The 111,256-nt window shown below is 71.5% G+C and carries 102 protein-coding genes, 2 tRNA genes, 1 other RNA gene and 1 pseudogene (2 of these 106 cut by a window edge); 51 read left to right on the forward strand and 55 right to left on the reverse strand.

Annotated elements, in window-relative coordinates; all coding sequences use genetic code 11:
* Nucleotides 1-10, reverse strand: the 5' portion of a protein-coding gene (gene dnaK, locus D2K64_RS04720) for a molecular chaperone DnaK (protein WP_120007058.1). The gene continues 1,919 nt to the left of window position 1, outside the view; the window shows 10 of its 1,929 coding nt (coding positions 1-10); its start codon is at nucleotides 8-10; the stop codon falls past the left edge of the window.
* Nucleotides 11-208: 198 nt separating this feature from the next.
* A complete protein-coding gene (locus D2K64_RS04725; RefSeq protein ID WP_120007059.1) occupies nucleotides 209-808 on the reverse strand; it encodes a nucleotide exchange factor GrpE in 600 nt (199 codons plus the stop codon).
* 163 nt (nucleotides 809-971) lie between these two features.
* Here D2K64_RS04725 and hemH point away from each other — a divergent pair, with 163 nt between their 5' ends.
* The 5 genes from hemH to D2K64_RS04750 all read left to right on the forward strand — a co-directional run bounded on the left by hemH (nucleotide 972) and on the right by D2K64_RS04750 (nucleotide 5,745).
* Nucleotides 972-2,111: a ferrochelatase gene (gene hemH / locus D2K64_RS04730; protein WP_120007060.1), complete on the forward strand. Its 1,140-nt coding sequence runs from the start codon at nucleotides 972-974 to the stop codon at nucleotides 2,109-2,111.
* On the forward strand, nucleotides 2,111-2,773 hold the full coding sequence (locus D2K64_RS04735; protein ID WP_120007061.1) for an HAD family hydrolase: 663 nt from the start codon (nucleotides 2,111-2,113) through the stop codon (nucleotides 2,771-2,773). Before hemH ends, D2K64_RS04735 begins: the two co-directional genes overlap by 1 nt.
* On the forward strand, nucleotides 2,770-3,222 hold the full coding sequence (gene hemJ, locus D2K64_RS04740) for a protoporphyrinogen oxidase HemJ (RefSeq protein WP_120007062.1): 453 nt from the start codon (nucleotides 2,770-2,772) through the stop codon (nucleotides 3,220-3,222). The genes D2K64_RS04735 and hemJ overlap by 4 nt, the downstream gene beginning before the upstream one ends.
* Nucleotides 3,223-3,513: 291 nt before the next feature.
* Nucleotides 3,514-4,788, forward strand: a complete 1,275-nt coding sequence (gene rho, locus D2K64_RS04745) for a transcription termination factor Rho (protein ID WP_120007063.1) — start codon at nucleotides 3,514-3,516, stop codon at nucleotides 4,786-4,788.
* Between the two features lie 171 nt (nucleotides 4,789-4,959).
* Nucleotides 4,960-5,745 (forward strand): GNAT family N-acetyltransferase, encoded by a 786-nt coding sequence (locus D2K64_RS04750; RefSeq protein WP_120007064.1) that lies wholly within the window; start codon nucleotides 4,960-4,962, stop codon nucleotides 5,743-5,745.
* Nucleotides 5,746-5,933: 188 nt separating this feature from the next.
* On the opposite strand, the gene D2K64_RS04755 is transcribed toward D2K64_RS04750, so the two are convergent.
* Nucleotides 5,934-6,911, reverse strand: a complete 978-nt coding sequence (locus D2K64_RS04755) for a quinone oxidoreductase family protein (RefSeq protein ID WP_120007065.1) — start codon at nucleotides 6,909-6,911, stop codon at nucleotides 5,934-5,936.
* Nucleotides 6,908-7,378, reverse strand: a complete 471-nt coding sequence (locus tag D2K64_RS04760; RefSeq protein ID WP_120007308.1) for a methylated-DNA--[protein]-cysteine S-methyltransferase — start codon at nucleotides 7,376-7,378, stop codon at nucleotides 6,908-6,910. Before D2K64_RS04760 ends, D2K64_RS04755 begins: the two co-directional genes overlap by 4 nt.
* 83 nt (nucleotides 7,379-7,461) lie before the next feature.
* Here D2K64_RS04760 and D2K64_RS04765 point away from each other — a divergent pair, with 83 nt between their 5' ends.
* The 6 genes from D2K64_RS04765 to D2K64_RS04790 are packed head-to-tail and all read left to right on the forward strand — an operon-like array spanning nucleotide 7,462 to nucleotide 13,380.
* The gene (locus D2K64_RS04765) at nucleotides 7,462-7,884 is read left to right on the forward strand and encodes a (2Fe-2S) ferredoxin domain-containing protein (protein WP_238384014.1); all 423 of its coding nucleotides are present in this window, start codon (nucleotides 7,462-7,464) and stop codon (nucleotides 7,882-7,884) included.
* 3 nt (nucleotides 7,885-7,887) lie between these two features.
* Entirely contained in the window at nucleotides 7,888-9,198 is a 1,311-nt protein-coding gene (gene mnmE, locus D2K64_RS04770) for a tRNA uridine-5-carboxymethylaminomethyl(34) synthesis GTPase MnmE (RefSeq protein ID WP_120007066.1), read from the forward strand.
* 25 nt (nucleotides 9,199-9,223) lie between these two features.
* Nucleotides 9,224-11,095, forward strand: coding sequence for a tRNA uridine-5-carboxymethylaminomethyl(34) synthesis enzyme MnmG (gene mnmG, locus D2K64_RS04775; RefSeq protein WP_120007067.1), 1,872 nt, complete (start codon nucleotides 9,224-9,226; stop codon nucleotides 11,093-11,095).
* Nucleotides 11,096-11,118: 23 nt separating this feature from the next.
* A complete protein-coding gene (gene rsmG, locus D2K64_RS04780) occupies nucleotides 11,119-11,718 on the forward strand; it encodes a 16S rRNA (guanine(527)-N(7))-methyltransferase RsmG (protein ID WP_202910479.1) in 600 nt (199 codons plus the stop codon).
* Nucleotides 11,705-12,526, forward strand: a complete 822-nt coding sequence (locus tag D2K64_RS04785) for a ParA family protein (protein WP_120007069.1) — start codon at nucleotides 11,705-11,707, stop codon at nucleotides 12,524-12,526. The genes rsmG and D2K64_RS04785 overlap by 14 nt, the downstream gene beginning before the upstream one ends.
* Nucleotides 12,523-13,380, forward strand: a complete 858-nt coding sequence (locus D2K64_RS04790) for a ParB/RepB/Spo0J family partition protein (RefSeq protein WP_120007070.1) — start codon at nucleotides 12,523-12,525, stop codon at nucleotides 13,378-13,380. Before D2K64_RS04785 ends, D2K64_RS04790 begins: the two co-directional genes overlap by 4 nt.
* 42 nt (nucleotides 13,381-13,422) lie before the next feature.
* Here the strand turns inward: D2K64_RS04790 and holA are convergent, their stop codons facing one another.
* The 5 genes from holA to D2K64_RS04815 all read right to left on the reverse strand — a co-directional run bounded on the left by holA (nucleotide 13,423) and on the right by D2K64_RS04815 (nucleotide 19,698).
* On the reverse strand, nucleotides 13,423-14,460 hold the full coding sequence (gene holA / locus D2K64_RS04795; RefSeq protein ID WP_120007071.1) for a DNA polymerase III subunit delta: 1,038 nt from the start codon (nucleotides 14,458-14,460) through the stop codon (nucleotides 13,423-13,425).
* 10 nt (nucleotides 14,461-14,470) lie between these two features.
* Nucleotides 14,471-15,022 carry an LPS assembly lipoprotein LptE gene (gene lptE, locus D2K64_RS04800; protein WP_238384016.1) on the reverse strand — a complete coding sequence of 184 codons (552 nt, stop codon included), beginning with the start codon at nucleotides 15,020-15,022 and terminating at the stop codon, nucleotides 14,471-14,473.
* Nucleotides 15,023-15,038: 16 nt separating this feature from the next.
* Nucleotides 15,039-17,621, reverse strand: a complete 2,583-nt coding sequence (gene leuS, locus D2K64_RS04805; RefSeq protein WP_120007073.1) for a leucine--tRNA ligase — start codon at nucleotides 17,619-17,621, stop codon at nucleotides 15,039-15,041.
* A 170-nt stretch (nucleotides 17,622-17,791) separates the two neighbouring features.
* Entirely contained in the window at nucleotides 17,792-18,307 is a 516-nt protein-coding gene (locus D2K64_RS04810) for a DUF3576 domain-containing protein (protein ID WP_120007074.1), read from the reverse strand.
* A 101-nt stretch (nucleotides 18,308-18,408) separates the two neighbouring features.
* A complete protein-coding gene (locus D2K64_RS04815; RefSeq protein WP_120007075.1) occupies nucleotides 18,409-19,698 on the reverse strand; it encodes a porin in 1,290 nt (429 codons plus the stop codon).
* A 245-nt stretch (nucleotides 19,699-19,943) separates the two neighbouring features.
* On the opposite strand from D2K64_RS04815, the gene D2K64_RS04820 reads away from it, so the two are divergent.
* Nucleotides 19,944-20,615 carry a YggS family pyridoxal phosphate-dependent enzyme gene (locus tag D2K64_RS04820; RefSeq protein WP_120007076.1) on the forward strand — a complete coding sequence of 224 codons (672 nt, stop codon included), beginning with the start codon at nucleotides 19,944-19,946 and terminating at the stop codon, nucleotides 20,613-20,615.
* A gap of 33 nt (nucleotides 20,616-20,648) precedes the next feature.
* Here D2K64_RS04820 and D2K64_RS04825 read toward each other — a convergent pair whose 3' ends face one another.
* On the reverse strand, nucleotides 20,649-21,539 hold the full coding sequence (locus tag D2K64_RS04825; protein WP_120007077.1) for an alpha/beta hydrolase: 891 nt from the start codon (nucleotides 21,537-21,539) through the stop codon (nucleotides 20,649-20,651).
* 22 nt (nucleotides 21,540-21,561) lie between these two features.
* A complete protein-coding gene (locus D2K64_RS04830; protein WP_120007078.1) occupies nucleotides 21,562-23,184 on the reverse strand; it encodes an ABC transporter substrate-binding protein in 1,623 nt (540 codons plus the stop codon).
* Nucleotides 23,185-23,299: 115 nt separating this feature from the next.
* On the opposite strand from D2K64_RS04830, the gene D2K64_RS04835 reads away from it, so the two are divergent.
* The 3 genes from D2K64_RS04835 (at nucleotide 23,300) to D2K64_RS04845 (ending at nucleotide 26,607) form a co-directional block, all read left to right on the forward strand.
* Nucleotides 23,300-24,649 (forward strand): LLM class flavin-dependent oxidoreductase, encoded by a 1,350-nt coding sequence (locus D2K64_RS04835; RefSeq protein ID WP_120007079.1) that lies wholly within the window; start codon nucleotides 23,300-23,302, stop codon nucleotides 24,647-24,649.
* Between the two features lie 107 nt (nucleotides 24,650-24,756).
* Entirely contained in the window at nucleotides 24,757-25,737 is a 981-nt protein-coding gene (locus D2K64_RS04840; RefSeq protein ID WP_120007080.1) for a Bug family tripartite tricarboxylate transporter substrate binding protein, read from the forward strand.
* Nucleotides 25,738-25,785: 48 nt separating this feature from the next.
* On the forward strand, nucleotides 25,786-26,607 hold the full coding sequence (locus D2K64_RS04845; RefSeq protein ID WP_120007081.1) for a nitroreductase family protein: 822 nt from the start codon (nucleotides 25,786-25,788) through the stop codon (nucleotides 26,605-26,607).
* Between the two features lie 7 nt (nucleotides 26,608-26,614).
* Here the strand turns inward: D2K64_RS04845 and D2K64_RS04850 are convergent, their stop codons facing one another.
* Nucleotides 26,615-27,193 carry a helix-turn-helix domain-containing protein gene (locus tag D2K64_RS04850; RefSeq protein WP_120007082.1) on the reverse strand — a complete coding sequence of 193 codons (579 nt, stop codon included), beginning with the start codon at nucleotides 27,191-27,193 and terminating at the stop codon, nucleotides 26,615-26,617.
* 64 nt (nucleotides 27,194-27,257) lie between these two features.
* Nucleotides 27,258-27,980 (reverse strand): HAD family hydrolase, encoded by a 723-nt coding sequence (locus D2K64_RS04855; RefSeq protein WP_120007083.1) that lies wholly within the window; start codon nucleotides 27,978-27,980, stop codon nucleotides 27,258-27,260.
* 139 nt (nucleotides 27,981-28,119) lie between these two features.
* Here D2K64_RS04855 and pepN point away from each other — a divergent pair, with 139 nt between their 5' ends.
* The 5 genes from pepN to D2K64_RS04880 all read left to right on the forward strand — a co-directional run bounded on the left by pepN (nucleotide 28,120) and on the right by D2K64_RS04880 (nucleotide 34,942).
* The gene (gene pepN / locus D2K64_RS04860; protein WP_120007084.1) at nucleotides 28,120-30,753 is read left to right on the forward strand and encodes an aminopeptidase N; all 2,634 of its coding nucleotides are present in this window, start codon (nucleotides 28,120-28,122) and stop codon (nucleotides 30,751-30,753) included.
* Between the two features lie 9 nt (nucleotides 30,754-30,762).
* Nucleotides 30,763-31,440, forward strand: coding sequence for a winged helix-turn-helix domain-containing protein (locus D2K64_RS04865; protein ID WP_120007085.1), 678 nt, complete (start codon nucleotides 30,763-30,765; stop codon nucleotides 31,438-31,440).
* Nucleotides 31,440-32,807: a sensor histidine kinase gene (locus D2K64_RS04870; RefSeq protein ID WP_120007086.1), complete on the forward strand. Its 1,368-nt coding sequence runs from the start codon at nucleotides 31,440-31,442 to the stop codon at nucleotides 32,805-32,807. The genes D2K64_RS04865 and D2K64_RS04870 overlap by 1 nt, the downstream gene beginning before the upstream one ends.
* A complete protein-coding gene (locus tag D2K64_RS04875; RefSeq protein ID WP_238384041.1) occupies nucleotides 32,807-33,328 on the forward strand; it encodes an AAA family ATPase in 522 nt (173 codons plus the stop codon). The genes D2K64_RS04870 and D2K64_RS04875 overlap by 1 nt, the downstream gene beginning before the upstream one ends.
* Nucleotides 33,329-33,430: 102 nt before the next feature.
* Nucleotides 33,431-34,942, forward strand: a complete 1,512-nt coding sequence (locus tag D2K64_RS04880) for a DegQ family serine endoprotease (RefSeq protein ID WP_120007087.1) — start codon at nucleotides 33,431-33,433, stop codon at nucleotides 34,940-34,942.
* 71 nt (nucleotides 34,943-35,013) lie between these two features.
* Here D2K64_RS04880 and D2K64_RS04885 read toward each other — a convergent pair whose 3' ends face one another.
* From D2K64_RS04885 to D2K64_RS04915, 7 genes are all read right to left on the reverse strand, one after another.
* Complete coding sequence (locus D2K64_RS04885) at nucleotides 35,014-35,778, reverse strand: meso-2,3-butanediol dehydrogenase (RefSeq protein WP_120007088.1); 765 nt, start codon at nucleotides 35,776-35,778, stop codon at nucleotides 35,014-35,016.
* 79 nt (nucleotides 35,779-35,857) lie between these two features.
* A complete protein-coding gene (locus tag D2K64_RS04890; protein WP_120007089.1) occupies nucleotides 35,858-37,150 on the reverse strand; it encodes a capsule biosynthesis protein in 1,293 nt (430 codons plus the stop codon).
* Nucleotides 37,151-37,186: 36 nt separating this feature from the next.
* Nucleotides 37,187-38,329 (reverse strand): DEAD/DEAH box helicase, encoded by a 1,143-nt coding sequence (locus D2K64_RS04895; RefSeq protein ID WP_120007090.1) that lies wholly within the window; start codon nucleotides 38,327-38,329, stop codon nucleotides 37,187-37,189.
* 37 nt (nucleotides 38,330-38,366) lie between these two features.
* Complete coding sequence (locus tag D2K64_RS04900; RefSeq protein ID WP_120007091.1) at nucleotides 38,367-39,683, reverse strand: aminotransferase class I/II-fold pyridoxal phosphate-dependent enzyme; 1,317 nt, start codon at nucleotides 39,681-39,683, stop codon at nucleotides 38,367-38,369.
* Nucleotides 39,680-47,017: a type I polyketide synthase gene (locus D2K64_RS04905; protein WP_120007092.1), complete on the reverse strand. Its 7,338-nt coding sequence runs from the start codon at nucleotides 47,015-47,017 to the stop codon at nucleotides 39,680-39,682. The genes D2K64_RS04900 and D2K64_RS04905 overlap by 4 nt, the downstream gene beginning before the upstream one ends.
* Nucleotides 47,018-47,121: 104 nt before the next feature.
* A complete protein-coding gene (locus tag D2K64_RS04910) occupies nucleotides 47,122-48,468 on the reverse strand; it encodes a glycosyltransferase family 4 protein (RefSeq protein WP_238384017.1) in 1,347 nt (448 codons plus the stop codon).
* A gap of 254 nt (nucleotides 48,469-48,722) precedes the next feature.
* Complete coding sequence (locus D2K64_RS04915) at nucleotides 48,723-49,745, reverse strand: C-terminal binding protein (protein ID WP_120007094.1); 1,023 nt, start codon at nucleotides 49,743-49,745, stop codon at nucleotides 48,723-48,725.
* A 113-nt stretch (nucleotides 49,746-49,858) separates the two neighbouring features.
* Here D2K64_RS04915 and D2K64_RS04920 point away from each other — a divergent pair, with 113 nt between their 5' ends.
* From D2K64_RS04920 to D2K64_RS04975, 11 genes and pseudogenes are all read left to right on the forward strand, one after another.
* Nucleotides 49,859-50,608 (forward strand): SDR family NAD(P)-dependent oxidoreductase, encoded by a 750-nt coding sequence (locus D2K64_RS04920; RefSeq protein WP_120007095.1) that lies wholly within the window; start codon nucleotides 49,859-49,861, stop codon nucleotides 50,606-50,608.
* A 472-nt stretch (nucleotides 50,609-51,080) separates the two neighbouring features.
* A complete protein-coding gene (gene fdhD, locus D2K64_RS04925) occupies nucleotides 51,081-51,944 on the forward strand; it encodes a formate dehydrogenase accessory sulfurtransferase FdhD (protein ID WP_238384018.1) in 864 nt (287 codons plus the stop codon).
* 120 nt (nucleotides 51,945-52,064) lie between these two features.
* Nucleotides 52,065-55,154: a formate dehydrogenase-N subunit alpha gene (gene fdnG / locus D2K64_RS04935; RefSeq protein WP_157985726.1), complete on the forward strand. Its 3,090-nt coding sequence runs from the start codon at nucleotides 52,065-52,067 to the stop codon at nucleotides 55,152-55,154.
* A complete protein-coding gene (gene fdxH, locus D2K64_RS04940) occupies nucleotides 55,151-56,143 on the forward strand; it encodes a formate dehydrogenase subunit beta (RefSeq protein ID WP_120007097.1) in 993 nt (330 codons plus the stop codon). The genes fdnG and fdxH overlap by 4 nt, the downstream gene beginning before the upstream one ends.
* Complete coding sequence (locus D2K64_RS04945) at nucleotides 56,143-56,823, forward strand: formate dehydrogenase subunit gamma (RefSeq protein ID WP_120007098.1); 681 nt, start codon at nucleotides 56,143-56,145, stop codon at nucleotides 56,821-56,823. Before fdxH ends, D2K64_RS04945 begins: the two co-directional genes overlap by 1 nt.
* Before the next feature lie 72 nt (nucleotides 56,824-56,895).
* A complete protein-coding gene (gene fdhE, locus D2K64_RS04950) occupies nucleotides 56,896-57,813 on the forward strand; it encodes a formate dehydrogenase accessory protein FdhE (protein WP_120007099.1) in 918 nt (305 codons plus the stop codon).
* Between the two features lie 3 nt (nucleotides 57,814-57,816).
* Nucleotides 57,817-59,214 (forward strand): L-seryl-tRNA(Sec) selenium transferase, encoded by a 1,398-nt coding sequence (gene selA / locus D2K64_RS04955; protein WP_120007100.1) that lies wholly within the window; start codon nucleotides 57,817-57,819, stop codon nucleotides 59,212-59,214.
* Nucleotides 59,201-59,986, forward strand: coding sequence for a tetratricopeptide repeat protein (locus D2K64_RS04960; protein WP_120007313.1), 786 nt, complete (start codon nucleotides 59,201-59,203; stop codon nucleotides 59,984-59,986). Before selA ends, D2K64_RS04960 begins: the two co-directional genes overlap by 14 nt.
* Nucleotides 59,983-61,806, forward strand: a pseudogene (selB, locus tag D2K64_RS04965) (selenocysteine-specific translation elongation factor); the annotation flags it as partial. The gene D2K64_RS04960 and the pseudogene selB, both read left to right, overlap by 4 nt.
* Nucleotides 61,807-61,911: 105 nt before the next feature.
* A tRNA-Sec gene (locus D2K64_RS04970) sits at nucleotides 61,912-62,007 on the forward strand.
* Nucleotides 62,008-62,033: 26 nt separating this feature from the next.
* Nucleotides 62,034-62,414 carry a hypothetical protein gene (locus D2K64_RS04975; protein WP_120007101.1) on the forward strand — a complete coding sequence of 127 codons (381 nt, stop codon included), beginning with the start codon at nucleotides 62,034-62,036 and terminating at the stop codon, nucleotides 62,412-62,414.
* A gap of 30 nt (nucleotides 62,415-62,444) precedes the next feature.
* On the opposite strand, the gene D2K64_RS04980 is transcribed toward D2K64_RS04975, so the two are convergent.
* The 3 genes from D2K64_RS04980 to D2K64_RS25015 all read right to left on the reverse strand — a co-directional run bounded on the left by D2K64_RS04980 (nucleotide 62,445) and on the right by D2K64_RS25015 (nucleotide 64,413).
* On the reverse strand, nucleotides 62,445-62,768 hold the full coding sequence (locus D2K64_RS04980) for a hypothetical protein (protein ID WP_202910481.1): 324 nt from the start codon (nucleotides 62,766-62,768) through the stop codon (nucleotides 62,445-62,447).
* Between the two features lie 27 nt (nucleotides 62,769-62,795).
* Complete coding sequence (gene selD, locus D2K64_RS04985; RefSeq protein ID WP_238384020.1) at nucleotides 62,796-63,845, reverse strand: selenide, water dikinase SelD; 1,050 nt, start codon at nucleotides 63,843-63,845, stop codon at nucleotides 62,796-62,798.
* A 124-nt stretch (nucleotides 63,846-63,969) separates the two neighbouring features.
* Nucleotides 63,970-64,413 carry a MarR family winged helix-turn-helix transcriptional regulator gene (locus tag D2K64_RS25015; RefSeq protein ID WP_202910482.1) on the reverse strand — a complete coding sequence of 148 codons (444 nt, stop codon included), beginning with the start codon at nucleotides 64,411-64,413 and terminating at the stop codon, nucleotides 63,970-63,972.
* Nucleotides 64,414-64,500: 87 nt separating this feature from the next.
* Here D2K64_RS25015 and D2K64_RS25020 point away from each other — a divergent pair, with 87 nt between their 5' ends.
* Both D2K64_RS25020 and D2K64_RS05000 read left to right on the forward strand, forming a co-directional pair.
* Nucleotides 64,501-65,250, forward strand: coding sequence for a DUF899 domain-containing protein (locus D2K64_RS25020; RefSeq protein ID WP_120007104.1), 750 nt, complete (start codon nucleotides 64,501-64,503; stop codon nucleotides 65,248-65,250).
* A gap of 18 nt (nucleotides 65,251-65,268) precedes the next feature.
* On the forward strand, nucleotides 65,269-65,745 hold the full coding sequence (locus tag D2K64_RS05000) for a DUF1579 domain-containing protein (protein WP_120007105.1): 477 nt from the start codon (nucleotides 65,269-65,271) through the stop codon (nucleotides 65,743-65,745).
* Nucleotides 65,746-65,767: 22 nt separating this feature from the next.
* On the opposite strand, the gene D2K64_RS05005 is transcribed toward D2K64_RS05000, so the two are convergent.
* From D2K64_RS05005 to D2K64_RS05015, 3 genes are all read right to left on the reverse strand, one after another.
* On the reverse strand, nucleotides 65,768-67,528 hold the full coding sequence (locus tag D2K64_RS05005) for an adenine deaminase (RefSeq protein ID WP_120007106.1): 1,761 nt from the start codon (nucleotides 67,526-67,528) through the stop codon (nucleotides 65,768-65,770).
* A 43-nt stretch (nucleotides 67,529-67,571) separates the two neighbouring features.
* Complete coding sequence (locus tag D2K64_RS05010; protein WP_120007107.1) at nucleotides 67,572-67,808, reverse strand: PsiF family protein; 237 nt, start codon at nucleotides 67,806-67,808, stop codon at nucleotides 67,572-67,574.
* 134 nt (nucleotides 67,809-67,942) lie between these two features.
* Nucleotides 67,943-68,018: transfer RNA gene (locus D2K64_RS05015), tRNA-Ala, on the reverse strand.
* A 145-nt stretch (nucleotides 68,019-68,163) separates the two neighbouring features.
* On the opposite strand from D2K64_RS05015, the gene D2K64_RS05020 reads away from it, so the two are divergent.
* The 3 genes from D2K64_RS05020 (at nucleotide 68,164) to D2K64_RS05035 (ending at nucleotide 71,114) form a co-directional block, all read left to right on the forward strand.
* Nucleotides 68,164-68,901 carry a CoA transferase subunit A gene (locus tag D2K64_RS05020; protein WP_120007108.1) on the forward strand — a complete coding sequence of 246 codons (738 nt, stop codon included), beginning with the start codon at nucleotides 68,164-68,166 and terminating at the stop codon, nucleotides 68,899-68,901.
* Between the two features lie 12 nt (nucleotides 68,902-68,913).
* Nucleotides 68,914-69,564, forward strand: a complete 651-nt coding sequence (locus D2K64_RS05025; protein ID WP_120007109.1) for a CoA transferase subunit B — start codon at nucleotides 68,914-68,916, stop codon at nucleotides 69,562-69,564.
* Nucleotides 69,565-69,902: 338 nt separating this feature from the next.
* Nucleotides 69,903-71,114: an MFS transporter gene (locus D2K64_RS05035; RefSeq protein WP_120007111.1), complete on the forward strand. Its 1,212-nt coding sequence runs from the start codon at nucleotides 69,903-69,905 to the stop codon at nucleotides 71,112-71,114.
* Here D2K64_RS05035 and D2K64_RS05040 read toward each other — a convergent pair.
* Nucleotides 71,111-71,821 carry a pyridoxamine 5'-phosphate oxidase family protein gene (locus tag D2K64_RS05040; RefSeq protein WP_120007112.1) on the reverse strand — a complete coding sequence of 237 codons (711 nt, stop codon included), beginning with the start codon at nucleotides 71,819-71,821 and terminating at the stop codon, nucleotides 71,111-71,113. The genes D2K64_RS05035 and D2K64_RS05040 overlap by 4 nt on opposite strands.
* A gap of 75 nt (nucleotides 71,822-71,896) precedes the next feature.
* On the opposite strand from D2K64_RS05040, the gene pdxR reads away from it, so the two are divergent.
* On the forward strand, nucleotides 71,897-73,345 hold the full coding sequence (pdxR, locus tag D2K64_RS05045; RefSeq protein ID WP_120007113.1) for a MocR-like pyridoxine biosynthesis transcription factor PdxR: 1,449 nt from the start codon (nucleotides 71,897-71,899) through the stop codon (nucleotides 73,343-73,345).
* Nucleotides 73,346-73,356: 11 nt separating this feature from the next.
* Here pdxR and D2K64_RS05050 read toward each other — a convergent pair whose 3' ends face one another.
* From D2K64_RS05050 to sppA, 8 genes are all read right to left on the reverse strand, one after another.
* Complete coding sequence (locus D2K64_RS05050) at nucleotides 73,357-73,908, reverse strand: hypothetical protein (RefSeq protein WP_120007114.1); 552 nt, start codon at nucleotides 73,906-73,908, stop codon at nucleotides 73,357-73,359.
* Between the two features lie 72 nt (nucleotides 73,909-73,980).
* Nucleotides 73,981-74,787 (reverse strand): undecaprenyl-diphosphate phosphatase, encoded by an 807-nt coding sequence (locus D2K64_RS05055; RefSeq protein WP_120007115.1) that lies wholly within the window; start codon nucleotides 74,785-74,787, stop codon nucleotides 73,981-73,983.
* A gap of 145 nt (nucleotides 74,788-74,932) precedes the next feature.
* A complete protein-coding gene (locus D2K64_RS05060) occupies nucleotides 74,933-76,024 on the reverse strand; it encodes a TRAP transporter substrate-binding protein (RefSeq protein WP_120007116.1) in 1,092 nt (363 codons plus the stop codon).
* Nucleotides 76,025-76,112: 88 nt separating this feature from the next.
* Entirely contained in the window at nucleotides 76,113-76,766 is a 654-nt protein-coding gene (locus tag D2K64_RS05065; RefSeq protein ID WP_120007117.1) for a phosphoribosylanthranilate isomerase, read from the reverse strand.
* A complete protein-coding gene (gene pyrF, locus D2K64_RS05070) occupies nucleotides 76,763-77,551 on the reverse strand; it encodes an orotidine-5'-phosphate decarboxylase (protein WP_120007118.1) in 789 nt (262 codons plus the stop codon). The genes D2K64_RS05065 and pyrF overlap by 4 nt, the downstream gene beginning before the upstream one ends.
* A 1-nt stretch (nucleotide 77,552) precedes the next feature.
* Nucleotides 77,553-77,903: a lipopolysaccharide assembly protein LapA domain-containing protein gene (locus D2K64_RS05075; RefSeq protein WP_120007119.1), complete on the reverse strand. Its 351-nt coding sequence runs from the start codon at nucleotides 77,901-77,903 to the stop codon at nucleotides 77,553-77,555.
* Nucleotides 77,900-78,220, reverse strand: a complete 321-nt coding sequence (gene ihfB / locus D2K64_RS05080; RefSeq protein WP_120007120.1) for an integration host factor subunit beta — start codon at nucleotides 78,218-78,220, stop codon at nucleotides 77,900-77,902. Before ihfB ends, D2K64_RS05075 begins: the two co-directional genes overlap by 4 nt.
* A 37-nt stretch (nucleotides 78,221-78,257) precedes the next feature.
* Nucleotides 78,258-79,187, reverse strand: a complete 930-nt coding sequence (gene sppA, locus D2K64_RS05085; RefSeq protein WP_120007121.1) for a signal peptide peptidase SppA — start codon at nucleotides 79,185-79,187, stop codon at nucleotides 78,258-78,260.
* 89 nt (nucleotides 79,188-79,276) lie between these two features.
* On the opposite strand from sppA, the gene hslV reads away from it, so the two are divergent.
* From hslV to D2K64_RS05105, 4 genes are all read left to right on the forward strand, one after another.
* Nucleotides 79,277-79,843 (forward strand): ATP-dependent protease subunit HslV, encoded by a 567-nt coding sequence (gene hslV, locus D2K64_RS05090; RefSeq protein WP_120007122.1) that lies wholly within the window; start codon nucleotides 79,277-79,279, stop codon nucleotides 79,841-79,843.
* A gap of 3 nt (nucleotides 79,844-79,846) precedes the next feature.
* Nucleotides 79,847-81,175, forward strand: a complete 1,329-nt coding sequence (gene hslU, locus D2K64_RS05095; protein ID WP_120007123.1) for an ATP-dependent protease ATPase subunit HslU — start codon at nucleotides 79,847-79,849, stop codon at nucleotides 81,173-81,175.
* 18 nt (nucleotides 81,176-81,193) lie between these two features.
* Nucleotides 81,194-82,027, forward strand: a complete 834-nt coding sequence (locus D2K64_RS05100) for an EcsC family protein (protein WP_120007124.1) — start codon at nucleotides 81,194-81,196, stop codon at nucleotides 82,025-82,027.
* Between the two features lie 131 nt (nucleotides 82,028-82,158).
* Nucleotides 82,159-83,985, forward strand: a complete 1,827-nt coding sequence (locus D2K64_RS05105; protein WP_202910486.1) for a glycerophosphodiester phosphodiesterase family protein — start codon at nucleotides 82,159-82,161, stop codon at nucleotides 83,983-83,985.
* 60 nt (nucleotides 83,986-84,045) lie between these two features.
* On the opposite strand, the gene D2K64_RS05110 is transcribed toward D2K64_RS05105, so the two are convergent.
* Nucleotides 84,046-84,345, reverse strand: a complete 300-nt coding sequence (locus tag D2K64_RS05110) for a phosphoribosylamine--glycine ligase (protein ID WP_120007125.1) — start codon at nucleotides 84,343-84,345, stop codon at nucleotides 84,046-84,048.
* Entirely contained in the window at nucleotides 84,342-85,268 is a 927-nt protein-coding gene (gene nudC, locus D2K64_RS05115) for an NAD(+) diphosphatase (RefSeq protein ID WP_120007316.1), read from the reverse strand. The genes D2K64_RS05110 and nudC overlap by 4 nt, the downstream gene beginning before the upstream one ends.
* A 103-nt stretch (nucleotides 85,269-85,371) precedes the next feature.
* On the opposite strand from nudC, the gene ffs reads away from it, so the two are divergent.
* The 5 genes from ffs to D2K64_RS05140 all read left to right on the forward strand — a co-directional run bounded on the left by ffs (nucleotide 85,372) and on the right by D2K64_RS05140 (nucleotide 89,476).
* Nucleotides 85,372-85,469: signal recognition particle sRNA small type (gene ffs, locus D2K64_RS05120), an RNA gene on the forward strand.
* 55 nt (nucleotides 85,470-85,524) lie between these two features.
* Entirely contained in the window at nucleotides 85,525-87,423 is a 1,899-nt protein-coding gene (locus D2K64_RS05125; protein ID WP_120007126.1) for a DNA polymerase III subunit gamma/tau, read from the forward strand.
* A complete protein-coding gene (locus tag D2K64_RS05130; RefSeq protein WP_120007127.1) occupies nucleotides 87,420-87,761 on the forward strand; it encodes a YbaB/EbfC family nucleoid-associated protein in 342 nt (113 codons plus the stop codon). Before D2K64_RS05125 ends, D2K64_RS05130 begins: the two co-directional genes overlap by 4 nt.
* Before the next feature lie 34 nt (nucleotides 87,762-87,795).
* A complete protein-coding gene (gene recR / locus D2K64_RS05135) occupies nucleotides 87,796-88,398 on the forward strand; it encodes a recombination mediator RecR (protein WP_120007128.1) in 603 nt (200 codons plus the stop codon).
* A gap of 76 nt (nucleotides 88,399-88,474) precedes the next feature.
* Complete coding sequence (locus D2K64_RS05140; protein WP_120007317.1) at nucleotides 88,475-89,476, forward strand: Bug family tripartite tricarboxylate transporter substrate binding protein; 1,002 nt, start codon at nucleotides 88,475-88,477, stop codon at nucleotides 89,474-89,476.
* 27 nt (nucleotides 89,477-89,503) lie between these two features.
* On the opposite strand, the gene D2K64_RS05145 is transcribed toward D2K64_RS05140, so the two are convergent.
* The 5 genes from D2K64_RS05145 to D2K64_RS05165 form a co-directional block, all read right to left on the reverse strand.
* Nucleotides 89,504-90,982, reverse strand: coding sequence for an MDR family MFS transporter (locus D2K64_RS05145; protein WP_120007129.1), 1,479 nt, complete (start codon nucleotides 90,980-90,982; stop codon nucleotides 89,504-89,506).
* Nucleotides 90,983-91,133: 151 nt separating this feature from the next.
* Nucleotides 91,134-91,370 (reverse strand): DUF2093 domain-containing protein, encoded by a 237-nt coding sequence (locus D2K64_RS05150; protein WP_120007130.1) that lies wholly within the window; start codon nucleotides 91,368-91,370, stop codon nucleotides 91,134-91,136.
* Nucleotides 91,370-92,347 carry an SMP-30/gluconolactonase/LRE family protein gene (locus D2K64_RS05155; protein ID WP_238384021.1) on the reverse strand — a complete coding sequence of 326 codons (978 nt, stop codon included), beginning with the start codon at nucleotides 92,345-92,347 and terminating at the stop codon, nucleotides 91,370-91,372. The genes D2K64_RS05150 and D2K64_RS05155 overlap by 1 nt, the downstream gene beginning before the upstream one ends.
* Nucleotides 92,348-92,415: 68 nt before the next feature.
* Nucleotides 92,416-92,922: a YdcF family protein gene (locus D2K64_RS05160; protein ID WP_120007131.1), complete on the reverse strand. Its 507-nt coding sequence runs from the start codon at nucleotides 92,920-92,922 to the stop codon at nucleotides 92,416-92,418.
* Entirely contained in the window at nucleotides 92,919-94,154 is a 1,236-nt protein-coding gene (locus tag D2K64_RS05165; protein ID WP_120007132.1) for a class I SAM-dependent methyltransferase, read from the reverse strand. The genes D2K64_RS05160 and D2K64_RS05165 overlap by 4 nt, the downstream gene beginning before the upstream one ends.
* A gap of 18 nt (nucleotides 94,155-94,172) precedes the next feature.
* On the opposite strand from D2K64_RS05165, the gene D2K64_RS24245 reads away from it, so the two are divergent.
* Complete coding sequence (locus tag D2K64_RS24245) at nucleotides 94,173-94,313, forward strand: hypothetical protein (RefSeq protein ID WP_157985727.1); 141 nt, start codon at nucleotides 94,173-94,175, stop codon at nucleotides 94,311-94,313.
* Between the two features lie 8 nt (nucleotides 94,314-94,321).
* Here D2K64_RS24245 and D2K64_RS05170 read toward each other — a convergent pair whose 3' ends face one another.
* From D2K64_RS05170 to D2K64_RS05180, 3 genes are all read right to left on the reverse strand, one after another.
* On the reverse strand, nucleotides 94,322-94,636 hold the full coding sequence (locus tag D2K64_RS05170) for a DUF3140 domain-containing protein (RefSeq protein ID WP_274379289.1): 315 nt from the start codon (nucleotides 94,634-94,636) through the stop codon (nucleotides 94,322-94,324).
* 46 nt (nucleotides 94,637-94,682) lie between these two features.
* The gene (locus tag D2K64_RS05175; RefSeq protein ID WP_120007133.1) at nucleotides 94,683-95,192 is read right to left on the reverse strand and encodes a hypothetical protein; all 510 of its coding nucleotides are present in this window, start codon (nucleotides 95,190-95,192) and stop codon (nucleotides 94,683-94,685) included.
* A 90-nt stretch (nucleotides 95,193-95,282) separates the two neighbouring features.
* Nucleotides 95,283-95,609, reverse strand: coding sequence for a TIGR02300 family protein (locus tag D2K64_RS05180; protein WP_120007134.1), 327 nt, complete (start codon nucleotides 95,607-95,609; stop codon nucleotides 95,283-95,285).
* Nucleotides 95,610-95,711: 102 nt separating this feature from the next.
* On the opposite strand from D2K64_RS05180, the gene aroA reads away from it, so the two are divergent.
* On the forward strand, nucleotides 95,712-97,079 hold the full coding sequence (gene aroA, locus D2K64_RS05185) for a 3-phosphoshikimate 1-carboxyvinyltransferase (RefSeq protein ID WP_120007135.1): 1,368 nt from the start codon (nucleotides 95,712-95,714) through the stop codon (nucleotides 97,077-97,079).
* The gene (gene cmk, locus D2K64_RS05190; protein ID WP_120007136.1) at nucleotides 97,076-97,726 is read left to right on the forward strand and encodes a (d)CMP kinase; all 651 of its coding nucleotides are present in this window, start codon (nucleotides 97,076-97,078) and stop codon (nucleotides 97,724-97,726) included. Before aroA ends, cmk begins: the two co-directional genes overlap by 4 nt.
* A 46-nt stretch (nucleotides 97,727-97,772) precedes the next feature.
* Here cmk and D2K64_RS05195 read toward each other — a convergent pair whose 3' ends face one another.
* Both D2K64_RS05195 and D2K64_RS05200 read right to left on the reverse strand, forming a co-directional pair.
* Entirely contained in the window at nucleotides 97,773-100,373 is a 2,601-nt protein-coding gene (locus D2K64_RS05195; protein WP_202910488.1) for a penicillin-binding protein 1A, read from the reverse strand.
* A 150-nt stretch (nucleotides 100,374-100,523) separates the two neighbouring features.
* Nucleotides 100,524-101,381 (reverse strand): VOC family protein, encoded by an 858-nt coding sequence (locus D2K64_RS05200; protein ID WP_157985728.1) that lies wholly within the window; start codon nucleotides 101,379-101,381, stop codon nucleotides 100,524-100,526.
* Nucleotides 101,382-101,562: 181 nt separating this feature from the next.
* Between D2K64_RS05200 and D2K64_RS05205 the strand changes: the two genes are divergently transcribed.
* Complete coding sequence (locus D2K64_RS05205) at nucleotides 101,563-102,351, forward strand: alpha/beta hydrolase (RefSeq protein ID WP_157985729.1); 789 nt, start codon at nucleotides 101,563-101,565, stop codon at nucleotides 102,349-102,351.
* 53 nt (nucleotides 102,352-102,404) lie between these two features.
* Here the strand turns inward: D2K64_RS05205 and D2K64_RS05210 are convergent, their stop codons facing one another.
* The 7 genes from D2K64_RS05210 to D2K64_RS05240 all read right to left on the reverse strand — a co-directional run bounded on the left by D2K64_RS05210 (nucleotide 102,405) and on the right by D2K64_RS05240 (nucleotide 110,001).
* On the reverse strand, nucleotides 102,405-102,845 hold the full coding sequence (locus D2K64_RS05210; protein WP_120007139.1) for a hypothetical protein: 441 nt from the start codon (nucleotides 102,843-102,845) through the stop codon (nucleotides 102,405-102,407).
* Nucleotides 102,846-102,866: 21 nt separating this feature from the next.
* On the reverse strand, nucleotides 102,867-104,459 hold the full coding sequence (locus D2K64_RS25900) for an ABC transporter ATP-binding protein (protein WP_120007140.1): 1,593 nt from the start codon (nucleotides 104,457-104,459) through the stop codon (nucleotides 102,867-102,869).
* A 100-nt stretch (nucleotides 104,460-104,559) separates the two neighbouring features.
* Entirely contained in the window at nucleotides 104,560-105,594 is a 1,035-nt protein-coding gene (locus tag D2K64_RS05220; protein ID WP_120007141.1) for an ABC transporter permease, read from the reverse strand.
* Nucleotides 105,594-106,700: a microcin C ABC transporter permease YejB gene (locus D2K64_RS05225; RefSeq protein WP_120007142.1), complete on the reverse strand. Its 1,107-nt coding sequence runs from the start codon at nucleotides 106,698-106,700 to the stop codon at nucleotides 105,594-105,596. The genes D2K64_RS05220 and D2K64_RS05225 overlap by 1 nt, the downstream gene beginning before the upstream one ends.
* A gap of 33 nt (nucleotides 106,701-106,733) precedes the next feature.
* Complete coding sequence (locus tag D2K64_RS05230; protein ID WP_120007143.1) at nucleotides 106,734-108,614, reverse strand: extracellular solute-binding protein; 1,881 nt, start codon at nucleotides 108,612-108,614, stop codon at nucleotides 106,734-106,736.
* Between the two features lie 80 nt (nucleotides 108,615-108,694).
* Nucleotides 108,695-109,465: a histidinol-phosphatase gene (gene hisN, locus D2K64_RS05235; protein ID WP_120007144.1), complete on the reverse strand. Its 771-nt coding sequence runs from the start codon at nucleotides 109,463-109,465 to the stop codon at nucleotides 108,695-108,697.
* Nucleotides 109,465-110,001 carry a c-type cytochrome gene (locus tag D2K64_RS05240; protein ID WP_120007145.1) on the reverse strand — a complete coding sequence of 179 codons (537 nt, stop codon included), beginning with the start codon at nucleotides 109,999-110,001 and terminating at the stop codon, nucleotides 109,465-109,467. The genes hisN and D2K64_RS05240 overlap by 1 nt, the downstream gene beginning before the upstream one ends.
* A 179-nt stretch (nucleotides 110,002-110,180) precedes the next feature.
* Between D2K64_RS05240 and D2K64_RS05245 the strand changes: the two genes are divergently transcribed.
* Entirely contained in the window at nucleotides 110,181-111,065 is an 885-nt protein-coding gene (locus D2K64_RS05245; RefSeq protein ID WP_202910489.1) for a prephenate dehydratase, read from the forward strand.
* A 31-nt stretch (nucleotides 111,066-111,096) separates the two neighbouring features.
* Here D2K64_RS05245 and D2K64_RS05250 read toward each other — a convergent pair whose 3' ends face one another.
* Nucleotides 111,097-111,256, reverse strand: partial view of a glutathione S-transferase family protein gene (locus D2K64_RS05250; protein WP_120007146.1) — the end only. It continues 497 nt past the right edge of the window; 160 of the gene's 657 nt are visible here — the last part of the coding sequence; its start codon lies off the right edge, out of view; the stop codon is at nucleotides 111,097-111,099.

Genomic DNA, 111,256 nt, shown 5'->3' on the forward strand with positions numbered 1-111,256 from the left:
CTTTGCTCATCCGAGTTCTCCTTTTGGCGGGTGAGGGCGGCCCTTCGCTCCGGCGCCGCGCCCACCCCCGTGCTCAGCAGGCTGGGGTAGGAAAGGGGAAGCCATCCGATCCTTGGACGGCTGCAACAGCGATGTATTGAGCCACGCGCCGCCGGACAAGGGCGAGCTGTATCACTGCGCAAAAAATGTGCAGGGGCGCCGCGGCCGGTCAGGCGGTCTCCGACACGCCCTCGCCGGCCACCACCACCATGGCGGGCTTCAGCAGGCGGCCATTCAGCGTCCAGGCCGGGGTCCAGGCCTGGATCACCGTGCCGGCGGCCACGCCTTCCGGCGGCGGCTGCTGCGCCATCGCCTGGTGCAGCTCCGGGTCGAAGGGCTTGCCGGTGGCATCGTGCTTGGCGACGCCGTTCCGCTCCAGGATGGAGATGAAGGCACGCTCCACCCCCTCGAAGCCGCCGCGCAGCTTGGTCAGCAGCTCGGCCTCGCCGGCCTCCGGGGCAGGCAGGGCGTCGAGGCCGCGGCGCAGGTTGTCGGCCGCCTCCACCACGTCACGGGCGAATTTCTGCACCGCATAGGCGCGGGCATCGTCCACTTCCCGCTTGGTGCGGGTGCGCAGGTTCTGCATCTCGGCCTCCGAGCGCAGCCAGCGGTCACGAAGCTGGGCCAGTTCGGCTTCCAGCTCCGCGATGCGGGCCATGGCGTCGGCCGGCTGCTCGGGCAGGGGCTGCGTGGCCGCGCTCTCCGGGAAATCGGCCGGTGTCGGCAGTTCGACGGGCGGGTTCTTCTCGGGCGAGTTCTGGTCGTTCATTACGGAGCCATTCTGTTCGGTCGTTCTGGCCGCCCGCACGGGCGTTCGCGTCACCACCTAGGGCTGCGTCGCCGCGCAAACAAGGAAACGATTTGCCATAAACCCTAACCGCGGGCCTAGCCGCGATCTTGCGCAGTGCGGCAAGCATAGGCATCTCCTGCGCATGTCCGCATCCCCCCGTCCTGCCCCGCGCAAGCTCGCCATTGTGCTGTTCAACCTCGGTGGTCCCGACCGGCCCGAGGCGGTGCGGCCCTTTCTCGAGAACCTGTTCACCGACCCCGCCATCCTGCGGGTGCCGGGGTTCATCCGGCCGCTGCTGGGCAAGTTCATTGCCGCCCGCCGCACCAAGGCGGCCAGCGAGAACTACGCCATCATTGGCGGCAAGTCGCCGCTGCTGGAGTTAACGGTGGCCCAGGCCCAGGCGCTGGAAGCGGCGCTGGCGAGGGAAACGCCAGGGGGGCAAACGCCAGGAGAGGAGGTCCCGGGGTGGCAGGCGAATATTCGCTGCTTCGTGGCCATGCGCTACTGGCACCCCTTCGCCGACGCGGCGGCCAAGCAGGTGCGGGACTGGGGGGCGGAGGAGGTGCTGCTGCTACCGCTCTACCCGCAATACTCCACCACCACCACCGGCTCCTCCGTCGAGGACTGGATGGCGGCCTGCGCCCGCATCGGGATGGACCTGCCGACCCGCACCCTATGCTGCTGGCATTCCGACGACGGCTTCGCCCGTGCCACCGCCGCCATTGTCCGCCGCGCCTATGACGAGGCGCGCGCCGCCCTGCCCGCGGCGACGCGGCTGCGCATCCTGTTCTCGGCGCACGGCCTGCCGGAAAGCATCGTCAAGGCGGGCGATCCGTACCAGTGGCAGGTGGAGCAGAGCGTCGGCGCCATCATCCACCACCTCGGCATCGAGGAGCTGGACCATGGCATTTGCTACCAGTCCCGTGTGACACCGCAGAAATGGATCGGCCCCTCCACCGAGATGGCGCTGGAGCAGGCGGCCAAGGACGGGGTGGCGGTGCTGGTCCACCCCGTCGCCTTCGTGTCGGAGCATTCCGAGACGCTGGTGGAGCTGGACGTCGAATACAAGGAATTGGCGCACAAGCTGGGCCTCAAGGGCTATTTCCGCGTCCCGGCACAGAACAGCGACCCGGCCTTCATCGGTGCGCTGGCCGAGCTGGTGCGGCGGGCGCAGAATGGCGGCCGCACCCTGTGCTCCTTTGCCGGGGCCCGGCAATGCCCCAAGGTGCATGGTGATTGCCCGCACGCCAAGGCGCCGCGCCAGCAGCAGGCCGCGGCCTGATGCCGCCGCTCGACCCGCGCCCCTCGGCCGTGCTGTTCGATTGTGACGGCGTGCTGGCCGACAGCGAGGCCCTGGCCGCCGCCGTGGTGTCCGAGGACATGACGGAGCGCGGCTGGCCCATCACCCCGGCCGAGTCGCGGCGCATCTTCCTGGGCCGCGCCGTGCCCGACATGGTGGCGCTGATCGAGGCGCGGTGGGGCCGCCTGCCCGATGACTGGCCGGCCGCCCTGTCGCGCCGCCTGACCGCCCGCATGGCTGCGGAGGTGATCGCGGTGGAGGGTGCGCCCGAGGCGCTGGCTGCCGTGGCCTCGGTCTTTCCGGTGGCCTGCGCCTCGAACTCCTCCCGCGCCGAGCTGACGGCGAAGCTGGGGCGGCTCGGCCTGGGGCAGCATTTCGCCGGCCGCGTCTTCTCCTTCGAGGATGTGGACCGCCCGAAGCCTCACCCGGACATCTACGAGGCGGCCGCCCGCTCTTGCGGTGCCGCGCCCAAGGATTGCGTGGTGATCGAGGACAGCCTGCCCGGCATCCGGGCCGGCATCGCCGCCGGCTGTCGCGTGCTGGCCTTCGCCGGCGACCTGGAGCCGGCGCTGCTGGCGGCGCAGGGCGCGCAGCCCTTCCGCCAGATGGCCGAGCTGCCCGCCCTTCTTGGGATCCACGCATGACCGTGGACGTGCTGGCGAATTTCTATCCCTGGACCAAGGCGCTGCACCTGATCTCGGTGTTCGCCTGGATGGCGGGCATGTTCTACCTGCCGCGGCTCTATGTGTACCACGTGCCGGCGCCGGTCGGCTCGCCGCAGAGCGAGATGCTGAAGGTGATGGAGCGGCGGCTGCTGCGCGCCATCATCAACCCGGCCATGGCGGCGGCCTGGATCTTCGGCATCGCCCTGGTGCTGACCCCCGGCATCATCGACTGGTCGGCCGGCTGGTGGCACGGCAAGATGCTGGGCTTCCTGCTGATGTCGGCCTTTCACGGCCACCTCGCCGCCGCCCGCAAGAGCTTCGCCCGCGACGAGCGGAGGCGCAGCGAGCGCTACTGGCGCATCGCCAACGAGGTGCCGACGCTGCTGCTGGTGCTGATCGTGGTCATGGTGATCGTGCGGCCGTTCTGATCCGGCCCCCTGCAGGAGGCCGGCCGAGGCTTCGGCGCGGCCGGTGGCGGTAAAAACCTTGAAGTGGCGACACAATTCCCCATTTGCCCATTGACGTGAGGGGGAATGCCCCCGTAGCGTGATGACGCTTCTCGTCAAGGCCCTGGAGCAAGCTTGCGCTGGGTCCGGGGCTGAGGCTCCCTCCTCTTCTTTCGGGACAAGTCCGCCGCTGCGTGAGCGCGGCGATGATCTGCGGGATCCGCCGCGGAAGACGTCCCACTGCTCCCCGCCGGAACGGAACGCGTCCGACCTATGCACCTGTCTGAACTCAAGGCCAAAAGCCCCTCCGACCTGTTGGCGTTTGCCGAGTCGCTGCAGATCGAGAACGCCTCCATCCTGCGCAAGCAGGACATGATGTTCGCGATCCTGAAGCAGCTGGCGGAGAACGACCAAGCGATCCACGGCGACGGCACGCTGGAGATCCTGTCCGACGGCTTCGGCTTCCTCCGCTCCCCGCAGTCGAATTACCTGCCGGGCCCGGACGACATCTATGTCTCCCCTGCCCAGGTGCGCCGCTTCGGCCTGCGCACCGGCGACACGGTGGAAGGGCAAATCCGCGCCCCCAAGGATGGCGAGCGCTACTTCGCCCTCCTGAAGGTCAACACCGTTAATTTCGAGCCGCCCGAGGCGCTGCGGCACCGCATCAACTTCGACAACCTGACCCCGCTCTATCCGACGCGCCGGCTGAAGATGGAGAACCCGGAGTTCGAGAGCGTCGCCAAGGGGGCGCACAAGGACTTCACGCCGCGCGTCATCGACCTGGTGGCGCCGATCGGCATGGGGCAGCGCGCCCTGGTGGTGGCGCCGCCGCGCACCGGCAAGACGGTGATGCTGCAGAACGTCGCCCGCTCCATCTCGGCCAACCACCCGGACGTGTTCCTGCTGGTGCTGCTGATCGACGAGCGGCCCGAGGAAGTCACCGACATGGCCCGCACCGTGCGCGGCGAGGTCGTGGCCTCCACCTTCGACGAGCCGGCGACCCGCCACGTCCAGGTCACCGAGATGGTGCTGGAGAAGGCCAAGCGTCTGGTCGAGCACAAGCGAGACGTGGTGATCCTGCTCGACTCGATCACCCGCCTCGGCCGCGCCTACAACAGCGTCGTGCCTTCCTCGGGCAAGGTGCTGACCGGCGGCGTCGACGCCAATGCCCTGCAGCGGCCGAAGCGCTTCTTCGGCGCCGCCCGCAACATCGAGGAAGGCGGCAGCCTCACCATCATCGCCACCGCGCTGATCGACACCGGCAGCCGCATGGACGAGGTGATCTTCGAGGAGTTCAAGGGCACCGGCAACTCCGAGGTGATCCTGGACCGCAAGCTGTCCGACAAGCGCGTCTTCCCCGCCATCGACATCGCCAAATCCGGCACCCGCCGCGAGGAAGTGCTGATCGACCGGCCGACCCTGACCAAGATGTGGGTGCTGCGCCGCATCCTGAACCCGATGGGCACGCAGGACGCGATGGAGTTCCTGCTGGACAAGCTGAAGTACAGCAAGACCAACCAGGATTTCTTCGACGCCATGAACACCTGAGGGCTTCCTCCGGTCGCGGAACCAGGCCAGGGGCGGCAACGCCCCTGGCCTTTTTCATGCCCGGTCAGCCCCGCTTCCCATGCCGCCAACCCCTGCAGGCTTCGCGGGGCTCGGTGCCTGTTCATCGCGGTGCCCGGCAGTAGGCTGCGCGGCCAGGAAACGGGGAACAGAATGAACGCACATTCCTGGCAGGGCGTCTCGGTGGCCGAGCTGGAGCGCGCCTCCCACACTGCGGTGCCGGCGCTGCGCACAGGCTTCGATGGGCCCTTCCTGATGCGCGCCTTTCTGGGCGGCACGGGGCGTGCCAACGCGGTCAGTGCCGTCGATCCGCTGCCGGATCCCGGGCTGCCCCCGCGGCTGGACCGGATCGAAGCGGCCTATGCCCGCCTCGGCCTGCCGGTCCGGTTCCGCTCCACGCCGCTGGATCCGCCCGGGCTGCAGGAAGCCCTGCTGGCGCGCGGCTACCATGCCACGGAGGAATCCCGTGTCATGGCCGGCCCGCTGGCGGCCTTCGCAGCCGCGGATGCGGCGCTGGAGGTGAAGCCCGCGCCGGATGACGAATGGCTGTCAGTCCTGTCCACCGCCGATCACCAGACGCCGGAGCGTCGGGCCGAGAAGCGGCAGGCCGCCGGAATGATGATGGTGCCCGCGGCCTGGATGGTGTTGCGAGGGACGGATGGCCAGGCTGCCGTCTCCGGCCAGCTATCCCTGGATGGCCGCCTCGCCGGCTTCTTCGACGTCGCCACGCGTCCCGAGTTCCGCCGCCAGGGCATGGCGCGGCGGCTCCTGGCTGCGGCGGCCGCCTGGGCCGCCGGCCAGGGCGGAGCCACGGGATGGCTGCAGGTATCCGCCGCGAACGCCTCCGCCTGCGCGCTGTATGAATCGCTCGGGCTGCGGGAGATCTACCGCTACCGCTATTATCTCCCCGGACCAGGGGATGGCTTACGTCACGCCTGATCGCACGGGATGACGGCGCGGCCGCTAGCCTGGCCTTTTCGCGGATCGCCGCCCACGCCTTGGCCCGTCACCTCGGACAGCCTTGGCTGACACCCGGCGCGGCGGCGCGCCGGGCGGCTCCACCATGGCCGGGAACCGGATGGCGGGCCTGGGCCCGCACGGGAACGGCCAGCGTTCCGCCCTGCTGCTCAGGGCAGCAGAATGGTCGACCCGGTGGTTTTGCGTGCTTCCAGGGCACGGTGCGCTTCGGCCGCGTCCCGGAGGGCGAAGCTCTGGTTCACCTGGATCTTTACCGCGCCCGATTGCACCACGGAAAACAGATCGGTGGCCGTGGTCACCAGATCGGTGTGGCGGGCGGTGTAGGTGGCCAGGGTCGGGCGGGTCAGGAACAGCGAGCCTTTCGCCGCCAGCACGCCGATGTCGATCGGCGGCACCGCACCGGAAGCATTGCCGTAGGACACCATCATGCCGAGCGGCGCCAAGCAGTCGAGCGAGGTCATGAAGGTGTCCCTGCCGACGCTGTCATAGACCACGGGCAGCATGGCGCCGCCGGTGATCTCCTTGACGCGTGACGGCAGGTCGTCCTGGCCGGGGATCAGCACATGCGCTGCGCCATTGGCTTGCGCCAGGGCGGCCTTTTCCGGAGTGGAGACGGTGCCGATCACCGTGCAGCCCAGCGCCTTGGCCCACTGGCACATGATCAGCCCGACGCCGCCGGCCGCCGCATGCACCAGGATGGTGTCTCCCGCTTTCACCGGAAAGGTGCGGCGCAGCAGGTATTGCGCCGTCATGCCCTGCAGCATCATGGCCGCGGCGGTGCGGGTGTCGATGTCATCCGGCAGCTTCACCAGCCGGTCGGCCTTCAGGGTACGGGCCTCGGCATAGGCGCCGATCGGCGCCATGGCGTAGGCGACGCGGTCGCCCACGGCGAGGCCGGTCACCTCGCTGCCCAGCGCCTCCACCACCCCGGCCGCCTCCATCCCCAGCGTGGCCGGGAGCGAGGGCAGCTTGTAGAGGCCGTTGCGGAAATAGACATCGATGTAGTTCAGTCCGACGGCCTCGTGGCGCACCAGCACCTCGTCCGCCTTAGGGGCGGGCAGCGGCACGTCCTCCCACAGCATCTTCTCGGGGCCGCCATGCTCGTGGATGCGGATGGCATGGATCATGGCTGGGTTCCTTGTTGGCGCCCTGCACGGCGCTCCAGTTCGAGAAGATAGGTCTTGGTCGCGAGGCCTTCGCCGCCGGAATAACCGCCCAGCCGGCCGCCGCTGGCGACCACGCGGTGGCAGGGGATGATGATCGGGATCGGGTTGGCGCCGTTGGCCTGCCCGACGGCCCGGGCCACGGAGCCGAGGCCCCGGGCGATCTCGCCGTAGGAGCGGGTCTCCCCAGGCGGGATCTGCTGCAGGGCGGCCCAGACGCGGCGCTGATAGGCTGAGCCGAAGGGCGCCAGCGGCAGGTCGAACGCCAGCCGCTGGCCGTCGAAGTAATCCTGCAGCTGCTCGCGCGCGGCCAGCAGCACCGGGGTTTCGGCCTGGTCGCGGCCGCGTCCCCAGTCCAGGGCGACGATGGCGCCGTCCTCCTCGGACAGGGTCAGCGCGCCGAGCGGGGTGAGAAGGGAAAGTTGAGGCATCAGGGGCGATTCGACACGCTCCGCGGGCAGCGTCAAGGGCTGCGTGGCCGATGCGGCTGGCCGGCGCGCCGAGGCGTCGCTAGATGAGGGAGCAGGCCGCCGCCAGCCAGAAGGATGCCATCTTCGTGACAGAGACCACGCCGACCCCGGCCGCAAGCGAGCCCGGCGATCCGCCGCCTTACTTCCGGGCCCATCTGTTCGTCTGCTGCAACCGGCGGGCGGAGGGCCACCGGCGCGGCTCCTGCGCCGCCCGCGGCAGCGAGAAGCTGAAGGACTACATGAAGGCGCGCGCCAAGGAACTCGGCATCGGCGGCGTCCGGGTGAACCAAGCCGGCTGCCTGGACCGCTGCGAGTTCGGCCCGGCCATCGTGATCTATCCCGAAGGCGTCTGGTACCACGCCGAAACCCGCGAGGACATCGACGAGATCCTGCAGGCCCATCTGGTGGAGGGCGGCCGCGCGTGGCGGCTGATGCTGACCGAGCGGGACGTGGTGCCGAAGGGCTGAGCCATGAGCGGCGCCGATACCATCTTCGCCCTGGCCTCGGGCGCCGGGCGGGCCGCAGTGTCGCTGCTGCGCCTGTCCGGGCCCGGGAGCGGTGCGATCCTGGCCCGGCTGGCCGCCGGGCTGCCGAAGCCGCGCAGGGCCAGCCTGCGGCGGCTGCGCGATCCCCGGGACGGCGAGCTGCTGGACGAGGCGCTGATACTCTGGTTCCCGGCCCCCCATTCCTACACCGGCGAGGATGCGGCGGAGCTGCACCTCCATGGCGGACGCGCGGTGCTGGACGGGGTCACCGCGGCGCTGCTGGTCTGCGGCGCGCGTCCGGCCGAGCCGGGCGAGTTCACCCGGCGGGCCTTCTTGAACGGCCGCATGGACCTGACCGCCGCCGAGGGCATCGCAGACCTGATCGAGGCCGAGACGGCCGCCCAGCGGCGCCAGGCGCTGCGCCAGGCCGGCGGGGCGCTCGCCGCACGCTACGCGGGGTGGGCGGACCGGCTGCTCCGCATGCTGGCGCATCAGGAAGCTGCCATCGAATTCGCCGAGGATGGCATCCCCACCACCCTGGAGGCGGAAGTCAGAACAGCGGCGGCGAGCCTGGCCGGGGAGATCGAGGTGCATCTGGCGGATGGCCGGCGCGGCGAGCGGCTGCGCGAAGGCCTGTGGGTCGCCATCCTGGGCGCACCCAATGCCGGCAAATCCTCCCTGCTGAATGCCCTGGCTGGGCGCGAGGCGGCCATCGTCTCGGCCCGGGCGGGCACCACCCGTGACGTGGTGGAGGTTCGCCTGGATCTCGGCGGCGTGCCGGTCTGGCTCGCCGACACGGCCGGGCTGCGCGACACGCCGGACGAGATCGAGGCCGAAGGCGTGCGCCGAGCCCGGCGCCGCGCGGAAGAAGCCGACCTCCTCCTCGCCGTCTTCGCGTCGGACGTGCCGCCGGATGCCGCGACGCTGGCCCTGGTGACGCCGGAGACGCTGGTGGTGGCCAATAAATGCGATCTGGCCCCACCGCCATCCGGGCTGCCGGCCCTGGCCGTGTCCGCCATGACAGGGCAGGGGATGGAAGCGCTGCGGCAGCGCCTGGAGCAACTGGCCGCCGACCGCGCCGGGTTGACGGCGGAAGCGGGCCTCACCCGGCCGCGCCATCGTGCGGCGCTGGGCGAGGCCGTGTCCTGGCTGCGGGACGCGGAAGCGGCACCCTTGCCGGAACTGGCATCGGAAGCGCTGCGGGCGGCGTTGCGGGCGCTGGGGCGGCTGACCGGGCGCGTCGGAGTTGAAGAAGTGCTTGATGTGGTGTTCGGGGATTTCTGCATCGGAAAGTAGCCCGCGGCCCGCTATATCCACGGGCATGCGCGAGACCGATTTCGATGTTGTGGTGGTGGGTGGCGGCCATGCCGGCACCGAAGCCGCCGCTGCCGCCGCCCGTTGTGGCGCCCGCACCCTGTTGCTGACGCATAAGCTGGAAACCCTGGGCGAGATGTCCTGCAACCCCGCCATCGGCGGCGTGGGGAAGGGGCATCTGGTGCGGGAGGTCGATGCCCTGGACGGGCTGATGGGGCGGGCCGCCGATGCCGCGGGCATCCACTTCAAGCTGCTGAACCGCAGCAAGGGGCCGGCGGTCCGGGGACCGCGGGCCCAGGCGGACCGCGCCCTGTATCGCAACGCGGTGCAGGCGCTGCTGGCAGAGCAGAACCGACTGACCCTCCGGGCTGTGGCGGCCGAAGGGCTGGAGCGGGATGGCGCCGGCCGTGTCACGGCCGTCACGACGGCGGATGGCGGGCGGATCGGCTGCGGCGCGGTGGTCATCACCACCGGCACCTTTCTGCGCGGGGAGATCCACATCGGCGAACGCCGTATCCCTGCCGGCCGCGTCGGCGATGCGCCGTCGGTCGGGCTGGCCCTGGCCATCGAGGCGCTGGGGCTACCGCTGCGGCGCCTGAAGACCGGCACGCCGCCCCGACTGGATGGACGCACCATCGACTGGGCCAGCCTCGAGATGCAGCCCGGTGACCCGGATCCGGAGCCGCTGTCATGGATGACGGAGCGGATCGGGAACCCGCAGGTGAAGTGCGGTATCACCGCGACCACGCCGGACGGCCATGCCCTGATCCGCGCCAATCTGCACCGGGCGCCGATCCATTCTGGCCAGATCCAGGGCGTGGGCCCGCGCTACTGCCCATCGATCGAGGACAAGGTGGTCCGCTTTGCGGAGCGGGAGCGGCATCAGATCTTCCTGGAACCCGAAGGGCTGGATGACCCCACCATCTATCCCAACGGCATTTCCACCAGCCTGCCGGAAGATGTGCAGCGTGCGTTCATCGCCAGCATCCCGGGCCTGGAGAAGGCAGCCATCCTGCGCCCTGGCTACGCGATCGAATATGATCATGTCGATCCCCGTGCGTTGCGATCGACCCTGGAGGTCCGGGAGGTGCCAGGCCTGTTCCTGGCAGGGCAGATCAACGGCACCACTGGATATGAGGAGGCCGCAGCCCAGGGCCTTCTGGCCGGGATCAACGCCGCGGCGCTGGCCGGGGGCGTCGCCGCCGATCGCGTCCTGGCGCGGACCGAGGCTTACCTCGGCGTCATGGTGGATGATCTGGTGCTGCAAGGCGTCAGCGAGCCGTATCGCATGCTGACGGCCCGGGCCGAGCATCGCCTGGCGTTGCGGGCCGACAATGCCGGGCTGCGGCTGACGGAGCAGGGGATCGCCTGGGGCGTGGTGGGGCCGGTTCGGGCCCGCCGCTTCCGCGCCTTTTCGGCCGCGGTGGCGGACGCGATCGCCCGCGGCAGGGCCGAGGGCGGTTCCCCCGCCGCGCTGCGGGCGGCCGGCATCGCGATCAATCAGGATGGGCGCTGGCGCAGCCTGCTGGACATTCTGGCGCTGCCGGAGGTCACGTCCTCGGCCGTGGATGCCGCCTTTTCCTGGCTGCGGGAGCTGGCGCCAGGGGTGCGGGCGCAGTTGGAAGCCAAAGCCCTGTATGCGCCTTACCTGGAGCGACAGGCGGCGGAGCTGCGGCTGCTGCAACGCGAGGAGCGGTTGGCGATCCCGCGGGGGCTGGATTTCGGCGCAATCCCCGGCCTCTCCAACGAAATGCGGCAACGCCTTTCCGCGGCACAGCCGGAAACGCTGGGCGGAGCGGGGCGGGTTCCCGGCATCACTCCCGCCGCCATGGCGGCGCTGGCCGTCCATCTGCGGCGCCGTGAGGAGCGTTTCACGTGAAACATGCCGGGGAGAGGCGTGCCGTGCCCGAACCGGAGGTTTCACGTGAAACACACCAGAAGCTCAACCGCTTCTTGGAGCTGTTTGAGCGATGGAACGCACGGATCAACCTGGTGGCCGGAAAGGACGCCGAGGCTGTGCGGCAGCGCCACGTGGCGGATTCCCTCCAGCTGTTGCCGCTGGTGCCGGACGGCGCTGGCCCGATGGCCGATCTGGGATCGGGCGGCGGCTTTCCCGGCCTGATCCTCGCCATGGCGCTGGAGCGCCCCGTGCATCTGGTGGAGGCTGATCGCCGCAAGGCGGCCTTTCTGCAAACGGCAGCCGCAGAACTCGGCCTGGCGCATGTCAGGGTTCATGCGGAGCGCATCGAGGCCGCACGCCTGCCGCCCATCGTCGTTCTGACCGCGCGTGCCCTGGCGCCCTTGCCGGTGCTGCTGCCCTGGGCCGCCGCACTGCTGGCGCCAGAAGGCGTCGCCATCCTGCCGAAGGGCCGCCAAGCCATGGCAGAACTGGCCGCTGCTGAGGCCGCGGGCTGGACAATGCACGCCGAGCGGTTCAAGAGCAGCACAGACCCTGAAGCCACCCTTTTCCGAATCACTGGAATCCGCCGTGCTGGCGAATAAGCCCTCCCTGCGCCGCATCGCCCTCGCCAATCAGAAGGGCGGCGTCGGCAAGACCACCACGGCGATCAACCTCGCCACCGCTCTCGCCACCAAGAAGCGCGTCCTGGTGATCGACCTTGATCCCCAGGGCAATGCCTCCACCGGCCTCGGCCTGCCACGCGGTGAGCGTGGCGCCGGCTCCTACGCGCTGCTGGTAGGGCAGAAACCGCTGGCGGAACTGATGCGCCCGACCAAGGTGCCGGACCTGTTCCTGCTGCCGGCGGATAATGATCTGGCCGGTGCGGAAATCGAACTGGTCAGCATGGAGCAGCGCGAACACCGCCTGCGGCTGGCGCTGGAAGCGGCAGCAGACACGCTGAAAGGCTTCGACTTCATCCTGATCGACTGCCCGCCCTCGCTCGGCCTGCTCACCCTCAATGCCCTGGTGGCGGTGGAATCGGTTCTGATCCCGTTGCAGGCCGAGTTCTTCGCCCTCGAGGGCGTGTCGCAGATCACCCGCACCATTGATCGGGTGAAGCGCGTGCTGAACCCTGGCCTGACGTTGGACGGCATCGTGTTGACCATGTTCGACCGTCGCAACAACCTGTCGGAGCTGGTCGCCGCCGATGTTCGCGCCTTCTTCCGCGACAAGGTGTTCGAGACGGTGATCCCGCGCAACATCCGGGTTAGCGAGGCGCCATCGCATGGCCTGCCGGTGCTGCTCTACGACCCGCGCTCCACTGGTGCGCAATCCTACATCAAGCTGGCGGCGGAGTTGCTGCGGCGCGAGCGGTCACGTGGCAACAAGGATGGGAGCAAGGCGGCATGAGCGCGCGCAAGCCAGCCCGGCTGGGCATGGGCCTCTCGGCCCTTCTGGGCGACAGCAACGCGGCCACGCCCGCTTCCAACAGCGTGCCGCGCAGCCTGCCGGTGGAAGCGCTGGAACCCGGTCCATTCCAGCCGCGCGGCCCGATCGATCAGTCCGGCTTGGCGGAGCTGGCCGCTTCGATCCGTGAGCATGGCGTGCTGCAGCCGATCCTGGTGCGCCCGAAGCCGAGCGCGCCGGGCAGCTACCAGATCATCGGCGGCGAGCGGCGCTGGCGGGCTGCCCAGCTGGCCCAGCGCCATGAGGTACCGGTCTTCGTCCATGACCTGGATGATCGTGCGGCGCTGGCGGCCGCCCTGGTCGAGAACCTCCAGCGCGAGGATCTGAACGCGCTGGAGGAGGCACAGGGCTACAGGCGTCTGACCGATGAGTTTGGTCTGACCCAGGACGCGCTGGGCCAAGCCGTAGGCAAGAGCCGCAGCCACGTCGCCAACATGCTGCGCCTGCTCGCCCTGCCGCCCAAGGTGCGCGACATGGTGGAGCGCGGGGCGCTGTCGGCGGGGCATGCCAGGGCGCTGCTGACCGCTTCCGATCCGCTGAAGCTGGCGGAAATGGTGGTCACGCGCGGCCTGAACGTGAGGCAGACCGAGGCGCTCGCCGCCGCGGCCGAGCGCAACAAGCCGCAACCCGGCGCCATCAGCGAGGATGCCGACACCCGCGCCCTGGAGCGGGATCTGATTGCCCGGCTCGGGCTGAAGGTGGCGATCCAGCACGGCAAGAAGGGAGGCAAGGTCACCATTGCCTATCGCGATCTGGATCAACTGGACGGGCTGATCCGCCTGCTGAGCCCGCAGTAAACGCTGGGCCAAGCGGGAGAACCTACAGGCCGGTGCCGCGCCTCAGCCGCGGCGTTTCAGCGACAGGGCCTGTCGCGCCAGCTGCAGAATGGCAGCGCGGGCCACCACGGCATCGGGGATGGGGCGGGCAGCGGAGCCGGATTTGCCCTGCTTCTCGGCCTCCAGCAACGCGCTGCCGGCGGCCGCTAGGGCGTCCGGCGGCCACAGTCGCAAAGCCCGTTCGAAGCCGGGCTTGGCGCGAAAGAATACTGGCGGACGCAGTGCATCCAGGGCCGCGCCGGGTGGTTGGCCCTGCGCCACGTCGAGAGAGGCCAGATGCAGCCGCTGCACATGGCGGAGGGCGGCCCGCAAGACGGCGATCGGGCTGGCGCCTCCGGCAAAGGCGGCGTCCAGCGCCCGATCGGCCAGCGGCACCTCGCCGGCGGTGGCCGCCACCAGCGCCTCGTCCAGATCCAGCGTCGCGCCTTCTCCGGCACAGGCGACCACGTCCTCTTCGGTCAGGCGCCCTCCGGGGCGGGCATAAAGCGCCAGCTTCTCCACCTCGCGGCGGAGCAGCATGCGGTCCTCGCCGAGGCGGCTGGCCAGCCATTCCAGGGCAGCGGGTTCGGCCTTGACGCTCTGCTCCTGCAGCAGCCGGCCGATGGTGGCGGCCAGCTCGGCGCCACGCTCCCGGTAGCAGGGAATCACTGCGGCGGAGGCCGCCGGCTCCAGCAGGCTGCGCAGCTTGGACCGCGCCGGCAATTCTCCCGCTTCTAGGATCAGCAGCGCCTCGCCCGGGCCGGCCAGCGCCTCCTTCACTGCGCCGGCCAGGGCGTCCGAGGCATCGCGCACCCGCACCACCCGGCGCCCGCCCGTCATCGACAGCGCCGCCATCTCGCCCGCCAGGGCGCCTGGCCGGGCCGCCGCCTCGCGGGTCAGTTCCGCCAAGCGGAAGGGGTCGTCGCCGCCGAGCACGCCGTGCTGCAATGCTTCGGCGCGCTCGCGCACCAAGCCCGCGTCCTCGCCATGCAGGAGCACGGCGCGGCTGGCACCCGGCTCCTTCAGGAAGGCCGCGACGCGCCGGGGATCGATCTTGGCCAAGGCGTGCCGCTCAGGCGGCGGTGGCGCCGCGGAGGCCGATGCTCAGGCGCAGCACGATGTCGTCGGCCAATTGCTGGATCAGCCGCTGGTTCATCGCGTCGCGCGCCGCGTCGCCGGCGAAGAACTGGTTGTCCGGGATGTCGAAGGCGTCGAAGGCCCGCTCGGAACCCTGTGCCAGCACCGCGGGCGGCGTGGTGCGGCTTTGCAGCAGCCAGTTGCCGGTCAGGATGCTGCGCACGCGGGATGGCGTGCCGTCGCGGCGGTAGCCTTCCGGTTCATTCGCCACCAGCAGGCTGACCCGCAGCTCATGGCTGGTCGTGCCGCCCGCACCCGCCGCGCCGAGCCGCTCCTGCAGGGCACGACGCAACAATTGTCCGCTGCGCTCCGGGATCAGCGCCACCTCCGTGGAGGCCAGGATGGCGCGCACGCCGGCGCTGGCATCCTGCACCGCGCTGGAGCCGCCTCCAGGGCCGTAGAGTGGGCGGAAGCCGCACCCGGACACCGCCACCGCAGTCCCGGCCAGCAGCCCGCCGAGCCTCAGCAGGCGCCGCCGGGATGGCATGCCCTGGCCCATGGGGTCAGACAACGAAATTGACGATTCGGCCGGGGACATGGATGCGCTTCCGGATGGGGCGCCCGGCCAGGGCGCGCTGCACGTTTTCCTCCGCCTCGGCGGCGGCGAAGATGGCGGCTTCCGCGGCACCGACCGGCATCGCGATGGTGGCGCGCAGCTTGCCCAGCACCTGCACGGCCAGGGTGATGCTGTCGGCCCTGGCGACCTCCGCATCGGCCTCCAGCCAGGGCAGGGTAGCGACCAGCGGCGCGCCGGGGCGCAGCATGGCCCAGAGTTCCTCGGCCAGGTGCGGCATCATCGGGCTGATCAGCCGGGTGACCGCCTCCAGCGCCTCGCGCCGGGCCGCGCCATCCGTATCCTGATTCGCTTCCAGCATGTTGGCGAATTCGTGGATGCGAGCGACTGCGACGTTGAAGGCGAAGGTTTCCAGCGCCTCGGTCACGGCGGCGATGGTGCGGTGGGTGGCGCGGCGCAGGTCGCGCGCCGCGTCCGGCGCCGGCATGATGTCCGCGCCGGGCAGGGCCGGCAGGGCGTGATGCACCAGCCGCCACAGACGTTGGCTGAAGCGGGATGCGCCGGCCACGCCAGCCGCCGTCCATTCCATGTCCCGGTCGGGCGGGTTGTCGGCCAGGATGAACCAGCGCGCGGTGTCGGCGCCGTACTGGTCGATGATGGCGCCCGGGTCGATGGTGTTGCGCTTCGACTTAGACATCTTGTCGTTGCGCGACACCGTGACGGCGAGGCCGGTGGCCTTGTCGGTGGCCGACCCGTCGGCCGCCACATCGACCTCCTCCGGCGCCAGCCAGCGGCCGTCCGGCGCCTTGTAGGAGGCGTGCTGCACCATGCCCTGGGTGAACAGCCCGGCAAACGGCTCCGGCGTGCCGAGGCGGCCGAGGCCCGACAGGGCGCGGGTGAAGAAGCGGGAATACAGCAGGTGCAGGATCGCGTGCTCGATGCCGCCGATATACTGATCCACCGGCAGCCAGCCATTCGCCGCCTCCGCCACCAGCGGCGTGCCCGCCCGGGGGGCGGTGAAGCGCGCGAAATACCAGGAGGAATCGACAAAGGTGTCGAAAGTGTCGGTTTCGCGCCGTGCCGGCGTGCCGCAGGACGGGCAGGCGACGTGCTTCCAGGTCGGGTGATGGTCCAGCGGATTGCCGGAGCGGGAGAAATCCACGTCTTCGGGCAGCGTCACCGGCAGCTGGTTGTCCGGCACCGGCACGGCACCGCAGGCTTCGCAGTGGATCACCGGGATCGGGCAGCCCCAGTAGCGCTGGCGGGAGACGCCCCAGTCGCGCAGGCGCCAGTTCACCACCCCGGTGCCGGCGCCCCGCTGCTCCAGCGCGTCGATGGCGGCGCGCTTGCCCTCGGCGGTGCCGAGCCCGTCCAGGAAGCCGGAGTTGAACAGCGTGCCATCATCCGTGTAGGCAGTGTCGGCGATCTGGAACGCGGCCGCGTCCTCGCCCGGCGGCAGGATGACGGGGGGCACCGGCAGCCCGTATTTGCGGGCGAAGTCGAGGTCGCGCTGGTCGCCCGAGGGGCAGCCGAAGATGGCGCCGGTGCCGTATTCCATCAGCACGAAATTGGCGATCCAGACCGGGAAGGAGGCGCCCTCGATGAACGGGTGCCTGACGCGCAGCCCGGTGTCGATGCCGCGCTTCTCCGCCTGCTCGATGGCCGCTTCCGAGGTGCCGAGTGAGCGGACCTCGGTGATGAACTCGGCGATCCTGGGATTCTGCGCCGCGGCCGCGGCCGCCAGCGGATGCTCGGCGGCCACGGCCAGGAAGCTCATGCCGAACAGTGTGTCCGGGCGGGTGGTGAACACCTCGACCTCGGACAAGCCGCCGGCCGGCTGTTCCAGGGCGAAGCGCACCCGCGCGCCTTCCGAGCGGCCGATCCAGTTGGCCTGCATCAGCTTCACGCGCTCGGGCCAGCGCTCCAGCCCGTCCAGCGCGGACAACAGCTCGGGCGCGAATTTGGTGATGGAGAGGAACCACTGGGACAGCTTTTTCTTCTCGACCACCGCGCCGGAGCGCCAGCCGCGGCCGTCGATCACCTGCTCATTGGCCAGCACGGTGTTGTCCACCGGATCCCAGTTGACCCAGCTTTCCTTGCGCTCGGCCAGACCGGCCTTCAGGAACTCCAGGAACAGCTTCTGCTGGTGGCCGTAATAGGAGGGATCGCAGGTGGCGAATTCGCGGTCCCATTCCAGCGACAGGCCCATGCGCTGCAACTCGGCCCGCATGGCGGCGATGTTGGCGTAGGTCCATTGCGCCGGATGCACGCCCCGCTCGCGCGCCGCATTCTCGGCCGGCAGGCCGAAGGCGTCCCAGCCCATCGGGTGCAGCACCTGATGGCCGCGCGCCCGCTTGTAGCGGGCCACCACGTCGCCCAGCGTGTAGTTCCGCACATGCCCCATGTGGATCTTGCCGGAGGGATAGGGAAACATCTCCAGCACATAGTATTTCGGGCGGCTGCCATCGGGCACGTCCGGCACCTGAAAGCAGCGGCCTTCAGTCCAGGCTTGCTGCCAGCGCGGCTCGGCGGCGGCGAAATCGTAGCGGGCGGGCGTGGCAACGTCGTTCATGGGACCGGACTGTCGGGGGCTTCAGTGTCAGCAGAAATCCGGCAAGGGATACGGGCTTGGCGGCGCCAAGGGAAGGGCTCCAGGAGGCGGCAAGCAAATCGCCCCGCTGCCGGTGAAGGGGAGGGCAACAAAAAAGGGCAGGCCGGAGCCTGCCCTCGCGATGCCGGGCCTCAGCGGCTGGCGGATTGGCTGCGCAGCTCGCGGGCCCGGGCCAGGACCTGGTTCTCCAGGTCGGTGTTGGTGCTCTGCGCCACCGGCGCGTCCACCCAGCTGCCGCCACGCTGCTCCTGCCGGAACACCGTCACGCGCACGCCGTCCGACCGCAGCTGGCGGCCCAGGATGTAGGCGGTGGCGCGGAACCGCTCACCGGGGGTGGAGGGCGGCGAATACCAGTCGGTGATGATGACGCCGCCGAACGGGTCTGCCGAGGTCAGCGGCAGGAAGGACAAGGTGTCCAGCGTGGCGCGCCACAGATAGGCGTTGACGCCCAGCGCCCCCCCATCCTGCGCGCCACCCTGCGGCGTCGAGCGATCGGTGCCCAGCAGCAGGATGCCGTCCGACCCGCCGAGTCGGCCCTGAACGCGGGCGCGCTGGCTATCATCGAAATATTCGTCGTTCTGCACCTGGCGGCCATAGCCGCAGGCGACGAGGGGGAGGATCAGCCCGAGGGCGAGAAGCTTGCGCATGGCCGCCGCACGATAGGGTGCCGGGTCAGGCGATCAAGCGCAAAAACGAAAAGGGCGGCGGGTTTCCCCGCCGCCCCTGCTTGTCCGATCCTTCGGGAGGATCAGAACGCCATGCGGATGCCCGTGATGAACACGTTGGCTTCGGTCTTGTTGCCGACGCCCTGGCCGCGGTCCACACCGGCTTCCTTGGTGGAGCCGCTGGTGTATTCGGCCACCAGCGCCAGGCCCGGCGCCAGCGCGTAGTTGGCGCCGACCGACCAGATCTGGTCCTTGCGGGCCGCCGGGTTGTTCACGTTACCGGCCGAAGTCTGCCAGTTGGCGTTGGCGCCGATCGTCAGGGCCTGGATGGTGTAGGACGCGCCGACGAACAGGTTGTTCAGGGCGCGATCGTCCACGCCGTCCTGCAGCAGGCTCAGGCCGGCATTGGACTGGCCGATCGCGTAGTTCGCACCCACCGTGGCGCCGTAGGCCGTGGCCTGCAGGCCGAACACGCCGACGGCCAGGCCGTTAGCCGAACCCACCGGGGTGGCCGGGGCGACGTTGGTGTTCTTGGTCGCGTCGCTGCCGATGAAGCCGGCCGTGGCGGCCAGGCCGACGCCGGCAAAGGACCCGCGGTAGCGCAGGGCGGCCTGCACCTCGTTCTTGCGGCGGGCCGAGCCATAGGCGTAGCTGCCGGCACGGTCACAGTTGGTGCCGAAGATCTCGCAGCCGCTATCCTCGCCTTCGCCGTCGTTGAAGCCGAAGGAGGCACCGAAATCGAAGCCGAAGAACTGCGGCGAGGTGTAGACGATCTTGGTGCTGTCGTTCAGATAGCCACCGGCGATGAAGGCGGGGCGGTAGTTGCTGCCCACCACATTGTCCCACGCGTCGCCGTCGACGCCGCCCGTGCCGAAATTGGTGATGAAGCCGTTCGCCAGGGCGCCGAGCACCACGCCGTCCTCGTCACCGAAGCGCAGCTGGCCAGCGGTCGGCGACGACACCCACACATACATCTCGTCGGTGTCGAGCGCGGTCTTGGTGGCAACGGCCTGGTTGGCGGAGAGCTGGCCGGCCGGCGCCGCGCCGGTGAAGGAGCCGCCATTGATCGTGCTGGTGGAGTAGGCAGCGCGATTCTGGTCCGTCTGGACTTCGATCGTGGCGCCGTAGCTGATGCCGTTGGCGGCCTTGCCTTCGACGATCACGTGGATCTCGGCGTCGGACGCGAAGTCGGACTTGCCCAGGCTGGTGGTGCTGCGGCTGGCACCGGCGCCCTGATCCTGGTCGGTGAAGGCGTAGTTGAAGCGGAAATAACCGCCGACGCGAACCGTCGGGGCCTGCTGCGCCGAAGCGTCGGCAATACCGAGCACGGCGGTGGCGACGACAGCAGTGGTCGCCAACAGAATCTTGCGCATCCCAAGTCCTCCTCACGCGCCGGAGCGTCCCGGCTGGTCCCGCGGCCCGCCTGCCCCCCTCGGCAGGGTCCTGCACGCAAACAGTTGCAGGGCTGAAACAGGCCTGGGCGGACTATGCTTCGGCGCCGCGCGGGCGGGCAATGCTCCGCATGCGGCCTCCGCGACTTCATTGAAACACTGTGGCAGAAACGCAACAGACCCCTGGCCGTTCCGCCGCAAGCAGGGTTGCGCTAGGCTCCTGCGCCATGTCCAGCATTGCCGAAAACCTGCACCGGGTGCGCGCGCGCATCGCCGAGGCCACCCTCCGGGCCGGCCGCGCGGAAGGCGCCGTCACCCTGGTCGCCGTATCCAAGTTCCATCCGGCGGAGGCGGTGGCCGAGGCGCTGGCGGCTGGCCAGGCGGTGTTCGGCGAGAATCGGGTGCAGGAAGCCGCCGGCAAGTTCCCGGCGCTGCGGCCGGATCACCCGGCGCTGCGGCTGCACATCATCGGCGCGCTGCAGACCAACAAGGCCCGCGACGCGGTGCGGGTGGCGGATGTGATCGAGAGCCTGGACCGCCCGAAACTCGCCGCCGCCCTGGCCGAGGGCATGGCGCGCGAAAGCCGCCGCCCGCGGGTGCTGGTGCAGGTGAACACCGGACGGGAACCGCAGAAGGCCGGCATCCTGCCCGAAGCCCTGGATGACTTCGTGGCCGAATGCCGCGAGGCGGGCGGCCTGCCGGTGGCCGGCCTGATGTGCATCCCCCCGGCCGATACCGATCCGAACCCGCATTTCGCCCTGCTGGCGGAGGCGGCCCGGCGGCTGCGGCTCGACATCCTGTCGATGGGCATGAGCGGCGACTTCGAGGCCGCGATTGCGCACGGGGCCACCCATGTGCGGGTGGGCACCGCCATCTTCGGCCACCGCCCGGTCCTGTAGGCCCGGCCCCGCGACAGGGGCCGGACGCGGCGTTCACAGGGAGGACTGGCCGCCCCACTCGGCCAGCACCGAATCCGCCGGCAGGATGCCCTCGAACCACAGGCTGGCCGCGACGCGGGACATGGCGGCGCCATCATGGCCGATATGCGGCACGCTTTGCAGCCGCCAGCGGCAGGCCACCCCGAGTCGCTCCGCCGCCGCGCGGCCTGCGGCAAGGTAGTTCCCGGCCCGGGCGTAGCGGTGTGGGCCCTGCGCCACGGCCGCCGGGTTGGCCGGCAGGCTGGGGCCCGAGGTTTCGATGTCCTGCTCGCCGGCCAGGATCAGCAGCGGGAAGTCCAGCAGGCGGCGCAGCGCCTCCTCCTCCAGGCCGATGCCGCCCAGCCCGTCGGGGAAGGGCTGGTCCAGGGTGGGCAGGCTGTACCATCCGGGATTGCCCACCGCGATCGCCTCGAAGGGCGAGAGGTCCTGGGTGGCGGCCATGCGGTGGCCGAACTGGCCGCCCGCCGAGTGGCCAAAGAAATGCATCCTGTCCCGCCGCGTGACGCCACCCTGGCGCATCAGGGCCAGGAGCCGCGCCGGCACCTCGTAGCCCCATTGGTGGCGCGGGCGCAGGCTGCCATTGGTGGCCAGGACGTGACCATTATTGTAGGTCTCGGCGCCGGGGTACTCGGCATGGCCGAAGGTCGGCGCCACGATCAGCAGCTTGTGGGCGTCGGCGGCGGGGATCCAGAAATCGCGGTATTCGTCGCCGTTGCGGTTCATGCCGTGCTGCACGATCACCACCGGGCTGTCCTCGGTGAAGCCGTCCGGCCGGTAGGTGTGCAGCACCAGCGGGCGGGACGGATCGCCCGCCTCATCGATGAACGGAATGGCTTGGCGGCCGAGCGGCGCCAGCGCCGCGGCCAGGGTGTCGGAAAAGCTCATCAGGGGCGTCCTTGATCCCTAATCATTCTGCGGGGCGGATGGCGGCGGCGTCGGTGGTCTGGTCCATGCGGCCGCCATAGGCGAGGCCCTTGCGCATCGCCCAGACGGCGTTCTCGAACTGCACCGGGATCACCGGCATCTCCTCCACCGCCACCTGGCTGGCCTGCCGCAGCAGCTCATCGCGCGCCGCCGGGTCCATGGTCTGCATGGCGCGGCCGGTCAGCTCATCGAAGCGGGCGTTCGACCAGCCGCCGTAGTTGCTGGTGCCGACGCCCTGCGCCCGGTCGGTGGTCAGCAGCCAGGAGCGGAAGAACATCAGCGTCTCGTCCGCATCGGCCGACCAGCCGCCCATGGCCACCGAAAACTCCTTCTTGCCCCGCCGCCCGAAGAAGACGGAGGAGGGCATGGCATCCAGCTCCACCTTCACGCCGATGCGGTTCCAGAACTGCGCCAGCACCTGCGCCAGACGGGCGTCGTTGATGTAGCGGTTGTTGGTGGCGTGGAAGGTCATGGCGAAGCCATCCTTGTGGCCGGCTTCGGCCAGCAGCCGCTTCGCGCGGGCCGGGTCGTAGGGCAGCACCGGCAGGCCGGGGATGGTGCCGGTCATGCCATCCGGCAGGTATTGCGCCGCCGGGGTGGCCACGCCGTCCATCACCCGCTGCTCGACGGCCTGGCGGTCGATCGCCAGCGACAGGGCCTGCCGTACCCGCACGTCCTGCAACGGGTTCCGGCCCTCGCCTCCCTGGACAAAGGGGCTGGGGCTGCGGGCGGTGTCGAGCTGAATGAAGATCAGCCGGGTGGTTGGCTTGTTGGCCAGGGTGAAGCCAGGTTTCTGCCGCAGCTGCGCCAGATCGCCGGTGCCGGGGCTCTCGATCACGTCCTGGTCGCCAGCCAGCAGCCCGGCCATGCGCGGTCCGGCGGCGGTCACCGGCGTCAGCCGCACCTGCGCCCAGTGCGGCTTGTCGCCCCAGTAGTCGTCGTTGCGCTCCAGCTCGATGGCGCCGCCGGGGGTGTAGCTCCGCAGCCTGAACGGGCCGGTGCCGATGGCGGCGGACGCGTCGTTGAACTGCTGCGCCGCGGGCCATGGGCCGCCGAAGCCGCAATCCCCGCCCTTGCCGAAGTCTAGCGCCGCGCCCCCGACAAGGGCGCGCGGCAGGATGGCGAGCCGGTTCAGGTCGTTCAGCAGCAGCGGCTCCGGCACCTTGGTGACGAGGCGCAGCGTGCGTTCATCCACCGCCTCCATCGCGGCGATGCGGCGGGTGACGCGGGAAAAGGACTGCACCACCTCGCCAGGGTTGTTCAGGGTGCGGCAGTAGCTGAACACCACGTCCGGCGCGCCGAAGCTTTGGCCATTGTGGAAGCGCACCCCGTCGCGCAGGTGGAACACCCAGGTCCGGTCGTCCAGCCGTTCCCAGCGCGTGGCCAGCCCCGGTTGCACCTTGAGGTCGGCATCCACCGCCGTCAGCGCCTCGAACACGTGCTGCTGCAGCGTGGTGTTGGGCGTCAGGGAGTAATTGTGCGGATCGGCCGAGGTGGTTTCGCCGGACATGGCGATGCGCAGCGTCTGCGCGGTGGTGGGATGGATGGCGAAGCCGGCGCCGAGTCCGGCCAGCAGGGCCAGGGCGGTGCGGAGGGGAGCTGGCATGAACGGGTCTCCAGGAACACGTCCGGAGAACACCGCCCGCGCATCGAATGCAACCCGCGCTGGACGAGAGACGAATGTTGCATATGATGGACAACTCTGCCGGAGACCAGGGCCCATGCCGCGCCAGATCTGCCTCAACGCCTTCGACATGGCCTGCATCGGCCATATCCAGCAAGGCATGTGGACGCATCCGCGCGATACCTCGCTGCATTACAACCGGCTCGACCACTGGGTGTCGCTGGCACGCACGCTGGAACACGGGCTGTTCGACGGGCTGTTCCTGGCCGACGTGCTCGGCATCTACGACGTGCAGGGCGGCAGCCCGGACGGCGCGCTGCGCCACGCGGTGCAGGTGCCGCTGCTCGACCCGGCCCTGCTGGTGCCGGCCATGGCGGCGGCGACCGACCATCTGGGCTTCGGCATCACCTGCAACCTGGCCTATGAGCAGCCTTTCCTGTTCGCCCGCCGGATGTCCACGCTGGACCACCTGACCGCGGGGCGGGTCGGCTGGAACATTGTCACCGGCTATCTCGACAGCGCGGCGCGGGCAATGGGCTTTGACCGGCAGATGGCGCATGACGACCGCTACGACTTGGCCGATGAGTACATGGACGTGGTCTACGGCCTGTGGGAAGGCAGCTGGGCGGATGACGCGGTGCGCGCCGACCGGCAGGGCGGCAGCTATGCCAATTCGGCCCGGGTGCGGCCGGTGCAGCACCAGGGCCGGCAATACCGCATGGATGCCATCCACCTGTGCGAACCCTCGCCGCAGCGCACCCCGCTGTTGTTCCAGGCCGGCGCCTCCGATCGCGGCCGGCGTTTCGCCGCGCAGCATGCCGAATGCGTCTTCGTCAATGGCGGCGCCCGGCCGGCGGTGGCGGCCCTGGTGGCCGACCTGCGCGCCCGCGCCGCGCCGCGCCCGCTGAAGGTGCTGGTCGGCGCCACGGTGATCGTGGGCCGCACCGGGGCGGAGGCGCGCGACCTGCTGGAGGAATACCGCCGCCACGCCAGCGTCGAGGGCGCGCTGGTGCATGCCGCCGCCTCGCTCGGCGTCGATTTCAGCCGCTTCGGCCTGGACGAGCCGATCGAGGCGGGCGGCAGCCAGGCGATCCAGTCCAATCTGGCGGCCCTGCAGCGGGCGGCCGGTCCGGTCTTCACCAAGCGGCGGCTGATCGACCAGTTCGTGCTGGGCAGCCGCCAGCCGCCCATCGTCGGCAGCGCGGAGGAGGTGGCCGACGCCCTGATGGCCTGGGTGGAGGAGGCCGATGTGGACGGCTTCAACCTGTCCCGCACGGTGATGCCGGAAGGGCTGGAGCGCTTCGTCGAGCTGGTGGTGCCGCTGCTGCAGGAGCGCGGCGCCTACAAGGCCGGCTATGCCCCCGGCACGCTGCGCGAGAAGCTGTTCGGCGCCGGGCCGCGCCTCGCGCCGCCGCATCCGGCGGCGTCGCACCGCTTCGGTGGCTGAACGATCCACCCTTGGCGCATGGGCGGCGGGCGGGCAGGCTGTGCGCCGTTCAGGCAGAACGGCCAGGGAGCAAAAGTCTGGCCGCGCCACGAGGGAGGATCTTCACCATGACAACACGCCGCCATGTGCTGGGGGCGCTGGCCGCCGCCCCGGTTCTGTCCCTGCCGGGCCTGGCCCGGGCGCAATCCGATTACCCCAGCCGGTCGATCCAGATGCTGGTGGGCTTCGCCCCCGGCGGCGGCACCGACATCGTGGCGCGGATGCTGGCCCCCTCCCTGCAGGCGCAACTCGGCCAGCCGGTGGCGGTGGAGAACCGGCCCGGCGCCAGCGGCACCATCGCTTCCGCCGCCGCGGCGCGGGCGCGGCCGGATGGCTACACGCTGGTGATGGGCACGGTGAGCACCCAGGCGGTGGTGGCGCCGCTGATGGCGAACCCGCCCTACGACCAGATGCGCGACTTCACGCCGCTGACGCTGGCTGGCACGGTGCCGATGGTGGTGATGGTGCCGGGTAACGCGCCGTATCGCGACCTGGCCGGGCTGCTCGACTTCGCGCGCCAGAATCCGGGCAAGCTGAACTACGCTTCCTCCGGCGTGGCGACGCAGCAGCATCTGGCGGCGGAGATGCTGAGCCAAGCGGTGGGCGTGTCTATGACCCACGTGCCGTATCGCGGCACCGGCCAGGTGGTGAACGACCTGCTGGCCGGCACGCTCGACCTGGTGATCGACACGCTGCCGACCCACCTGCCGCACATCCGCGGCGGCGCCACGCGGGCGCTGGCGGTGACCACACCGCAGCGCGTGCCGGTGCTGCCCGACCTGCCCACCGTGGCGGAAAGCGGCTTTCCCGATTTCGCCATCACCGTCTGGTACATGCTGCTCGGCCCCGCCGGCCTGCCGCAGCCGGTGGTGGAGCGCTGGAGCCGGGTGATGAACGCCGCCCTGTCCGATCCCGCCCTGCGCCGGCGGCTGGAGGAAACCGGCTACCTGGTTGGCGGCGGCAGCCCGGAGGATGCGGCGAAGCTGGTGCGCCAGGAAGCGGAGCGCTACGGCGCCCTGGTGCGGCGCGCCAACATCCGCATCGACTGAGGCGGGCGGGTTCTGGCCTGCGCTGGCCCGCTGGCGCAGGATACGCCCATGAACAGCGAACAACACGACGCCCTGGCCGCGCGCTACGGCGCCGACGCCATGCCGCCCGCCGGCCCCTGGAACCCGGTGATCGCCGCCCTGCTGGCGCACCGCTCCGTGCGGGCCTACCGCCCTGACCCGCTGCCGGACGGCACGCTGGAGACGCTGGTGGCGGCCGCGCAATCCGCCGCCACCTCCTCGAACATGCAGACCTGGTCGGTGGTGGCGGTGACCGATCCTGCCACCAAGGCGGTGATGGCCGCCGTGGCGAACAACCAGAAGCATATCGAGCAATGCCCGCTCTTTCTGGTGTTCCTGGCCGACCTGTCCCGCAACGAGCGGCTGGCGGCGGAGGAGGGCGCCACGCTGGAAGGGCTGCCCTACCTGGAAACCTTTTTGGTCGCCGCACTGGACGCCGCGCTGGCGGCGCAGAACGCCACGGTGGCCGCCGAGTCGCTGGGCCTGTCCACGGTCTACATCGGCGCGCTGCGCAACGACGTGGAGCGGGTGGCGAAGGCGCTGTCCCTGCCGCCCGGCACGATGGGCGTGTTCGGCCTGTGCGTCGGCTATGCCGACCCGGCGCGGCGGGCCGAGGTGAAGCCGCGCCTGCCGCAGCCCGCCGTGCTGCACCACGGGCGCTACGACGCCGCGGAGGAGCCGGCCCACCGCGCCGTCTATGACGCCGCCCTGGCCGCGTTCAGCACGCGCAACGAGATGAACGCCGATCGCTGGACCGACCGGGTGCTGGCGCGCTGGGGCAAGGTGCGCACGTTGCACGGGCGGGACGAGCTGAAGGCGGCGCTGCGCCGGCTCGGCTTTCCCCTGCGCTGATCCGGCCTCACCGCCGCAGCAGGGCGATGACGTAGCGGCACGGGCCCGGGCCGGGATTGTGGAACCGGCAGGGCTCGGGCGGGCCGAGCCGCAGGCAATCGCCCGGCCGCATCGCATGCGTCGCCGGCCCTTGGGTGAAGTTCAGCGCGCCCTCCAGCAGCACGATCTGCTGGTCCTGCACAAAGGCGAAGGCGGCGGCTGGGTAATCCACCGCCGCGCCTGCCGGCAATTCGCCCCAGACTAGGTCCAGCGGCGTCGGCGGGCCGCCGCCCGGTGTCAGGGTGCGGCGCGAGAAGCCGGTATCCGGATCGCGCCAGAGCGGCTGGTCGGCCGCGCGGGCTAGCGCCCCGGCGGATTGCTCGGCCCGTGCCAGCAGTTGCGACAGGCTGAGACCGAAGGCGCCGGACAGCCGGCCGAGCAGCACGGCGGTGGGGCTGACCTCGTCCCGCTCGATGCGGCTGATCATCGCCTTGGACACGCCCGAGCGTTCCGCCAGCTCGGACAGCGACCAGTGGCGGGCCTCCCGCTCGGTGCGCAGGCGCCGGGCGAGGGGCGGAACGGAGGGGGGAGCGTCATCGGGGGGCATGGCGCCGCAGCTTATGGCAGGCGGCGGCGGCGGACCCCAGGGGTCGCCGGCGGTGGCGCGGCCCTCAGGCCATGGCGTCCTGCTGGTGCGCCCGCGCCAGCGCGATCAGCGATGGAAAGCGGAAGGCGTAGCCAGCGCCGGAACATGCCGGCAGCCGCGCACCCCAGTCCTCGGCATCCGCGCGCCGGTCGATCCAGGCGGTGGCCAGCCCGATCTTCCGGGCCGGCGCGTGGTCGTGAAACAGGCTCTGCGCGGCGTGCAGGATCTCGGCGCGGGCGAAGCCCTGCCCGGCGAGGTGCGCCAGCATGAACTCGAAGCCGCGCCGGTCCGGCTTGTAGCGGCCCGTTTCCTCGGCGGTGAAGATGGCATCGAAGCGGGTGCCGAGGCGCTTCTGGCTGGCGGCGACGCTGCGGCGGTCCAGGTCGGACAACACTACCAGGGTGTAATGCCGCCCCAGATAGGCCAGGGCCTCGGCCGAATCGGGAAATTCCGGCCAGTCCGGCACGGAAGCGCCGAACCGCGCATCCAGCCGTGCATCCGGCTCCACCCCCCATTCATCGGCCAGCCTCGCATGCACGCGGGCCAGCAGCTCGGAACCCGGCAGGCCTGGCGTTTCCGCCTGCTGCGCCGCCTCCTGCAGGGTGAAGGCCTCCAGCACGGCATCCGGGGGCAGGTCCAGCCCGCCGCGCATCAGCAGCGGCTGCAGGGCCTCCTGGACGCCGCTTTCCCAGTCGATCAAGGTGCCGTAGCAGTCGAAGCTCAAGACGCGAAAGTCATGCAGGCGCATCGTGTTCCTCCGGCCGGGCCGAGAACCGCAGCGTGGCATGCGCGGGTGGGGGGCGGAAAGCGTCATCGTGGGGGATGCCCTGGCCGCCCGCCCGCCCCATAGTGGAACCACAGTTCCGTTCCCCACCGCAGGGCGAGCCATGATCGCGACTTCTCAGCCTTCCCCTCCGCCCACCATCCATCGCGAGGATTACCGCCCGCCCGCCTTCCTGGTGGACAGCGTGGACCTGCACCTGGCGCTGCATCCGGCGGCGACGCGGGTGAAGGCGCGGCTCGCCCTGCGCCGCAATCCCGCCGCCGGACCGTCCGGCACGCTGGAGCTGGATGGCGAGGCGCTGACCCTACTCGGCTTGCGGCTCGATGGCGCGCCGCTGCCGCCGGACCGGGTGCGGCACCGTGCCGATGGCGGCCTGAGCATCGACGGCGTGCCGGAGGCCTTCGCGCTGGACAGCGAGGTGGAGATCTCGCCCGCGGCCAACAGCGAGCTGTCCGGCCTGTACCTGTCCGGCGGCAACTACTTCACGCAATGCGAGGCGGAGGGCTTCCGCCGCATCACCTTCTTCCCCGACCGCCCCGACGTGATGGCGCGCTACACTACCACGATCGAGGCCGACCGCGCCGCCTGCCCGGTGCTGCTGGGCAACGGCAATCCGGATGGCGCGGGCGAACTGCCGGATGGCCGCCACTGGGCGCGCTGGGTCGATCCGCATCCGAAGCCGTCCTACCTGTTCGCGGTGGTGGCGGGCGACCTGGTCGCGGTGCGCGACCGCTTCACCACCCGCTCGGGCCGCGAGGTGGCGCTCGCCATCTATGTGCGGCAGGGCGACGAGGATGCCTGCGGCCACGCCATGGATTCGCTGAAGCGCTCCATGGCCTGGGACGAGCAGACCTACGGCCTCGAATACGACCTCGACGTGTTCAACATCGCCGCCGTGTCCGACTTCAACATGGGCGCGATGGAGAACAAGGGCCTTAACGTCTTCAACACCAAATACATCCTGGCGCGGCCCGAAACGGCGACCGACGCCGATTACGAGGGCATCGAGACCGTTGTCTCGCACGAATATTTCCATAACTGGACCGGCAACCGCGTCACCTGCCGCGACTGGTTCCAGCTGTCGCTGAAGGAAGGGCTGACGGTGTTCCGCGATCAGCACTTCACCGCCGATCAGGGCTCGGCGGCGGTGAAGCGGCTATGGGACGTGCGGCGCCTGCGCGCCGCGCAGTTTCCCGAGGATGCGGGACCGATGGCGCATCCGGTGCGCCCCGACTCGTACGTCGAGATCAACAATTTCTACACCGCGACGGTGTACCAGAAGGGCGCCGAGGTGGTGCGCATGATGCGCTCGCTGATCGGCGAGGCGGATTTCCGCCGCGGCATGGACCTCTACATCGCGCGGCATGACAACCAGGCCGTGACGATCGAGGATTTCGTCCAGGCGATGCAGGACGCCTCGGGCGTGGATCTCGCGCGCTTCCGCCGCTGGTACGCCCAGGCCGGCACGCCGGAGCTGCGCGTGCGCGACGCTTTCGATGAGAGCAGCGGCCGCTACACCCTGACGCTGTCGCAATCGACGCCGCCCACGCCCGGCCAGCCCGAGAAGCTGCCGGTGCCGATTCCGGTGCGCATGGGGCTGATCGGCACCGACGGCACCGACGGCGCCGAATCGCCGGGCGCCGCGACCCTGCTGCTGGAGGAGGCGGAGCAGGATTTCACCTTCGAGGGCTTGCCGTCAAAGCCGGTGCCGTCCCTGCTGCGCGGCTTTTCCGCGCCGGTGAAGCTGTCCGGCCTGTCGCTGGAGCAACTCGGTGTTCTCGCGGCGCATGACACGGACCCGTTCGTGCGCTGGGATTCCGGCCAGCAATATGCGGTGGCGGAGATGCTGCGGCTGGTGCGCGACTTGCGCGCGCAGCGGCCGCTTGAGTTGCCGGAAGGCCTCGCCGCCAACATCGCGGCCCTGCTGGAGCGCGCCACCGACGACGCGGCCTTCACCGCCGAAGCCCTGGCGCTGCCATCCGAGGATTTCGTGGCCGACCAGATGCCGGTGGCCGACCCGGACGCCGTGCACGCCGTGCGGCAATTCCTGCGCGCCGCCATCGGCACCCGCTTCGCCGGGGCGTTCGCTGCCCTGCATGCGGAGCTCACCGACCCGGGTCCCTACCGCATCGACGGCATGGCGATCGGCCGCCGCGCGCTGCGCAATGCCTGCCTGTCCTATCTCGGCCGTGCGGAGCAGGGCGATGGCCTGCTCCGCGCCGAGGCGCAGTTCAACACCGCCGGCAACATGACCGACATGCTGGCGGCGCTGCGCGTGCTGGCGGATTCCGACAGCCCGGCACGGGAAGCGGCGCTGGCCCGTTTCCACGCGACCTGGAAGCGGGACGATCTGGTGCTGGACAAATGGTTCACCATCCAGGCCGTCTCGGCGCGCACCGACACCTTGCAGCAGGTCCAGGCCCTGGCCGGCCACCTGGATTTCGACCTTCGCAACCCGAACCGGGTCCGCGCGCTGGTGGGCGCCTTCGCCGCCGGCAACCCGGCGCAGTTCCACCACGCCTCGGGCGAAGGCTACCGCTTCCTGGCCGACACGGTGATCGCGCTGGACGCGGTGAACACGCAGGTGGCGGCGCGCATGGTCGGACCGCTCGGGCAATGGAAGCGGCAGGATGCGGCGCGCGGCACGATGATGCGGGCCGAACTGCAGCGCATCCTGGAACGCCCCGGCCTGTCGAAGGGCACCTATGAGAAGGTGTCGAAAAGCCTGGCGGCCTGAGGCGGCGCCATGCGCATCCTGGTGATCGAGGATGATGCGGCGACGGCCGATTACATCGCCAAGGGGCTGGGCGAGGAAGGCCATGTGGTCGATCTCGCCCGCACCGGGAGGGACGGGCTGTTCCTGGCGTTGAACGAGCCGTTCGACGTCATCGTCACCGACCGCATGCTGCCGGGGCCGGACGGGATCGCCATTCTGCGCGCCATCCGCGCTTCCGGCATCGCCACCCCGGTTCTGGTGCTCACTGCGCTGGGCGAGGTGGACCGGCGCGTGGAAGGGCTGGAAGCCGGGGCGGACGATTACCTCGCCAAGCCCTTCGCCTTTGCCGAGCTGCGCGCGCGGCTGCGCGCCCTGGCCCGGCGTCCGGCGGTGGCGGCGGACAGCACGGAACTCACCGTCGGCGACCTGCGCATGGACCTGCTGCGCCGTTCCGTGGCGCGCGCCGGCCGCGCCGTGGAGCTGCTGCCCACCGAGTTCCGGTTGCTGGAATACATGATGCGCCATCCGGGGCAGGTGCTGACGCGCACCATGCTGCTGGAAAAGGTGTGGGATTTCTCCTTCGATCCTACCACCAACGTAATCGACGTGCATGTTTCCCGCCTGCGCCGCAAGCTGGAGGCAGGCGGCGAGGCGCCGATGATCCGCACGGTGCGCGGCGCGGGCTACATCCTGGCGCCGCCGGAATAATGCGCTGGCTGCGCTCCTTCGCGCCGCGCGTCGCGCTGCTGATGGGGGCGGTGGTGCTGGTCGCCTCCGTGCTGGGCGCGGGCTGGGGCTGGCTGCGGGCGCAGGACGCGCTGCGGCGGCAGCTCGACCTCGTGCTGGCCGCCGACGCCGAGGGGCTGCTGCGCGATTACGAGACCTATGGCCTGCGCGGCCTGGCCGAGGCCGCCGCCGTGTATGCCCGTCGCCAGGGCCCGTTGCGCGTGCTGCTGCTGGGCCCTGACGGGCGGCCGATCGCCGGGCATCTGCCCGGCGCCCCGGCCCGGCTGCGCGGCTTCGTCACGCTGGAAGGGGAAGGCGAGCGGCAGCGGCTGCTCGGCGCCATTCTGCCGGACGGCACCAACCTGCTGGTCGGCACCGATCTGGAGCCGGTGGACCGCGCCGCCGCCGCCCTGGCCTGGACGCCGCCCGTGGCCGCCGCCCTGGCCGCCGCCCTGGCGCTGGTGCTGGGCTTCCTGGTGGCTCGGCGGCTGGAAGCGCGGCTGGCCGGCATCCGCGGCGCGGCGCAGGCGGTGATGGCGGGCGACCTGACGCGCCGCCTGCCCGAAGGCGGTGCCGGCGACGAGTTCGACCGCCTGGCCGGCACGGTGAACGCCATGCTGGCCCGCATCGAGGCATTGGTGGCCGAGTTGCGGCAGGTGACCGACGACATCGCCCATGACCTGCGCTCGCCCTTGTCGCGGCTGCGGCAAAGGCTGGAAGCGGCGCTGTTCGCTCCGCGCGAGGCGGCGGCCGACGCGGCGACGCTGGAAGCCGCCATCGCCGAGCTGGACGAAACCCTGAACACCTTTGCCGCCCTGCTGCGCATCGCCCGGGCCGAGGCCGGCACCGGCCGCGAAGCCTTCGCCCCGGTGGATCTTTCGGCGCTGGTCCGGGAGGTGTGCGAGATCTATGCCGGCGTCGCCGAGGAGGCCGGCCGCGTGCTAGACCCCCGCATCGCGCCGGGCCAAAAGGTGGCCGGCAGCGCCACGCTGCTGCGCCAGGCGCTGGCCAACCTGCTCGACAACGCGCTGAACCATGGCGAAGGGCGTATCACCGTCACGCTGGAGGCGGGGCCGGTGCTCGGCGTCACCGATGAGGGGCCGGGCATCCCCGAGGCCGAGCGCAACAAGGTGCTGCGCCGCTTCTACCGCCTCGACCGCAGCCGCAACACGCCGGGCACCGGCCTGGGCTTGGCGCTGGTGTCTGCGATCGCGCGGCTGCATGGCGGTGGCATCCGGCTTCAGGCGGCAGGGCGCGGCACACGCGTCATCGTGGATTTCCGGCCCGGCGCGATGGCTGCCGTGTCCCGCCCTCGGCCTGCGGGCGCGGCCGGAACAACCGGGGAGTGATGCGCATGCTTGTGGTGTTCGGAGGGTTGCCCGGCGTCGGCAAGACCAGCATCGCCAGCCGCGTCGCGCAACAGGCGGAGGCCGTGTTCCTGCGCATCGACACCATCGAGCAGGCGATCCGCGACGCCGGCGTGCTGGCCGGAGAGATCGGGCCGGCCGGCTATTGCGTTGCCTATGAGCTGGCCGCGACGCAGCTGTGCCTCGGGCATGGTGTGGTGGTGGATGGCGTCAACCCGCTGCCCGTCACCCGCGCCGCCTGGCGGCAGGTTGCGGCGCGGACCGGCAGCGCGCTGCTGGAGGTGGAGATCGTGTGCGGCGACCCGGAGGAGCACCGCCGCCGCGTCGAGCGGCGCCGGGCCGACATCCCCAACCTCCGGCTGCCGAGCTGGGCCGCGGTGCAGGCGCGCGATTATGCCCCCTGGCCGGAGCCGCACCTGGTGCTGGACAGCGCCGTGCTGCCGGTGGAGCGGGCGGTGGAGCAGGTGGTGGAGGCCGTGCGGCGGGCGCTCGGCGAAGTCTGAAAATCCTTTCATGGTCCTGTCGGCGTGCTTCCACCGCCGGGCGCCCAGATTGCAGGGCGTCGCGGTGGCCCTGTTCACCGCCCAGCCACAGGATCACGCATCATGAGCACCCCGCAGAAACGCCGCCGCAACGCCGCCTTCGCCGCCGTGCTGATGGCGGGCACCGCATTGGGCGGCGGTGGCGCCTGGCTGTGGGCGCCGGGCCATGCCGAGGCCCAGGGCACCCCGTCCCAGGCCATCAATCCGCCGGCCGTGTCGACGCCGCAGGCCGCGCTGCCCGGCTTCGGCGACTTGGTCGCGCGGGTGAAGCCCGCCGTGGTGACCATCACCGCCACCGGGCAGGTGCAGGCCGCGCAGGGCGCCTCCCCGTTTCCGGAAGGCTCGCCGCAGGACCACATGTTCCGCCGCTATTTCGGCACGCCGGGCGAGGACCAGGGCCGCGGCCCCTCCCGCGCCGCGCAGGCGCTGGGGTCCGGCTTCCTGGTGGATGCCGAGGGCCACGTCGTCACCAACAACCACGTGGTGGCCGATGCCACCGCCGTCACCGTGACGCTGGATGACGGGCGCGAGCTGAAGGCGGAGATCGTGGGCCGCGACCCGCGCACCGACCTTGCCGTGCTGAAGGTGGAGGCGGGCGGCAAGCTGCCCTTCCTGAACCTCGGCGATTCCGATGCGGCGCGGCCGGGTGACTGGGTGGTGGCGGTAGGCAACCCCTATGGCCTCGGCGGCACCGTCACGGCGGGCATCGTTTCGGCGCGCGGGCGCGACATTCACAGCGGCCCGTATGACGATTTCCTGCAAATCGACGCAGCGATCAACCGCGGCAATTCGGGCGGTCCGCTCTTCGCCCTGGATGGCTCGGTGATCGGCGTCAATACGGCGATCTTCTCGCCCTCCGGCGGCTCCATCGGCATCGGCTTTGCCATTCCCTCGAACATGGTGAAGCGCGTGGTGGCGCAGCTGGAGCAGAAGGGGCGCGTGGAGCGTGGCTTCCTGGGCGCCAGCACCCAGCCCGTGGATCCTGCCCTGGCCGAGGCGCTGAAGCTGCCGGAGGCGGAAGGCGCGCTGGTGGCGGAGGTGCAGCCCGACAGCCCGGCGGCCAAGGCCGGCCTGAAGCCGGGCGATGTGGTGACGGCGGTGGGCGACACCGCGGTCAGGACGCCGCGCGACCTGGCCCGCGCCATCGCCGACCTCGCGCCCGGCACGCAGACGGCGCTGACCGCGCGCCGAGACGGCGAGGAAGCCCGGCTCAGCGTGACGCTGGCGGCCTTGCGGGACGGCAAGGACGCCGCCACGCCGGCGCCGCGGCCGGAGCAGGGCCGGGCGCGCCTCGGCGTCGCCCTGGCGACGGTGCAGGAAGCGCGGCGCGCCGGCGCCGACATTCCCGACGGCACGGAAGGCGCCGTGGTGGCGGAGGTACGGCCGGGCAGCCCGGCCGCCGAGGCGGGGCTGCGGCCGGGCGACGTGATCCTGGGCGTCGGCAACAAGCCGGTGCGCGGTCCGGACCAGGCGGTCAGCGCCATCCGCGACAGCCAGGGCGACGCCCTCGCGCTGCAGATCCTGCGCGATGGTCAGCATGCCTTTGTCGCGGTCAAGGCACCGCAGAACGGCTAGGCGCGGCGCCGGGGATCATTGTTCCGGCCATGTCCCAGCGGGCCGGGGAGGCAACGCTTCCCCGGCCCGTCTTATGCCTGGGGCGGCTGGCCGTTCGAGGCCATCAGCCCGCCATCCACCGGCAGGTTCACCCCGGTGATGAAGCGGGCATCCTCGCTGGCGAGGAACAGGATCGGCCCGGCGATGTCATCCGGCGTCGCCGGCGCGCCGAGGGGCATGCGCTCGCGGAACTTCGCCACCAGCGCCTCGTCCTGCAGCATGTCGCCGGTCAACTCGCTGGCCGTGAAGCTGGGGTTCACCGCGTTCACCCGCACGCCGCTGCGGCCGAGGTCGAGCGCCATGGCGCGCGTCAGATTGGTCACCGCGCCCTTGGCGGCGTTGTAGGCGCTCATGCCCCAGTCGCCGCCGAGGCCGGACACGGAGGACACGTTGACGATGCTGCCCCGGGTCTTCTTGAGCGGCGGCAGCGCGGCCTTGCTGCACAGGAACACGCCCTCCACGTCGGTGGCCATGACCTTGCGCCAGTCCTCCAGGCTGACCTCCTCCACCGGGCCCATCACTGCGATGCCGGCATTGTTGACCAGCACGTTGAGCCGGTCGAAGCGGCGGATCGCGGCGTCAACCAGGCCCTGCGCTTCCGCGGGGTCGGACACGTCGGCCACATGAACCAGGGTGCGGTCGGCGGGCAGGTCCTGCGCCACGCGCTGCAGCTTGTCGGCGCTGCGGCCGTTCAGCACCACCGCGGCGCCTTCCGCCGAGAAGCGCCGCGCCGCGCCTTCGCCGATGCCGGAGCCCGCACCGGTGACGATCACCACCTTGCCGTCGAATCGCGCCATGTCGTGTCCTTGCCTGTGTTGCAGTGCGATGGGGCAGGGAACGCGGGAAGCCGCCGAAGTTTGCCGCCCGCCGCGCGGCTCAGGACCCCGTGGCGGCGGCGGTGCCCGGAACCGCGGGATCGGACGGGTGCAGCAATTCAGGGTCCGGCTGGTTCAGCAGGTCGCGGTGCAGCCGCCGCACCGCCGCCCGCACCGCGATGTCGAGGCCGGGCCGGTTGTAGTACACGCCGCGGATATGCAGCGAATGCGCGATGCAGCGCAGGAAGCCTTCGCGCAGCGGGATCTCGGGCGGCGTTCCCTCGGTCCAGAAGCGGTCGAGCGGGCCGGAGAACACCAGGCCGGGAATGCGGTACAGCGCCTCGCCCAGCGCAAAGGTCGGCGTGTGGTCGATGATGGAGCGCAGCCCCACCGTGCTGTTCACGGTGACCGTGCCCTGCACCTGTTCCACGATGGCGCCAAGATTGCCGCCGCCGAGATAATGCATCCGCTGCTCCAGCCCGAACTCGCGGGCGATGGCGCGGGAGCGGCGCTTCCAGTTCTTCAGCCCCGGATCCAGCGGATGCACCTTGACCAAAAGATGCGCGTCGGGCGGCGCGTGGGCGGCGAAGCTTTGCGCCACCTCGCGCAGCGCGGTGTCGAGGTCGCGATACTTGGAATAGGCGCGGATGGAGAAGTCGGTTTCCATCTGCATCGCCATCAGGAACAGCGGCCCGGTGCCGGCCAGCCGCTTCAGGATGGCGTCCGCCCGCCGGTTCGAGGCGCCGCGCCGCAGCAGCCGCCACAGCACGCCAAGATACACCGGCACCGGATTGTAGATCTGGTGGCTCTCGTAATGCGGGAACGGCCAGGGCAGCAGCGTGCTGAGGTGGTACAGGATGTCCCACGCTGCCTGCAGCCGGAAATCGTCGAGGTGATGAACCTGCAGGTCCGGCGGCGGCAGCAGCGCGCCGGCCCGCACGATCTCCGCCGGGTCGCGGGTGAAGCGGGACGCGGCATTCATGCCGTCCCGCTCCAGCACGATCCAGTCGGGGCGGATGTAGCCGAAATCGGTGACCGCCACGCGGATGCCCCGCGCCGCGGCGGCGGCGATGGCGGCCTTGTTGTAGGGGCGCTGCTCGCCCAGCAGCACCAAGTCGGTGATGCCGTGCCGGTCCATGAAGCCGGCGACGAAATCCGGCCATTCCGCCGCCCGGCCCCGGAAATCAACCGCGCCGGGGCCGCGCCAGAACAGGCGGTCGCCCAGGTTCAGGTTGATGCGGTGCACCGCGTGGCCCAGCGCCCGCAGCCCGGCTCCCACCTCGTCGAAGAACGGCGAGATCGGGCCTTGCAGGAACAGGAACCGCTTCGGCGCTATGGTGTCCGGTCCCGGCATTTGCGTCCCGGTTGAAGCGGGGCGGAGGCGTTGCTGTCAATCACTCGTTGCCGGAAATCGCCCGGGCAGCGCCGCGCCCCAGAGCCGCCAGCGTCCCGACACCGGTGCCGGCAGCCGTGCCATGGCCTGCAGCATCGGTGCGTTGTGCTGCAGGATCCACGACACCTCCACCTCCGCCCAGCGCCGGCGCTCGGCCCAGCCGATGGCCTCGGACAGCAGCGCGCCCATGGCATGCGCCGACACCGGCGTGCCGCGCCAAGCGCGCCGGATGCCCAGCATCGGCAGGCGCGCGCTGCGGGCGCCGCCGGCCAGGGCGCGCAGCAGGCGGGCCCAGCCAAAGGGCAGCAGCCGCCCGCCCAGCCCGGCCGCCGCCGGCTCGATGTTGGGGATCAGGGAGGCGAGGCCGATCGGCTCGCCCTTCCATTCGGCGAACAGCACCGTGCCGCTGATCAGCATCGGCCGCAGCAGCTTCGCCATCATGCGCGCCTCGGCCGCCGACACCGGCAGGGCGCCCCAGTTCTCCGCCCAGGCATCGTTGAAGATGTCCCGCACCAGCGCGACCTCCTGCGCCAGGCGGGTGGTGTCCAGGCGCCGGATCACGAGGTCGCGGCGGCCCTCCCAGCGGCGCAGCAGCCGGGCGAAGCGGGCGCGGTGCGCTTCCCGCGCCACGTCCAGCGTGCAGGCCAGCACGTCCATCTCCCGCTCGAGGCCGGCCTCGTCCAACATCGGCGGCAGCCAGGCGGGATTGCGCGGCATGCGCGGCATGGGCAGCGCGCCGCCCTCCACCAGCAGGCCGATCTCGTGGTTGATGGTAAAGGAAACCGGGCCACGCAGCCGGGTGGCGCCACGCCCGGCCAGCCAGGACGCGGCGGCATGCAGCAGGGCGCGCAGCACCGCCGGGTCCCGCTCCAGCGCCAGGAATCCGAAGCCGCCCCGTTCGCCGCCGCCGCGCGGCAGGGATGCGGCGATGCGCCCCACCGGGCGGCCGTTGCGCCAGGCCAGGAAGCGCGGCACGTCCCATTCGGCCAGCGCGGCGTTGAAGCCGGGATCGAAGATGCGGCGCGAATCGGCGAACAGCGGCACCGACCAGGGCTCGCCCGCCGCCTGCAGCGCCGCGGGCAGGCGAATAAAGGCGTCCGCCTCGGCGCGACCGGACACCGGACGCACGATGAGGCTCATGGAGGGTGGCGCGACGTCCCGCCGGCGCGGCGCGGCATCAGAGCGCGAGGCTCTCGACCCGGCCGACCGACCGCACCGCCGCCGTCAGCGCTTCCGCCGCGCGGTCCAGGTCGTCCTCGTCATGGCCGGCGGACACGAAAAAGCGCAGGCGCGACGATTGCTCGGGAACGGCCGGAAAGGTCACCACCTGCACCGCGACGCCGCGCTCCAGAAGGGCGCCCGCCACCTTCACCGCGCGGATCGAGGAACCGAGGATCACCGGCACGATGGCCGAGCCCTGGCTGCCGCCGGTGTCGAAGCCGCGCGCGCGCAGGCGGTCGCGCAGGCCCAGCCCGTTGCGCTGCAGCCGCGCGACGCGCTCCGGCTCGGCCCGCAGCACGTCGAGCGAGGCCAGCGCGGCGGCCGCCAGCGGCGGTGCCAGCGCTACGGAATACACCGAGCCCGGCACGGTGTGGCGCAGCCAGTCGATCACCTCGGCCCGCGCCGCGATGTAGCCGCCGCAGGCCGACAGCGTCTTGCTCAGCGTGCCCATCCACAGGTCCACGCCGGCGGGATCGACGCCCTGCGCTTCCGCCACGCCGCGCCCGGTGGCGCCGAGCACGCCCAGCGAATGCGCCTCGTCCACCATCAGCCAGGCATCGTTCCGCTGCGCCAGCTCCACGCAGCGGGCGAGGTCGGGGCTGTCGCCATCCATGCTGTAATGGCCTTCCACCAGCAGCAGGGCGCGCTGCGCCCCGCGGCGGGCCGCGGCCATGTCCCGCGCGGCGGCGGCCATGTCGTTGTGCGCGAAGGGCAGGCGGCGGGCACCGGACAGGCGGGCGCCCTCGGTGCAGGAATTATGGATGGCTGCGTCGTGCAGGATCAGGTCGCGCGGCCCCATCAGGTGGCCGATCACCGTGACGTTGGTGGCATGGCCGGACACAAAGGTCAGCGCCGCCTCGGCGCCGTGCCATTCCGCCAGCGCCGCTTCCAGCTTCCGGTGCAGGTCCCGCTCGCCCGAGGTGATGCGCGAGGCGGAGGGCGAGACGCCGTAGCGGTCCACCGCCGCCTTGGCCGCCTCCCGCACCCGCGGATCGCCGTTCAGGCCGAGGTAGTTGTAGGAGGCGAAGTTGATCACCTCCCGCCCCTCGATGCGGCTGTGCGCCCCGGCCAGGCCGTCATGCTGGCGGAACAGCGGACTCTGCATCTCCAGCTGGTCCAGCGCCGCCTTCAGCAGGCTGAAATCGCGCATGCCGGGCAGGGTGGAGAAATCCCGCGCGCTGCCGGCCTCGGGGCGCGGCGCATCGCCGCCGCGCCGCTTCGACAGCCGCGCCAGCAGCGCCATGCGCGCCGTGGCGGACAGGGCGCCGCTCATTCCGCGGCCTCCGCGCGGGGCGGCGGGGCCGGCGGCGTCGACGGCTCGAACTGTTCCACTAGGCCTGCCACGGTATCCTCCTCCGCCCGGCCGCCGGCCAGGGCATCGCTGAGCTTGCGCGCCAGCAGGTCGATGGTCAGGTCCTCCGTCACCGAGGCCAGCGGCACCGGCATGCCGAGGCGCTGCTCCAGCGCGCCGCGCAGCTCGAGCCCGCCGAGGCTGTCCAGGCCGAGCCCGGCCAGCGGCGCGTCGGCCGGCACCGCCTCGGGCGGCAGGCGCAGGATGCGGGCCAGCTCCTCCTGCACGGTGCTGCGGAGCAGGGCGCGGGCAGCGTCCGGTGCCAGGCCCAGCAGGTGGTCGCGCAGCGCGCCTTCCGGGCCGGCCTCGGCGCGTCCGCGCACCGCCTCGAAGAGCGGCTCGGCCAGGATCGGCAGGATGCGACCGGCCTCGCGCCAGCCGATGCGCGCCATGCCCACCACGGGCGCGCCGCTGCGCAGCATGGCGGGCAGCGCCGACAGCGCCTCGGCCGCCGCCATTGCCTCGACACCCAGGCGGCGGGCCAGGGTTTCGGCGGTGTCGGCCTGCGCCAGCAGGATGCCGGCATCGGCGATCGGGCCCCAGCCCACGGCCAGCGCCGGCAATCCTTCGGCGTGGCGGGCGCGGGCCAGCGCTTCCAGCGCCATGTTGGCGGCGACGTAGTTGCCCTGGCCCGGATTGCCCATCGCCGTGGTGGCGGAGGAGAAGAGCAGGAACAGCTCCAGCGGGTCGTGCCGCGTCAGCCGGTCGAGATGCCGGGCGGCGGTGAGCTTCGGCCGCAGCACGCGGGCGAAGCGCGCGGCGTCCAGAGCGCTGGCGGCGCCATCGTCGAACACGGCGGCAGCCTGCACCACGCCGACCAGGGGTGGCCCCTCGGCGCGGATCTCGGCCAGCGCCGCCTCCAGCGACCGCTCATCGGCGGCATCGGCGGCGTGCACGGTGGCGCGGGCCCCGAGCGCGGCGAGGGCGGTCACAGCGGCTTCCGCTCCCGGCGCGGTGCCGCCGCGGCGCGACAGCAGGGCCAGCTGCGTGGCACCCTGCGCCGCCAGCCACTTGGCGCATTCGAAGCCGAAGCCGCCCGTGCCGCCCACCACCAGAATGGTGCCCGCGGGGGGCGTCCAGCCGGTCTCCGGGGCCGCCTGCGCCGGGATCACCGGCGGAAGCAGCACCAGCTTGCCGATATGCTGGCTGGCTTGCAGCGTGCGGAAGGCGGCTTCCACCTCCCCGGCTGGGCGGACCGTGTAGGGGATCGGGCGCAGCGTGCCGGCGGCGAAGCGGTCCGAGATATTTCCCAGCAGCCGACGGGCCAGGTCCGGCCGGGCCTTGGGCAACTGGTCCACATCGACGCCGAAATAGGTCAGGTTGTTGCGGTAGGGGCGCAGCCCGACCCGGCGGTTCTCGAAGAAGTCGCGCTTGCCCAGCTCGATGAAGCGGCCGAACGGCCTCACCAGCCCGAGCGAGCGCTCCATCGCGTCCCCGGCCAGGGAGTTCAGCACCACATCCACCCCTTCCGGCCAGACGGCGCGGAGCTGGTCGGCGAAGCCCGGATCGCGGCTGTCAAGCACAAGCTCGGCCCCGCAGGCGCGCAGGAAGGCGCGCTTGGCGGGGGTGCCGGCGGTGGCGGCGACGCGGGCGCCGGCTGCCAGCGCCACCTGCAGCGCGGCCAGCCCCACCGCGCCGGCGCCACCATGGATCAGCACCGTTTCACCGGGCCGGAGGTTGGCGCAGTTCTCCAGTGAATACACCGCGGTGAGAAAGGCCACCGGCACCGCGGCGGCGGCGGCGAAGCCCAGGCCCGGGGGCAGAACCGCCAAGGCCTCGGCCCGGGTGCGGACGCGGCTGGCCAGCGCCGCAGGGGCGAAGCCGAACACCGCGTCACCGGGCCGGAGCGGGCCGCCGGGCGCCGCCTGCTCCACCACCCCGGCCATCTCCATGCCCAGGGTTGGGCCGGCGAAGCCGGACAGCAGGGCTTCCTCGGGCAACAGGCCCTGGGCCCACATCAGGTCGCGGAAGTTGAGCCCGGCGGCCTCGACCCGCACTACCACCTCGCCTTCCGCGATCCTGCCCTGACCGGGCAGGTCCAGCTCCTGCCAATCCAGCGTGCCGAGCTGGCCGGGCTGGCGCACCACCAGCCGGGCCGGGCCGCGCGGCGCCCCGGAGGGCGCGGCACCGGGCCGCAGCCGCGGCACCAGCCGGGCATCGGGCGCGAGCAAGATCTCGGGCTCGGCATCGTCCGCCCGTTGCAGCAATTCGGGCAGCAGGCGCGCGGCGGCGTCCCGTGGCGTGAAGCCGGACGACAGTCCGATGCGGGCCGGCGCCAGCTCCGGCATCTCATTGGCCAGCACCCGGCCCAGCCCGACCAGGGCGGCCGCTTCCGGCACGGCGCCGGCATCGCCGGTGACCAGAACCAACGCCTTGGCGCTGCCCCGCGCGGCCTCGGCCAGGGCGGTGACATGGGCCAGGGTGCCGGGCAGGGCTGCTTCGTCCGGACAGGCCAGAACCACGAGCCGCGCCCCGGCCAGGGCCCGCGGCGCCTGCCGCGCGGCATCCTCCAGCCGGTGGCGAGTGGTGCCGGTGCCGCGAGCCGCCAGGGCTTCTTCCAGCGCAACCGCCAGCGCCGTGCTGGCGGCGTCGGCGTGCAGTTGCAGCGGCGGGCCGGCCGGCGGCGCCGGAATCGCGGCTTCCACCATCGCGGCCTCGGCCCAGGCGGTCAGCAGCACGGCCGGCCAGGGTGCGGCGGCCAGTGGCGTGGCGCCGGAGCAGCCGGCCGCCACCTGCCATTCCGCCGCATCGGGCAGGGCGGACGCATCGCCGCGCCACCAGCCGGGGTTCTGCCCGCAGGCGAAATCCCAGGCGCGGCCCGGCAGCGGCTCAGCCAGCAGCAGCACGCCGCCGGGCGCCAGGGCGGCGCGCAGAGCCGGCAGCAGGCCGGTGCCGCGGCCCGCCCGCGCCGCGGCGGCCAGGCCCACCACCAGGTCAGCCGAGGCGGTGGGCAGGCTGGCGGAGGCCGGGTCCCAGGGCTCGAAGCGCGCCGTGATGGTTTCCGCATGCGGCGGAAGGGCGGCCGCCCGGCCATCGCCGGCGATCACCAGCTCCACCTGCCGGCCGCTGGCGCCCAGCGCCGCCAGCAGGGCGCGGGTCAGCGGTCCTCCTTGGGCGCCGATTTCCAGCACACGCAGCGGCCGCCCGGCGGGCCAGCCGGTGGCCAGATGGGCCACCGCCTCCGCCAGAACCGACGCCAGCCGCGCGAAGCCGGCCGCCTCGGGCGGCGGCAGCGGCGCCTCGGCGGGCGGGCTGGCGGACAGCGCCGCCGGCATGCGTTCCGCCGCCAGCGCCAGCCAGGCCAGCTCATGGGCCAGGGCCGGCGCCTCATCGAGCACGGATTGCCAGATGGCGGAGGCTTCCGGCAGGTCGTCGGCGGGTGAAAGCCGCCAGCGGTCACCCCCGAGCGGCTCCGCCAGGCCGTCTTCCGCCAGGGCGCGCAGCAGCGCCAGGGCATAGGGCGACTGGTGGCGGGCTGGCAGCATCCCGCCCGGGTCGCACAACGGACGCAGCGCGGCATGGGCGCTGGCCACCAGGTGACCCTCCAGCAGCAGGGCCGTCTCGTCCAGCGCCTGCGCCGCATCCTTTTCACAGGCGGCCCGCAGCGCCGCTTCCAGATCCAGCACAGGCGGCGCGCCCGGCAGGCCCGCGGACGGGCGCAGCGCCACGCGGAACAGCGAATCCTCGATAACCGGGCGGGGGACCAGGCGGATGCGCTGCATCCAGCCCTGATCCAGCCAGGCCACCACCTGGCCGCCGCCATCGCGCAGCGCCAGCTGGTACAGGCCAGACCGTTCGCCGCTGTGCAGGACGCGCAGGTCGCCGCTCACCGGCACCGGGGCGCCGCGGCGCAGCACCAGGCGGCCGAAGCGCACCGGCACCACCGCGCGGCCATCCGCCGCTTCGCCGTCCGACAGCAGGCCGACCAACCCCTGCAGCAATCCATCCAGCCGCACCGGGTGCAACAGCCAGCCGGCGGCATCCGGTGGGGCGGCGGGCGGCAGCGACAGGCTGACGGTAGCCGCGCGACGATCCGCGCTGATCCGGGATTCGGCCAAGCCCTGAAAAGCCGGTCCGTAATCCAGCTGAAAGCGCCGCGCCAAGGCCAGCGACTCGGCGGCCGGCAGCATCGTGCCATCCGCCAGAAAGGGCGGCGGCGGATCGGCCAGCCCGGCCAGGGTGGCGGCCGCTACTTCGCCGCGCGCGTGCAGCGTCCAGCTTTCGGCCGACAGGCGCGGGCGGCTTTCCAGCAGCACCGTGTTCGTCTCCGCCTCCAGCGTGCAGCGCAGCTCGCGCGTCGCATCGGCGGAAAGCGGCAGCGGGCGGAGGATCTGCAGGTCCCGCACCTCCAGCGCGGGAGCGTCGGGAAAGCGCAGGGCGGCGACGGCCAGCGCCATGTCCAGCATGGCGGCGGCCGGCAGCACCGGCTCGCCGCCCAGCCTGTGGTCGGCGAGCCAGGGTTCCAGCGCCGCGTCCAGCAGGCGGGACCAGCGCAGCGGCTCCTGGCCCTGACGGAAGCCCAGCAGCGGGTGGTCCAGCACCGGGTCGGTCAGCCGCGCCGATTCGGTGGTGGCGGTGAACCAGGCGCGCTGCCGGTCATAGGGCGTGTGCGGCAGGCTGCGCCACTCGGCGGGTCCTGTCCAGGCCGCGGCATCGCGCAGCACGGCGCCCTGCGCCAGAGCGCGGTCGGCCATCGCCGGAAAGGGATCGCCGGCGCCGTCGCGGCGGGACAGGCTGGCCAGCACCGGCGCTTCGGCCTCGGCGGCGCGCAGGCTGTCGCGGAGGTAGGATTGCAGCACCGGATGCGGGCCGATCTCGATGAACAGCCGGGCGCCGGCATCCACCGCCGCCTGCACCGCGTCCTGAAAGCGCACCGGGTCGCGCAGGTTGTGCCACCAATAGGCGGCATCCAGCGCCGCGCCGGGCAGCTTGGTGCCGGTCACCGAGGACAGGAAGCCGAGGCTGCCATCCGCCGGGCGCAGCGTCCGCAGGTCGGCCGCCAGGGCGTCCCGCACCGGGTCCATCGCGGCGGAATGGAAGGCGTAGTCGAGGTCGAGCTTCACCGCTGCCCAGCGCCGCGCCTTGGCCTCCGCCACCAGCCTGTCCAGCGCCGCTTCCGGCCCGGCCACGGTGACGGAACCCGGCGCATTGCGCGCGGCGATCTCCGGCCGCCAGCCGGATTCGTCGGGCTCCAGCGCCTCGATCAGCGGCAGCACTGCTTCCGCGCCGGCGCCGATCGCAGCCATGCGGCCGATGCCCCGCCGGCTGTGCTGCGCGCGGGAGCGCGCGACCACCAGTTGCGCCGCCTGCTCCAGGTCGAGCATGCCGGCGGCCCAGGCGGCGGCGACCTCGCCCACCGAATGGCCCAGGCACAGATGCGACCGCAGCCCGTGCTCGGCCAGGGCGGCGACCACCCCCACCTGCACCAGGAACAACAAGGGCTGCGCGCTGTCGGTGTTGGCCAGGGTTTCGGCCGGGACGCCCGCGGCCAGCAGCGCCGCGCCGGACCAGCCGGTGAGCGGCGCCAGAACGGCATCCGCCTGCTCCACCGCGCCGCGGAAGGCGGCGTTGTGCGCCATGGCCTCGCGCGCCATGCCGGCGAACTGCGCGCCATTGCCGGAAAACACGAAGGCCACCGCTCCGGCGGCGCCGGGACGGGCGATGCCCTGGACGGCGCCGGCCGGACGCTCCCCGGCCAGCCAGGCCTCCAGCAGCGGAGCGGCCTCGCCGCGCAGCACCAAGCGATGCGCGTGCAGGTCGCGGTGGCGCAGCGCACCGCGCCGCAGGGCCGGGCCGGCGGGCGCCTCGCGCAGCCGGCCGCGCCATTCCGTGGCCAGGCTCTTCAGCGCGGCGGCGGAACGGGCGGTCAGCACCAGCGGCGGCGCGGCCGCGTTCTCCGGTACGGCGGGGGCGGGCAGGGCGGTGGGCAGGGGGCACGGCGCGCGGCCGAGCAGCACGGATGCGTTGGTGCCGCCGAAGCCGAAGCTGTTGACGCCGGCCAGCGCGTCCGGCGCCAGGTCCAGCGCTTCCAGCGTGGTAGGCACGCGGATGTTCAGCCCGGCGAAGTCGATCTGCGGATTGGGGCTGTTGAAATGCAGGTTGGGCGGCACGGCGCCGTGCTCCAGCACCAGCATCGCCTTCAGCAGCCCGGCCATGCCGGAAGCGGGCTCCAGGTGGCCGATGTTGGTTTTCACCGAGCCCACCGGCAGCGGCGCGGCGCGGTTGCGCGCCAGGGCGGTGCCGATGGCCCAGCTTTCCGCCGGATCGCCGGCCTGGGTGCCGGTGCCGTGCGCCTCGAAATAGGCAAGGCGGGACGGGTCGGCGCCGGCCTCGGCCAGCACCTGTTCCAGCAGCGCCGCCTGCGCTTCGCGGTTGGGCAGCGACAGGCCGATGGTGCGGCCGGCGGCGTTGGTGCCGCTGGCCAGGATCACGCCCCGCACCGCGTCGCCATCCGCCAGCGCCGCCGAAAGCGGCTTCAGCACCACCACGCCGGCGCCCTCGCCGCGCACATAGCCATCCGCCGCGGCATCGAAGGCCTGGCAGCGGCCGCGCGAGGACAGCATGCCGGCGCGCGAGAAGCCGGCGAAGGCGAAGGGCGAGAGCAGCAGCTGTACACCGCCGACCAGGGCGGATTCGACCTGCCCGGCGCGGATCGCCGCCACCGCCGCGTGCAGCGCCACCAGGGAGGAGGAACAGGCGGTGTCCACCGTCTGGCCCGGCCCGCGCAGGTCGAACACGTTGGTGAGGCGGTTCGACAGGATCGACAGGGTGTTGCCCGTCATGAAGTAGCGGTCGGTGCCGGCGGGATCGGACAGCCGCAGCTCGGCGTGGTCGGTGGAGGAGCCGCCGATCCAGACGCCCACCGGCCGCCCGGCGAGGCGGCTGGCCGGCCAGCCGGCATCCTCCAGCGCTTCCGACGCCACTTCCAGCAGCAGGCGCTGCTGCGGGTCCATCTCGGCGGCCTCGCGCGGGGACAGGCCGAAGGCGGGGGCGTCGAAGCCGGTGATGTCGCCCAGATGGGCGGCGGCAAAGGAATAGGACCGCCCCGGCTCGCCCTTGCGCGGGTGGTGGAAGGCGGCCTGGGCGAAGCGGTCGGCGGGCAGGGTGCCGACCGCGTCGGTGCCCGCGGCCAGCATGTGCCAGAAGCCTTCCAGATCGGCGGCGCCGGGCAGCCGGCAGGCCGCGCCCACGATGGCGATCGGCTCCGCGGGGGACACGGCGCGCAGGGCGCGGGGAAGGCTTTGTCCTTCGGTCATTCTACCTGCTCGGCAGGCCGCGGCAGCGGCCCTGTGCGAAACAACACGCGTCGGCGGGCGTGGCGAACCGGGCGGCGAAGCTCAACCGGCTTCACCCCGGCGGCTCACGGCATGGCCCCGTCCCGGGCCGCCACAACAGCGGCGGGGTCCGCCCAGGCCGGCATCGCTGGCCGCGGGCGGAAGGTGCGGGCGCTGCCGCTGCGAACCGGAACCGGCGGCTGGCGCGTCACCTCGGACAGCAGCGCCGCCACGTCCCGGAAGTGCTCGTCCCAGCGCGGCGTGGTCCAGCCCGCCATCCGGTCCAGCTGGGCCGCGCGGCCGGTGCTGCCGGGGGAGGCATAGTCCAGCACCGCGTTGCGCCAGGCGCTGCCGTCGAGCGGGTCCAGGTAGTCCGGCACGGTGCCGCCCACCTCGCGCAGCGCCGGCAGGTCGGAGCAGATGGCCGGCACGCCGGCCGCCAGCGCCTCGGCCAGCGGCAGGCCGTAGCCTTCGGCGAAGGAGGGAAACAGCAGCGCGCGGGCGCCGTGCAGCAGCTCCGCCACCCGGCGGTCGGACACCTGCCCGACCTCGCGCACCACGCCCTCCAGGCTGGAGCAGCGTTCCAGGATGTCGAGCACGTTCTCGTTTTCCCAGCCGCGCTTGCCGATGATCAGCAGCTGCGGCGTGGCCTCGCCCAGCTGCGCCCTCAGCATGCGCCAGAGATGCAGCAGCAGCAGGTGGTTCTTGCGCGGCTCGATGGTGCCGAGCGCCACGAAGTAAGGCTGGCCAGGCGTGGCCGGGGCGGGCGGCGCCACCGAATCGATTCCCAGCGGGGCGACCAGCACCGGGGGCGCCGCGCCGCCACGCGCGGCAAGGTAGGGCGCCAGCGCCTCGGCGGTCGCCGCCGAATTGGCGATGATGCCGTCGGCCAGCGCGGCGGTGGTGCGGATGCGGCGCAGATGCTTCTCAGCCTGGCCGGGCCGCGCATATTCCGGATGCGTCAGCGGGATCAGGTCGTGGATCAGGGGCACAAAGGCGCAGCCGGCGCGGCGCATCGCCTCGATCGGGCCGCTGCGGTCCAGCGCCCGGTGCGACACCAGGAGAAAGGCGAAGCGGTGGCGGCGGGCGAGCAGGCGCGACAGCTCGCTGCGGCCAAAGCCCAGCAGCAGCCGCCCCCGGCCCAGCGCGCCGAGCCGCGCGGCGCGGCGGAAGGCCAAGCCGTTGGGCTGATCGTCGCTCCAGGCCTCGGTGAGCACGGCCACCAGATCCGCCACCAGCTGGCGCGGCAGCAGGGCAAAGCCGCCCTGCAGCTCCTGGCCGACGAAGCTGCCCTGCCCGGGCGGGCGGGACAGCAGGTCGCGGGCATAGGCCAGTTCAACGCGGTCGATGCCGGAAGGCGTCCGCTTGCGTCCGCAACCCAGCAGTCTTGAGACGTCAAGGATTACGTGCGTGCCATCTTGGCGCGAGTCCACGGGCATTGTGCATCCTCAGCAACACTCCCGTCCCGCGCGCAGGGCCGAACGGCACGCTTTCGCGACAGGACGGGTTGCCCCGCTATGTTGCGTCTGCGAAGAGATGACGCCCAATGTTCTGAAGAATCTTTCTCGCGTCAATCGTAATCAGCCGGGATGGACACTTCTCATAGGTTGTATTGCGGGGTGGACACAACCTGACCTCGGCAGGGGCATTTTGTTGATAACGTGTTAAGTTTCTTCCGGCATGCTGATCAATCGGCATCGGGCGGAATGACGTTGCTGGACAAGCCGTCCAGCAGCACGTCGCGCATGGTTTCGGCGCTCTTCACCCGGATATCCTGCCAGGCATGCGGGGTGTGGAAGGCGCTGTGCGGTGTCACGATCAGCCGGCCGGTCAGCCAGGGTTCGCGCGCCCGGTAGGCGGCAAGCAGGGGATGCGGCGGCTCCGCCGGCGGCTCCACCGGCAGCACATCGAGGCCGGCCCCGGCCAGATGGTCATCGCGCAGGCAGCGCTCCAGCCCATCCAGGTCGAGGATCGGACCGCGCGCCGTGTTCACCACCACCGCGCCGCGCGGCAGCTGGCGCAACGCCACCTCATCCACCAGCTTCGCCGTGGTGCGGGTCAGCGGCGCGTGGATCGACAATGTGTTGGTCTGCGCCATGAATTCCGGCAGGGAGCGGATGCGGGTGATGCCGAGGGCGCGGTCGACCCCGTTCGGCAGATACGGATCGTGGAAGATGACGCGGTAGCCGAAGGCCTTGGCGCGCAGCGCCGCGGCCGTGCCGATCCGCCCGAGGCCCAGGATGCCGAAGGTGTGCGCTTCCGGCCGCTGCACCAGCGGGCTGTCGAGGTAGCGCCATTCCGCCGGGTCCAGGCCCTGGGACGGCTCGCCGCGCTGCAGGTCATGGTGCAGCAGCAATCCGCGCCGCAGCGCCATCACCAGGGCAATGGCATGGTCGGCCACTTCGGCGGTGCCGTAATCGGGGATGTTGCAGACGGTGATGCCGCGCTCGGCCAGGGCGGGGCGGTCGAGCCGGTCGTAGCCGACGCCCATGCGCACCACCACCTTGAGCTTCGGGAAGCGGTGCAACTGGCTGCCGGGCAGCCAGTTGCGGAACACGAACAGCCCCTCGGCCTCGGCGCAATGCTCGTCGGGCAGGGACTCGACCCCCGCTTCGCCGCCGCCGCGCAGCAGCCGCACGGTGGGGCCGAGGATCTCGGCCTCCAGCGCGGTGTCGGGATAAAGGGCCTCGGGTTCGAGCACGAGCCGCATCCTGGGAATCCTCCGATCGGTTTCTGCTGCCGCTTGCCCGCAGGATGCGGGCGTGGGCTTGGGCAGGCAAGGGCGCCGGCCTATCCTGGCGGCGACAAGAAAGGAAACGGAGCATGGCGCATCGGCGGATCCTGGTGACGGGCGCATCGAGCGGCATCGGCGCCGCCACGGTGCGCGCCCTGGCGGCGCCTGGCATCGCCCTGGCGGTGCATGCGCGGGCCAACCGCGAGGGGGCCGAACGCAGCGCCGCCGCCGCACGCGCGGCGGGCGCCGAGGCCGAGGTGCTGCTGGCCGACCTGTCCTGCCCCGAGGCGCCGGAGCGGCTGGTGCGGGAGGCGGCCGGCGCGCTGGGCGGGCTGGACGTGCTGGTGTCCAATGCCGGCTTTGCCGACCGTACCCCGGTGGCGGAGCTGACCGACGCCGCCTTTGCCCGCAGCCAGGACACCGTCCTGGGCGCGCTGTTCCGGCTGGCCCGCGCCGCCGGCCCGATCCTGGCGGAAGGCGAGGCGCCGCGGCTGGTCGCGGTGTCCTCCTTCGTGGCGCATAACTTCCGCACCGACAGCGCGGTGTTTCCCGCATCCGCCGCGGCCAAGGCGGGGGTGGAGGCGCTGGTGAAGGCCTTGGCACTGGAATGGGCGCCGCGGGTGACGGTGAACGCGGTGGCGCCGGGCTACACCCAGAAGGATGCCGGGGCGCATGCGGCTCTGGATGCCGGCGCTTGGGATGCGGTGCGCGCCCGCATTCCGCTGCGCCGGCTGGGGCAGCCGGCCGATGTGGCGGCGGCGATCGCCTTTCTGGCCTCGCCGGCGGCTGGCTACATCACCGGCCAGTGCCTGCACGTGGATGGCGGCGTGGTGATCTGACGCCGCTGCCCGACAGGCGACCTCCGCCATGCCGTCGCGGTGGCCGCGGTCTGGTGCATGGCGCCGCCGGCGTGCAACAGGATCTCGCCCTCCGGCCGGCTGACGCGGATGGCGAGCAGGCGATCCGAGGTTGCCTGGCCAGGAAGGCCGCCGCGGCCGCACCTTCCGCGCCGGGGCGGACCCACCCGGGGAGGATGCGTCCGGTGGGGCCGAGCCGGACGGTGCGGCCACCCTGCCGTCGGTCGTTCCGAAATCGGCAGCGGGCGCCAGCGGCGCCAGGCCGATGCGGCGAAACAGCCAATCGGCCCGGCGAAGCGCGCCATGATCTTGCGACCGCCATGGCTGCCGGTTCGGTGATCACGAAAACGTCAATCCTATCCTGCGGCGTGGCGCGCGGTGATCCCGGACCGCGGCTCGGCATTCCGCCGCCAGCTGGCCATGTCTGGGGCCGCGCGCTACTGCGAAGGCCTGCATGATGCCCGAACCCGATCCCGTTGAACCAGATGCCGAGGCCGCGGAGCGGCCGGTCGGCCTCCCGCAAGCGCAGGCGGTGGCCGAGGTGCGCCGCTGGCGCGCCGGCGCCGAGAGCGGGCCGGCCGCCTCCCTGTTGCCGGAAGAAGTGGCGGTAGCCTTCACCTATGACCGCGCCAGCCATGCCGTGATGATGGCGACCCCGCGCGACTTGGAAGATTTCGCCTGCGGCTTCAGCCTGACCGAGGGGATCATCGAGCGCCGTGAGCAGTTGGCCGGGCTGGAGGTGGTGCCACGCCCGGCCGGCATCGAGTTGCGCATGGAACTGGCGGAAGACCGCCTGGACGCGTTGCTGCGCCGCCGCCGTCACATGGCGGGGCCGGTCGGCTGCGGCTTGTGCGGGCTGGAAAGCCTGGAAGCGGTGCTGCGGCCCTTGCCGCCGGTGCCCCGGGAGGGCGGCATCGGCGCCTCCGCGGTGCTGGCGGCGCTGGAGGCGCTGTCGGCCGGGCAGGCGCTGCACCAGGCGACCCGGGCCGTGCATGCCGCCGGCTTCTGGAGCCCCGCGGCCGGGCTGGTGGCAGTGCGGGAGGATGTCGGCCGGCACAACGCGCTGGACAAGCTGGCGGGCGCGCTGCTGCGACAAGGCGTCCGGGCGGCGGACGGCGCCGTGGTGCTGACCAGCCGCGTCTCGGTGGAGATGGTGCAGAAGGCGGCCATCATGGGTGCGCCGGTGCTGATCGCGGTGTCCGCGCCCACCGCTCTGGCAGTGCGCAGCGCCGAGCAATGCGGCATGACGCTGGTGGCGCGTGCCCGCAACGACGGCTTCGACGTGCACAGCCATTCCAGGCGCGTCACAACCTCCTGAAATCGCACCGGAAGAGCTGCGGCCGGCAGGTTCGGCCCAAGGCACCGGTTTTGCTTGACAGCCGCGGCGCGCGAAGCCCAATTCCCGAGTTGGGACATCGTGTTTTTCGGGGGTGCGTTCATGAACGTGGAGCTCTCGCGGCGTGGCTTCTTGAAAGCCACCGGTGCGGGTGTGGCGGCAACATCTCTCGGGGCGATGGGCTTCGGGGCGGCGGAAGCGGCGGTGGCCGCGCATGTGCGCCCCCTGAAGCTGGCCAACACCACCGAGACGCGCAACACCTGCCCTTACTGCTCGGTCGCCTGCGGCATCATCATCTATTCCAAGGGTGATGTGAGGAAGGGCGAGCGTGCCGAGGTCGTCCACATCGAGGGCGACGTCGATCACCCGACCAACCTCGGCACGCTGTGCCCGAAGGGCGCGGCGCTGAAGGATTTCGTGCAGGCGCCGACGCGCCTGACGCAGCCGCGCATCCGCAAGCCCGGCTCGGACCGGTTCGAGGACGTGTCCTGGGACGCCGCGCTGGATCGCATCGCGCGGCTGATGAAGCACGACCGCGACGCCAATTTCCTGGCGACGAATGCGGAAGGGCTGGCGGTGAACCGCTGGACCACCACCGGCATGCTGGCGGCCTCCGCCACCACCAACGAGACCGCCTGGACCACCTTCAAGGTCGCCAAGGCGCTCGGCATCGTCGGATTCGACAACCAGGCTCGCGTCTGACACGGCCCCACGGTGTCCAGTTTGGGCCCGACATTTGGCCGTGGCGCGATGACGAACGCCTGGACCGACATCAAGAACACCGACCTCGTCGTCGTCATGGGCGGCAACGCGGCGGAAGCGCATCCCTGCGGCTTCAAATGGGTCACGGAGGCGAAAGCCCACCGCGGCGCCAAGCTGATCGTCGTGGACCCGCGCTACACCCGCACGGCCTCCGTGTCGGATTTCTACGCGCCGATCCGGCAGGGCACGGACATCGCCTTCCTGCTGGGCGTGATCAACTACTGCATCCAGAACAACAAGGTGCAGTGGGACTATACCAAGGCCTTCACCAACGCCTCCTACATCATCCAGGACGGCTTCGGGTACAGCGACGGCCTGTTCACCGGCTATGACGAGGAGAAGCGCGACTATGACCGGTCGAGCTGGGACTACGTCATGGACGAGGACGGCTTCGCCCGGACCGACCCGACGCTCACGCACCCGCGCTGCGTCTGGAACCTGCTGAAGGACCACGTCTCGGCCTACACGCCGGAGATGGTGGAGCGCATCTGCGGCACCCCGAAGGCGAAGTTCCTGAAGGTCGCCGAAGTGATCTCGGAGTGTTCCTCGCCGACCAAAACGATGACGTCGATGTACGCCCTCGGCTGGACCCAGCACTCGCACGGCGCGCAGAACATCCGCGCCATGGCCATGCTGCAGCTGATCCTGGGCAATATCGGCGTGCGCGGCGGCGGCATGAACGCGCTGCGCGGGCATTCCAACATCCAGGGCCTGACCGATCTGGGCCTGATGTCGCACCTGCTCACCGGCTATCTGAACATGCCGACGGAGAAGGAGCCGGATTTCGAGACCTACATGAAGTCGCGGCAGTTCAGGCCATTGCGGCCGGGACAGACCTCCTACTGGCAGAACTACCGGAAGTTCATGGTGAGCTTCCAGAAGGCCATGTGGGGCGATGCGGCGACCGCCGAGAATGGCTGGGGCTACCACTACCTGCCGAAGCTCGACGTGCCGGCCTACGACGTGCTGCGCATGTTCGAGCTGATGAATCATGGCCGCGTCAACGGCTACATCTGCCAGGGCTTCAACCCGGTGCTGGCCTTCCCCAACCGGGGCAAGGTGGTGGCCGGCCTGTCCAAGCTGAAGTTCCTGATCACCATGGACCCGCTGGAGACGGAAACGGCGCGGTTCTGGGAGAACCACGGCGAGTTCAACGATGTCGACACGGCCTCGATCCAGACGGAGGTGATCCAGCTTCCCACCCGCTGCTTCGCGGAGGATGAGGGCTCGCTGACCAATTCCGGGCGGTGGCTGCAATGGTTCTGGCCGGCGGCCACCCCGCCGGGCGAGGCCAGGTCGGACATCTGGATCATGTCGCAGATCTTCCTGCGCATGCGGGAGATGTACCGCCGGGAAGGCGGCGCGTTCCCCGATCCGCTGCTGAACCTCAGCTGGGATTATCACGACCCGAACGACCCCGAGCCCGAGGAACTGGCCAAGGAGATCAATGGCCGCGCTCTGCGCGACCTCACCGATCCCAATGACCCGTCCAGGGTGCTGGTGCCGGCGGGCAAGCAGGTGCTGAACTTCACCCAGCTGCGCGACGACGGCTCCACCATGTGCGGCTGCTGGATCTATTCCGGCAACTTCAACGAGGCCGGCAACAACATGGCGCGCCGGGACAATCATGACCCGGACAACACCGGCGCCTATCTCGGCTGGACCTTTGCCTGGCCGCTGAACCGGCGCACCCTGTACAACCGTGCCTCGGCCGACCTGAACGGCAAGCCGTGGGACCCGTCCCGCAAGCTGATGGAATGGGACGGCACCAAGTGGACCGGGTATGACGTGCCGGATATCGCGCCCAATGCGAAGCCGCAGGACGTGATGCCGTTCATCATGAACCAGGAAGGCGTCTCCCGCCTGTTCTCCCGGGGGATGATGCGGGACGGGCCGTTCCCGGCGCATATGGAGCCGTTCGAGAGCCCGGTGCAGAACGTCTTCAATCGTAAGATGCGCGGCAACCCCGTGGCCCGCATCTTCGAGAGCGACGTGTCGCAATTCGGCACCTCGGACGAGTTCCCCTACGCCGCCACCTCGTACCGTTTGACCGAGCACTTTCACTACTGGACCAAGCACAACCGGGTGAATGCCTCGCTGCAGCCCGAGTTCTTCGTCGAGCTGTCGGAAGAGCTGGCGGCGGAGAAGGGCATCCAGCCCGGCTCCTGGGTGCGCGTCTGGTCGAAGCGGGGCTCGGTGAAGGCCAAGGCGATGGTAACCAAGCGTATCCGCCCCATGATGTGCGATGGCAAAACCGTGCACGTCATCGGCATTCCGCTGCACTGGGGCTTCGTGGGCGCCGCCAAGAAGGGCTTCGGTCCCAATTCGCTGACACCTTTCGTCGGCGAGGCGAACATCGAGACGCCGGGCTACAAGGCGTTCCTGGTCAATATCGAGCCGAGCACGGCGCCCGGAGGAGCGGTGGCATGATGGACAGCCCTCGCACGGCGGTCAGCAACCCGCCGACCCAGCCCATGGCCAGCAATCTCGGGCCGGGCGACCTGATCCGGCGCTCGGCGACGGCGGAGCTGCCGCCGCCGACGCGCAAGCTGACCGAGGTCGCCAAGCTGATCGATGTGTCCAAATGCATCGGCTGCAAGGCGTGCCAATCGGCCTGTGTCGAGTGGAACGACACGCATCCGGCGGTGGGGGAGAATGTGGGTGCCTATGAGAACCCGCATGACCTGACCGAGAACATGTTCACCCTGATGCGCTTCACGGAATGGGTGAACCCGGAAACGGACAGCCTGGAATGGCTGATCCGCAAGGATGGCTGCATGCATTGCGCCGATCCGGGCTGCCTGAAGGCCTGCCCGGCGCCCGGCGCCATCGTGCAGTATTCCAACGGCATCGTGGATTTCATCCACGAGAACTGCATCGGCTGCGGCTATTGCGTGAAGGGCTGCCCCTTCAACATCCCGCGCATCTCCAAGGCCGATCACCGCTCCTACAAATGCACCCTCTGTTCCGACCGCGTGGCGGTGGGGCAGGGGCCGGCCTGCGCCAAGGCCTGCCCGACCGGGGCGATCGTGTTCGGCACCAAGGCCGACATGATCAAGCACGCCGAGGGGCGCATCACCGATCTGAAGTCGCGCGGCTATGCCAATGCCGGGCTGTATGACCCGCCCGGCGTCGGCGGCACGCATGTGATGTACGTGCTGCACCACAACGACAAGCCGCACATCTACGCCAACCTGCCGGACGACCCGAAGATCTCGCCGCTGGTCCAGGGCTGGAAGGGCGTCACCAAATATGTCGGCATCGCCGCCATGAGCATGATGGCGGTGGGCAGCGTGATCCACGGCGTCTTTGCCCGGCCGAACCGCGTCGCGGCCGAGGATGAGGAGAACGCCGAGAAGCTGGTGGAGGGCAAGCCGGTGCCGCCGCCGAACCACGCCACCACCTCGGAGGGGCGCTGATGGTGGAGAAGATCCAGCCGGGAGATGCCATCCATCCGGGCAAGCCGGTGACGGTGGACCGCTACGGCCCGGCGGCCCGCGCCAACCACTGGATCACGGCGCTCAGCCTGATCCTGCTGGGGATCTCGGGCCTCGCGCTGTTCACGCCGTCGCTTTATTTTCTGACTGGACTGTTCGGCAGCGGGCAGAACACCCGCGCCGTTCATCCGTGGATCGGCGTGGTGCTGTTCCTGTCCTTCTTCGTGTTCTTCTTTCAGCTCTGGCGGGCCAACCTGCCGGAGCGCGTGGACATCGTCTGGTTGTCCAAGATCCGCGACCTGCTCAGCGGCCACGAGGAGAACCTGCCGGAGCTCGGCAAGTACAATGCCGGCCAGAAATTCATCTTCTGGGGCATGACCGCGCTGATCCTGGTGCTGATCGCATCCGGCGTGGTGATCTGGGAACAGTATTTCGCCGAATACTTCTCCATTCCGGCGCGCCGCGTCGCGGTGCTGGCGCATTCGGTCGCCGCGGTGCTGATCATCTGCATCTTCATCCTGCACGTCTACGCGGCCATCTGGACGCGCGGTACGCTGCAGGCGATGACGCGGGGAACGGTGACCGGCGGCTGGGCCTGGCGCCACCACCGCAAATGGCTGCGCGAACTGGCCGGGCAGCGCAAAACCGGCCCCGCGGAATAATTTCGATCCTTTCCGCCCAGGCCGCCGCGTCGGTCCGGGCGCCAGTGGCCGGTCCGGCCCGACGAGGTTTGCATGTCCAGTTCCTCCGGCCTCCAGCCCGATCCTTCCATGATCGGGCGCCTGGTGAAGCCCGTCTTCGCGGTGCTGCCAGACCCGACCGCGCTGTTCCGGCAGCGGGCGGAACGCTTTGCGGTGCTGGCGGAAGGGCATGACCTCGCCCCCTATCTGCGGTTCCTCGGCGCGCTGAGCGCGGTGCAGGCCGATCTGGTCGCCTGCCTGCCGGCACCCGATGCCGTGCCGCCCGAACAGGTGGAGCGCGCCCGCGCCAACGCCATGCCGCCGCTGGACCGCGGCGCGCTGGGGGCCTCGGAGGATTTCCGCGCCACCCTGGTCCGGTTTCTGGAGGCCGCCGCATCGGTGGAGATGCCGGCGCCGGCCGCGGCGGCGCTCGCCGAACTGCACCAGGCGCCGCGCACCGCGCTCGGCGAGATGATCGGCAACGTCATGGGCGACGCCATTCCGTTCGAGATGCTGGCCCAGCACCTGTTCCTGTCCGCCGCCACGCAGGTTCATGCGGCGAGGCTGGCCGCGACGCTGGAGGCGGACAAGCTGGTGCCGCTGGAGACCGGCCTGTGCCCGGTCTGCGGCGGCCCGCCCGCCTCCTCGGTGGTGGTCGGCGTGCAGGGGGCGGAAGGCGCCCGCTACGCCGCCTGCGCCTTTTGCGGCACGCGCTGGAACGAGGTGCGGATCAAGTGCCTCGCCTGCGGCTCCACCAAGGGCGTCGGCTACAAATCCGCCGGAACGGAGAATGCCACGGTGAAGGCGGAATGCTGCGATTCCTGCCGTTCCTGGGTGAAGATCCTGTATGCCGACAGGAACCCGGCGCTGGAGGCGGTGGCGGATGACGTGGCCAGCCTCGGCCTCGATCTGCTGATGCAGAACACCGAATACCGCCGTGCCGGCTTTGATCCCTTTCTGATCGGGTACTGAGCGATGGCGGACAAGGCCGCGCTGCGCGCCCTGCCGTCGGTGGACCGGGTGCTGGCGGCACCCGGCGCCGCCTCCATGCTGCAACGCTTCGGCCGGGCCGAGGCCACCGCGGCCATCCGCGCCGTGCTGGCCGAGATCCGCGCCGGCGGCGCCACCCCGGTCGTGCCCGATGCGGGGGGCGTCGCCGCCCGCGCCGCGGCCGCGCTGGAGGCGCGGGACCGCTCCGGTCTGCGCCCGCTGTTCAACCTCACCGGCACGGTGCTGCACACCAATCTGGGCAGGGCCGTGCTGGCGGATGCCGCGATCGAGGCGGCGATGGCCGCCATGCGCGACGCCGTGGCGCTGGAATTCGACCTGGCCAGCGGCAGGCGCGGCGAACGGGACGACCACCTGCGCGCGTTGCTGCGGGAACTGACCGGCGCCGAGGACGCAACGGTGGTCAACAACAATGCCGCCGCCGTGCTGATCGCCCTCAACACGCTGGGCGAGGGGCGGCAGGCGGTGGTGTCGCGCGGTGAGCTGATCGAGATCGGCGGCGCCTTCCGCATGCCCGACATCATGGCCCGCGCCGGGGTGAGGCTGGTGGAGGTCGGCACCACCAATCGCACCCATGCGCGCGACTACCGCGCCGCCCTCGGACCCGACACCGCGCTGCTGATGAAGGTGCATACCTCGAACTACCGGATCGAGGGCTTCACTGCCGAGGTCGGCGGCGCCGAGCTGGCCGCCGTCGCGCGGGACGCCGGCGTGCCACTGCTGAACGACCTCGGCTCCGGCACGCTGATCGACCTGTCGCGCCACGGCCTGCAGCGCGAACCCACGGTGCGGGAGGCGGTGGAGGACGGCGCCGACCTCGTCACCTTTTCCGGCGACAAGCTGCTGGGCGGGCCGCAGGCCGGCTTCATCGTCGGCCGTGCGGAGTTGATCGGGGCGATCAACCGAAACCCGATGAAGCGCGCGCTGCGCGTCGACAAGATCCGCCTGGCCGCGCTGGAAGCCACCCTGAAGCTGTACCGAGACCCGGACCGGCTGGCGGACCGGCTGCCGGCGCTCGGCCTGCTGGCGCGCCGCGCGCCGGAGATCGAGGCGCAGGCGCGCCGCCTGCTCGAAGCGGTGGAGCAGGTGCTGCCGGCCGACATCGCCGTGGAGGCGGTGCCCTGCCGCAGCCAGATCGGCTCCGGCGCCCTGCCGCTCGACACGCTGCCGAGCTTCGCGCTGCGCTTCACCGCGCCGCGCGGCCGTGACCTGGAAGCCTTCGTGGCCGCGCTGCGCGAATTGCCGCGCCCGGTGATCGGCCGTCTGCGGGAGGGCGCCCTGCTGCTCGACCTGCGCTGCCTGACTGATGAGGCCGCCTTTCTCGACAACCTCGCTGCCCTGGCCGCCCCGCATGGGCCTGTTTGACCGCTTCCGGCGCCCCGCCGCGCCGCCGCCCGACCCGATGCGGCAGGCCATGGCCGCCTTCGCCGCGGGCGATCCGGCCGCGGCGCTGAACCTGTGGGAACCGCTCGCCCGCGCCGGCCACCCGCGCGCGCAATGCAACATCGCCGCCTGCTTCCTCGACGGCGTCGGCGTGGCGCGCGACCCGAAGCTGGCGCTGCGCTGGCTGGAGCCGGCGGCGGCGTCCGGCGACCCCGCCGGGCAGCGCCTGCTGGCCGACCTGCTGCTGCGCGGCGAGGAGACCGTCGATCCCGACGAGCAGCGCGCCATCGCGCTCTACCGTGCGGCGGCCGAACAGGGCGATGCCCCGGCGCAGGACATGCTGAGCTGGCTGCTGCTGGAAGGCGAGATGCTGCCGCCCGATCCGGCGGCGGCGCGGCACTGGGCGGCGCTGGCGGCCCGGGCCGGCATCGCCTCGGCCATGACGCGGATGGGCATGCTGTTCCACCACGCCCTGGGCGTGGAGCGCGATGTGGTGGAAGCCGCGCGCTGGTGGCGGCGCGGCGCCGAGCGCGGCGATGCCGATGGCCAGGCGATGCTGGGTGCCGCCCTGCACATGGGCGCCGGCATCGCCCGCGATCCGGTGGCGGCGCTGGCCTGGCTGCTGCGCGCCCGCGCCGGCGGCAGCGCCCTGGCGCGGCCGTTCCTCGATCCGGCGCGCGCCGCGCTGGATCCCGCCGGCATCGCCGAGGCGGAAGCCCGCGCCGCCGCACCCCTGCGGGAACCCGCTCCATGATCATCGGCACCGCCGGCCATATCGACCACGGCAAGACGGCGCTGGTGCGGGCGCTGACCGGCACCGACACCGACCGGCTGAAGGAGGAGAAGGCGCGGGGCATCACCATCGACCTCGGCTTCGCCTACCTGGCCGAGGACAACCGCGTCACCGGCTTCGTCGACGTTCCCGGGCATGAGCGCTTCGTCCACACCATGCTGGCCGGCGTCGGCGGCATCGACTTCGCCCTGCTGGTGGTGGCCGCCGATGACGGGGTGATGCCGCAGACGCGCGAACACCTGGCGATCCTGGACCTGCTCGGCATCCGGCGCGGCGTGGTGGCGCTGAGCAAGGCCGATCTGGCCGATGCCGCGCGCATCGCCGCCGTCACCGGCGAGATCCGCGCCCTGCTGGTCGGCACGGCGCTGGCTGATGTGCCGGTTCTGCCAGTTTCCACCCGCAGCGGCGAGGGCATCGCCGCCCTGAAGGCCATCCTGCTGCGGGCCGAGGCGGACACCGCCGTGCCAAGCGAGGCCGGCGCCTTCCGCCTGTCGGTGGACCGCTCCTTCACCCTGCCCGGCGCCGGCACGGTGGTCACCGGCACGGTGCTGTCCGGCGCCGTGGCGGTGGGGGAGGCCGTGGTGGTCAGCCCGCGCGGCATCCCGGCGCGCATCCGCTCGATCCACGCGCAGAACCGCCCGGCGCAGCGCGGCGCCGCCGGCCAACGCTGCGCGCTGAACCTGGCGGGGGAAAACATCTCCAGGGACGCGGTGGGGCGCGGCGACGTGGTGCTGGCGCCGGCGCTGCACGCCCCCACCGACCGCATCGACGCCGAGCTGCGCGTGCTGGCGGGCGAGCCGAAGCCGATCGGCACTTGGTTCCCCGCCCGGCTGCACCATGCCAGCGCCGAGGTCGGTGCCCGCATCGTGCCGCTCGGCGATCCGCTGGTGCCCGGCGAAGCAGGGCCGGTGCAGCTGGTACTGGACCGCCCGATCGCCGCCGCCGCCGGCGACCGCTTCATCCTGCGCGACGTGTCGGCGCAGCGGACCATCGGCGGCGGCCGGTTCCTCGACCTGCGAGCGCCGCCGCGGAAGCGCCGCACCCCGGAACGGCTGGCGCAGCTCGAGGCCCGGCTGGAGCGGGATCCGGCGTGTGTTCTGGCGCGGCTGCTGGACCTGCCGCCCTTTCAGGCGGAGCTGACCGGCTTCGCCCGCGACCAGGCCCTGACCGAGGCCGAAGGCAGCGCCCTGGCGGACCGGCTGGGCGCCGTGGTGATCGAGGCCGGCGGGCTGCGGCACGCGCTGCTGCCGCGGCACTGGGACGCCTTCCGCCGGACCCTGCTGGCTGAAACCGGGCGCTTCCACGCGGACAACCCGGACATCCAGGGCATCGGCCGCGAGCGGCTGCGCCTGCTGGTGCTACCGCGCCTGCCCGCCGCCGCCTTTCGCGCCGCGTTGGAGCGCGAGGCGGCGGCGGGCGGCATCGTACTGGAAGGCGCCTTTGTGCGGCTGCCGGGCCACGAAGTGCGGCTCGGGCCCGAAGACGAGGCGCTGTTCGAGCGCGCGGCCGCGCTGCTGGGCGGCGAGGCCCGCTTCCGCCCGCCGCGCGTGCGCGACGTCGCCACCCTGTTCGCCGTGCCGGAGGCCGAGATGCGGCGGGTGCTGCAGAGCTGCGCGCGGCTCGGCCGGATCGACCAGGTGGCGCATGACCATTTCTTTCTCCGCGCCACCACGGCAGAGATGGCGGCCCTGGCGCGCGACGTCGCGGCGCGGGCGGAGAATGGCTGGTTCACCGCCGCCGCCTTCCGCGACCGCATGGACAATGGCCGCAAGGTCGCCATCCAGATCCTGGATTTCTTCGACCGCCACGGCCTGACCTTGCGCCGCGGCGATCTGCGGCGCATCAATCCGCACCGGGCTGACCTGTTCGGCCCCGTCGCGCAGGATGGAAGAGAGTCGCTCCCGGTGGGGCGTCCGGACTTCAAATCCGGGTGGGGCAGCGAGACTGCTTCGGGTGGGTTCGACTCCCATTCTCTTCCGCCACCTTCCGCCGCGCCGGATGACGCCCCATGACCGCCCCGATCCGCACCGATTTCGATGAATGGCTGGTGCAGACCTATTCCGAGATCGGCGATTTCACCGTGCTGTTCGTGCTGCTCCGCGTCACCGACACCACGGTGGAGCCGCTGCGCTCCGCCTGGCTGCATGTGGTGGGCGACGAGACGCGCTGGCCCGACATGACGCGGCTGTTCATCGGCGCGGGCGTGGAATGGTCGGCGGCGGTGTTCTTTCGCGCCGGGCGCGAGGGCCTGGTACGGGATGAGGAAGCGCGCGCCCGGCTCGGTGCCCTGACGCGCAAGCTGCACGAGGACCGCTCGCTGATCCGGGACGGCGAGTTCTTCAACGCGGACGGGCTGCGGCTGCGGCTCGACGAGCAGCCGGCCCATTGAGCCGCGGCGGGGGCGCCGGCCCGCCGCCGGTCAGCAGGATGCCGCGGGACGCCTGGGATGGGCGATCGGATCAAGGCCGCGCGCCGTTGGTGGCTGCCAGGTGCGGGACGTGCTGACGGCGCCGCTGGGATTGGTGCCGATGTGGGAGCCGCCGGTGCCGCCGCTCCAGCCGGTGGAGCCGGCATTGCCGGGCGCGGTGCCGTCGCCGCTGTTGCGGGACGGCGCGGTGGCGGGCCCGGCCTGGTTGCCGTCCTGGCATCCCGGCGTGGCCGGCGGTGGCGCGGCGCGGTTCTGCGCCAGTGCCGGCGTGGCCAGCAGGGCGAGCGAGGCGAACAGGATCAGGCGCGGGATCATCGGGATCTCCTCCAGGCAGCCGGAGTTTTAACGCAGTTCTGGGGCGCCGGTCACCGTCACGCCGGCCGCGCCGGCCACGGCATCGCCGATGCGGGTGGCGAGCGGGTAGCCGGCGCCGCGGATGCGCGCCACCAGTGCATTGGCGGCCGCCGCCTCACAGGCGATCAGCAACCCGCCGGAGGTCTGCGGGTCGCACAACAGGTGGCGCTGCCAGTCCGGCATGGCCGTGGGCAGGGTGATGCCCTCGCCGTAGCTGTCCCAGTTGCGATGCGAGGCGCCGGTGACGAAGCCGTCCCGTGCCAGGGCCGCCGCGTGCTCCAGCAACGGCACCGCCGCCGCGTCGAGCCGCAGCGCCACGCCCGATCCGCGTGCCAGTTCCAGCGCATGGCCCAGCAGGCCGAATCCGGTGACGTCGGTGATGGCGTGCACCGCGGCCTCGCCCGACAATTCGCCGCCGATGCGGTTCAGCAGGGTGGTGGAGGCCAGCATCTCGGCATAGGCACCCCCCGGCAGGGCCTGGCGCTTGATCGCGGCCGAGTAATGCCCGACGCCGAGGCCCTTGGTCAGGATCAGCGCGTCGCCCGGCTTGGCCCCGCTATTGCGGTGCAGCCGCGCCGGGCTGCCCAACCCGACCACCGCCAGGCCGTAGATCGGCTCCGGCGAATCGATGGAATGGCCGCCGGCCACGGGGATGCCGGCCTCGGCGCAGACCGAGGCGCCGCCGGCCAGGATCTCGCGGATCGTCTCCGCCGGCAGCCTGCTGATCGGCATGCCGAGGATGGCCAGCGCCATGATCGGCCGGCCGCCCATCGCGTAGATATCGGACAAGGCATTGGTGGCCGCGATGCGTCCGAAATCCCGCGGGTCATCCACCATCGGCATAAAGAAATCCGTGGTGGCCAGCACGGTGAGGTCGTCATTCACCTGCCACACCGCGGCATCATCCGCGGTTTCGGTGCCGACCAGCAGCTGCGGAAAAGGCCCGGCGGCCGGCTGCCCGGCCAGCAGCGTCTGCAGCACGGACGGCGCCAGCTTGCAGCCGCAGCCGCCGCCATGCGCCAGTTCCGTCAGCCTCACCCTGCAAGCATCATCCATCGTTCGTGCGGTTCCCTTGCGGCAGAACAGGGAGATGGCGCTTCGGGGGGCGGGTGAAAAGCCGCAGCCGGCATTCCCAGCCGCCGGCCGGCCGCGCCACCGCGGTTCAGGTCAGCGCGTTCAACGCCCGCCGCAGCGATGCGGCGCCATCGGGCAGGCGCGCCTCCTCCCCGGCATGGGCGGCTTCCCACAGCGGCACGGCCCGCGCCAGCAGCGCCTGGCCTGCCTCGCTCAGGGACAGCAGGCGCATGCGCCGGTCGCGCGGGTCGGAGGCGACGCGGATCAGCCCGCGCCGTTCCAGCGGCTTCAGTGCCGCCGTCAGCGTGGTGCGATCCATGGCCAGCAGCGTCGCCACCGGGGCCATCGGCGCCGGCTCGGGCCGGTTCAGCGCCATCATCAGCGAGAACTGGCCGCTGGTCAGGCCGAGCGGGCGGAGCACCTCGTCGAACCGGCGGGACAGGGCGCGCGCCGCCCGCTGCGTGTGCAGGCAAAGGCAGGTGTCGCGCACCAGCAGGGTGGTGGCGAAGGGCGTTGCAGGAATCTTTGACACGCCGGATGAAGTGTTGATATCAACCTTCCTTGTCAAGGGCGACCCAACGCCCTGGCCGGCCCGGGAGGCCTGTTCGAGGAGGCAAGAATGCAACACCACACCCTTGTTCCGCGTGAGATTGTTCCGCGCGAGGCTTGGCTGGAGGCCCGCCGCGCCCTGCTGGCGCGCGAAAAGGAATATACGCGCCTGCGCGATGCCGTGGCGGCCGAGCGTCGTGCGCTGCCCTGGGTGCGGATCGACAAGCCCTACCGCTTCGACACGCCGGGCGGCGCGACCGACCTCGGGGGCCTGTTCCGCGGCCGCGGCCAGTTGATCGTCTACCACTTCATGCTGGCGCCGGGCTGGGAGGCGGGCTGCACCGGCTGCTCCTTCGGCGCCGACCATTTCGACGGCATGCTGCCGCATCTGGAGAACCACGACGTGTCCTTCGTGGCGGTGTCCCGCGCCGCCCTGCCGGAGATCGAGCGCTACCGGCAGCGCATGGGCTGGCGCTTTCCCTGGGTGTCGTCGCACAACAGCGACTTCAACAGCGATTTCCACGTCAGCTTCACGCCGGAGCAGCTCAACAGCGGCGCCGTGTTCTACAATTTCGACGCCACGCCGAGCGACCGGGCGCATGACGAGCTGCACGGGGTCAGCGTGTTCGCGCGGGACGCGGAAGGATCGGTGTTCCACACCTATTCCGCCTATGCGCGCGGCACCGAGGACATGCTGACCACCTTTCTGATGATGGATCTGACACCCAAGGGCCGCGACGAGGCCGGGGGCACCATGAACTGGGTACGCCGCCACGACGAATACGCCGCACCACCACCCGCCGCCTGCTGCCGCGGCTGACGCAGGAGGATCTGCACCATGAACATCGAGCTTCGTGACGAGCATCGCTGGCTGCAGCGGCTGGTGGGCGAATGGCGCTTCGAAGGCGGCTGCGACATGGGGGAAGGCCAGCCCGCCGGCCGCTTCGAAGGGCGGGAAACCGTGCGCGGACTGGGCGAGGCCTGGATCATCGGCGAAGGCGAGGGCACCTCGCCGGAGGGCGAGGCGCACCGCTCGGTGATGACGCTGGGCTTCGATCCGGCGCGGGGCCGCTTCGTCGGCAATTTCGTGTCGTCGATGATGACGCATCAATGGGTTTATGACGGGGAACTGGCCGGCAATGTCCTGACGCTCGACACCACCGGTCCTTCCTTCGGCGGGGAGGCCGGGCTGGCCGACTACCAGGACATCATTACCCAGGAAGGCGAGACGGCGCGCCGCATGGTGTCGCGGATGAAGCAGCGCGACGGCGGCTGGAAGCAGATCGTCGAAGTGCTCTACCAGCGGGTGGGCTAGCCGTCCCGCTCCACCGGCCGCGTCAGCCCAGCAGCGCGGCCGGGATCATCTCGCCGGTGGCGCCATCCGCGATGCCGCGATCCGTCACATGCGGTCCGGCATTGCAGGCGAGGCTGGCGCCGACCACCGCCTTGAACACGCGATAGGGCGGCAGCCAGTCGGCGATGGCGTCTGCCGCGTCGCGCAGCGCCGCGAAGTGCGCGGCGACCTCCGCGGCCGGCGCGTCGGACACCAGCCCGGCCACCGGCAGTTCCAGCACCGCCCGCACCCTGCCGCCCGATGCCACCGCCATGCCGCCGCCGCAGGCGATCAGCGCGTTCGCCGCCGCCGCCATGTCCGCCGGGTCGTGCCCGAAGACGCACAGATTGTGGCTGTCATGTGCGACGGTGGTGGCCAGCGCGCCGCGCCAGGCGCCCCAGCCTTCCAGCACGCTGAGAACCGGCCGTGGCGCCGCCAGCCCGTGCCGGTGCGTCACCGCCAGCATCGTCGCCTCCGGCGGCAGCTCCGCGAAGCCGCCGCGCACCGGCGCGCTGATCTCGCCCCAGCGGGTGAAGCGCGGCTGGGAGACGGTGCGCAGCCGCGCGCTGGTGCCGCGCGCGGCGATGCGGAAATCCGCCGGGGACAGCGGCGCCAGCTTCATGCTGTCGCGCAGCCCGGGCGGGTCGGCCTCGGGCAGCGCCACCGCCATGCGTCCCGCCGCGGCCACGCGGACGCCATCGGCGAACACCATCTCCACGCCGAGCGTGCCAAGGTCCGACAGCACCGCGATGTCCGCCCGCCGCCCCGGCGCCAGCAAGCCGAGATCGCCGCGCCCGAGCCGCATCGCCGCGTTCAGCGTCGCGGCGCGCAGCGCCTCCAACGCCGGCATGCCGTACCGCACCAGGCGGCGGAGGAGGTCGATCATGCCGCCGCGCGCCACGAGCTCGTCCGGGAACACGTCGTCGGTGCAGAGCGTCAGCGTCTGCGGGTAGCGCGGCAGGGCGTTCAGCGCCGCCACCGCCTCGGGCAGGATGTAGTCATGGCTGCCGCGCAGCTCCACCGTGAGGCCGGCGCGCAGCTTTTCCAGCAGGTCGGCGCCGGAGGTGATCTCGTGGTCCGAGCCGATGCCGGCGGCGGCGAAGCCCTGCAGCTCGCCGCCCGACAGGCCGCGCGCATGGCCGCAGACCAGCTTGCCGCTGGCGAGGCCGGCGCCGACGATGCCGCGCATCAGGGCGGAGCGTTCCAGCACGCCGCGCATGTCCATCACCTCGGCCACGCCGGCGATCTCCGGCCAGCGCAGCATCTCGGCCATGTCGTCCGGCCCGAAGCTGGCGCCGGCGCGTTCCAGCCCCGGCGCCGAGGGCACGCAGGACGGCGCCAGCACCAGGGTGCGCAGCGGCAGCCCGCGTGACGCCGCGATGGCCCAGCGCACGCCGTCCAGCCCGGCGACGTTGCCCAGCTCGTGCGGGTCCCAGCACACCGTGGTGGTGCCTTGCGGCAGCACCGTCTCGGCGTAGCGGCGCGGCGTCACCATGGAACTCTCGACATGCATGTGCGTGTCGATCAGCCCCGGTGCCAGGATGCGGCCGGGCAGGTGGTGGCGGATGGCGGCGTCGGCGCGGTGGCCCGCGGCATGCACGCTGGCGATCAACGGCCCCACCAGCCCCAGATCGGCCGCGCGCAGCTCGCCCGTTGCCATGTCGGCGACGCGGGCACCGGTCAGCAGCACGTCGAATGGGGCGAGGCCGCGCGCCGCGCGCACGGCGCGGTCGCGCAGGGGGAAATGGTTCAGGGCATCGGCCATGGGGGCAGCATAGAAGCCGCCGCCGGCCGCGATGCAAGGGCGCTCAGCGCTTGACGAGGCAGGTCTTCATGAAGGCCTTGCGCGGATCGCCCGACAGCTTCTGGCTGCGGGCGGTGGCGGCGCAATCGCGCATCCGCTCGCGCGCGGCGAGTTGCGCCGGGGAGGGGGTGCGAACGGGCCTGGTCGCGGCCGCGGCCTGTGTGCCGGCGCTCTCGGCGGCGGGTGCGAGGGCGGGAACGGCCAGGAACAGGCACAGGGTGGCGGGCAGCAGCGACTTCACGGCAACATCCTCGACAATAACCGGGAAGATCGTATAGCGGGGATGATGTTTCGCGTGAAAAGAGAAATACAGCCTGGAGCCAGGGCCGAAAAAGGCAAAGGCCCGGAACCTTGCGGAACCGGGCCTCGAAACCTTGGTGGAGCCAATCGGAATCGAACCGACGACCTCTTGAATGCCATTCAAGCGCTCTCCCAACTGAGCTATGGCCCCCCAGCGGAAGTGGGCGGGGTATAACGGCGGCGCGTGGGCCGCGCAAGCGCCCCCGCGGCGGTTTTTTCGCCGCCCGCCGCCCCTTTCCGGGACCGCGGAGAGGGCGTTAGCTTCGTGGCGAAACCTGACTGGGAGCGTCACTCGAATGCGTAAGATCTACCCGGACGCCGCGGCCGCGCTGGACGGGCTGCTCAAGGACGGCATGCTGATCCATTCCGGCGGCTTCGGCCTGAGCGGCATCCCCGGCGCGCTGATCGCCGCCATCCGCGATGCCGGGGTCAAGGATCTCACCGTGGTGTCCAACAATGCCGGCATCGACGGCGCAGGCCTCGGCCTGCTGCTGGAAACCCGGCAGATCAGGAAGATGATCTCGTCCTATGTCGGCGAGAACAAGACCTTCGCGCAGCAGTTCCTGGCCGGAGAGCTGGAGATCGAGTTCAACCCGCAGGGCACGCTGGCCGAGCGCATCCGTGCCGGCGGCGCCGGCATTCCCGCCTTCTTCACCAAGACCGGCTACGGCACCCAGGTCGCGGAAGGCAAGGAAACCCGCGAGTTCGACGGCGAGCACTACGTGATGGAGCGCGGCATCTTCGCCGACCTCGCCGTAATCCATGCCTGGAAGGCCGACACCGAGGGCAACCTCGTGTTCCGCAAAACGGCGCGCAACTTCAACCCGATGATGGCGACGGCCGCCAAGGTGACCGTGGTGCAGGTGGAGCATCTGGTGGAAGCCGGCCAGATCGATCCGGACCACATCCACACCCCCGGCATCTACGTGCAGCGCATCGTCAAGCTGCCCGCCGATTACGAGAAGCGCATCGAGCAGCGCACCACGCGCAAGCGGGTCACCGACGTGAACCCCGCCAACAGCAACGTCGCCTGAGGGAGAACGCACATGGCCTGGACCCGCGACGAAATGGCTGCCCGCGCCGCGCAGGAGCTGGAGGATGGCTTTTACGTCAACCTCGGCATCGGCATCCCGACCCTGGTGGCGAACCACATCCCCGATGGCGTCTCGGTGCAGCTGCAATCCGAGAACGGCATGCTCGGCATGGGCCCGTTCCCCTATGAGGGCGACGAGGACCCGGACCTGATCAACGCCGGCAAGCAGACCGTGACGGAGCTGCCGACCACCTCCTATTTCTCCTCCGCCGACAGCTTCGCGATGATCCGCGGCGGGCATGTCGACATCTCCATCCTTGGCGCGCTGCAGGTGGCGGAGAATGGCGACCTTGCCAATTGGATGATCCCCGGCAAGATGGTGAAGGGAATGGGCGGCGCGATGGACCTCGTCGCCGGGGTGAAGAAGGTGGTGGTGCTGATGGAGCACACCGCCGGCGGCAAGCCGAAGTTGCTCCGCGAATGCACCCTGCCGCTGACCGGCAAGGCCGTGGTCGACATGGTGGTGACGGAACTCGGCGTGTTCTCCATCGACCGAACGCTCGGCCGCATGGCGCTGGTGGAGCTGGCGCCCGGCGTGACGCTGGAGGAGATGCGCGAGAAAACCGAGGCGACGTTCTCCGTGTCCGAAACCATCGGTGCCTGAGGCGGCACGGCGGCTGCTTCTGGCCGCCGTCCTTCTGCTGCTGCCCGGCCTGCCGGCACGGGCCGAGGGCGCGTTTCCGCCGGCCTGACGATGGCCGACGGGAAAGGCTGGCGCACTTCGCGGCGGCCGGAGACCGGCGCCGCGCCTCTGGCGGCGATCCGGCGCGCGACCAGCCGGGCTACAGGATCACGCCGTCGCCGCGGCAGAGTTCCGCTTCGAGTTCCCGGATCTGCGGCGCCAGGGAAGCATCCGCCGCCTTGCCCCGGCTCCGGAGGCGGTGGAAGCTGCCCAGATATGTCGCGCTTCCGATTCCCCGCCCGCGCCGCGCCGTTCCGCCGATGACCGTGCCGGCGCGCCCGGGATGGCGGTCCGCCCTGGGCGTCACCCTGGCGATGCAAACTGCTGCCGCAGCGCTCGGGCAGATGATGCCCGTGGTGGCCCCGGCGATGACCGCGGCGGTCGGGCTGTCCGCCGAGAGCATCGGCTACCTGGCCGGGCTGACCTCGCTCGGCACGGTGCTGTTTCTGTTATGTGGCGGGCCGGTGCTGGAACGGCTGGGGCCGGTGCGCACGCTGCAGGGCGGGGTGGCGCTGAGCGGCCTCGCCATTGGTCTGGCGGCGCTGGGCTGGGCCCCGGTGCTGGTGCTGGCGGCGCTGCTGCTCGGCATCGGCTATGGCCCGACGCCGCCCGCCGGCAGCCGCATCCTGGCCGCCACCGCGCCACCCGAGCACCGCACGCTGATCTTCTCGGTCAAGCAGGCCGGGGCTCCGCTGGGTGCCGTGGCCGCCGGCCTGATCGGTCCGCCGGTGGCGCTGGCGCTGGGCTGGGAAGCGGTGTGCCTGCTCGGCCTGGCGCTGGGGCTGGCCGCCGGGCTGGCGGTGCAGCCCTGGCGCGGCGCGCTGGATGCCGGGCGGGAGGCCGGGCGGGCGGTGGGACCCCGCACGCTGTTCAGCCGCCGCAACCTCGAAGCCCCCATCGCGGCCTTGCGGCTGCACCCGCTGCTCTGGCCGCTGGCACTGCTGAGCGGCGCCTTCGCCTGCCTGCAGGGTTCGCTGTTCGCCTTCGTGGTCACCTGGCTGGTCGGCAAGCACGGCCTGTCGCTGCCCCAGGCCGGCGCGGTGTTCGCCGTGATGCAGGGGGCCGGCGTCACCGCCCGCATGGTCCTGGGCTGGGTAGCGGATCGCAGCGGCCGGCCCGGCTTGATCCTGGCGCTGCAGGCGTTCATCGGATCGGCGCTGGCGGCGCTGTTGGCACTGGCGCCGCCCGGCACGCCGGGCTGGCTGCTGGGCGGGCTGGCCGGCGCCTGCGGCTTCGTCGCCGCCAGCTGGAACGGCATCGCCCTGGCCGAGGTGGCGCGCCTCGCCCCGCCCGCCCGCATCAGCGATGCCACCTCCGGCGTCACGCTGGTGACGTTTCTCTGCTACTTCGCCGCACCCTTCGCCTTCGCCGGCGGGGTGGCGGCGCTGGGTTGGACCCTGCCGCTGCTCGGCATGGCGGCGCTGCCGGCGGCGATGGGGCTGGCCACGGTGCCGCGCCTGCTGCGCGGCTAGCCATAGGCGGCGGCGTAGGCCTCGCGCAGCGCATCCTCCAGCGGCCGGCCCTCCCGATAGGCCGCGAGATCAGCCGAACGCTCCACCCCCGGCAGGCGGCGTGGGCAGGGTTCCGGCGCGCCGATCACGGTGTGCACCGGCAGGCGCTCGGCATGGATAGGCAGGGCGTAATCCTCCTCGTCATCGGCCACGCCCTTGGCGCGGATCTTGGCCGAGGCGCGCTCGATCTCCATGTTGACCACGGCGGTGGCCTTGATCTCCTGCTCCGTGCTGGCGCGCAGCCCGCCGGTGCGATGGGGAAAGAAGCGGTCCACCATCATCACCAGGGCGCGGCGCTTCTCGGCCGGGTCGGTCACCAGCCGTGCCTGCCCGAATGCCATCACCGAGCGGTAATCGGCCGAATGGTTGAAGCCGCAGCGCGCCAGCACCAGGCTGTCCAGATGCGTCACCGTCAGGCAGGCCGGCTGCCCGTCGGACAGGTTGCGCAGCATGCGGCTGGCACTGCTGCCATGCCAGTACAGGGTGGTGTCTTCCCGCCAGAACAGCGTCGGCGTGCAATAAGGCAGTCCATCGATGACATAGGAGACGTGGCAGAGCGCCGCGGCATCCAGCAGGCCATGGACCGTGGCGTGGTCGTAGAAGCCGCGGTCGTGCCGGCGCTTGACGCGGTTGCGGGCATCCACGGGATAGGTCGGGGTATCGGACATCGGGCAGGCCTCGCTTGACGGTTCCATCCTGCCGCCGCGAAAGTGGTTGGCGCGAGGTCCAATCCGGAGCCCGATATGCCAACCGCTTCCCGGCCGGCGCCCGCCGTGCTGGACATGCCGCTGCTGCTGGAGGCGGGCCCGGGCAGCCAGGCCTTCCGGGTCCATGCGGGGTTGCGCGCCGCCATCCTGGGTGGCCGGCTCGCCGCCGGGATGCGCCTGCCGTCCAGCAGGGCGCTGGCGGCGCAGCTCGGGGTGCGGCGCAACGCCGTGGTGGCGGCCTATGAGCAGCTTCTCGGCGACGGGCTGGTGGAGGCGCGTACCGGCGCCGGCACCTTTGTCGCGGCGCGGGTGCCGCGCGGCCCGGCGCCCGCCACGCCCGCACCCGCCCTCTCCCCGGCAGTGCCGGCCCGCGCCGCCTTTGCGCTGGGCTGCACCCATCCCGACGCGCGGCTGCTGAACCAGTTCGGCCGCATCCTGCGCCGCCAGCTGGCGCGGCCGGACCCGGCGCATTTCGGCTATGGCGATCCGCGCGGCAGCGCGGCGCTGCGCCGGGCGGTGGCGGCGCACCTGGCCGCCGCGCGCGGCCTGCCCTGCGATCCCGATTGCATCCTGATCACCAGCGGCACGCAGCACGCGCTGCGGATCTGCACCGAGATCCTGCTGCGGCCCGCGGATGCGGTGTGGATGGAGGATCCGGGCTACCCGTCCGCGCGCCGCACCTTCGCCGCCGCCGGCGCCCGCATCGTGCCGGTGCCGGTGGATGCGGCCGGGCTCGACGTCGCCGCCGGCCGGCGCGGTGCGGCCGGGGCGCGGCTGGCCTATGTGACGCCGTCCCACCAATTCCCGACCGGGGTGACGATGAGCATGGCCCGCCGCCTGGCCCTGCTGGATTGGGCGCGGGAGGCCGGCGCCTGGGTGCTGGAGGATGATTACGACAGCGAGTTCCGCTACGCCGGCCCGCCGCTGACCGCTCTGGCCGGCATCGATGGCCAGGCGCGGGTGATCTATCTCGGCACCTTCTCCAAGACGCTGTTCGCCGGGCTGCGCACCGGCTTCCTGGTGCTGCCGGCCGCGCTGCTGCCGCGGGCGGTGGAGGCGCGGGCGGTGGGAGACCGCTTCCCGCCCAGCCTCATGGGGGAGGCGATCGCCGAATTGCTGGCCGAGGGCGGTTTCGCCGCGCATCTGCGCCGCATGCGCGGCCGCTATCGCGCCGCCCGGGACCTGGTGGCGGACACCCTGGCGCGGTCGTCCGGCGGCCAGCTGCGTGTCGCCGTGCCCGACCAGGGCCTGCACCTGCTGGCGCTGCTGCCCCCCGGCCTGCCGGACGGGGCGGCGGCCGCGATCCGCGCCGCCGCCGGGGTGGAGGGCTGGTTGTTGTCGGAAACCCGCATGGCGCCGGCCGACCCGGACGGCTTCGTGCTGGGGTTTTCCGGCCATTCCCCGGCCGCGCTGAAGCGAGCTGCCGAGCGGCTGGGTGAGGCCAGCCGCCATCACCTCGCGGCGGCACGGACCGGTGCGGCCTGAGAAGGCGCCGTTCAGGGGGCGGCAGTGGCGGGGCGCTGCGTCTCGAACCGGCGGCGGTCTTCCTCCAGCCGGCGACGCAGGGCGTCCAGCTCCTTTTCCCGCTCCGCCAAGCTGCGTTCCCAGTCGCGGCTGCCGGTTCCGGTGCCGGCCGCCGTCGCGGAAATGGCAGCGGCCGCAACAGGAGCGGCGGGGGGACCAGCGGCAGGGGCCGGCACGGAAGCCGGCCGCGGCGTCGCGGCGGGCGCGGCGGAGATGGCGGCGGCGCGCGGCGCGGCGGCCCGCCGCACGGTTCGGCGCGGGGCCGGTTCGGGCGCCGGCACAAAGGCGGAGGGGGCCGGCGGCACCCAGTCCAGCATCGGGATGGCGGCACGGCCGGCCGCGGCGAAGCCGCCGGACTCGGCCTGCGGCGCGGCCTGCCGCAGCCGGTCGAACTGCCGGCCGGAGGAAGTCAGGAGGTCGCCACCGGGCCCGGTGTCATTGGGCCAGCCCTGCGCCAGGGCCGGCCCATGCGGGATGAGGCTGAACAGCAAGGCTGCGGTGGTCAGGAAGGCCGCGAACCGCATGGGCGATGATCCATCGGGAAGAATAGCGCCAGGATGGACAAATCCTCCCGCGGGTTCAAGCCTGGCTTGACATCAGCTCAGCGCCAGCCAGAGCAGGATCGCAGTGCCCAGGACGATGCGGTACCAGGCGAAGGGCACGAAGCCGATGCGGCCGATCACCGCCATCAGCCAGCGCACCACCACCAGCGCCACCGCGAAGGTCACCACGAAACCGACGGCGATCTGCCCAACACTGGACCAGTCCAGCACGTCGCGGTTCTTGTACAGGCTGAACACGGTGGCGGCGAGCATGGTGGGAATGGCCAGCATGAAGGAGAACTCGGCCGCCACCTTGCGGTCCACGCCCACCAGCAGCGCCGAGATGATGGTGGCGCCCGAGCGGCTGGTGCCGGGGATCATCGCCAGCGCCTGGCCGAAGCCCACCAGCAGCGCGGCCAGCGGCCCCATCTCCGGCACGGAATGGATGGAAGGCGCGGGCCGCAGCTTCTCGATGGCGATAATGGCGACGCCGCCCAGGATCAGCGCCAGCGCCACCACGAAGGGGGTGTAGAGCAGCTGCGTGATGGTGCTGTACAGCAGGGCGCCCATCACCATGGCCGGCAAAAACGCCAGCGCGATGTTGAGCGCGTAATAGAAGTCGCGGCTTCCCACCTTCCACATGCCGGTGGCGATCTCGATCAGCGTTTGCCGGAACAGCCACACCACGGCCAGCACGGCGCCGAGCTGAATGGAGATCTCGAAGGCCTTGCCCGGAGGGCCCTGGAAGCCGATCGCCTCGCCGAGGAGGATCAGGTGGCCGGTGGAGGAGATGGGCAGAAATTCGGTCACCCCCTCCACTACGCCCATCAGGACGGCGGAAAGGAAGGTGGCAAGATCCATGGTCGTGATATCCCGGGCTGCTGGCGCCCCGGATAGCCCGCATGGCCGGGGCTGTCACCGCCGCGCGGCCACGCCTCCGCCGTGCCCGTCATGAATTCCGGGTCATCGTGCCGGGAGCGGAAAGGTCCGCCCCCGAGCCCGTGGCTCAGCGCACGGTCTGCGCCGCGGTGAAGGCGAAGTTGTCGAACGAGTTCTCGGCCACGCGGAACCAGGCGTATTCGTCGTCGCGGAAGCGCCGGTACGACTCCCAGATGGTCTTGAACCGCTCGTTCTTGGCGCTGGTCTCGTCATACAGCTCGTGCGTCGCCTTCCAGGCGCCGGCCAGGATCTCGCGCGACCAGGGGCGCAGCTGCGCGCCGGCGGCGATCAGGCGGCGCAGCGCCTGCGGGTTGCCGGCATCGTAGCGCGCCGTCATGTCCAGATCGGCCTCGGCGCAGGCGGTCTCGATCGCGGCCTTGTAGGCAGCGGGCAGCGCGTCCCAGGCCGTCTTGTTGGCCATGAAGTGCAGCCGCGCGCCGGGCTCGAAGAAGCCGGGGAAGTAGTAGTTCGGTGCGACGCGGGCGAAGCCCAGCTTCTCGTCGTCATAGGGGCCGACGAACTCCACCGCATCCAGCGTGCCACGCTCCAGCGAGGGATAGATGTCCGAGGCGGCGACCTGCGTCGGCACCGCGCCGAGCTTGGCGAAGACCTGCCCGGCGAAGCCGGCGACGCGGAACTTCAGCCCCTGCAGCTCGGCCAGGGTCTTCACTTCCTTGCGGAACCAGCCGCCCATCTGGGCGCCGGTATCGCCGGCCGGCACCACCACCGTGTTGTAGCCGGCGAACAGGTCCGCCGCGAGGGCCGCGCCGCCGCCATGCTTGTACCAGGCGTTGAACATGCGGGTGTTCAGGCCGAAGGGCATGGCGGTGAAGAAGGCGAAGGCAGGATCCTTGCCCACATAGTAGTAGGAGGCGGAATGGGCGCATTCCACCGTGCCGGCCTGCACCGCGTCCAGCGCCTGCAGGCCGCCGACGATCTCGCCGGCGGGGAAGACGCGGATTTGGAACCGGTTGTCGGTCAGCGCCGCGACGCGGCGGGCGATGTGCTCCGGCGCGCCGAACAGGATGTCGAGGTTGCGCGGAAAGGAGCTGGTCAGCCGCCAGCGGATCTCCGGCGCGGATTGCGCCAGGGCCGGGGCGGCGAGCATCGTGGCCGGCGCAGCCGTGGCGGCGGCGCCGAGCAGGGCGCGGCGGTTCATGTCGTTATCCCCCCTTTGGGCGTTCGATCGTGACGCTTAAGCGATCGGGAGCGACAAGAAAAGACGCGAAGCGCGCGCCGGCTCCGGCTCAGGCGGCGTGCGCCGCGGCCACGAAGCTGCTGATCAGCACCGGGTCCTTGACGCCGCGCAGCCGTTCCACGCCGGAGGACACGTCCACCGCCGTGGCACCCGTGGCGCGGATGGCGGAGGCCACGTTCACCGAGTTCAGCCCGCCCGCCAGCATCCAGGGGCGCGGGATGGAGCGGCCGGACAGCAGCGACCAGTCGAAGGCGTTGGCGTTGCCACCGGGCAGGCTGGCGCCGCGCGGCGCCTTGGCATCCAGCAGAAAGCGGTCGACGTGGGGGGCATAGGCGTGCAGCAGGTCCAGATCGGCCTCGCTGGCGATGCCGAGCGCCTTCATCACCGGCAGGCCGAAGCGGTCGCGGATGGCGGCGCAGCGGGCCGGGCTTTCCTCGCCATGCAGTTGCAGGAGGCCGAGCGGCGCCGCCTCCAGCACCGCCTCGATCTCGGCATCGGCGGCATCCACCAGCAGGCCGACATTCAGCGGCTGGCGGCCGGCGCCGGTGCGCCCCGCCAGCATCGCGGCCTGCTCCGGCGTCACCGAGCGGGGGGAGGGCGGATAGAACACGAAACCCACGTAATCGGCGCCGGCGCGGCAGGCGGCGTCATAGGCGGCGCCATCATTGATGCCGCAGATCTTGACCTGCACGCGCGCGCTCATTGCTGCGGCAGCCCGTGGGAGGGCAACCCGTGGGAGTGCGGCCCGGCGAATAGCGGGGCAGGACGCGGCAGGCTGGCGGCGATGGCGGCGGCGGCGGCGGCCGGATCGGCCGCGGCGGTGATCGGCCGGCCGACTACCAGCCAGTCTGCCCCGGCGGCCGCGGTGTCCTCCGGCGTGGCGATGCGGGCCTGGTCGCCGGCGTCGCTGCCGGCCGGGCGCACGCCGGGCACCACCAGCAGCGGCGCCTCGCCGAAAGCATCGCGCAGCCGGGACACTTCCTGCGGCGAGCAGACCAGCCCGTCCGCCCCCGCGGCCAGCGCCAGCCGCGCCAGTCGCAGCACCTGCTGCGTCGGACCGCCCGACACGCCGGTGGCGGCCAGCGCCTCGGCGGTGAAGCTGGTCAGCACGGTGACCGCCAGCAGGGCGGGGCGGTCCTCGCCCAGGCTGTCCTCGGCGGCGCGGCGCGCGGCCTCGATCATGGCGCCGCCGCCGCCGCCATGCAGGGTCAGCATGGCCGGGCCACCGGCCTCGCCCTTCGTTCCGCACACCGAGCGCACGGCGCCCGCCACCGTGTTCGGGATGTCATGGAACTTCAGGTCCAGGAACACCGGGCGGTGCGCCGCCACCCGGCGCACCACCTGCGGCCCGGCGGCGCAGAACAATTCCAGCCCGACCTTCAGCAGCCCCACATGCGGCGCGACGGCGCGCGCCCAGCCTTCGGCGCGCGCCGGATCCGGCGTGTCCAGCGCGGCGATGATCCCGGCGCCGTTGGGCTTCTGCCGCATCTCAGCGGGTGGTTGCCAGGCTGGTGGTGACGGCCATGGGCGGCGCATTGGCGGCGGCGGCCTTGGCGGCTTCCTGCCGGGCGCGCATCTCGGCCAGCTCGGCCTCCAGCAGCTGTGCCGCGCGCTGCATCTTGCGGGCGCGCAGCCGGTAGCGCAGCGCGCCACCCCAGGCGAGCAGGGCACCGACGGCGAAGGCGATCGCCGCGGCACCGAGCACGGCGCCGGCCAGCGGCACCTGCCAGGTCAGGTCGAAAGGCCAGAGCTGCAGCAGCACCGGCGCGGTGTTGGAGATCGCGAACAACACTAGCAGCAGCAGCAGCAGCGCGGTGAGCAGCAGGCCGATGATCCTCATCGGGCGGACGCCGGCGCACGGTCGGAGGCCTGCAGCGGCCCGCCATTGACGCGCTCGCGCAGCTCCTTGCCTGGCTTGAAATAGGGCACGGCCTTGCCTTCCACTTCCACGGCTTCGCCGGTGCGCGGGTTGCGGCCGGTGCGGGGATCGCGCTGCTTGGCCGAGAAGGCGCCGAAGCCACGCAGCTCCACCCGGTCGCCGCGCGCCAGGGCGTTGGTGATCTCTTCGAAGATGGTGCCGACGATCAGTTCCACATCGGGCTGGCGCAGATGCGGATTGGCGGCCGCCAGCTGCGCGATCAGTTCGGATTTCGTCATCGCCCGCCTTTCCAATGCGCCGTCATGCCATGCGGCCTCACCCGGGAAGCTGCCAAACGGCCCGGACGCCGTCAATCGCAAGCCATTCTGAAACCACGCTTTTCACCAGGGCCCGCAGGGAGAAGCCGAGCACCCGCTCGGCCGTTCCGCGCGGATCCAGGTCGCGCACCGGGGTGGCGGCGGGGATCTCGTGCTCGGCCGCCAGCCAGGCGCGCGCCTCGGGCTCGCCGCCGATGGCGTCCACCAGCTTCAGCTCCAGCGCCTGCCGTCCGGTATAGACGCGGCCATCGGCCAGCGGCGCCACCTGCTCGGGCGTCATGCGCCGCCCGGCCGCGACCATGGCGACGAATTGCGCGTGCATGTCGCCCAGCACCCCCTCCAGCGCCGCCCGGCCCGCGGGCGAGAGCGGGCGGAACGGGTTCGGCTGGCCCTTCAGCGCGCCGGAGGTGATCATCTCCGCCTGCACCCCGAGGCTGCGCATCAGCTCGCTGACCTCGAAGCTCTGCAGGATCACGCCGATCGAGCCGGTGAGGGTCGAGTCGCGTGCGAAGATGCGCCCGGCCGGCATGGCGATCATGTAGCCCGCCGAGGCGGCGGTGCCGCGCATCACCGCCACCAGCGGCTTGTCATTGCGGAAGCTGGCCAGCGCGTCGTGCAGTCCCTCGCCGCCGGCCACCGAGCCGCCGGGGCTGTCGATCGACAGGATCATGCCGCGCACCAGCGGGTCGCGGGCGGCGGCGGCGATGGCCTCCGTCAGCTCGCGGTTGTCGCTGATGGTGCCTTCCACCGACAGCCGCACCAGATGCCCGCCGAGCCCCGCCGGGCCGAGGCGCCAGCCGCCGAGCAGCAGCAGCCCGCCCAGCGCCAGCAGCACCGCCAGTGCCCGCCAGACAGACAGGCGGCGCTTCATCCGGCGGCGGTCGGCCAGCAGGTCATGCGCCAGATCGGGTTGCGGGAAGCCGGTCATGCTGGCGCCATCAATGACGGGCGGGAGGGCTGCGGGTCAAGCATGGCGCACTGCTTGTTGCGAAGGCTTGGCGATGCCATCTGCCCCGCATGAACGCGACGCCTCATCACTCTTCCCATGATCCCCTGGGCTGGCATGGCACCACGATCCTTTGCGTGCGCAAGGACGGACAGGTGGCCATGGCAGGGGATGGCCAGGTCTCCATGGGTCAGACCGTGGTCAAGAACAACGCCCGCAAGGTCCGCCGCATCGCCGGCGGCAAGGTGATCACCGGCTTCGCCGGCGCCACCGCCGACGCCTTCACCCTGCTGGAACGGCTGGAAGCCAAGCTGGAGCGCTTCCCCGACCAGCTGGAGCGCGCGGCGGTGGAGCTGGCCAAGGACTGGCGCACCGACCGCTACCTGCGCCGCCTGGAAGCCCTGCTGGCGGTGGCGGACAAGGACCGCTCCCTGCTCATCACCGGCAATGGCGACGTGCTGGAGCCGGAAGACCAGATCATCGGCATCGGCTCGGGCGGCAACTACGCCCTGGCCGCCGCCCGCGCCCTGATCGACGTGGATGGCATGACGGCCGAGGCCATTGCCCGCAAGGCGATGGGCATCGCCGCCGAGATCTGCGTCTACACCAATGGCCGCACCGTGCTGGAGACCCTCTGAATCATGGCCACCGAGACCGTGAACCTTTCCCCGCGCGAGATCGTCTCCGAGCTGGACCGCTTCATCATCGGCCAGAACGAGGCCAAGCGTGCCGTCGCCATCGCGCTGCGCAACCGCTGGCGCCGCCAGCAGCTCCCCGACGCCATGCGCGACGAGGTGGTGCCCAAGAACATCCTGATGATCGGCCCGACCGGCTGCGGCAAGACCGAGATCGCGCGCCGCCTCGCCAAGCTGGCCGATGCGCCCTTCATGAAGGTGGAGGCCACCAAGTTCACCGAGGTCGGCTATGTCGGCCGCGACGTGGAAAGCATTGTCCGCGACCTGGTGGAGATCTCCATCACCCGCAGCCGCGAAACCTCCCGCCGGGAGGTGCAGGCCAAGGCGGAACTCTCCGCCGAGGAGCGGCTGATCACCGCGCTGGTGGGCGAGGGCGCGTCCGGCGAGACGCGCATGAAGTTCCGCCGCATGCTGCGGGAGGGTTCGCTTGAATCCAAGGAAGTCGAGGTGCAGGTGGCCGACCAGGGCGGCGCCACCCCCATCGGCATGATGGACGTGCCGGGAATGCCGCCGCAGCAGATGGCCGGCATCCAGGAGATGATGGGCAAGATGTTCGGCCGCCAGCCGAAATCGCGCAAGATGACGGTGGCCGAGGCCCGCACCGCGCTGATCCAGGACGAGGCCGACCGCCTGCTCGACCAGGAGAAGCTGACCCGCGACGCCGTGCACAACGCCGAGAACAACGGCATCGTCTTCATTGACGAGATCGACAAGGTCTGCGCCCGCACCTCCGAGGGCGGCGGCCGCGGCGGCGACGTCTCGCGTGAGGGCGTGCAGCGCGACCTGCTGCCGCTGATCGAGGGCACCACGGTGGCCACCAAGCATGGCCCGGTGAAGACGGACCACATCCTGTTCATCGCTTCCGGCGCCTTCCACATCGCCAAGCCGTCCGACCTGCTGCCCGAGCTGCAGGGCCGGCTGCCGATCCGGGTGGAGTTGGGCGCGCTGACGCGGGATGATTTCCGCCGCATCCTGACCGAGCCGGAGCATTCGCTGGCCAAGCAGTACGTGGCGCTGCTCTCGACCGAAGGGGTGACGCTGGCGCTGACGGCGGATGCCATCGAGGCGATCGCCGACCTGGCCGCCGACATCAACGCGCGGGTCGAGAACATCGGCGCCCGGCGGCTCGCCACGGTGCTGGAAAAGCTGCTGGAGGAGGTTTCTTTCACCGCCAGCGACCGTTCCGGCGAAACCGTGACCGTGGACGCGGCCTATGTTCGGGAAAAGGTCGCGCCGCTGGCCGCCAGCGCCGATCTCAGCCGCTTCATCCTGTAAGGAAGGCCCCGCCGCATCATGAGCGAGACCAGCGACTCCCTGCACGACCTGCCCCCGGCCGGCCTGCCCACCCTCCTGCCGCTGCCCGCGGAAGCGGAGGCGGAGCTGGCCGAGGCGCGGCGCGTGCTGGACGAGACCTCGCTCGCGGTGCGGCTGGCCAACATGGCCGGCACGCCGATCGAGGCGCTGCGCAAGCGGCTGCCCTCGTCGGCGCAGGGCATGGTGGATTATGCGGTGAAGAAGGCGCTGTCCAAGGCGCTGGACGCCGCGATGAACAGCAATCCCGGCGCGAAGCCGCCGATCGGCCTCAGTGCCGACTGGATGCATCGCGGGCTGGCGATGGCCAGCGGCGCGGCCGGCGGCGCCTTCGGCCTGGCCGGCACGCTGGTGGAGTTGCCGGTGTCCACCACCCTGCTGCTGCGGCAGATAGCCGTCGAGGCCGCCGCCGCCGGCGAGGACCCGCGCCTGCCGGAAACCGGCGCCGAATGCCTGAAGGTGTTCGCCCTCGGCGGGCCCGGCGGCACCGATGATTCCGGCGAAACAGGCTATTTCGCCACCCGCCTCGCCCTGTCGCGGCTGCTGCCGAACATGAGCGTGGCGCTGTTGCCCAACTTCATCGCTGCCATCGCCGCGCGCTTCATGGGGCCGCTGATGATCAAGTTCGGCGCCCAGGCGGCGCCGGTGCTGGGCGCGGCGGCGGGCGCGGCGGTGAACCTCGCTTTTCTGGAACATTTCCGCGCCGTCGGCCGTGCGCATTTCACCGTCCGCAGGCTGGAACGGGAACATGGCGCCGAGGCGGTCCGCGCGGCCTATGAGGTGCTGGCGGCACGGGCGCAGCACCGCAGGGGTTGATAAAGCCCGGCGCCGCAAACTTAACCGCGTCGTCATCAATCCATCATCCCGGCTCCATCTGCTACGCCTAACCCGGCACCCTGAACGGTGCCGGCCTTCCAGGGCGCCAGAACAGGATGGAGTCCCGGAACATGGTCAGCTTCAACACGCTGGATGGCCAGCCGCCCCTGGTCATCGCGCATCGCGGCGCCAGCGGCTACCGCCCGGAGCACACGATCGAGGCTTATGAGCTGGCGATCCGCATGGGCGCCAGTGTCATCGAGCCGGATCTCGTCGCCACCAGGGATGGTGTGCTGGTGGCGCGGCACGAGCACACCCTGTCCGACACCACCGACGTGGCCGATCGCGCGGAATTCGCCGACCGCCTGACCACCAAGGTGATCAATGGCCGGTCTCACACCGATTATTTCACCGAGGATTTCACCCTCGCCGAGCTGAAGACGCTGCGTACGGTGGAGCGCCTCGGCGACCAGCGCTCCGAAAGCGCCGCCTATGACGGCCAGTTCCCCATCGCGACGCTGGAGGAGATCATCGCCCTGGTGAAGCGGGTCGAGGCCGAGACCGGCAAGGTCATCGCCATCGCGCCCGAGACCAAGAGCCCCGCCTTTTTCGAGAGCATCGGCCTGAACACCAGCCAGATGCTGATCGAGGAGCTGGTGCGGCTGGATTTCACCGATCCGGCGCGGGTCTTCATTCAGTCCTTCGAGACCGCCAATCTGGAAGCCCTGCACGACACCATCATGCCGGCCGCCGGCGTTGACCTGCCGCTGGTGCAGCTCGGCAACACCGCCGATGTCGCGGGCCTGACGGCGATCGCCCGCTACGCCGATTATGTCGGCCCGTCCAAGGATGCGATCCGCCTGCGCGAGCGGCTGGACACGCCGGTGGATGCCGATGGCGACGGCGTGGCCGAGATCCGCTTCCGCCTGACCGGCGAGAACAGCCCGCTGATCGAGAACGCCCACAAGCTCGGCCTCGGCGTCATCCCCTACACGGTGCGGGCCGAGGAAGGCTTTCAGGCGCTGAACCCGGACGGCACGCCGCAAACCGCGGCGCAGGAGATCCAGGCCCTGATCGCGCTCGGGGTGGATGGTTTGTTCACCGACCAGCCGGATATCGGCATCCGGGCTCTGCGCGACTACCTGACCGGCGACGCCACGCCCGGCAACGACCGCGTCACCGGCACCGGCGCCACGGATTTCATCTTCGGCGGTGAAGGCGACGACATCCTGTCGGGCCAGGGCGGCGACGACGTGCTGCATGGCGGCGATGGCAAGGATCGGCTGGAGGGCGGCGACGGCGATGACCGCCTGGTCGGCGACGAGGGCGCGGACCGGCTGTTCGGCGGCGCCGGTGACGACCGCCTGTCGGGCGGCGAGGGGCGGGATCGGCTGGAGGGCGGCGACGGCGATGACCGCCTGGATGGCGGCGAGGGCGACGACGTGCTGTACGGCGAGGCCGGGAATGACCGGCTCGAAGGCGGCGACGGCCGGGACCGGCTGGACGGTGGTACGGGCGATGACCGCCTGTTCGGCGGCGACGGCGATGATGCGCTGTATGGCGGCCCGGGCCATGATCGGTTGGAAGGCGGAGACGGCGATGACCGCCTGCAGGGCGGCAGCGGCGATGATCGCCTCGACGGCGGCGCCGGGCATGACCGCCTGACCGGCAATGATGGCCGGGACGTCCTGTCCGGCGGCGCCGGCCATGACCGGCTGGAGGGCGGCGCGGGCCAGGACCGTTTCATTTTCGGTCCCGGTTCCGGCGCCGACCGGATCGCCGACTTCACTGCGGGCGAGGACCGCATCGACCTGACCGCCTACGGCCTCGAAGGCTTCGATGCCTTGTCGCTGAAGCAGGCCGGAAGTCACCTCCGCATCGATCTGGGGGAGGGCGACTCGATCCTGCTGGAAGGGGTGTCGGCCACCGGGCTGTCGGCCGGCGACTTCATCTTCTGAGGCAGCTGCGTCCGGGGCCGGAACAGCGGTTCCGGCCCCGGACGCGTCGCATCGCTCGTCTTAGGGCACCCGCGGCGCTTCCACGCCGCCGGTGCCGGCCAATCCGTTCCGGCGCAGGCAATCCCGGTAGGCGCTGGTTTGCGCCACGCGCATCTCATGCTCGACGCGCCGCTGGTTTTCCAAGTTCATCGCGTTCAGCTCGCGCGCTGCCTGGCCCACATCCGGCGCATTGCGCGCCTCGTCGCGGCAGGCGGCGTGGGCGGGGCTGAGCGGCGGATCCGGCAGCGGGTTCTGCGGAGTGCGGGCGCAGGCCGCCAGCAGAACCGGCAGCAATAGGACGGGCAGGAGATGCGGGGTCATGGGGCCTCCAGCCAGTCCTCGATCAGCCGACGGGCAATGGAATCCAGGCGGGGCAGGGCGAAGCCGTGCTGCTCGGGGTGGCGGATCTGGTCGCGGGTGAACCAGCGCGCATCGGCCAGCTCCTCCGGATCGATCGTGATGGCCTCCGACAGCGCCTCGGCGTGGAAGCCTAGCATGATGGAGGCCGGAAAGGGCCAAGGCTGCGAGGAATGGTAGTGCACGGCGCCCACCTGGATGCCGGTTTCTTCCAGCACCTCGCGCCGCACTGCTTCCTCCAGGCTCTCGCCCGGTTCCACGAAGCCGGCCAGCGTCGAATACATGGTGCTGTTGGGGAACCGCGTGGAATGGCCGAGCAGGGCGCGCGCCCCATCCGTCACCAGCATGATCACCGCCGGATCGGTGCGCGGGAAATGCTGCGCGCCGCAGGCGGTGCAGGCCATGGCGTTGCCGGCCGAGCGCGGCGCGCAGGCGCCGCCGCAGACGCCGCAGAAGCGGTGCCGGATGCGCCAGTGCAGCAGGCCACGGGCATGCGCCAGCATGCTGGCCTCGCCGGGCGGCAACAGCCCGGCCACGCTGCGCAGGTCGTGGAACGCGCCCATGCCCTCGGGCAGCAGCGGCAGCGGGTCCTCGGCGCCGGAGCAATCCACGGCGAAGACCGGCTGGCTGTCCCACAGGCCGAGGAAGGCCCAGGGGCCGTCGGCCATGCGCACCGCCCGCGCCGCCTCGCTGGACAGCAGCACCGCCTCCGGCGTGCCGCCCTCCACGCCGCGCAGCAGCGACCTGGAGCGCCAGACGGGAATGAACAGCGCCGCGGGCGAGGCCAGGGCGGCAGCGATGAAATCGGCATCCTCGCGCTGCCCGGAGGCGCGGTCGAGGGGGCTGCCGGTATAGGCATTGGGGCGGGAAGCCGGGATGGAGAGCATGCGGGCGCGACCCTGCCACGCGGCGGCGGCGGCGGCAACTCGCGGCAAGATCGGCGCGGCGCCCCCTTGCTCCGGGACGGCCAAAGACCGATATTGGGTGCCGGAAGGTCGGCGGCGGACAGGCGCCTCGCCAACCCGGTCAGGTCCGGAAGGAAGCAGCCGCAACGAGTTTCCGTCTGGGTCGTTCCGTCGGTCTTCCACCTTCCCCTGAGCCCGAGGCCCGCCGCGGCCAGCAGCCGGAGCCGCCGCCGCGCGCATGACCAGCGACAGTTCTTCCGACGAACTCGACCAGCCGCCGGCGCCCGAGGGGCCGGGCCTGTTCGGCGACGCTCCGGAAGCTCCCGTTCCTGCTGATCCGCCGGCCGGGCCGCCTGCCGCCGCTGCCACGCCCGAGCCGGCCGCGACCCCTTATCGCGTGCTGGCCCGCAAATACCGCCCGCAAAGCTTCGACGACCTGATCGGCCAGGACGCGCTGGTGCGCACGCTGCGCAACGCCTTCGCGCAGAACCGCGTGGCGCATGCCTTCATGCTCACCGGCGTGCGCGGCGTCGGCAAGACCACCACGGCCCGCATCATCGCCCGCGCCATGAACTGCGTCGGGCCGGACGGGAAGGGCGGCCCGACGGCCGATCCCTGCGGCGTCTGCCCCGAATGCACGGCGATCCTGGCCGACCGCCACCCGGACGTGCTGGAGCTGGACGCCGCCTCCAACAACGGCGTCGACAATATCCGCGAGCTGCGCGAGGCGGTGCGCTACCGCCCGGCCCGCGCCCGCAACAAGGTCTACATCCTGGATGAGGTCCACATGCTGTCCACGGCGGCGTTCAACGCGCTGCTGAAGACGCTGGAGGAACCGCCGCCACAGGTGAAGTTCATCTTCGCCACCACCGAGATCCGCAAGGTTCCGGCCACCATCCTGTCCCGCTGCCAGCGCTTCGACCTGAAGCGCGTGCCGCAGGAGGTGCTGCGCGCGCATTTCGCCCGCATCGCTGGTGCCGAGGGTGTCAAGGCGTCCGAGGCGGCGCTGGCGATGATCGCCCGCGCCGCCGATGGCTCGGTGCGGGACGGGCTGTCCCTGCTCGACCAGGCGATCGCCCAGGTGGCGGGACAAGGCGCCGATGGCGTCGAGGCCGAGCTGGTGCGCGACATGCTGGGGCTGGCCGACCGCTCCCTGTTGTTCGACCTGCTGGAAGCCACCTTCCGCGGCGACCTGCCGGCCGTGCTGGCGGCCATGGACCGCGGCCATGAGCGCGGCGCCGATCCCGGCGTGATCCTGGCCGACCTGCTGGAGCTGACCCACACCCTGACCCGGCTGCGCGCCGTGCCGGCCCTGCGCACCGATCCGTCCCTGCCGGAAGCGGAGCGGGTGCGCGGCGTCGCCATGGCCTCGGCGCTGAGCGTGCCGGTGCTGGGCCGTGCCTGGCAGGTGCTGCTGAAGGGCATCACCGAGGTGGCCGAGGCGCCCGACCGCCGCATGGCGGCCGAGATGGTGCTGATCCGTCTGGCGCATCTGGCCGAGATGCCGACGCCCGGCGAGCTGGTGCGCCGCCTGACCGAGGGCGGCGCCGCCATGCCGCAGGCGCCGGTTCCGGCCGCGGGGCCGGAGGGGGGCAGCCGGGCCACCGCCAATGGCCGGGCGATGGCCCTGCCCGCGCCGGGGCCGGACCCCGCGCCGGTTCCTGTTCCGCTGGCGCAGCCGCGCGCCTTCCGCGAGGTGGTGGCGCTGGCGTCCGGGCGCGCGCCGATGCTGCACGCCCATCTGCTGCACAGCGTGCACCTGGTATCCTTCGCCCCGGGCCGCATCGAGATCCGGCAGAACGACGCCGCGCCGCGCGATCTGGCGGCGCAGCTTGCGGCCCTGCTGCTGGAACAAACCGGTTCGCGCTGGACCATCGCCCTGTCCAACCAGCCCGGCGAGCCCACATTGGCCGAGCAGCGCAGTCAGGTGGCCGGGCAGCGGCTGGAGGTCGCCAAGACCCATCCGCTGGTGCAGGCCGTTCTGCTTGCCTTTCCGGGCACGGAGATCGAGGCGCTGCGCGACGAGACGCTGGACGAATACGGCCTGCCGCCGCTGCCGGAGCCCGACGGGCCCGACTTCGCGCCGCCGGATGCCGAACCCGCCGACATCGACGACCTACCCCTGGAGGACTCATGAAAAATCTCGGCGCCATGATGAAGCAGGCCCAGCAGATGCAGGCCAAGATGCAGGAAATGCAGGCCAGGCTGGACGGCATGACCATGGAGGGCGCCGCCGGCGGCGGCATGGTCAAGGTGACGCTGTCGGGCAAGGGCGACCTGAAGAAGCTCGCCATCGATCCCGCCCTGGTGGACCCGGAGGAGCGCGAGGTGCTGGAGGACCTGATCGTCGCCGCCCACGCCGACGCCAAGCAGAAGGTCGAGGCGATGATGGCCGAGGAGATGCAGAAGGCCACGGCCGGGCTGAACATCCCGGGCATGGGCGGCGGCCTCGGCGGCTTCAAGCTGCCGTTCTGAGGCGCCGGCCGCGGTGTCAGGCCCTCCGGGCGGGTTGCGCGGCCCCGATCAGGTCGAGCGGCTGGTGGCCATGCTGGCCCGGCTGCCCGGCCTCGGCCGCCGCAGCGCCCGCCGCGCCGCCTTAAAGCTGCTGCAGGACCCGGGCGGGCTGATGCTGCCGCTGGCCCAGTCGCTGCGCGATACGGCGGAGGCGATCCGCCCCTGCCGCATCTGCGCCAACATCGACACGCAGGATCCCTGCCGGATCTGCACCGACCCGGCCCGGGAGCAGGACGTGGTCTGCGTGGTGGAGGGGGTGTCGGACCTTTGGGCGCTGGAGCGCGCCCATGTGCATCGCGGCCTGTACCATGTGCTGGGCGGCGTGTTGTCGGCGCTGGCCGGGGTGGCGCCGGAAGATCTGCGCATCGCGGCGCTGATGGAGCGCGTGGCGGCGGGCGAGATCCGCGAGGTGATCCTGGCCCTGCCCGCCACGGTGGATGGCGCCACCACGGCGCATTACCTGTCCGACCGGCTGCACGCCGCGGCGCCCTCCGTCGCCGTCACCCGGCTGGCGCAGGGCGTGCCGATGGGCGGCGCACTGGACGTGATGGATGACGGCACGCTGGCGGCGGCGCTGAAGGCCCGCCGGCCGGCCTAGGCCGGCCGCCGCCGAGTTGACGCTTCGCGCCTTGCAGCGCAGCATGGTGCCCGCCGAAGCTCCGGAAATCCCGCCCATGTTGATCCGCCGCCATGTTCTGCAGCTCGCCGCTGCCCTTGCGGCGCCGGCCGCAGTTCAGCCCGCCCTGGCCCAGTCCCTCGGCGCGGGGTCGGCCTGGCCCACCCGCCCGGTGTGGATGATCGTGCCCTTCGCGGCAGGCGGCAGCACCGACGTGTCGGCCCGGCTGCTGGCACCGGGGATGCAGCAGGTGCTGGGCCAGCCCGTGGTGATCGAGAACCGGGCCGGGGCCGGCGGCACCCTGGGCTCCGACGCCGTGGCCAAGGCGGAGGCCGATGGCAGCACCTTCCTGATGGGAACCATCTCGACCCATGTGCTGGCGGTCGGGCTCTACCGGGATCGGCTGCCCTATGACCCGCAGAAGGATTTCGTCGCCGTCGCGCCCGCCGTGCTGGTGCCGATCTGCATCACCGTGCATCCCTCGCTCGGGGTGCGGACGCTGGCGGAGTTCATCGCCCTGCTGAGGGCCCATCCCGGCCGGTACGCTTATGGCACGGGCGGCGCGGGCGGCTCGGCGCACATCGCGGCGGTGAGCTTCCTCAACACCATCGGGGCGGAGGCCACGCATGTGCCCTATCGCGGCAGCGCGCCGATGCTGAACGACCTGATCGCCGGGCAGGTGGTGGCCGGCTTCGACACGCCGGCCCTGATTGCGCCGCACCACCGCAGCGGCGTCCTGCGCTGCCTGGCCATCGCCACCGACCAGCACTCGACCCTGATGCCGGAGGTGCCCACGGCGGCGGAGGCGGGGCTGCCGGGCTATAAGGCGTATTCGTGGTTCGGCGTGTTCGCCCCGGCCGGCACGCCGCCCGCCATCGTGGACCGCATGAATGCGGCGGTGCGCGCCGCCCTGGCCGACCCGGCCACGCAGCAGCGCCTCAACGAGATGGAGATGCCGCCGATCGACCAGGGCTCCCCCGCCGAGTTCGCGGCGTTCCTGCAGCGCGAGCTCGACCTGTGGGTGCCGGTGGTGCGCGCCAGCGGCGCCACGGCGGACTGAGCGCAGCCCCGCCGCGAGCGGGGCGGACTACTCGGCGCTGGCCATCTTCGGGGCGGCCGCCTGCTGCAGGCTGATCCGCGGCACCAGCGCCGCCGCCGCCAGGGTCAGGGCGGCGATGCCGAAGACGCCCCAGAAGGTCAGGTGCAGCGAATGGTCCAGCGCCTGCTGCACGGCCGGGTCGGCCAGCATCCCGGTGGCGCCCTCAAGCAATTGCCGCACCTGCTCGGGCGTGACGGCGCTGGCGCCGCCCTGCTGCTGCAGCCCGAGGTTCAGCACCGCGCCCAGCACCGTGGCGCCCAGCGTGCTGCCAAGATTGCGCGAGAAGATGTTGGAGGCGGTGGCAGCCCCCCGCTCCTCCCAGCCGACGCTGCTCTGGATGATGACGATGGCCGCCGTGCTGAGAAAACCCATGCCCAGCCCCATCACCAGCGAGCCCAGCCCCGCCACCACGGGGGACATGCCGGGGGTCAGCAGCAGAAAGGCCACCGCGCCGACCGGTAGCAGCGCGGCGCCCAGCAACAGCGTGCCGCGCAGCCCGAAGCGCTGGAAGTTCCGCGCCGCCACTGTCGCGCCGACCGGCCAGCCCAGCACCATCATGGTCAGGGTGAACCCGGCCACCAGGGCGGAATGATGCAGCACGCCCTGCACGTACATCGGCAGAAAGGTGGTGAGCCCGATCACTGCCATGCCGCTCAGCAGGGTGGCGATGTTGGCGGTGGCGATCGGCCGTTGCGACCACAGGCGAAAGGCGATCATCGGCTCCCGGGCGCGGCGCTCCTGCCACACGAACAGGATCGCGCTCAGCAGGCCGAGCGCGGCGGCGGCCAGCGCGGTCGAGTTGCCGGAGGTTCCGGCCGCCGTCAGGGCCACCATCAGGGCGGTGATGCTGATGGCGAACAATCCCGCGCCCGCCAGGTCCAGGCTGTGGCGCTGGCGCGGCACGCGCTCATGCAGGAAGGCCAGGAAGCCGGCGGTGGCGGCGGCGCCGATCGGCAGGTTGATCCAGAAGATCCAGGCCCAGCTCAGGTGCTGGGTGATCAGGCCGCCGGCCAGCGGCCCGAGCACCGAGGAAATGCCCCAGACACTGGCTAGGTAGCCCTGGATCTTGCCGCGCTCCTGCACGGAATACAGGTCGCCCACGATGGTCAGGCAGACCGGCTGGATGGCGCCCGCGCCGGCACCCTGGATCAGGCGGAACAGGATCAGGGTCGGCATCGACCAGGCGAGCCCGCACAGCACCGAGCCTGCCAGGAACAGGGCGATGCCGGCCAGCAGCACCGGCCGGCGGCCATACAGGTCGGCCAGCTTGCCGAAGATCACGGTGGTGGCCGTCTGCGTCAGCAGAAAGGCCGAGAAGGCCCAGGAATACAGGTGCAGGTCGCCGAGCTGGCCGGCGATCTGCGGCATGGCGGTGGAGACGATGGTCGCCTCGATCGCGATCATGAAGGTGGCGGCCATGACCGAGGCCAGCACCCACGGCCGCCGCAGCGGAGGAGAAGAGGGCATGCAGCCTAGCTAGGGCATTTCGCCAGCCGGGGAAGTGAAAGCCGGCAGGTCTGCGCGCATGCCTGCCCTGCCCCCGTGCCGGCATGGTGCCCGGGCATTGGTCTGCGGCGCCCGCGGACGGGGATCGCCCCCTCCGCCGGCGTGGCCCGGCCTAGCGCCTGCGCGGCCGGCGCCGGGCCGCCGCCGCCGAGGCCTCGATGGCGCCGGCATAGGCTTCCTGCGCCTCGGCGCTCCAGTACAGCAGGGCTTCCAGCGGGATGCGCCGGAAGCTGACCGCGCAGATCACGTGGTCGCCCGGCTCCAGCACGGTGAAGTCGGGCGTGTTGTAGCGCAGCACCGCCAGCTTGCCGGCGCCCGGCTCCTGCGTCACCGCATCCCCTCCGCTCATCAGCCGCCCGCCACGCCCTGCACCGTCAGCATCACCGAATACACCGAGCGGGACGCCGCCATGAACAGCCGGTTGCGGTTGCGGCCGCCGAAGCAGAGGTTGGCGCAACGCTCCGGCAGGTCGATATGGCCGAGCGGCGCCCCGGATGAGTTGAACACCCGCACGCCATCGAACTCGGCGCCGCCCATGCCCCAGCCGCACCAGAGATTGCCCGCGGTGTCGACGCGGAAGCCGTCGGGGGTGTCCCCGGGCTCGCCCTGCACGATGGTGCGGCGGTTGGCGACCCGGCCATCCTCGGCCACGTCATAGGCGACGATGCGGCGCGGCTCGGCGCGGCTTTCCACCACGTAGAGGATCGTCTCGTCCGGGGAAAAGGCGAGGCCGTTCGGCCCGGCCAGCTCATCCGTGATCATGCTCAGCTCGCCGGACCGGCCGTCGATGCGCCACACCGCCTGCGGCAGCTCCGGCTCCGCCTTGTCGCCCTCGATATGGCCGGAGATCCCGAAGGGCGGATCGCTGAACCAGATCGAGCCGTCGGAGCGCACCACCACGTCATTGGGCGAGTTCAGCCGCTTGCCCTGGAACCGGTCGGCCAGCACGGTGATCCGGCCGTCATATTCGGTGCGGGTGACGCGGCGCGTCAGGTGCTCGCAGGTGACGAGGCGGCCCTGGCGGTCACGGGTGTTGCCGTTGGCGTAGTTGGAGGATTCGCGGAACACGGTGACGGCGCCGCTGCGCTCGTCCCAGCGCAGGATGCGGTCGTTCGGGATGTCGGACCACAGCAGGGCGCGGTGATCGCCGAACCAGACCGGCCCCTCGGCCCAGCGGCAGCCGCCGGCGATCTTCTCCACCGCGCCGTTCATGGCGCGGAAGCCCAGGAAGGCAGGATCGAAGGCGCGGAAGCGCGGGTCGGGGTAGCGCTGGCTCGGCTCCCACGGCGTCTCGTTCTGGCCTTCCATGGCGATGGGCTGGCTCATGCGGCGTCTCCTTGAGCGGTTTTGCGTCTAGACTGCCACCTTGTCGGATGTCAGACCAGCCGCGGAGCTCAGCGGCGAAACACCCGTTCGGCCCCCACCAGCACGGCATCATAGGGCAGGGCGGCGCCTTCCCGCACCCGCCAGTACCAGCGTTCCATCAGCCCGTGCGAGGCCTCGGGCGGCGGCACGGCCTGGGCCGGCAGGCCGAACAGCCGCAGCAGCATCCGGCAGCGCGGCAGGTGGTAGCCGCTGCTGGCGGCATACACCGGCCCCTGGTGGCCGCGCAGCATGGCGGCGCAGGCGCGGGCCGATTGCAGCGTATCCCTGGCGGTGTTCTCCTCCCGGATGGCACTCCCCGCCACGCCGAGATCCTGCAGCAGCCGCCGCATCACCTCCGACTCGGGCGGGCCGTGGCGGCCCTGGCCGCCCGTTGGGATAAAGAGCGGGTCGGACAGGGTGGCGCCGAAGGCGGCTGCGGCCATGACGCGGCGGCGCAGGGTCAGGCTGGGACCGCCATCGGCGCGCACGGCGGCGCCGAAGATGATGATGACCGGACGGGGCGCCGCCCCGCTCATGCGGGAGCCGCCAGCAGCAGGCGGTTCAATGGCTCCAGCGCGTCCCGCAGCAGGGCGAGGTCGCGCCGGAAGGCATCCGCGCGGATGCCGCGTTCCGCCAGCACCGCGCCGATGGCGCCGATGCTGCGGCGGCCATCCACCAGCGGCAGGATGGCCGAGGCCAGGCGCGGCATCGGCACGCCAATCCGCAGCCCGTCATAGGTGACGCGCAGCACGCCGTCGCCCGGGATGCCCTTGCCCAGTGCGGCCCCGTCCAGCTCGCGCAGCACGGGTATCGCCTGGTCATCCGACCAGTCGGGCCGCGGTGCCTCCTCCCGCGTGCAGTAGGCGATGTGAATGCCCATGTTGCCGCAGATCGCCTCGGCCAGGGCGGCGCGCGCCACCGGGTCCAGCGCTGCGGTGCGGGCGCGCAGCTTCGGGTCGTTCAGGTAGCGGTCGGGATCGTAGCGCAGCGGCTCGACGAAACAGCGCAGCCGCAGCCCCGCGTCCTCGATCAGGGCCACGAGCTGCGGCACGGTGAACGACACGTCGCGCGGATTCAGCAACAGGTCGTAGAGCCCGGCATCGCCGCCCTCGAGGTGGTCGGTGATCCAGGGGTTGCGGCGCAGCCAGGCGGTGTCCGGCGCCTGCTTCCACAGCCGCTTCGCGATTTCCACCCGGGCCGGCGGCGTTTCCGACTCGGGCGCCAACAGGCGCAGCGCATCCTGCAGCATGTAGACGCCGGTACGACCATGCGGGGCATACACCATCAGCCCGACACCGCCGCCCGGCGCCAGCGCCCCGGCCAGGGCGCGCAGCCCCGCCGCCGGGTCCGGCAGGTGGTGCAGCACGCCGCAGCAATCGATGTAGTCGAACAGCCCGAGGCCCAGCGCCCGCAGGTCCAGCAACGAGCCCGATTCGAACCGGACATTGTCCAGCCCGCGCTGCGCGGCGCGCGCTTCGGCCACCTGCCGCGCGGCGGCGGAACGATCCAGCCACACCACCTCCCCGGGGCGGCCGGCCCAGGCCATCTGCTGCGCCAGCATCATCGTGCCATCGCCGCTGCCGCCGCCGGCCATCAGCGCGCGCAGCGGCTGCGCGGCCGGGCGGCGGGCGCCGAAGATCCAGTGGTCGATCTCCCGCAGGTGGCTGGGGCTGCCGACAATCAGCCGCTTCGCCTCCTCGCGCGGGTCGCGCTGCGGATAGGGAAAGGCTTCATACTGCTCGGCGAGGCGGGCATCGGTGGCGTCCATGGCCCCTCGCATTAGGGGATGCGGTTGATCCTTGCCAGGGGCGGGGAGGGCCGCCATCTGCCGTCCATGCCCTCCATCCCGACCTTGTCCCGCATCATCCTGGTGCTACTGGTGGTCAGCGCCCTGGTGCGGATCGTCGCCTTTGCCTGGGGATATTGAGCCGCGGCTCAGTCGCGCAACGGGTCGTGGCCCCAGTTCATCAGCGATTTGCGCCAGCGCGTGTCGCTGATGTCGCCATCGGGGCGCTGCTTGATGTGCCGGTGCACGTAGCCGATGACCTTGCGCATGGCGGCGTAGTCGTCATCGTCGAGGTCGGCCTGCTTCTTGGCCTTCAGCTCCAGGATCCGCTCGCCCATCCGGTGGCCGACGGCCTCGCCATCGCCCTTGCCGGTGACCTTCTCGCCCTCGCTGGTCATGCCGACGGATTGACTGTCCTCGCCCTCCAGCCACTTCCGCAGCGCGGCGGGGGTCATGTTCACCACCCGCTTGAACTCGGCCAGGGTATGCCGGGGTCGTCCTGCGGGCTGCTCATGCGGCGCGGCCCAGTGCGCGGGCGAGTTGTGCCTTGTCCATGCGGGAACGGCCCGGGATGTTGCGCTTGCGGGCTTCCGCCATCAGCGCCTGCTTGGTGTCGCCGCCGCCGCCCCGGCGGGTGCTGGCCGCCTTGCGGGCCACGTCCCTGGGCTGGGCACTGAATTGCTGGCCCTTGCGGCCGTCGGCCCGCTTCTTGGCGGTGGAGCGGGCATATTCCTCGTCGGTGAGCTTGTCGCGGGCCTTCTTCGGCAGATAGCGCTCGCCGGTCTTGCCGCTTTCCTGGCCGGATTTGGTGCCCCATTCCTCCTCCGTCCATTGCCGGAGGTGGTTGTCGGCGGTTTTGCCGCCCTGGTAGCCGCCGCCTTCCTTTTTGTATTCGGCGCTGGCCATCTGCGCCTTGCGCGCCGACCATTGGCCGGGTTTGCCGCCCTTGTCACCCTGGGTGACCTCGCGCTTCACCTTGTCCCAGAGCTTGGGATCGGTCTTTTTCGCGGTCGCGGCCATGCTGCTCCACCTGCACAGGAACGGGTGGTGCAGAAACGCTCCGGCTTGGAAGGCGGTTGCCGCGCGGCGATCACCCGCGCGGCGGCCGGCTCAGTTCTCTTCCTCGCGGTCGGTCTCGACCTCGATCTCGCTGTCGATGTCGTCCTCGGCGTCCTCGAGGTCGTCGGCGTCTTCCAGCGCGTCCTCGTCGCCCACATCCTCGAGCTCGACATCGTCATCCGTGTCGGGATCGGCGACGACGGGCGCGCGCTTCTTCACCTTCTCCTCCACCGGGGCGGCGGCGCGGCGGGCGCGCGGCTGCTCGGCCGGCTGCTCGGTGCCGCATTTCGGGCACACCGCCGGCTGGCGAGTCATGTCGTAGAACTTCGCACCGCAAGCGACACAGGTGCGTTTCAGACCCAGTTCGGGCTTGGCCATCAGCGTGATTATCCCGGGGAAAGGCGGGCCAGGGACGGGCCGGCCGAGAAGCACGGGGCGCATTGCCACGCACCCCGGCCCCATGTCAAACCCCTGCGCATCATGGGCCATGACACCAATTCGCGCCCGCTGCGCGCTTTCCGCCCGCCGCAAGGCCTGACCGGCCGGCTGCGCGTCGCCGGCGACAAGTCGATCAGCCATCGCGCGCTGATGTTCGGCGCCCTCGCCGTGGGCCGCACCGAGATCACCGGCCTGCTGGAAGGCGAGGACGTGCTGCGCACCGCCGCCGCCATGCGCGCCCTCGGCGCCACGGTGGAACGGCTGGGCGAGGGGCATTGGATCGTTGCCGGGCGCGGCGTCGGCGGCCTGACCGAGCCCGCCGACGTGCTGGACATGGGCAATTCAGGAACCGCGGCGCGGCTGATCTGCGGCCTGCTGGCCGGCCACCCGATCTTCGCCGTGCTGACCGGCGACGCTTCGCTGCGCTCGCGCCCGATGCGGCGGGTGACCGAGCCGCTGGCGGCGTCCGGCGCCCGCTTCAGCGGCCGCGCCGGCGGCCGGCTGCCGCTGGCGGTGGAAGGCGCCGCCGAGCCGATGCCGCTCGACTACACCCTGCCCATCGCCTCGGCGCAGGTGAAGTCGGCGGTGCTGCTGGCCGGGCTCTGCGCCCGCGGCGTGACCCGCGTGGTGGAGCCGCAAGCCTCGCGCGACCACACCGAGAACATGCTGCGCCATTTCGGCGCCACCGTGCGGGTCACGCCGCAGGGCGAGGGCCGGGTGATCGAGCTGGATGGCCAGCCGGAACTCGTCGCGGCGCCGGTGGTGGTGCCGGGCGACCCGTCCTCCGCCGCCTTTCCGCTGGTGGCGGCGCTGATCGTGCCCGGTTCCGCCGTGACGGTGGAGGGCGTCGGGCTGAACCCGCTGCGCACCGGCCTGTTCGCCACGCTGCGGAACATGGGCGCCGACCTCTCGGTGGCCAATGAGCGCACCGAGGGCGGCGAGCCGGTGGGCGACCTCACCGCCCGCTTCGGCCCCTTGCGCGCCGCCGACGTGCCGCCGGAGCGCGTGCCCTCCATGGTGGACGAGTACCCGGTCCTGGCGGTCGCCGCCGCCTGCGCCGCGGGAACCAGCCGCTTCCGCGGCCTCGCCGAGTTGCGGGTGAAGGAAAGCGACCGCGTCGCCGCCACCGCCGCGCTGCTGCAGGCCAGTGGCGTGAGGGTGGAGATCGAAGGCGACGACCTGCTGGTGCACGGCGCCGGCGCCCCGCCGCCCGGCGGCGGCACGGTGGTCACCCACATGGACCACCGCATCGCCATGAGCGCGCTGGTGCTGGGCCTCGCCGCCGAGCGCCCGGTGGCGGTGGACGATGGCAGCTTCATCGACACCTCCTTCCCCGGCTTCGCCGAGCTCATCAACCGCGCCGCCGGTGCCGATGTGCTGCGGCGGTTGAACGCCGCGCCCACGCCGTGAGCGCGGCCGCTCCCCTCGCGGGGGTCGTGATCGCGGTGGACGGCCCCGCCGCCGCCGGCAAGGGCACGCTGGCGCGGCGCCTGGCGGCCGAACTGGGCCTGCCCTACCTCGACACCGGCCTGCTCTACCGCGCCACCGGGCGGCGCGTGCTGGAGGGCGGCGCCGACCCGCGCGACGTGTTCGCGGCCGAAGCCGCCGCGCGTGCCCTGACTGCCGCCGACTTCACCCGCCCCGACCTGCGCGGCCCGGAGGCCGACATGGCGGCCAGCGCGGTGGCCGCGATCCCCGCCGTGCGCGCCGCGCTGCTGGACTGGCAGCGCGATTTCGGCCGCACCCACGGCGCCGTGCTGGACGGGCGCGACATCGGCACCGTGGTGTTCCCCGAGGCACCGGTGAAGCTGTTCGTCACCGCCAGCGCCGAACAGCGCGCGCATCGCCGCTGGATGGAACTGCTGGCGCGGGGCGTCGCCGCCGATCCCGACGCGGTGTTGTCCGAGCTGCGCGCCCGCGACGCGCAGGATTCCTCTCGCGCCGTGGCGCCGCTGAAGCCGGCCGCCGACGCGCTGACGCTGGACACCACCGCGCTCGACGCCGAGGCCGCCTTTCAGGCCGCCCGCGCCCTGGTGGCGGCGAAGCTCGGCCGCTAAGGCCGCATGTCCCCGGCGGAGGCCGGGGGGTGGCCCGTTCGAGCGGTCAGTACAGCCCGCCCAGGCTGCTGTCGGTTCCGGCCGGGGTGTCGCTGGACATCAGCCCCTCGCCGATCGGCGGCCGCGCCGCATTCTCGGTGCCGGGGCGGAAGGCTTCCAGGATGGATGCCCCGCCCTCGATCTGCGTGCGCACCAGTGCCACGCCCGGCGGGGCGCGGAACGGCACGGGCGGGCTGTTCTTCAGCGCCGCCTCCACCACGTCGTGGAAGATCGGCGCCGCATTGACGCCGCCGGCCTCCCCGGAGCCGAGCGAGCGCGGCTCGTCGAAGCCCAGCCACACCGCCACCACGATGTCGGGGGTGAAGCCCACGAACCAGTTGTCCATGTAGTCGTTGGTGGTGCCGGTCTTGCCGGCCACCGGGCGGTTCAGCCCCTCGCCGGCCTTCTTGCCGGAGCCGTATTGCACCACGCCCTGCAGCATCGACACCATCTGGTAGGCGGCGATCGGGTCGGTGATCTGCTTGCGCTCATCCACCAGCTGCGGCGGCGGCGCATTGGGGCCGGCGTCGCACCGGGCGCAATGGCGGTTGTCGGCGCGCCAGACCATCTTCCCGAAGCGGTCCTGCACCGTGTCGATCAGTGTCGGCGACACTTCCTTGCCGCCATTGACAAAGGACGCATAGGCGGCGGCCATCCGCATCACGGTGGTTTCGCCGGCGCCGAGCGCCATGGACAGCACGCGCGGCATGTTGGGAATGACGTGGAACCGCGCCGCCGTTTCCGCCACGCGCTCGATGCCCACTTCCTGCGCCAGCCGGATGGTGACCAGGTTCAGCGATTGCTGGATGGCGGTGCGCATGGTCACCCAGCCGCGCGGATTGCCGCTGTAGTTGGAGGGCTTCCACAGCCCTTGCGGCGTCATGATCTCGATCGGCCCGTCCAGCAGGCGCTGGTTGGGCGGAATGCCCATCTCCAGCGCCGGCAGGTAGACGAAGGGCTTGAAGGAGGAGCCGGGCTGGCGCAGCGCCTGGGTGGCGCGGTTGAACCAGGATCTGTCGAAGCTCCAGCCGCCGGCCATCGACAGCACCCGCCCGGTGGCGGGATCGAGCGCCACGATGGCGCCTTCCACCAGCGGCACCTGGCGCAGCGACACGCGCACCGGCCCATTGCCGGCGGCATTGGCCGCGGCGCCGCGGCCACCCGCCTCGCGCGGTTCCACCAGCACCACGTCGCCGGGCTTCAACACGTCCTGCAGGCGGCGCGGCGGGGCGCCGAGGCGGCCCTGGGCGTTCACCGGGCGGGCCCAGCCGGACACGTCAGCCAGCGCCAGCGTGCCCTGGCGCGGCTGCGCCTGGGCCCGGCCTTCCGGACGATCCAGCCAGGCAAGCCGCGCCTCCCCCGCCTGCACCGACAGCGCCACCGCCAGCCGCCATTCCGGCAGGGCGCCGGCGGGACGGGCCACCTTTTCCAGCGCCGGCATCCACTCGGTGGTGTCGGCCGAGATGCTGGCCACCGGCCCGCGCCAGCCGCCGCGCCGGCGGTCGTAGGAGGTCAGCCCGGCCTGCAGCGCGCGCTCGGTGGCCTGCTGCAGCTCGGGCTCCAGGCTGGTTCGCACTACCAGCCCGCCCATGTTGGTCTGGTCCTGGCCGAACCGGGCCACCAGCTCGCGCCGCACTTCCTCGGTGAAATACTGGCCGGTGGCCAGCAATTCGGGGCGGATGCGGCCGCGCGGCACGATCGGCTCCTGCTTGGCGGCATCGGCCTCGGCGCGCGAAACGGCGCCATCCTCGGCCATGCGGTCCAGCACCCAGTCGCGCCGCGCCTTGGCGGCCTCCGGATAGCGCAGCGGGTTGTAGTTGTTGGGCGCCTTGGGCAGCGCGCCGAGAAACGCCGTCTCGCCCAGCGTCAGTTCGTCGAGGCCCTTGTTGAAGTAGTTCATCGCCGCGGCGGCGACGCCATAGGCCTGCTGGCCCAGGAAGATCTCGTTCAGGTAGATCTCGAGGATCCGCTCCTTGGGCATGGCGGATTCCAGGCGGAACGCCAGGATCGCTTCCCGCACCTTGCGCAGGATGGTGCGGTCATTGCCCACCAGCATGTTCTTGGCGACCTGCTGAGTGATGGTGGAGGCGCCCAGCGCCCGCCGCCCGCTCATCAGCCCCTCGACGTTCTGCACCGTGGCGCGGCTGAGCGCCAGGAAGTCGACGCCGGGATGGGTCCAGAAATTCTGGTCCTCGGCGGACACGAAGGCGGCCTGCAGGCGCGGCGGGATGGCACCGATCGGCAGGAACACGCGGCGTTCCGTCGCCAGCTCCGCCATGAGCCGGGAATCGGCGGCATAGATGCGGCTCATCTGCGGCGGCTGGTAGTCGGCCAGCCAGGCATGTTCCGGCAGGTCGCCGGCGGCCTCGCGGTACACGCCATAGGCGCCAAGGGCAGCCACCACGCCGCCGGCCACCACCACCCCCATGCCGAGGCCGGTGAGCCGGACGATCCAGCGCCCGATGCCGCGCCCGCCGCCGCCCGAGTCGGCGCGGCCCTTGCGCGGTGGCCTGGGCGGACGGCCGGGCGGCGCGGCCTGCGGGGTGGGGGAGGGTGGCGCGCGGTCCCCCACCAGGGGGCGGTCGGCGCGGAGATCATTCGGTGCCATGGCGGGCTCCCCTTACACCGATGGCCCGCGGGAGGCGAAGCACCGAGTGAACACAGCCCGCACATAGGCGCGTGATCAGCCTTTCGCCACCCGCGCGGCCAGGCTGGCGTTTGCGAAGTTGTTGCTTTCCGGTGATTTCGCCCTGGTGGATCACAGCTCCAGGCGCAGCGCGTTGCCGGAGGGATCATGCGCCGCCCATCCGCCGCCGGAGGGTTCCGCGGCCAGCAGCGCGGCGGCGGCACGGCGCTGCGCCGCCTCGCCCCTGGCCCGCAGCGACAGCCAGGCTAGGCCGCCCAGCCCCGCGGGACGGGTGCCGGCGCTGTGCCAGCCATTCACCGCCAGGTGGTGATGGTAGCCGCCGCTGGACAGGAAGCTGGCCTTCGGCAAGCGCTGCGTCACCTCCAGCCCCAGGGCACGATAGAAGGCCTCGGTGGCGGGGATGTCGCCGCCGCGCAGATGCACGTGGCCGATGCGGAACCCGGCCGCCGGGGGCGCGGCGCCCGGCGCCTCCGCCAGCAGGGCCGGTAGGTCCAGCCGCCGCGTCACCATGGCCAATCCGCCGGCGGCCTCGCGCGGCCAGGCGTCGCGTGGATGGTCGGCATACACCTCGATGCCGTTGCCTTCCGGATCGGCGAGGTAGAGCGCGTCGCTGACGCCGTGAGCGGACGCGCCCTGCAGCCGGATGCCGAGTTCCAACGCGTGGCGCAGCCAGCCTGCCAGGGCGGCGCGGTCCGGCGCCAGGAAGGCGGTGTGGAACAGCCCCGGCTCGTCGCCGCGCTCCGCGCGGGACCCGGGTGCCGGGATCAGGCGCAGGCGGGCGGCCCGCAACTCGAAGCGCAGCGCTCCGGGCGCCGCATCGTCGGGCAGGGGCGGCACGCCGAGCAGCGCGGCGTAGAACCCGGCCAGCCGGTCGACGTCCCGCGCGGCCAGCGCCACGCCGGCGACCGAGAGCGGTGCCGCCTCGGGCGGCGGGCCGGCGGCGGGGATGGCGGGGTTGTTGTTGGACATGGCGGCCTCCGGTTCCAAGCCGGCATCATGGCGGGTGCCCCGTCCGGAGGGGAAATCCACGGCATGAAGCGCCGTCATTCATGACGCAAATGCCATGTTGCACTGCAACATCGTCCTGGCGCTGGGTGGGCGGGACCCGGTATTGTTGCGGCATGTATGTTCTCCCGCGGCTGCCCCGCTGATGCCCGACGTTCTGCCGCCCTTGGCGCCGCCGGCCGTGCCGCTGCACTTCCCGGCCGCGTCGCCCGCCGCGGGATCCCCGACCCTGCTGTTCCTGCACGGCGCTGGTTGCGGCGCCTGGGTCTGGGACGAGGGCTTCGCCGCGCGCTGCGCCGCGGCCGGACTGGCCGGGCTGGCCCCGGATTTCACCCGCCGCCCCGGCGGGCGGGAAGCCGGCCTGTCGGACTACCTGGAGGAAGCGCGCCGCATCCTGCGCGGCGTCGGCGGCCCGGTGGTGCTGGTCGGCCATTCGCTCGGCGCGCTGGTGGCGCAGCGCCTGCTGCTGGAGCCGGAGGTGCGCGGCGCCGTTCTGCTGACCCCGGCGCCGCCCGAGGGGCTGTGGCTGTCGGCGGCGCAGCTGGCGCTCGCCGATCCCTGCCTGTGGAGCGAGGCATCGCGGATGGACGCGCCGCCCGGCAGCGCCCCGCTGGAACTGGCCACCACCCTGTTCGGCGCCGGCATGCCGGAGGCCGAGGCGCATGGCTTCCTGGCCAGGATGGGCGGCGAGTCGCAGGCGGCGCTGCTGGAAGCGCAATGGCCGCAGCCGGTGCCGATGGGCTGGCTGCATGGCCGCCGCATGCTGGTTCTCGGCGCGGCGGAAGACCGGCTGATTACCCTGGACGCGGTGCATCGCTGCGCGCTGTGGCACGGCGTGACGGCCGAGATCCTGCCCGGCCGCGGCCATCTGCTGATGCTGGAGCCGGGCTGGGATGCCTTGGCCGACCGCATCATCCGCTGGGCCGCCGCCTGAGGCGCGGCGCCCCGCCACGGCACGATGCCGCTCCGCGAGCAGGGCTGCCGCCGTCAGCCCGCGCCGGCTGAGGCGCCGTCTTCCGCCGCGCGGTCGCGCACAAAGGCCCGCCAATCGTGCTTGCGGGTGGCGGCGTGCCGCTCGCCGTTCGGCCGCTCGACATACAGCGTCAGCGCGCCCTTGGCCCACAGCCCGTCGAACAGCCGCTCATCCGACAGGGCGAGCGCGGCGCTGCGATGGAACACCTTGTCCTTCACCCGCGGCTGCACCTTCCACAGCCACCAGACGATGCCGGCCGACATCAGCGCCATGCCGACATGGATGTTCACCAGCAGCATGCCGCCGATCGCCACCGTGATCAGCGCGAAGGGCCAGGGGATGTTCTCGGAATAGCGGTACACCGGGGAACCCGGCGTGTTCATCTTGCGGATGTGGATGCCGAGCTGGATGCGCTTCGTGTCGATCTGCTGCTGCAGAAGCTGGAACTCGTTCATGCCCTGGTGTTGCGTCCTGCCTTAAGCGGGCGCGCCGTCCGGAAAGGCGGCGCGCATCAGCGCCCTTGTATAGTCGGCCGCCGGCGCGCGCATCACCGCATCGGCATCCCCCGTCTCGACCACCATGCCACCCTTCAGCACCATGATGCGGTGCGCCATGGCGCGCACCACCCGCAGGTCGTGGCTGATGAACAGGTAGGCCAGCCGGTGTCTCGCCTGCAGGGCGCGCAGCAGATCGACCACCTGGGCCTGCACCGAGACGTCGAGTGCGCTGGTCGGCTCGTCCAGCACCAGCAGCCGTGGCTGCAGCACCAGGGCACGGGCGATGGCCACCCGCTGCCGCTGCCCGCCGGAGAATTCATGCGGGTAGCGCTGCGCCGTGGCGGGATCGAGCCCGACCTCCTCCAGCGCGGCGCTGACGCGCGCCTCCCGCGCCGCGCGGCCGAGTTGCGGCTCGTGCACCGCCAGCCCCTCGCCGACGATCTCCGCCACGCTCATGCGCGGCGACAGCGAGCCGTAGGGATCCTGGAACACGACCTGCATGCGCGAGCGCAGCGGTCGCAGCGCGGCGCGCGACAGGTGCTGGATCGGCTGCCCCTCGAAGCAGATGACGCCGTCGGCGCGTTCCAGCTGCAGCAAGGCGAGGCCGAGCGTGGTCTTGCCGCTGCCGCTCTCGCCCACCAGCCCCAGCGTCTCGCCCTGGCGCAGCTCGAGCGACACGCCGTCCACCGCCTTCACGGCGCCGACCTGGCGGCGCAGCAGGCCGCGACGGATCGGAAAATGCACCCGCACCCCCTCGGCCTCCAGGATGCGCGGCGCGTCCGGCGCCACCGGCTCCGGGCGGCCGCGCGGCTCGGTGGCCAGCAGCATCCGGGTGTAGTCGTGGTGCGGCGCCGCCAGCACGGTCTGCGCCGGGCCCTGCTCCACCACCGCGCCGTGCCGCATCACCACCACGCCATCGGCATGGGCGCGCACGATCGACAGGTCATGGGTGATCAGCAGCATCGCCATGTTGAGCCGCCGCTTCAACTCGTCCAGCAGGTCGAGGATCTGCGCCTGGATGGTCACGTCCAGCGCCGTGGTCGGCTCGTCGGCGATCAGCAGCTTCGGATCGTTGGCCAGCGCCGCCGCGATCATCACCCGCTGCCGCTGCCCGCCCGAGAGCTGGTGCGGAAAGGCATCCAGCCGTTCCTGCGGGTTGGGCAGGCCGGCGCGCTCCAGCAGCTCGACGATGCGGCCGCGCAGCGCCGCGCCGCGCAGCGGCTGGTGCAGCCGGATCGCCTCGCCCACCTGGCGCCCGATGCTGTGCAGCGGGTTCAGGCTGGTCATCGGCTCCTGGAACACCATGCCGGCGACGCCGCCGCGCAACCGGCGCAGCGCCTCCGGCGTGGCGCGCAGCACATCGGTGCCGTCCAGCAGGATGCGGCCCTTGGGGTTGCTGCCGGCGGAAGGCAGCAGCCGCAGGCAGGACAGTGCCGTGACGCTCTTGCCGCTGCCGGATTCGCCGACCAGCGCCACCGTTTCGCCCGGCCTGACGGCGAAGGACACGTTCCGCACCACGCTCTGGCCGCGAAAGGAGACGGACAGGTTCTCGACGCGCAGGATGTCGGTCATGCGCCGGGCGTTCCGCCTCTGGCCGCCCGGGCGGCGGCGTCCACGGGCGGGATCGGCGCCAGGGCCGCCCGGGCAGCCCGCCGGTCACGGCGCCGGGCGGTCACGTCGAGCCTCCCGGCAGCTTGCGCGGATCAAACGCGTCCCGCACCGCCTCCCCCACGAAGATCAGCAGCGTCAGCACGCCACCCAGCACCACGAAGGCAGTGATGCCGAGCCAGGGCGCCTGGAGGTTGTTCTTGCCCTGGCTGACCAGCTCGCCCAGCGACGGGGAGCCCGGCGGCAGGCCGAAGCCCAGGAAATCGAGCGAGGCCAGGATGGTGACCGAGCCGGACAGCAGAAAGGGCAGAAAGGTCAGCGTGGCCACCATGGCGTTGGGCAGGATGTGGCGCCACATCACGCGGCCGTCCGACACGCCCAGCGCCTTGGCGGCGCGCACGTAGTCGAGGTTGCGGCCGCGCAGGAACTCGGCCCGCACCACGCCGGTCAGCGACATCCAGGAAAACAGCAGCAGAAACACCAGCAGGGTCCAGAAGCCCGGCTCGATCACGCTGGCCAGGATGATCAGCAGGAACAGCTGCGGCATGCCCGACCAGATCTCGATGAAGCGCTGGAAGCCGAGATCCACCCAGCCGCCGTAATAGCCCTGCACCGCCCCCGCCGCGACGCCGATGACCGAGGAGGCGAGGGTGAGGGCGAAGCCGAACAGCACCGAGATGCGGAAACCGTAGATCACCCGCGCCAGCACGTCCCGCGCCTGGTCGTCGGTGCCGAGCGGGTTCTGCCAGGAGGGCGGGGAAGGCGCCGGCCGGCCGAGGTCGCGGATGATGGTGTCGTAGCGGTAGGGCAGCGGCGGCCACAGCACCCAGCCATCCCGGGCCGCGATCTCCTCCTGCAGGGTGGGATCGCGCCAGATGGCGGTGGTGGGGAAGCCGTCCTCGATGATGTCGCTTTCGGCGTATTCCACCGCGACGGGAACGAACCAGCGGTCGCCCACCTTGGCCAGCAGCGGGCGGTCATTGGCGATCAGCTCGGCGAACAGGCAGAGCAGGAACAGCACGAGAAAGATCCACATCGACCACCAGCCGCGCCGGTTGGCACGGAAATTCGCCAGGCGCCGCCGCGTGATCGGGCGCATCAGCGGCGCGCCTCGAAATCGATGCGCGGGTCGATCAGCGTGTAGGTGACGTCGCCCACGATCTGCATCACGAGGCCGAGCAGGGTGAACAGGTAGAGCGTGCCGAACATGATCGGGTAGTCGCGCCGGATCGCCGCCTCGAAGCCGAGCAGGCCGAGCCCGTCGAGCGAGAACACGATCTCCACCAGCAGCGCGCCGGTGAACAGGATGCCGACGAAGGCGGCAGGAAAGCCGGCGACGATCAGCAGCATGGCATTGCGGAAGACGTGGCCGTAGAGCACGCGGTTCTCGTCCGCCCCCTTGGCGCGGGCGGTCAGCACGTATTGCTTGCCGATCTCCTCCAGAAAGGAATTCTTGGTCAGCATGGTCAGCCCGGCGAAGCCGCCGATCACCAGTGCCAGCGTCGGCAGCGCCATGTGCCAGAGGTAATCGGCCGCCTGCCGCCAGAACGGCCAGTCGGCGCTGCCGGAGGATGACAGGCCGCGCAGCGGAAACACCTGCAGGAAGGAGCCGCCGGCGAACAGCACCACCAGCAGGATGGCGAACAGGAAGCCCGGCACCGCATAGCCCACCAGCACCACGCCGGAGGTCCAGGCATCGAAGCGCGATCCGTCCCGCACCGCCTTGCGGATGCCCAAGGGAATGGAGACGAGGTAGATGATCAGCGTCGACCACAAGCCGAGGCTGACCGAAACGGGCAGCTTCTCCAGCAGCAGGTCGATGACGCGCCGGCCCTGGAACAGGCTTTCGCCGAAATCAAAGGACAGGTAGCCCTTCAGCATGATCCAGAAGCGCTCATGCGCCGGCTTGTCGAAGCCGAAGGTGCGCTCGATCTCGGCCACCACGGCGGGATCGAGGCCCCGCGCGCCGCGGTAATTATTGGCCGGGCCACCCTCGCCGCCCATGCCGCCCTGCCGCTGGGTGAACTCGCCCTGGCCTTCTCCCGACACGCGGCCGACCACGCTGCCGCCCTGGCCGCGCAGCTCGGCCAGCATCTGCTCCACCGGCCCGCCGGGGGCGAACTGCACCACCACGAAGTTGATCAGGATGATGCCGAACAGCGTCGGCACCAGCAGCGCCAGGCGCCGGAGCAGATAGGCGCCCATGCGCTACAGCCTTCCCGCCTGAACCGGCCGCATCTAGTTGGCGGTGCTCCGGTCGGCCGGCAGCGCCCGGTCGCGCGCCGGGTCCACCCACCAGCTCTGGATGTCCAGCGCATAGCGCGGGTTCTTCTCGGGGTGGCCGAACTTGTCCCACCAGGCGAGGCGGAAGAAGCGGCTGTGCCAGTGCGGGATCACGTAATGGCCCCAGAGCAGCACGCGGTCCAGCGCGCGGGTGCGGTCGATCAGCGCCTGCCGGTCGGGGGCGGAGACCACCAGTTCCACCAGAGCGTCCACGATCGGGTCGCTGATGCCGATGGTGTTGCGGCTGCCCGGTTCCTTGGCCTTGGCCGAGCTCCAGAAGTCGCGCTGCTCATTGCCGGGGGAGAGGCTCTGCGGAAACACCTCGGTGGTCATGTCGTAGTCGAAGCTGTCCATCCGCACCTGGTACTGCGCCGGGTCCACGGTGCGCGGCCGCGCCTCGATGCCGAGCCGCTGCAGCGCCTGGATGTAGGGCAGCGCGACGCGCTCGAAGGTGGGGCCGTTCATCAGGATCTCGAAGCTGAAGGGCTCGTTCCGGTCGTTGACCAGGCGGCGCTCCTTCACCGTCCAGCCGGCCTCGCGCAGCAGGGTCAGCGCCCGGCGCGCATTTTCCCGGTTGCTGTTGCTGCCATCCGAGGCGGGCACGCGGAACTCGGAGGTGAACAGCGATTCCGGCAACCGCCCGCGGAAGGCGGACAGCACCATCAGCTCGCCCTCGGACGGCAGGCCGGTGGCCGCCAGCTCGGAATTGGAGAAATAGGAGGTGGTGCGCGTGTAGGAGCCGTAGAACAGGTTGGCGTTCATCCACTCGAAGTCGAACATCAACCCGAGCGCCTCGCGCACCCTCACATCCTGGAACATCGGCCGGCGCAGGTTCATGGCGAAGCCCTGCATGCCGGTCGGCAATTCGTGGCGGATCTCCTCCCGCTTCACGCGGCCGGAGCGCACGGCGGGAAAGTCGTAGGCGGTGGCCCAGTCCTTGGCCACGTTCTCGGTGCGCAGGTCGATCTGCCCGGCCTTGAAGGCTTCCAGCGCCACGGTGGTGTCGCGGTAATATTCGTAGCGCATCACGTCGACGTTGTGGGTGCCCTTCCGAGTCGGCAGGTCGCGCGCCCAGTAATCCTCGACGCGGCGATAGGTGATGCTGCGCCCCGGCTCGAAGCCGTCGATCCGGTAGGCGCCGGAGCCGAGCGGCACCTCGAGCCCGGGCTGGGCGAAATCCTTGCCCGCCCACCAGTGCTGCGGCAGCACCGGCATCTGGCCCAGGATCTGCGCCAGCTCGCGGTTCTCATTGCCGGAAAAGCGGAATGCCACGCGGTGGTCGCCTTCCGCCACCACCTCGGCCACGTCGCCCCAATAGGCACGGTAGAAGGGGCGGCCGCTCTGCCGCAGCGTGTTGAAGGTCCAGACCACGTCGCCGGCGGTGATCGGCCGGCCATCATGCCAGCGGGCCTTTTCATTGAGAATGAAGGTGACGCCGCGGCCGTCGCGGGGAAGCTCGGCCATGGTGGCGATGTGGCCGTATTCGGTGGAAGCCTCGTCGCCGCTCGGCACCATCAGCGTGTCGTAGATCAGCGTGGTTCCGACGCCCGGCGTGCCGCGCAGGATGTAGGGATTGAAGCTGTCGAAGCTGCCCAGCGCCGTCAGCGTCATGCTGCCGCCTTTGGGGGCGTCGGGGTTGACCCAGGGCCAGTGCTTGAAGTCGGCCGGCAGGGCGGGCTCGCCCAGCAGCGACAGGGCATGGGTGCGGCGCGGCGCCTCGGCCGGGGCCGGGCCGGCGGGCGCGGAGGGGGGAGCCGGGGCCTGCGCCCAGGCGCGGGTCAGCATGGAGCCCGGGACAAGGGCAAGGCCGGAGGCCATCAGGTGTCGGCGGCGCATGGTTCCTAGGATGAGGGTTCAGCCCCGCCGCGACAACCATCCCGTGGTGGCGCTTGCGTTTTGCAATGTGCCGTTTGCGCTCAACCCAGCAGCGCCACCGCTTCCGGCAGCAGCGCGCGGTCACCGACCGCGATCACTTGGCCTGGCCCGTCGAGCCGCAGGGGCTGACCCTGCCAGTCGGTCATGGCGCCGCCGGCGGCCTCCACCACCGGCGCCAGCGCCGCCCAGTCCCAGGGCTTGAGGTCGGATTCCACCACGATGTCGATCAGGCCGAGGGCCAGTAGGCCGTAGCTGTAGCAATCGCCGCCCCAGGTGGCGCGGCGGCAGGCCCGCTGCAGCCGGGCGAAGCGCGGCGCCTCCGCCGACGTGAACATCTCGTGACTGGTGCAGGACAGCTCGGCCTCGGCCAGGGTGGCGCAGGGGCGGGTGCCCGGGGTTCCGCCCATCGCGCCGCGAAACCGCAGCGCCTCCCCCTGCGCGCCGATCCAGCGCTCCCCCGTGGCGGGCTGGTCGATCAACCCCAGCACCGGGCGGCCGCCCCGCATCAGCCCGATCAGCGTGCCGAAGAGGGGACGGCCGGTGACAAAGGCGCGGGTGCCATCGATCGGGTCCACCACCCAGACATACTCGGCATCCGGACGATCGGCACCGTATTCCTCGCCGATCACGCCATGGCCGGGGAAGCGCGCGGCCAGCAGGGCGCGGATGCTGCGTTCGGCGGCGCGGTCGGCCTCGGTCACCGGGCTGGCATCGCCCTTGGCCTCGACCAGCAGGGGCGAACGAAAAAGGGGGCGGATCGCCGCCCCCGCCGCATCGGCCGCCGCCTCGGCGGCGGCGATGAGGTCGCGCATCACGGCAGCGGCTGCGGGCTGTCCGACAGGGAGCGGAGATAGGCGATCACGTCCGCGCGCTGCTTCACGTCGCGGATGCCGGCAAAGGCCATTCGGGTGCCGCGAATGGCACGGGCCGGAGCGGCCAGGAACGCGTTCAACGCCTCGTAATCCCACGGCTTGTCGGCCAGCGCCTTCATCGCGGGGGAATAGTTGAAATTGTCCAGATGCGCATGGTGGTTGCCCACCACGCCATACAGGTTCGGCCCGACCTTGTTGGCACCGCCCTGTTCAAAGGAATGGCAGGACGAACACAGCCGCCCCGCGGCCTGGCGGCCGGTATCGGCGCTGGCGGCGGCCAGCAACGGCGACACCGGTTCGAGCTGCGGCTCGGCGGCCGGGGCGGCGCCCGGCGTCTCGCCCACGCCTTCAATGGTGATCGCGGTCTTTTCCAGGGGCTTCGGGTGAATCACCGTTTCGCCCACAAAGCCTGCCACCATGAACACGACGCCCGCCGTCAGTACGGCCGCGAACGCCTTGTTAACCTCCAAGCTCATGCTGCAGACCCCATCCCTGAACTCAGCCCGGCCACGGTCCCGGATTGGACCCGCGGGCGCATTTGCACGCGACCTTGGCCTCGACTAGAAGCCCATCGACCATAAGGGGTGGCGGCGGGCGCATCAATACGTTGCACCGCACGCGGGTATCCAGCCCCGCCAGGGACGGAGCCGATGCGATGACCAACGCGGACACCAACGGGGCGGGCGGCATGATCGCCTTCCAGGGCGTGCCGGGCGCTTATTCCGATCTCGCCTGCCGCAGCGCCTATCCGGGCTGGACCACCCTGCCATGCCCGTCCTTCGAGTCGGCCATGGAAGCGGTGCGGGATTCGCGCGCCGCCCTGGCCATGCTGCCCTGCGAGAACTCGCTGGCGGGGCGGGTGCCGGACATCCACCGCATGCTGCCCGATTCGGGCCTGTTCGTGATCGGCGAGCATTACCAGCGGGTCGAGCACTGCCTGCTGGCGCACAAGGGCGCCACGCTGGACGGGCTGAAGCGCGCCCACAGCCATCCCGTGGCACTGGGCCAAGTGCTGAACCTGCTGCGCGAGCGCAAGCTGCAGCCGGTGATCGAGGCCGACACCGCCGGCGCCGCCAAGCTGCTGGCCGAGGCGCACAGCCTGGAGGACGCCGCCATCGCCTCCTCGCTGGCCGGCGAGATCTACGGGCTGGACATCCTGCTGCGCAACGTCGAGGACGCGGCGCACAACACCACGCGATTCTACGTCATGGCGCGGCAGCCGCGATTGCCGCCGGCCGAGGCGCCGGACACCGTGACCACCTTCGTGTTCCGCGTCCGCAACATCCCGGCGGCGCTGTACAAGGCGCTGGGCGGCTTCGCCACCAACGGCGTCAACATGACCAAGCTGGAAAGCTACATGCTGGACGGCCAGTTCACCGCCACGCAGTTCCTGTGCGACGTGGACGGCCATCCCGACCACCCGCCGGTGAAGCGGGCGCTGGAGGAACTGGCCTTCTTCTCGCGCGAGCTGCGCATCCTCGGCTCCTACCCCGCGCATCCCTACCGGCTGGGGCAGGCGGCGGGGCAGGGCGCGGACTGAGCGCACCCCGTCCACCGCCGCTTGGCCGGCGCTACGCCGGCTCCTTCTCGCGCTCCGCCATCATCGCCTGGAAGGCCGGGCGGGACTGGCACGCCGCGATCCAGGCGCCGACCGCCGGATATGCCTGGAACAGCGCGGCGTCGCCCTGGGCGTAGCGCAGGATCTCGGCGGCATTCAGGTCGGCCACGGTG

The sequence above is a fragment of the Teichococcus vastitatis genome, assembly GCF_003604215.1.
Classification (GTDB): domain Bacteria; phylum Pseudomonadota; class Alphaproteobacteria; order Acetobacterales; family Acetobacteraceae; genus Pseudoroseomonas; species Pseudoroseomonas vastitatis.

Coding starts and splice junctions, on each gene's coding strand:
- D2K64_RS05050 (WP_120007114.1), bottom strand. CDS start 73,908: ATGCGGTTCGCGGCCTTCCTGACCACCGCAGCCTTGCTGTTCAGCCTC.
- selA (WP_120007100.1), top strand. CDS start 57,817: ATGGCGGACAAGGCCGCGCTGCGCGCCCTGCCGTCGGTGGACCGGGTG.
- D2K64_RS05165 (WP_120007132.1), bottom strand. CDS start 94,154: ATGGACGCCACCGATGCCCGCCTCGCCGAGCAGTATGAAGCCTTTCCC.
- D2K64_RS04865 (WP_120007085.1), top strand. CDS start 30,763: ATGCGCATCCTGGTGATCGAGGATGATGCGGCGACGGCCGATTACATC.
- hisN (WP_120007144.1), bottom strand. CDS start 109,465: ATGCGCGACCTCATCGCCGCCGCCGAGGCGGCGGCCGATGCGGCGGGG.
- pyrF (WP_120007118.1), bottom strand. CDS start 77,551: ATGCGGCAGAAGCCCAACGGCGCCGGGATCATCGCCGCGCTGGACACG.
- D2K64_RS04750 (WP_120007064.1), top strand. CDS start 4,960: ATGAACGCACATTCCTGGCAGGGCGTCTCGGTGGCCGAGCTGGAGCGC.
- D2K64_RS05035 (WP_120007111.1), top strand. CDS start 69,903: ATGACCGTGCCGGCGCGCCCGGGATGGCGGTCCGCCCTGGGCGTCACC.
- D2K64_RS04825 (WP_120007077.1), bottom strand. CDS start 21,539: ATGAGCTTTTCCGACACCCTGGCCGCGGCGCTGGCGCCGCTCGGCCGC.
- D2K64_RS05000 (WP_120007105.1), top strand. CDS start 65,269: ATGAACATCGAGCTTCGTGACGAGCATCGCTGGCTGCAGCGGCTGGTG.
- D2K64_RS04735 (WP_120007061.1), top strand. CDS start 2,111: ATGCCGCCGCTCGACCCGCGCCCCTCGGCCGTGCTGTTCGATTGTGAC.
- leuS (WP_120007073.1), bottom strand. CDS start 17,621: ATGAACGACGTTGCCACGCCCGCCCGCTACGATTTCGCCGCCGCCGAG.
- D2K64_RS05245 (WP_202910489.1), top strand. CDS start 110,181: ATGACCAACGCGGACACCAACGGGGCGGGCGGCATGATCGCCTTCCAG.
- lptE (WP_238384016.1), bottom strand. CDS start 15,022: ATGCCATCCCGGCGGCGCCTGCTGAGGCTCGGCGGGCTGCTGGCCGGG.
- D2K64_RS04975 (WP_120007101.1), top strand. CDS start 62,034: ATGACCGCCCCGATCCGCACCGATTTCGATGAATGGCTGGTGCAGACC.
- aroA (WP_120007135.1), top strand. CDS start 95,712: ATGGGCCATGACACCAATTCGCGCCCGCTGCGCGCTTTCCGCCCGCCG.
- D2K64_RS05225 (WP_120007142.1), bottom strand. CDS start 106,700: ATGGGCGCCTATCTGCTCCGGCGCCTGGCGCTGCTGGTGCCGACGCTG.
- D2K64_RS05055 (WP_120007115.1), bottom strand. CDS start 74,787: ATGGATCTTGCCACCTTCCTTTCCGCCGTCCTGATGGGCGTAGTGGAG.
- D2K64_RS05125 (WP_120007126.1), top strand. CDS start 85,525: ATGACCAGCGACAGTTCTTCCGACGAACTCGACCAGCCGCCGGCGCCC.
- D2K64_RS05200 (WP_157985728.1), bottom strand. CDS start 101,381: ATGTCCAACAACAACCCCGCCATCCCCGCCGCCGGCCCGCCGCCCGAG.
- D2K64_RS04855 (WP_120007083.1), bottom strand. CDS start 27,980: ATGCGCCTGCATGACTTTCGCGTCTTGAGCTTCGACTGCTACGGCACC.
- D2K64_RS04875 (WP_238384041.1), top strand. CDS start 32,807: ATGCGCATGCTTGTGGTGTTCGGAGGGTTGCCCGGCGTCGGCAAGACC.
- D2K64_RS05025 (WP_120007109.1), top strand. CDS start 68,914: ATGGCCTGGACCCGCGACGAAATGGCTGCCCGCGCCGCGCAGGAGCTG.
- rho (WP_120007063.1), top strand. CDS start 3,514: ATGCACCTGTCTGAACTCAAGGCCAAAAGCCCCTCCGACCTGTTGGCG.
- sppA (WP_120007121.1), bottom strand. CDS start 79,187: ATGACCGGCTTCCCGCAACCCGATCTGGCGCATGACCTGCTGGCCGAC.
- D2K64_RS04870 (WP_120007086.1), top strand. CDS start 31,440: ATGCGCTGGCTGCGCTCCTTCGCGCCGCGCGTCGCGCTGCTGATGGGG.
- D2K64_RS04945 (WP_120007098.1), top strand. CDS start 56,143: ATGGTGGAGAAGATCCAGCCGGGAGATGCCATCCATCCGGGCAAGCCG.
- D2K64_RS04840 (WP_120007080.1), top strand. CDS start 24,757: ATGACAACACGCCGCCATGTGCTGGGGGCGCTGGCCGCCGCCCCGGTT.
- D2K64_RS04755 (WP_120007065.1), bottom strand. CDS start 6,911: ATGATCCATGCCATCCGCATCCACGAGCATGGCGGCCCCGAGAAGATG.
- hemH (WP_120007060.1), top strand. CDS start 972: ATGTCCGCATCCCCCCGTCCTGCCCCGCGCAAGCTCGCCATTGTGCTG.
- D2K64_RS05195 (WP_202910488.1), bottom strand. CDS start 100,373: ATGGCACCGAATGATCTCCGCGCCGACCGCCCCCTGGTGGGGGACCGC.
- D2K64_RS05230 (WP_120007143.1), bottom strand. CDS start 108,614: ATGCGCCGCCGACACCTGATGGCCTCCGGCCTTGCCCTTGTCCCGGGC.
- D2K64_RS05145 (WP_120007129.1), bottom strand. CDS start 90,982: ATGCCCTCTTCTCCTCCGCTGCGGCGGCCGTGGGTGCTGGCCTCGGTC.
- D2K64_RS05180 (WP_120007134.1), bottom strand. CDS start 95,609: ATGGCCAAGCCCGAACTGGGTCTGAAACGCACCTGTGTCGCTTGCGGT.
- D2K64_RS05100 (WP_120007124.1), top strand. CDS start 81,194: ATGAGCGAGACCAGCGACTCCCTGCACGACCTGCCCCCGGCCGGCCTG.
- mnmG (WP_120007067.1), top strand. CDS start 9,224: ATGCGCGAGACCGATTTCGATGTTGTGGTGGTGGGTGGCGGCCATGCC.
- D2K64_RS05040 (WP_120007112.1), bottom strand. CDS start 71,821: ATGTCCGATACCCCGACCTATCCCGTGGATGCCCGCAACCGCGTCAAG.
- hslV (WP_120007122.1), top strand. CDS start 79,277: ATGAACGCGACGCCTCATCACTCTTCCCATGATCCCCTGGGCTGGCAT.
- D2K64_RS05075 (WP_120007119.1), bottom strand. CDS start 77,903: ATGAGGATCATCGGCCTGCTGCTCACCGCGCTGCTGCTGCTGCTGCTA.
- fdhE (WP_120007099.1), top strand. CDS start 56,896: ATGTCCAGTTCCTCCGGCCTCCAGCCCGATCCTTCCATGATCGGGCGC.
- D2K64_RS05240 (WP_120007145.1), bottom strand. CDS start 110,001: ATGAGCTTGGAGGTTAACAAGGCGTTCGCGGCCGTACTGACGGCGGGC.
- pepN (WP_120007084.1), top strand. CDS start 28,120: ATGATCGCGACTTCTCAGCCTTCCCCTCCGCCCACCATCCATCGCGAG.
- D2K64_RS05020 (WP_120007108.1), top strand. CDS start 68,164: ATGCGTAAGATCTACCCGGACGCCGCGGCCGCGCTGGACGGGCTGCTC.
- D2K64_RS04980 (WP_202910481.1), bottom strand. CDS start 62,768: ATGATCCCGCGCCTGATCCTGTTCGCCTCGCTCGCCCTGCTGGCCACG.
- D2K64_RS05140 (WP_120007317.1), top strand. CDS start 88,475: ATGTTGATCCGCCGCCATGTTCTGCAGCTCGCCGCTGCCCTTGCGGCG.
- D2K64_RS05220 (WP_120007141.1), bottom strand. CDS start 105,594: ATGCGCCCGATCACGCGGCGGCGCCTGGCGAATTTCCGTGCCAACCGG.
- D2K64_RS05105 (WP_202910486.1), top strand. CDS start 82,159: ATGGTCAGCTTCAACACGCTGGATGGCCAGCCGCCCCTGGTCATCGCG.
- D2K64_RS05160 (WP_120007131.1), bottom strand. CDS start 92,922: ATGAGCGGGGCGGCGCCCCGTCCGGTCATCATCATCTTCGGCGCCGCC.
- D2K64_RS04885 (WP_120007088.1), bottom strand. CDS start 35,778: ATGGCGCGATTCGACGGCAAGGTGGTGATCGTCACCGGTGCGGGCTCC.
- D2K64_RS04880 (WP_120007087.1), top strand. CDS start 33,431: ATGAGCACCCCGCAGAAACGCCGCCGCAACGCCGCCTTCGCCGCCGTG.
- D2K64_RS05065 (WP_120007117.1), bottom strand. CDS start 76,766: ATGAGCGCGCGCGTGCAGGTCAAGATCTGCGGCATCAATGATGGCGCC.
- D2K64_RS04920 (WP_120007095.1), top strand. CDS start 49,859: ATGGCGCATCGGCGGATCCTGGTGACGGGCGCATCGAGCGGCATCGGC.
- D2K64_RS05155 (WP_238384021.1), bottom strand. CDS start 92,347: ATGAGCCAGCCCATCGCCATGGAAGGCCAGAACGAGACGCCGTGGGAG.
- D2K64_RS04890 (WP_120007089.1), bottom strand. CDS start 37,150: ATGCCGGGACCGGACACCATAGCGCCGAAGCGGTTCCTGTTCCTGCAA.
- D2K64_RS04845 (WP_120007081.1), top strand. CDS start 25,786: ATGAACAGCGAACAACACGACGCCCTGGCCGCGCGCTACGGCGCCGAC.
- D2K64_RS05060 (WP_120007116.1), bottom strand. CDS start 76,024: ATGAACCGCCGCGCCCTGCTCGGCGCCGCCGCCACGGCTGCGCCGGCC.
- D2K64_RS04725 (WP_120007059.1), bottom strand. CDS start 808: ATGAACGACCAGAACTCGCCCGAGAAGAACCCGCCCGTCGAACTGCCG.
- D2K64_RS25900 (WP_120007140.1), bottom strand. CDS start 104,459: ATGACCGACATCCTGCGCGTCGAGAACCTGTCCGTCTCCTTTCGCGGC.
- D2K64_RS05150 (WP_120007130.1), bottom strand. CDS start 91,370: ATGAGCGGAGGGGATGCGGTGACGCAGGAGCCGGGCGCCGGCAAGCTG.
- D2K64_RS04905 (WP_120007092.1), bottom strand. CDS start 47,017: ATGACCGAAGGACAAAGCCTTCCCCGCGCCCTGCGCGCCGTGTCCCCC.
- D2K64_RS04850 (WP_120007082.1), bottom strand. CDS start 27,193: ATGCCCCCCGATGACGCTCCCCCCTCCGTTCCGCCCCTCGCCCGGCGC.
- fdxH (WP_120007097.1), top strand. CDS start 55,151: ATGATGGACAGCCCTCGCACGGCGGTCAGCAACCCGCCGACCCAGCCC.
- hslU (WP_120007123.1), top strand. CDS start 79,847: ATGGCCACCGAGACCGTGAACCTTTCCCCGCGCGAGATCGTCTCCGAG.
- mnmE (WP_120007066.1), top strand. CDS start 7,888: ATGAGCGGCGCCGATACCATCTTCGCCCTGGCCTCGGGCGCCGGGCGG.
- D2K64_RS04830 (WP_120007078.1), bottom strand. CDS start 23,184: ATGCCAGCTCCCCTCCGCACCGCCCTGGCCCTGCTGGCCGGACTCGGC.
- D2K64_RS05005 (WP_120007106.1), bottom strand. CDS start 67,528: ATGGCCGATGCCCTGAACCATTTCCCCCTGCGCGACCGCGCCGTGCGC.
- D2K64_RS04900 (WP_120007091.1), bottom strand. CDS start 39,683: ATGAGCGGCGCCCTGTCCGCCACGGCGCGCATGGCGCTGCTGGCGCGG.
- D2K64_RS04765 (WP_238384014.1), top strand. CDS start 7,462: ATGAGGGAGCAGGCCGCCGCCAGCCAGAAGGATGCCATCTTCGTGACA.
- D2K64_RS04760 (WP_120007308.1), bottom strand. CDS start 7,378: ATGCCTCAACTTTCCCTTCTCACCCCGCTCGGCGCGCTGACCCTGTCC.
- ihfB (WP_120007120.1), bottom strand. CDS start 78,220: ATGACGAAATCCGAACTGATCGCGCAGCTGGCGGCCGCCAATCCGCAT.
- D2K64_RS25020 (WP_120007104.1), top strand. CDS start 64,501: ATGCAACACCACACCCTTGTTCCGCGTGAGATTGTTCCGCGCGAGGCT.
- D2K64_RS04895 (WP_120007090.1), bottom strand. CDS start 38,329: ATGAGCCTCATCGTGCGTCCGGTGTCCGGTCGCGCCGAGGCGGACGCC.
- nudC (WP_120007316.1), bottom strand. CDS start 85,268: ATGCTCTCCATCCCGGCTTCCCGCCCCAATGCCTATACCGGCAGCCCC.
- fdhD (WP_238384018.1), top strand. CDS start 51,081: ATGATGCCCGAACCCGATCCCGTTGAACCAGATGCCGAGGCCGCGGAG.
- D2K64_RS04915 (WP_120007094.1), bottom strand. CDS start 49,745: ATGCGGCTCGTGCTCGAACCCGAGGCCCTTTATCCCGACACCGCGCTG.
- hemJ (WP_120007062.1), top strand. CDS start 2,770: ATGACCGTGGACGTGCTGGCGAATTTCTATCCCTGGACCAAGGCGCTG.
- D2K64_RS24245 (WP_157985727.1), top strand. CDS start 94,173: ATGCGGTTGATCCTTGCCAGGGGCGGGGAGGGCCGCCATCTGCCGTCC.
- D2K64_RS05110 (WP_120007125.1), bottom strand. CDS start 84,345: ATGACCCCGCATCTCCTGCCCGTCCTATTGCTGCCGGTTCTGCTGGCG.
- D2K64_RS05175 (WP_120007133.1), bottom strand. CDS start 95,192: ATGGCCGCGACCGCGAAAAAGACCGATCCCAAGCTCTGGGACAAGGTG.
- D2K64_RS05210 (WP_120007139.1), bottom strand. CDS start 102,845: ATGAACGAGTTCCAGCTTCTGCAGCAGCAGATCGACACGAAGCGCATC.
- D2K64_RS04810 (WP_120007074.1), bottom strand. CDS start 18,307: ATGCGCAAGCTTCTCGCCCTCGGGCTGATCCTCCCCCTCGTCGCCTGC.
- D2K64_RS04790 (WP_120007070.1), top strand. CDS start 12,523: ATGAGCGCGCGCAAGCCAGCCCGGCTGGGCATGGGCCTCTCGGCCCTT.
- D2K64_RS05130 (WP_120007127.1), top strand. CDS start 87,420: ATGAAAAATCTCGGCGCCATGATGAAGCAGGCCCAGCAGATGCAGGCC.
- D2K64_RS05205 (WP_157985729.1), top strand. CDS start 101,563: ATGCCCGACGTTCTGCCGCCCTTGGCGCCGCCGGCCGTGCCGCTGCAC.
- pdxR (WP_120007113.1), top strand. CDS start 71,897: ATGCCAACCGCTTCCCGGCCGGCGCCCGCCGTGCTGGACATGCCGCTG.
- D2K64_RS04960 (WP_120007313.1), top strand. CDS start 59,201: ATGGGCCTGTTTGACCGCTTCCGGCGCCCCGCCGCGCCGCCGCCCGAC.
- D2K64_RS04835 (WP_120007079.1), top strand. CDS start 23,300: ATGCCGCGCCAGATCTGCCTCAACGCCTTCGACATGGCCTGCATCGGC.
- D2K64_RS04820 (WP_120007076.1), top strand. CDS start 19,944: ATGTCCAGCATTGCCGAAAACCTGCACCGGGTGCGCGCGCGCATCGCC.
- D2K64_RS04815 (WP_120007075.1), bottom strand. CDS start 19,698: ATGCGCAAGATTCTGTTGGCGACCACTGCTGTCGTCGCCACCGCCGTG.